The organism is Streptomyces sp. NPDC021356 (genome assembly GCF_040641015.1).
GTDB lineage: Bacteria > Actinomycetota > Actinomycetes > Streptomycetales > Streptomycetaceae > Streptomyces.
On the sequence record NZ_JBFACU010000004.1, the window covers coordinates 114,044 to 226,472 of the forward strand.

101 protein-coding genes and 2 pseudogenes (2 of these 103 cut by a window edge) are annotated in these 112,429 nt (G+C 73.3%); 38 read left to right on the plus strand and 65 right to left on the minus strand.

The window, feature by feature from the left end:
• A protein-coding gene (locus AB0G56_RS06375; RefSeq protein ID WP_360964517.1) for an ABC transporter permease crosses the window boundary here: on the minus strand, positions 1-4 show its 5' end (the start). 1,016 nt of this gene lie to the left of the window's left edge; 4 of the gene's 1,020 nt are visible here — the first part of the coding sequence; its start codon is at positions 2-4; its stop codon lies beyond the left edge, outside the window.
• A complete protein-coding gene (locus tag AB0G56_RS06380) occupies positions 1-1,539 on the minus strand; it encodes a sugar ABC transporter ATP-binding protein (protein ID WP_360964520.1) in 1,539 nt (512 codons plus the stop codon). Before AB0G56_RS06380 ends, AB0G56_RS06375 begins: the two co-directional genes overlap by 4 nt.
• Positions 1,540-1,913: 374 nt before the next feature.
• Positions 1,914-3,095, minus strand: a complete 1,182-nt coding sequence (locus AB0G56_RS06385) for an ROK family transcriptional regulator (protein ID WP_360964523.1) — start codon at positions 3,093-3,095, stop codon at positions 1,914-1,916.
• A 391-nt stretch (positions 3,096-3,486) separates the two neighbouring features.
• Positions 3,487-4,434 (minus strand): beta-ketoacyl-ACP synthase III, encoded by a 948-nt coding sequence (locus AB0G56_RS06390; RefSeq protein WP_360964526.1) that lies wholly within the window; start codon positions 4,432-4,434, stop codon positions 3,487-3,489.
• A gap of 280 nt (positions 4,435-4,714) precedes the next feature.
• On the opposite strand from AB0G56_RS06390, the gene fdhD reads away from it, so the two are divergent.
• Positions 4,715-5,563 carry a formate dehydrogenase accessory sulfurtransferase FdhD gene (fdhD, locus tag AB0G56_RS06395; RefSeq protein ID WP_360964529.1) on the plus strand — a complete coding sequence of 283 codons (849 nt, stop codon included), beginning with the start codon at positions 4,715-4,717 and terminating at the stop codon, positions 5,561-5,563.
• Positions 5,564-5,611: 48 nt separating this feature from the next.
• Here the strand turns inward: fdhD and AB0G56_RS06400 are convergent, their stop codons facing one another.
• Positions 5,612-6,055 carry a MarR family winged helix-turn-helix transcriptional regulator gene (locus tag AB0G56_RS06400; RefSeq protein WP_360964532.1) on the minus strand — a complete coding sequence of 148 codons (444 nt, stop codon included), beginning with the start codon at positions 6,053-6,055 and terminating at the stop codon, positions 5,612-5,614.
• An 89-nt stretch (positions 6,056-6,144) separates the two neighbouring features.
• Here AB0G56_RS06400 and AB0G56_RS06405 point away from each other — a divergent pair, with 89 nt between their 5' ends.
• A complete protein-coding gene (locus AB0G56_RS06405; RefSeq protein WP_360964535.1) occupies positions 6,145-7,062 on the plus strand; it encodes a zinc-binding dehydrogenase in 918 nt (305 codons plus the stop codon).
• 105 nt (positions 7,063-7,167) lie between these two features.
• Here AB0G56_RS06405 and AB0G56_RS06410 read toward each other — a convergent pair whose 3' ends face one another.
• On the minus strand, positions 7,168-8,250 hold the full coding sequence (locus tag AB0G56_RS06410) for a bile acid:sodium symporter family protein (RefSeq protein WP_360964538.1): 1,083 nt from the start codon (positions 8,248-8,250) through the stop codon (positions 7,168-7,170).
• 183 nt (positions 8,251-8,433) lie between these two features.
• On the opposite strand from AB0G56_RS06410, the gene AB0G56_RS06415 reads away from it, so the two are divergent.
• From AB0G56_RS06415 to AB0G56_RS06425, 3 genes are all read left to right on the plus strand, one after another.
• On the plus strand, positions 8,434-9,297 hold the full coding sequence (locus AB0G56_RS06415) for a LysR substrate-binding domain-containing protein (RefSeq protein WP_360964541.1): 864 nt from the start codon (positions 8,434-8,436) through the stop codon (positions 9,295-9,297).
• A 601-nt stretch (positions 9,298-9,898) separates the two neighbouring features.
• Positions 9,899-11,725, plus strand: a complete 1,827-nt coding sequence (locus AB0G56_RS06420; RefSeq protein ID WP_360964544.1) for an AMP-dependent synthetase/ligase — start codon at positions 9,899-9,901, stop codon at positions 11,723-11,725.
• 119 nt (positions 11,726-11,844) lie between these two features.
• The gene (locus AB0G56_RS06425) at positions 11,845-12,681 is read left to right on the plus strand and encodes an aldo/keto reductase (protein WP_360964547.1); all 837 of its coding nucleotides are present in this window, start codon (positions 11,845-11,847) and stop codon (positions 12,679-12,681) included.
• A gap of 79 nt (positions 12,682-12,760) precedes the next feature.
• Here the strand turns inward: AB0G56_RS06425 and AB0G56_RS06430 are convergent, their stop codons facing one another.
• The 3 genes from AB0G56_RS06430 to AB0G56_RS06440 all read right to left on the minus strand — a co-directional run bounded on the left by AB0G56_RS06430 (position 12,761) and on the right by AB0G56_RS06440 (position 15,937).
• Positions 12,761-13,723, minus strand: coding sequence for a methyltransferase (locus AB0G56_RS06430; RefSeq protein ID WP_360964550.1), 963 nt, complete (start codon positions 13,721-13,723; stop codon positions 12,761-12,763).
• Positions 13,724-13,935: 212 nt separating this feature from the next.
• Complete coding sequence (locus AB0G56_RS06435) at positions 13,936-15,672, minus strand: glycoside hydrolase family 6 protein (RefSeq protein ID WP_360964553.1); 1,737 nt, start codon at positions 15,670-15,672, stop codon at positions 13,936-13,938.
• 109 nt (positions 15,673-15,781) lie between these two features.
• The gene (locus AB0G56_RS06440; RefSeq protein ID WP_360964556.1) at positions 15,782-15,937 is read right to left on the minus strand and encodes a hypothetical protein; all 156 of its coding nucleotides are present in this window, start codon (positions 15,935-15,937) and stop codon (positions 15,782-15,784) included.
• Here AB0G56_RS06440 and AB0G56_RS06445 point away from each other — a divergent pair.
• Positions 15,937-16,068, plus strand: coding sequence for a hypothetical protein (locus tag AB0G56_RS06445; protein WP_360964559.1), 132 nt, complete (start codon positions 15,937-15,939; stop codon positions 16,066-16,068). The two genes, AB0G56_RS06440 and AB0G56_RS06445, sit on opposite strands and share 1 nt — an antisense overlap.
• 97 nt (positions 16,069-16,165) lie before the next feature.
• On the opposite strand, the gene AB0G56_RS06450 is transcribed toward AB0G56_RS06445, so the two are convergent.
• The 4 genes from AB0G56_RS06450 to AB0G56_RS06465 all read right to left on the minus strand — a co-directional run bounded on the left by AB0G56_RS06450 (position 16,166) and on the right by AB0G56_RS06465 (position 19,212).
• Positions 16,166-16,399: a cellulose binding domain-containing protein gene (locus AB0G56_RS06450; RefSeq protein ID WP_360964562.1), complete on the minus strand. Its 234-nt coding sequence runs from the start codon at positions 16,397-16,399 to the stop codon at positions 16,166-16,168.
• A gap of 473 nt (positions 16,400-16,872) precedes the next feature.
• Positions 16,873-17,622, minus strand: coding sequence for a class I SAM-dependent methyltransferase (locus tag AB0G56_RS06455; protein WP_360964565.1), 750 nt, complete (start codon positions 17,620-17,622; stop codon positions 16,873-16,875).
• A gap of 28 nt (positions 17,623-17,650) precedes the next feature.
• Positions 17,651-17,956, minus strand: a complete 306-nt coding sequence (locus AB0G56_RS06460) for a 4a-hydroxytetrahydrobiopterin dehydratase (protein WP_360964568.1) — start codon at positions 17,954-17,956, stop codon at positions 17,651-17,653.
• Positions 17,957-18,102: 146 nt separating this feature from the next.
• Positions 18,103-19,212 (minus strand): ADP-ribosylglycohydrolase family protein, encoded by a 1,110-nt coding sequence (locus tag AB0G56_RS06465; protein WP_360964571.1) that lies wholly within the window; start codon positions 19,210-19,212, stop codon positions 18,103-18,105.
• Between the two features lie 39 nt (positions 19,213-19,251).
• Here AB0G56_RS06465 and AB0G56_RS06470 point away from each other — a divergent pair, with 39 nt between their 5' ends.
• Complete coding sequence (locus tag AB0G56_RS06470) at positions 19,252-20,091, plus strand: helix-turn-helix domain-containing protein (protein WP_360964574.1); 840 nt, start codon at positions 19,252-19,254, stop codon at positions 20,089-20,091.
• 52 nt (positions 20,092-20,143) lie between these two features.
• Positions 20,144-21,007, plus strand: a complete 864-nt coding sequence (locus AB0G56_RS06475) for a helix-turn-helix transcriptional regulator (protein WP_360964577.1) — start codon at positions 20,144-20,146, stop codon at positions 21,005-21,007.
• 66 nt (positions 21,008-21,073) lie between these two features.
• Here the strand turns inward: AB0G56_RS06475 and dnaK are convergent, their stop codons facing one another.
• The 4 genes from dnaK to AB0G56_RS06495 form a co-directional block, all read right to left on the minus strand.
• Positions 21,074-22,957 (minus strand): molecular chaperone DnaK, encoded by a 1,884-nt coding sequence (dnaK, locus tag AB0G56_RS06480; protein WP_360964580.1) that lies wholly within the window; start codon positions 22,955-22,957, stop codon positions 21,074-21,076.
• Between the two features lie 124 nt (positions 22,958-23,081).
• Positions 23,082-23,507 (minus strand): OsmC family protein, encoded by a 426-nt coding sequence (locus AB0G56_RS06485; RefSeq protein WP_360964583.1) that lies wholly within the window; start codon positions 23,505-23,507, stop codon positions 23,082-23,084.
• A 333-nt stretch (positions 23,508-23,840) separates the two neighbouring features.
• Positions 23,841-26,012: a phage holin family protein gene (locus tag AB0G56_RS06490; RefSeq protein WP_360964586.1), complete on the minus strand. Its 2,172-nt coding sequence runs from the start codon at positions 26,010-26,012 to the stop codon at positions 23,841-23,843.
• A 125-nt stretch (positions 26,013-26,137) separates the two neighbouring features.
• The gene (locus AB0G56_RS06495; protein WP_360964588.1) at positions 26,138-26,575 is read right to left on the minus strand and encodes a hypothetical protein; all 438 of its coding nucleotides are present in this window, start codon (positions 26,573-26,575) and stop codon (positions 26,138-26,140) included.
• 85 nt (positions 26,576-26,660) lie between these two features.
• Between AB0G56_RS06495 and AB0G56_RS06500 the strand changes: the two genes are divergently transcribed.
• Positions 26,661-27,434, plus strand: coding sequence for an MBL fold metallo-hydrolase (locus AB0G56_RS06500; protein ID WP_360964590.1), 774 nt, complete (start codon positions 26,661-26,663; stop codon positions 27,432-27,434).
• Positions 27,431-28,072 carry a DedA family protein gene (locus AB0G56_RS06505; protein WP_360964593.1) on the plus strand — a complete coding sequence of 214 codons (642 nt, stop codon included), beginning with the start codon at positions 27,431-27,433 and terminating at the stop codon, positions 28,070-28,072. Before AB0G56_RS06500 ends, AB0G56_RS06505 begins: the two co-directional genes overlap by 4 nt.
• A gap of 41 nt (positions 28,073-28,113) precedes the next feature.
• On the opposite strand, the gene AB0G56_RS06510 is transcribed toward AB0G56_RS06505, so the two are convergent.
• The 3 genes from AB0G56_RS06510 to AB0G56_RS06520 all read right to left on the minus strand — a co-directional run bounded on the left by AB0G56_RS06510 (position 28,114) and on the right by AB0G56_RS06520 (position 31,643).
• Entirely contained in the window at positions 28,114-29,199 is a 1,086-nt protein-coding gene (locus tag AB0G56_RS06510) for an MBL fold metallo-hydrolase (protein ID WP_360964596.1), read from the minus strand.
• On the minus strand, positions 29,196-30,446 hold the full coding sequence (locus AB0G56_RS06515) for an aminotransferase class I/II-fold pyridoxal phosphate-dependent enzyme (protein WP_360964598.1): 1,251 nt from the start codon (positions 30,444-30,446) through the stop codon (positions 29,196-29,198). Before AB0G56_RS06515 ends, AB0G56_RS06510 begins: the two co-directional genes overlap by 4 nt.
• A gap of 291 nt (positions 30,447-30,737) precedes the next feature.
• Complete coding sequence (locus tag AB0G56_RS06520; RefSeq protein WP_360964601.1) at positions 30,738-31,643, minus strand: hypothetical protein; 906 nt, start codon at positions 31,641-31,643, stop codon at positions 30,738-30,740.
• A gap of 425 nt (positions 31,644-32,068) precedes the next feature.
• Here AB0G56_RS06520 and AB0G56_RS06525 point away from each other — a divergent pair, with 425 nt between their 5' ends.
• Together AB0G56_RS06525 and AB0G56_RS06530 are read left to right on the plus strand one after the other, a co-directional pair.
• Complete coding sequence (locus AB0G56_RS06525) at positions 32,069-32,470, plus strand: DUF2795 domain-containing protein (protein ID WP_360964604.1); 402 nt, start codon at positions 32,069-32,071, stop codon at positions 32,468-32,470.
• Positions 32,471-32,563: 93 nt separating this feature from the next.
• Complete coding sequence (locus AB0G56_RS06530) at positions 32,564-33,106, plus strand: type 1 glutamine amidotransferase domain-containing protein (protein WP_360964606.1); 543 nt, start codon at positions 32,564-32,566, stop codon at positions 33,104-33,106.
• Between the two features lie 195 nt (positions 33,107-33,301).
• Here AB0G56_RS06530 and AB0G56_RS06535 read toward each other — a convergent pair whose 3' ends face one another.
• Complete coding sequence (locus AB0G56_RS06535; protein WP_360964609.1) at positions 33,302-33,580, minus strand: DUF6158 family protein; 279 nt, start codon at positions 33,578-33,580, stop codon at positions 33,302-33,304.
• Between the two features lie 57 nt (positions 33,581-33,637).
• Here AB0G56_RS06535 and AB0G56_RS06540 point away from each other — a divergent pair, with 57 nt between their 5' ends.
• Positions 33,638-34,756 (plus strand): Vms1/Ankzf1 family peptidyl-tRNA hydrolase, encoded by a 1,119-nt coding sequence (locus tag AB0G56_RS06540; protein ID WP_360964612.1) that lies wholly within the window; start codon positions 33,638-33,640, stop codon positions 34,754-34,756.
• Positions 34,757-34,796: 40 nt separating this feature from the next.
• Here AB0G56_RS06540 and AB0G56_RS06545 read toward each other — a convergent pair whose 3' ends face one another.
• Together AB0G56_RS06545 and AB0G56_RS06550 are read right to left on the minus strand one after the other, a co-directional pair.
• Positions 34,797-36,416, minus strand: a complete 1,620-nt coding sequence (locus AB0G56_RS06545) for an ATP-binding cassette domain-containing protein (RefSeq protein ID WP_360964615.1) — start codon at positions 36,414-36,416, stop codon at positions 34,797-34,799.
• 179 nt (positions 36,417-36,595) lie between these two features.
• Entirely contained in the window at positions 36,596-37,255 is a 660-nt protein-coding gene (locus tag AB0G56_RS06550) for a histidine phosphatase family protein (protein WP_360964618.1), read from the minus strand.
• 98 nt (positions 37,256-37,353) lie between these two features.
• Here AB0G56_RS06550 and AB0G56_RS06555 point away from each other — a divergent pair, with 98 nt between their 5' ends.
• The 3 genes from AB0G56_RS06555 (at position 37,354) to AB0G56_RS06565 (ending at position 40,063) form a co-directional block, all read left to right on the plus strand.
• Positions 37,354-38,859 carry a phosphatase PAP2 family protein gene (locus AB0G56_RS06555; protein ID WP_360964620.1) on the plus strand — a complete coding sequence of 502 codons (1,506 nt, stop codon included), beginning with the start codon at positions 37,354-37,356 and terminating at the stop codon, positions 38,857-38,859.
• A gap of 151 nt (positions 38,860-39,010) precedes the next feature.
• Positions 39,011-39,853 (plus strand): class I SAM-dependent methyltransferase, encoded by an 843-nt coding sequence (locus tag AB0G56_RS06560; protein ID WP_360964623.1) that lies wholly within the window; start codon positions 39,011-39,013, stop codon positions 39,851-39,853.
• Between the two features lie 39 nt (positions 39,854-39,892).
• Positions 39,893-40,063, plus strand: coding sequence for a hydrophobic protein (locus AB0G56_RS06565; RefSeq protein WP_360964626.1), 171 nt, complete (start codon positions 39,893-39,895; stop codon positions 40,061-40,063).
• 70 nt (positions 40,064-40,133) lie between these two features.
• Here AB0G56_RS06565 and AB0G56_RS06570 read toward each other — a convergent pair whose 3' ends face one another.
• The 13 genes from AB0G56_RS06570 to AB0G56_RS06630 form a co-directional block, all read right to left on the minus strand.
• On the minus strand, positions 40,134-40,415 hold the full coding sequence (locus tag AB0G56_RS06570; RefSeq protein WP_189706113.1) for a gas vesicle protein K: 282 nt from the start codon (positions 40,413-40,415) through the stop codon (positions 40,134-40,136).
• Positions 40,412-40,609 (minus strand): gas vesicle protein, encoded by a 198-nt coding sequence (locus tag AB0G56_RS06575; protein ID WP_360964629.1) that lies wholly within the window; start codon positions 40,607-40,609, stop codon positions 40,412-40,414. Before AB0G56_RS06575 ends, AB0G56_RS06570 begins: the two co-directional genes overlap by 4 nt.
• Positions 40,606-41,460, minus strand: a complete 855-nt coding sequence (locus AB0G56_RS06580) for a GvpL/GvpF family gas vesicle protein (RefSeq protein ID WP_360964632.1) — start codon at positions 41,458-41,460, stop codon at positions 40,606-40,608. The genes AB0G56_RS06575 and AB0G56_RS06580 overlap by 4 nt, the downstream gene beginning before the upstream one ends.
• Complete coding sequence (locus AB0G56_RS06585; protein WP_360964635.1) at positions 41,457-41,849, minus strand: gas vesicle protein; 393 nt, start codon at positions 41,847-41,849, stop codon at positions 41,457-41,459. Before AB0G56_RS06585 ends, AB0G56_RS06580 begins: the two co-directional genes overlap by 4 nt.
• Complete coding sequence (locus tag AB0G56_RS06590; protein WP_360964637.1) at positions 41,846-43,063, minus strand: SRPBCC family protein; 1,218 nt, start codon at positions 43,061-43,063, stop codon at positions 41,846-41,848. The genes AB0G56_RS06585 and AB0G56_RS06590 overlap by 4 nt, the downstream gene beginning before the upstream one ends.
• Entirely contained in the window at positions 43,060-43,872 is an 813-nt protein-coding gene (locus tag AB0G56_RS06595) for a hypothetical protein (RefSeq protein WP_360964639.1), read from the minus strand. Before AB0G56_RS06595 ends, AB0G56_RS06590 begins: the two co-directional genes overlap by 4 nt.
• The gene (locus AB0G56_RS06600; protein WP_360964642.1) at positions 43,869-44,132 is read right to left on the minus strand and encodes a gas vesicle protein GvpG; all 264 of its coding nucleotides are present in this window, start codon (positions 44,130-44,132) and stop codon (positions 43,869-43,871) included. Before AB0G56_RS06600 ends, AB0G56_RS06595 begins: the two co-directional genes overlap by 4 nt.
• Before the next feature lie 4 nt (positions 44,133-44,136).
• Positions 44,137-44,907: a GvpL/GvpF family gas vesicle protein gene (locus AB0G56_RS06605; protein WP_360964645.1), complete on the minus strand. Its 771-nt coding sequence runs from the start codon at positions 44,905-44,907 to the stop codon at positions 44,137-44,139.
• Entirely contained in the window at positions 44,904-45,329 is a 426-nt protein-coding gene (locus AB0G56_RS06610; protein WP_360964647.1) for a gas vesicle structural protein GvpA, read from the minus strand. The genes AB0G56_RS06605 and AB0G56_RS06610 overlap by 4 nt, the downstream gene beginning before the upstream one ends.
• 73 nt (positions 45,330-45,402) lie before the next feature.
• Entirely contained in the window at positions 45,403-45,909 is a 507-nt protein-coding gene (locus tag AB0G56_RS06615) for a gas vesicle protein (RefSeq protein ID WP_360964650.1), read from the minus strand.
• 46 nt (positions 45,910-45,955) lie between these two features.
• Positions 45,956-46,876 (minus strand): non-homologous end-joining DNA ligase, encoded by a 921-nt coding sequence (ligD, locus tag AB0G56_RS06620; RefSeq protein ID WP_360964653.1) that lies wholly within the window; start codon positions 46,874-46,876, stop codon positions 45,956-45,958.
• Positions 46,873-48,720, minus strand: coding sequence for a transketolase (locus AB0G56_RS06625; protein WP_360964656.1), 1,848 nt, complete (start codon positions 48,718-48,720; stop codon positions 46,873-46,875). Before AB0G56_RS06625 ends, ligD begins: the two co-directional genes overlap by 4 nt.
• Complete coding sequence (locus tag AB0G56_RS06630) at positions 48,717-50,627, minus strand: FAD-dependent oxidoreductase (RefSeq protein WP_360964659.1); 1,911 nt, start codon at positions 50,625-50,627, stop codon at positions 48,717-48,719. Before AB0G56_RS06630 ends, AB0G56_RS06625 begins: the two co-directional genes overlap by 4 nt.
• Before the next feature lie 171 nt (positions 50,628-50,798).
• Between AB0G56_RS06630 and AB0G56_RS06635 the strand changes: the two genes are divergently transcribed.
• The gene (locus tag AB0G56_RS06635) at positions 50,799-51,755 is read left to right on the plus strand and encodes an LLM class F420-dependent oxidoreductase (RefSeq protein ID WP_360964662.1); all 957 of its coding nucleotides are present in this window, start codon (positions 50,799-50,801) and stop codon (positions 51,753-51,755) included.
• A gap of 107 nt (positions 51,756-51,862) precedes the next feature.
• Here AB0G56_RS06635 and AB0G56_RS06640 read toward each other — a convergent pair whose 3' ends face one another.
• Positions 51,863-52,291 (minus strand): phage holin family protein, encoded by a 429-nt coding sequence (locus tag AB0G56_RS06640; protein ID WP_360964665.1) that lies wholly within the window; start codon positions 52,289-52,291, stop codon positions 51,863-51,865.
• 133 nt (positions 52,292-52,424) lie between these two features.
• Between AB0G56_RS06640 and AB0G56_RS06645 the strand changes: the two genes are divergently transcribed.
• Positions 52,425-52,772 carry a VOC family protein gene (locus tag AB0G56_RS06645; protein ID WP_360964668.1) on the plus strand — a complete coding sequence of 116 codons (348 nt, stop codon included), beginning with the start codon at positions 52,425-52,427 and terminating at the stop codon, positions 52,770-52,772.
• A 128-nt stretch (positions 52,773-52,900) separates the two neighbouring features.
• Here the strand turns inward: AB0G56_RS06645 and AB0G56_RS06650 are convergent, their stop codons facing one another.
• Positions 52,901-54,865: a DUF5107 domain-containing protein gene (locus AB0G56_RS06650; protein WP_360964671.1), complete on the minus strand. Its 1,965-nt coding sequence runs from the start codon at positions 54,863-54,865 to the stop codon at positions 52,901-52,903.
• 202 nt (positions 54,866-55,067) lie between these two features.
• On the opposite strand from AB0G56_RS06650, the gene AB0G56_RS06655 reads away from it, so the two are divergent.
• Entirely contained in the window at positions 55,068-55,415 is a 348-nt protein-coding gene (locus AB0G56_RS06655; RefSeq protein ID WP_360964674.1) for a DUF6204 family protein, read from the plus strand.
• Here the strand turns inward: AB0G56_RS06655 and AB0G56_RS06660 are convergent.
• From AB0G56_RS06660 to AB0G56_RS06685, 6 genes are all read right to left on the minus strand, one after another.
• The gene (locus AB0G56_RS06660; RefSeq protein ID WP_360964676.1) at positions 55,387-56,079 is read right to left on the minus strand and encodes a GNAT family protein; all 693 of its coding nucleotides are present in this window, start codon (positions 56,077-56,079) and stop codon (positions 55,387-55,389) included. The genes AB0G56_RS06655 and AB0G56_RS06660 overlap by 29 nt on opposite strands.
• Positions 56,080-56,144: 65 nt before the next feature.
• Positions 56,145-57,926 carry a CocE/NonD family hydrolase gene (locus AB0G56_RS06665; protein ID WP_360964679.1) on the minus strand — a complete coding sequence of 594 codons (1,782 nt, stop codon included), beginning with the start codon at positions 57,924-57,926 and terminating at the stop codon, positions 56,145-56,147.
• A 144-nt stretch (positions 57,927-58,070) separates the two neighbouring features.
• A complete protein-coding gene (locus AB0G56_RS06670; RefSeq protein WP_360964682.1) occupies positions 58,071-58,994 on the minus strand; it encodes an LD-carboxypeptidase in 924 nt (307 codons plus the stop codon).
• On the minus strand, positions 58,991-61,036 hold the full coding sequence (locus AB0G56_RS06675; RefSeq protein ID WP_360964685.1) for an LpqB family beta-propeller domain-containing protein: 2,046 nt from the start codon (positions 61,034-61,036) through the stop codon (positions 58,991-58,993). The genes AB0G56_RS06670 and AB0G56_RS06675 overlap by 4 nt, the downstream gene beginning before the upstream one ends.
• 21 nt (positions 61,037-61,057) lie before the next feature.
• Entirely contained in the window at positions 61,058-62,362 is a 1,305-nt protein-coding gene (locus tag AB0G56_RS06680; protein ID WP_360964688.1) for a M20/M25/M40 family metallo-hydrolase, read from the minus strand.
• A complete protein-coding gene (locus AB0G56_RS06685) occupies positions 62,355-63,188 on the minus strand; it encodes a M55 family metallopeptidase (protein ID WP_360964691.1) in 834 nt (277 codons plus the stop codon). The genes AB0G56_RS06680 and AB0G56_RS06685 overlap by 8 nt, the downstream gene beginning before the upstream one ends.
• A 145-nt stretch (positions 63,189-63,333) precedes the next feature.
• Here AB0G56_RS06685 and AB0G56_RS06690 point away from each other — a divergent pair, with 145 nt between their 5' ends.
• Entirely contained in the window at positions 63,334-64,368 is a 1,035-nt protein-coding gene (locus AB0G56_RS06690; RefSeq protein WP_360964694.1) for an NlpC/P60 family protein, read from the plus strand.
• A 46-nt stretch (positions 64,369-64,414) separates the two neighbouring features.
• On the opposite strand, the gene AB0G56_RS06695 is transcribed toward AB0G56_RS06690, so the two are convergent.
• From AB0G56_RS06695 to AB0G56_RS06730, 8 genes are all read right to left on the minus strand, one after another.
• Positions 64,415-65,284 carry a class II glutamine amidotransferase gene (locus AB0G56_RS06695; RefSeq protein WP_360964697.1) on the minus strand — a complete coding sequence of 290 codons (870 nt, stop codon included), beginning with the start codon at positions 65,282-65,284 and terminating at the stop codon, positions 64,415-64,417.
• Between the two features lie 14 nt (positions 65,285-65,298).
• Positions 65,299-66,729 (minus strand): glutamate decarboxylase, encoded by a 1,431-nt coding sequence (locus tag AB0G56_RS06700; protein ID WP_360964699.1) that lies wholly within the window; start codon positions 66,727-66,729, stop codon positions 65,299-65,301.
• A 66-nt stretch (positions 66,730-66,795) separates the two neighbouring features.
• Positions 66,796-67,929 (minus strand): glycosyltransferase, encoded by a 1,134-nt coding sequence (locus tag AB0G56_RS06705; protein ID WP_360964702.1) that lies wholly within the window; start codon positions 67,927-67,929, stop codon positions 66,796-66,798.
• Entirely contained in the window at positions 67,926-70,808 is a 2,883-nt protein-coding gene (locus AB0G56_RS06710; protein WP_360964705.1) for a bifunctional glycosyltransferase family 2 protein/CDP-glycerol:glycerophosphate glycerophosphotransferase, read from the minus strand. Before AB0G56_RS06710 ends, AB0G56_RS06705 begins: the two co-directional genes overlap by 4 nt.
• 229 nt (positions 70,809-71,037) lie before the next feature.
• The gene (locus tag AB0G56_RS06715) at positions 71,038-71,766 is read right to left on the minus strand and encodes a class I SAM-dependent methyltransferase (protein WP_360964708.1); all 729 of its coding nucleotides are present in this window, start codon (positions 71,764-71,766) and stop codon (positions 71,038-71,040) included.
• 142 nt (positions 71,767-71,908) lie between these two features.
• The gene (locus AB0G56_RS06720) at positions 71,909-74,542 is read right to left on the minus strand and encodes a SpoIIE family protein phosphatase (protein WP_360964711.1); all 2,634 of its coding nucleotides are present in this window, start codon (positions 74,540-74,542) and stop codon (positions 71,909-71,911) included.
• A gap of 258 nt (positions 74,543-74,800) precedes the next feature.
• Positions 74,801-77,221, minus strand: a complete 2,421-nt coding sequence (locus tag AB0G56_RS06725; RefSeq protein ID WP_360964714.1) for an MFS transporter — start codon at positions 77,219-77,221, stop codon at positions 74,801-74,803.
• Between the two features lie 159 nt (positions 77,222-77,380).
• Complete coding sequence (locus tag AB0G56_RS06730; RefSeq protein ID WP_360964717.1) at positions 77,381-77,824, minus strand: SRPBCC family protein; 444 nt, start codon at positions 77,822-77,824, stop codon at positions 77,381-77,383.
• 203 nt (positions 77,825-78,027) lie between these two features.
• Here AB0G56_RS06730 and AB0G56_RS06735 point away from each other — a divergent pair, with 203 nt between their 5' ends.
• The 4 genes and pseudogenes from AB0G56_RS06735 to AB0G56_RS06750 form a co-directional block, all read left to right on the plus strand.
• Entirely contained in the window at positions 78,028-79,164 is a 1,137-nt protein-coding gene (locus AB0G56_RS06735) for an Rv2578c family radical SAM protein (protein WP_360964720.1), read from the plus strand.
• Positions 79,165-79,299: 135 nt separating this feature from the next.
• Positions 79,300-80,901 (plus strand): alpha/beta hydrolase, encoded by a 1,602-nt coding sequence (locus AB0G56_RS06740; protein WP_360964723.1) that lies wholly within the window; start codon positions 79,300-79,302, stop codon positions 80,899-80,901.
• A 69-nt stretch (positions 80,902-80,970) separates the two neighbouring features.
• Entirely contained in the window at positions 80,971-81,369 is a 399-nt protein-coding gene (locus AB0G56_RS06745) for a RidA family protein (protein WP_360964726.1), read from the plus strand.
• 20 nt (positions 81,370-81,389) lie between these two features.
• A pseudogene (locus tag AB0G56_RS06750) lies at positions 81,390-81,917 on the plus strand (GNAT family N-acetyltransferase); the annotation flags it as partial.
• 12 nt (positions 81,918-81,929) lie between these two features.
• Here AB0G56_RS06750 and AB0G56_RS06755 read toward each other — a convergent pair.
• Positions 81,930-82,505 (minus strand): adenylosuccinate lyase, encoded by a 576-nt coding sequence (locus tag AB0G56_RS06755; protein WP_360964729.1) that lies wholly within the window; start codon positions 82,503-82,505, stop codon positions 81,930-81,932.
• Positions 82,506-82,900: 395 nt separating this feature from the next.
• On the opposite strand from AB0G56_RS06755, the gene AB0G56_RS06760 reads away from it, so the two are divergent.
• The 9 genes from AB0G56_RS06760 to pssA all read left to right on the plus strand — a co-directional run bounded on the left by AB0G56_RS06760 (position 82,901) and on the right by pssA (position 93,998).
• Positions 82,901-84,706 carry a 3-hydroxybutyryl-CoA dehydrogenase gene (locus tag AB0G56_RS06760; RefSeq protein ID WP_360964732.1) on the plus strand — a complete coding sequence of 602 codons (1,806 nt, stop codon included), beginning with the start codon at positions 82,901-82,903 and terminating at the stop codon, positions 84,704-84,706.
• A 232-nt stretch (positions 84,707-84,938) separates the two neighbouring features.
• Complete coding sequence (locus AB0G56_RS06765; RefSeq protein ID WP_360964735.1) at positions 84,939-85,766, plus strand: TetR family transcriptional regulator; 828 nt, start codon at positions 84,939-84,941, stop codon at positions 85,764-85,766.
• A 451-nt stretch (positions 85,767-86,217) separates the two neighbouring features.
• The gene (gene ccrA, locus AB0G56_RS06770) at positions 86,218-87,555 is read left to right on the plus strand and encodes a crotonyl-CoA carboxylase/reductase (RefSeq protein WP_360965203.1); all 1,338 of its coding nucleotides are present in this window, start codon (positions 86,218-86,220) and stop codon (positions 87,553-87,555) included.
• A 9-nt stretch (positions 87,556-87,564) separates the two neighbouring features.
• Positions 87,565-89,622, plus strand: coding sequence for a protein meaA (locus tag AB0G56_RS06775; RefSeq protein WP_360964738.1), 2,058 nt, complete (start codon positions 87,565-87,567; stop codon positions 89,620-89,622).
• Positions 89,619-90,593: a CoA ester lyase gene (locus tag AB0G56_RS06780; RefSeq protein WP_360964741.1), complete on the plus strand. Its 975-nt coding sequence runs from the start codon at positions 89,619-89,621 to the stop codon at positions 90,591-90,593. Before AB0G56_RS06775 ends, AB0G56_RS06780 begins: the two co-directional genes overlap by 4 nt.
• A gap of 15 nt (positions 90,594-90,608) precedes the next feature.
• Positions 90,609-91,124, plus strand: a complete 516-nt coding sequence (locus tag AB0G56_RS06785) for a MaoC family dehydratase (protein WP_360964744.1) — start codon at positions 90,609-90,611, stop codon at positions 91,122-91,124.
• Complete coding sequence (locus AB0G56_RS06790) at positions 91,125-92,330, plus strand: acyl-CoA dehydrogenase family protein (RefSeq protein WP_360964747.1); 1,206 nt, start codon at positions 91,125-91,127, stop codon at positions 92,328-92,330.
• A gap of 170 nt (positions 92,331-92,500) precedes the next feature.
• Positions 92,501-93,157, plus strand: a complete 657-nt coding sequence (locus tag AB0G56_RS06795; RefSeq protein WP_360964749.1) for a phosphatidylserine decarboxylase — start codon at positions 92,501-92,503, stop codon at positions 93,155-93,157.
• A 22-nt stretch (positions 93,158-93,179) separates the two neighbouring features.
• Positions 93,180-93,998 carry a CDP-diacylglycerol--serine O-phosphatidyltransferase gene (gene pssA / locus AB0G56_RS06800; RefSeq protein ID WP_360965206.1) on the plus strand — a complete coding sequence of 273 codons (819 nt, stop codon included), beginning with the start codon at positions 93,180-93,182 and terminating at the stop codon, positions 93,996-93,998.
• Between the two features lie 79 nt (positions 93,999-94,077).
• Here pssA and AB0G56_RS06805 read toward each other — a convergent pair whose 3' ends face one another.
• Positions 94,078-95,196 (minus strand): glycerate kinase, encoded by a 1,119-nt coding sequence (locus AB0G56_RS06805; RefSeq protein WP_360965209.1) that lies wholly within the window; start codon positions 95,194-95,196, stop codon positions 94,078-94,080.
• A gap of 191 nt (positions 95,197-95,387) precedes the next feature.
• On the opposite strand from AB0G56_RS06805, the gene AB0G56_RS06810 reads away from it, so the two are divergent.
• Together AB0G56_RS06810 and AB0G56_RS06815 are read left to right on the plus strand one after the other, a co-directional pair.
• Entirely contained in the window at positions 95,388-95,879 is a 492-nt protein-coding gene (locus AB0G56_RS06810) for an NUDIX hydrolase (protein WP_360964752.1), read from the plus strand.
• A gap of 36 nt (positions 95,880-95,915) precedes the next feature.
• Positions 95,916-96,383, plus strand: a pseudogene (locus AB0G56_RS06815) (Sir2 family NAD-dependent protein deacetylase); the annotation flags it as partial.
• A 47-nt stretch (positions 96,384-96,430) separates the two neighbouring features.
• Here the strand turns inward: AB0G56_RS06815 and AB0G56_RS06820 are convergent.
• The gene (locus tag AB0G56_RS06820; RefSeq protein WP_360964755.1) at positions 96,431-96,913 is read right to left on the minus strand and encodes a methylated-DNA--[protein]-cysteine S-methyltransferase; all 483 of its coding nucleotides are present in this window, start codon (positions 96,911-96,913) and stop codon (positions 96,431-96,433) included.
• Between the two features lie 11 nt (positions 96,914-96,924).
• Positions 96,925-98,421: an AlkA N-terminal domain-containing protein gene (locus AB0G56_RS06825; RefSeq protein ID WP_360964758.1), complete on the minus strand. Its 1,497-nt coding sequence runs from the start codon at positions 98,419-98,421 to the stop codon at positions 96,925-96,927.
• A 253-nt stretch (positions 98,422-98,674) separates the two neighbouring features.
• Between AB0G56_RS06825 and AB0G56_RS06830 the strand changes: the two genes are divergently transcribed.
• Complete coding sequence (locus AB0G56_RS06830) at positions 98,675-99,736, plus strand: alpha/beta hydrolase-fold protein (RefSeq protein ID WP_360964761.1); 1,062 nt, start codon at positions 98,675-98,677, stop codon at positions 99,734-99,736.
• Positions 99,737-99,841: 105 nt separating this feature from the next.
• Here AB0G56_RS06830 and AB0G56_RS06835 read toward each other — a convergent pair whose 3' ends face one another.
• From AB0G56_RS06835 to AB0G56_RS06855, 5 genes are all read right to left on the minus strand, one after another.
• A complete protein-coding gene (locus tag AB0G56_RS06835; RefSeq protein WP_360964764.1) occupies positions 99,842-100,360 on the minus strand; it encodes an O-acetyl-ADP-ribose deacetylase in 519 nt (172 codons plus the stop codon).
• Complete coding sequence (locus AB0G56_RS06840; protein ID WP_360964767.1) at positions 100,357-101,766, minus strand: NAD(P)/FAD-dependent oxidoreductase; 1,410 nt, start codon at positions 101,764-101,766, stop codon at positions 100,357-100,359. Before AB0G56_RS06840 ends, AB0G56_RS06835 begins: the two co-directional genes overlap by 4 nt.
• A 133-nt stretch (positions 101,767-101,899) precedes the next feature.
• On the minus strand, positions 101,900-102,745 hold the full coding sequence (locus tag AB0G56_RS06845) for an inositol monophosphatase family protein (protein ID WP_360964770.1): 846 nt from the start codon (positions 102,743-102,745) through the stop codon (positions 101,900-101,902).
• 193 nt (positions 102,746-102,938) lie between these two features.
• Positions 102,939-104,768, minus strand: coding sequence for a gamma-glutamyltransferase (locus AB0G56_RS06850; RefSeq protein ID WP_360964773.1), 1,830 nt, complete (start codon positions 104,766-104,768; stop codon positions 102,939-102,941).
• Positions 104,769-104,989: 221 nt separating this feature from the next.
• A complete protein-coding gene (locus tag AB0G56_RS06855; RefSeq protein WP_360964776.1) occupies positions 104,990-105,952 on the minus strand; it encodes a hypothetical protein in 963 nt (320 codons plus the stop codon).
• Positions 105,953-106,091: 139 nt separating this feature from the next.
• Here AB0G56_RS06855 and AB0G56_RS06860 point away from each other — a divergent pair, with 139 nt between their 5' ends.
• Together AB0G56_RS06860 and AB0G56_RS06865 are read left to right on the plus strand one after the other, a co-directional pair.
• Positions 106,092-107,156, plus strand: a complete 1,065-nt coding sequence (locus AB0G56_RS06860; protein ID WP_360964779.1) for a biotin/lipoate A/B protein ligase family protein — start codon at positions 106,092-106,094, stop codon at positions 107,154-107,156.
• Between the two features lie 229 nt (positions 107,157-107,385).
• Positions 107,386-108,108 carry a hypothetical protein gene (locus AB0G56_RS06865; protein WP_360964782.1) on the plus strand — a complete coding sequence of 241 codons (723 nt, stop codon included), beginning with the start codon at positions 107,386-107,388 and terminating at the stop codon, positions 108,106-108,108.
• Positions 108,109-108,188: 80 nt separating this feature from the next.
• On the opposite strand, the gene AB0G56_RS06870 is transcribed toward AB0G56_RS06865, so the two are convergent.
• The 4 genes in view from AB0G56_RS06870 to AB0G56_RS06885 are tightly spaced (at most 30 nt apart) and all read right to left on the minus strand, a layout consistent with a single transcriptional unit that may run on beyond the window.
• On the minus strand, positions 108,189-109,715 hold the full coding sequence (locus AB0G56_RS06870) for an NCS1 family nucleobase:cation symporter-1 (protein WP_360964784.1): 1,527 nt from the start codon (positions 109,713-109,715) through the stop codon (positions 108,189-108,191).
• A gap of 29 nt (positions 109,716-109,744) precedes the next feature.
• On the minus strand, positions 109,745-110,767 hold the full coding sequence (locus AB0G56_RS06875) for a TIGR03842 family LLM class F420-dependent oxidoreductase (protein WP_360964787.1): 1,023 nt from the start codon (positions 110,765-110,767) through the stop codon (positions 109,745-109,747).
• Positions 110,768-110,778: 11 nt separating this feature from the next.
• Positions 110,779-112,182 (minus strand): dihydropyrimidinase, encoded by a 1,404-nt coding sequence (hydA, locus tag AB0G56_RS06880; protein ID WP_360964790.1) that lies wholly within the window; start codon positions 112,180-112,182, stop codon positions 110,779-110,781.
• Positions 112,183-112,212: 30 nt separating this feature from the next.
• Positions 112,213-112,429, minus strand: partial view of a nitrilase-related carbon-nitrogen hydrolase gene (locus AB0G56_RS06885; protein WP_360964793.1) — the final stretch only. The gene runs 626 nt beyond the window's last position; the window shows 217 of its 843 coding nt (coding positions 627-843); its start codon lies off the right edge, out of view; the stop codon is at positions 112,213-112,215.

Below are 112,429 nucleotides of genomic sequence, written 5' to 3' on the forward strand. Positions count from 1 at the left end.
TCATGACGCCGGGCTCCCTTCACTGGCCACGGGGTGTGCGTCCATCACGAGGTCGAGTACGCGGTGCTCGTCGAGGTCGCGGGCGGGCGCGGTGTGCACGACGCGTCCCTCGCGCAGCACCAGGACCCGGTCGGCCAGACCCAGCACCTCGGGGACCTCGCTGGAGACCAGCAGCACCGCCAGGCCTTCGTCGGCGAGCCGCCGTACGACCGCGTACAGTTCGGCGCGGGCGCCGACGTCGACGCCGCGGGTGGGTTCGTCCAGCAGCAGGACGCGGCAGCCGCGCAGCAGCCAGCGCGCCAGGACGGCCTTTTGCTGGTTCCCGCCGGAGAGGGTGCGCACGGGCACGGCCGGGTTGTCGGGCCGCAGTGACAGTTCGCGGGTGGCGGCGTGGGCGGCGCCGCGTTCGGCGCCGCGGTCGAGCCAGCCGCCGCGCGAGAAGCGGGCCAGCGAGGAGACCGACACGTTGCGGGTGACGGACTCCAGCATGAGCAGGGCCTGCGCCTTGCGCTCCTCGGGGGCGAGTCCGAGGCCCGCGCGGACCGCCGCGCGCACGCTGCCCGGCCGTACCGGGCGGCCGCCGACCAGGACCTGGCCGGCCGTGGGCCTGCGGGCGCCGTAGACCGTCTCCAGGATCTCCGAGCGTCCGGACCCCACGAGCCCGGCGAGGCCGACGATCTCCCCCGGCCTCACGGCCAGGTCGAGCGGCGCGAACTCACCGTCCCGGGCGAGCCCCCGCACCTCCAGGACCGGGTCGCCCTCGGGCGCGGTGTCCGGCCGTGGAGGGAAGACGTACTCGACGTCACGGCCGGTCATCAGCGCGACCACCTCGCCGGTCGGTGTGGTCCTCGCCGCGAGCCCGCCCGCGACCGCCCGGCCGTCCTTGAGGACGGTGACCCGGTCGCCGATGCGGCGGATCTCCTCCAGCCGGTGCGAGATGTAGACGACGGCGACGCCCTGCCCGGTGAGGGCGGCGACGACACGGAAGAGGTTGTCGACCTCCTCCGGGTCGAGCGCGGCGGACGGTTCGTCCATGACGATGAGCCGTACGTCGTGGGAGAGCGCCCGCGCCATGGACACGATCTGCTGCTGCGCGGCGGACAACTCCCCCACCGGGCGCGCCGGGTCGATCTCCGGGTGGCCGAGCCGTTCCAGCAGCCGGGCGGTCGCCGTGCGGGCCGCTCGTCCGCGCACGACGAAGCCGGCCGCCGTGGGCTCGTGGCCGAGGTGGACGTTCTCGGCGACGGACAGGTGCTCCACCAGGTCGAGTTCCTGGTAGATGGTGGCGATACCGAGGCGCATGGCGGCGATCGGCGAGCGCAGGACGACCGGCTCGCCGTGCCAGCGGATGGTTCCGGTGTCGGGCTGGTGGGCGCCGGCCAGCACCTTGATGAGGGTGGACTTGCCGGCTCCGTTCTGGCCGAGCAGGCAGTGCACTTCACCGGCCCTGACGTCGAGGTCGACGCCGTCGAGGGCCCGGACTCCGGGAAAGGACTTGGTGATGCCGGACATGCTGAGCAGGGGTGGTTCCGATGCCATGTGGGTTCCCCTCGGCGGGCGGGGCGCGGGCCGGTTGGAGGGCGGGAGTGGTGGAAGCGGGGGATCTGGGAGCAGTTGTGGAAGCGCTTGCTCGCTCGCGGTGCGGGGCTTGGCCGGGTGGGGCGGACGTGCCGTGGATGTGGGCGTGCGAGGCAGGGCGGTTGCGGGGTGAGCGCTTGCAGGGCAGAGCGGAGCAGGGCGGGGCAGGGTGAGGCAGGGTGAGGCAGGGCGCTGTGCTGGTGGTGCGTGTGCCGTGGGCACGGCCCGTGGTGCGGCCGGCCGCGCTGGTACGCCGGGGTGTTGCGCCGGGGTCGGTATGCCGGGGTGTTGCGCCGGGGTCGGTATGCCGGGGTGTTGCGCCGGTACGGCCGGGCCTACGCGGGTGAGAACAGGTGGTCGCTGATGAGGCGGGCCGCGCCGATGATTCCGGCGGTCGGCCCCAACTCCCCCAGGACGATGGGGAGGTTGCCGGTCGCCAGGGGCAGCGACTGGCGGTAGACCTGGGTACGGATCGCGGCGAGCAGGGTGTGGCCCAGGCCTGTGACCCCGCCGCCGATCACCACCAGACCGGGGTTGAAGAAGGAGACGAGCCCGGCGATGACCTGACCCGTGCGGGTGCCGCCCTCCCGGATCAGGTCGAGCGAGGTGGCGTCGCCCGCCGACGCTGCTGCGGCGACGTCGACGGCGGTGAGGGTGCCGCCCGCGGCCAGCCGCGCCGCGAGTTCGGCGGACCGGCCCTGAGCGGCCGCCTCCAGGGCGTCCCGCGCGAGGGCCGCGCCGCTGAAGTGGGCCTCCAGGCAGCCCCGGTTGCCGCAGGCGCAGGGGCGGCCGTCGGGCACGGCCTGGATGTGGCCGATGTCGCCGGCGCTGCCCGTCGTACCGCGGTGCACCTCGCCGCCGGCGACGATGCCGCAGCCGATACCGGTGCCGATCTTGACGCAGAGGAAGTCGCCCACGGAGCGTGCGACGCCCGCGTGCTGCTCCCCCATCGCCATGAGGTTCACGTCGTTGTCGACCATGACCGGGCAGCCGAGTTCCTGGCTGAGCGCCTCGCGCACCGGGAAACCGTCCCAGCCGGGCATGATCGGGGGCGCGACCGGGACGCCCTCGGGGAAGCGGACGGGGCCCGGGACACCGATCCCGGCACCGTCGTACCCCTCGGCGAGCCCGGAGGCCCGGAGCTTCGCCGCCATGGCGAGGACCTGTTCGAAGACCGCGACCGGGCCTTCGCGCACGTCCATCGGCTGGTTGAGGTGGCCCAGCACCTCCAGTTCGGCGTTGGTGACCGCGACGTCGACGGAGGTGGCGCCGATGTCGACGCCCAGGAAGCGCAGGGTGGGCGCCAGCCGGACGTTGTGGGAGCGCCGGCCGCCGCGTGAGGCGGCGAGGCCGTCGGCGACGACCAGTCCCGTCTCCAGGAGACGGTCCACCTCCACGGCCAGTTTCGACCGGGAGAGGTCGACCTGGTCGCCGAGTTGGGCGCGGGAGCTGGGGCCGGAGTCGCGCAGCAGCCTCAGCAGCCGGGCCTGGTGCGTGTTGGCGGGTCGAGCGGTCATGCGTCTCACGTGCCCCTCCCCGCCTCAATTCGGCCATTCGTTCCGGGCTTTCGAGGGGAACGTAGCAGTGACCGCCGAAGCTGGGAAGAAGCTGTGCACGAATTGCCGCCGACTTTCTCCTCTCACAGGACAAAGGGCGGCGGTACGGAGTCGGCGCGCGGCTGCCGCCGCCGGGGTGCGCGGGGGCTCAGGATCGCCCGCTCTCGGGGCGCGACCTGCGGAGTACGCGGTGTGCTCGCGCACCGGGCGGGCGGCACGCTGCCCGTCGTGGCCGGCGATCGCGTCGACGAGGCCACGGTGCTGGACCCGTCGAGAGGGAACTCGGCACCCGACCCGCCTTCCACACGGGCCGGTTGCCCCGCCGCACAGGGCAATCAGGGCACCCGGTCACTCAGGGGCAGCGCACGACCTGACCGGCGTAGGAGAGGTTGCCGCCGAAACCGAACAGGAGCACCGGGTCCCCCGGCCGCACCTCGCCCCGCTCGACCAGTTTCGACAGGGCGAGCGGGATGCTCGCGGCCGAGGTGTTGCCGGACTCCACGACGTCGCGGGCGACCACGGCGTTGACCGCGCCGATCCGGCCGGCCAGGGGTTCGACGATGCGCAGGTTCGCCTGGTGCAGGACGACGGCGGCGAGGTCCTCGGGCGCGACACCGGCCCGCTCGCAGGTCTGCCGGGCCAGCGGCGGCAGCTGTGTGGTGGCCCACCGGTAGACGCTCTGCCCCTCCTGCGCGAACCGCGGGGGCGTGCCCTCGATCCGTACCGCGTGGCCCATCTCCGGCACCGAGCCCCACAGCACCGGGCCGATGCCGGCGCTCTCGCCGGGCGCGCAGGCCTCGACCACGGCCGCGCCCGCCCCGTCGCCGACCAGGACGCAGGTCGACCGGTCGCTCCAGTCGGTCACGTCGGTCATCTTGTCGGCGCCGACGACCAGGGCGCGGGTCGCGGCGCCGGCCCGCACGGTGTGGTCGGCGGTGGCCAGGGCGTGGGTGAAGCCGGCGCACACGACGTTGACGTCCATCGCGGCCGGCCGCGGGACGCCGAGGCGGGCCGCGACGCGTGCGGCGGTGTTGGGGGAACGGTCCACGGCCGTGGAGGTGGCGACCAGGACCAGGTCGATGTCGGCCGGTGCGAGACCGGCCGCCGCGAGCGCCTTGGCGGCGGCGTGCGCGGCGAGTTCGTCGACCGGCTCGTCGGGCGCGGCGACGTGCCGGGTGCGGATGCCCACACGGCTCCTGATCCACTCGTCGCTGGTGTCGACCAGGGCGGCCAGGTCCTCGTTGGTGAGCACCTTGGCGGGCTGGTAGTGGCCGACGGCGGCGATGCGCGAGCCGTTCATGGAGGGTCCCCCTCGTTGCCGTGGGTTGCGGAGGGACCAGTCTCATCAGTGACCCGCGGGTAGGAGGGCAGGCGATGCCACAGGAAACGCGGGCCGGGCTTGTCGGCTTCCGTCAGGCACGCGGGGGGCTGTCGGGGCCCGGGTGCCTGGCAGGAGTCGCGTGCAGGACAATGAGACCGTCGGGGCCACCGCGCCGGACGGCGGCCCGGGGGCGCGCGGCACCCTTCGCGACAAGGGCCGTTTCGGCCACAGCACGTACAGAACCGGGACTGATCAGGACATGGGACGAGTCACGGAACGACGCAAGGTGCTCCGCATCCGGGACGGGGCCCTCTCCTCGCGCCCGGACACGCTGGTGGCCGAGGAACCGCTGGAGATCCGGCTCAACGGCAGGCCGCTGGCCATCACCATGCGCACCCCGGGCGACGACTTCGCGCTGGCCGCCGGCTTCCTGGTCAGCGAGGGGGTGCTCGGCGCGGCGTCGGACCTGGTGAACATCGTGTACTGCGCGGGGGCGACGGCGGACGGCATCAACACGTACAACGTGGTGGACGTGAGGACCGCGCCGGACGTCGTCCTGCCCGACATCACTCTCGAACGCAACGTCTACACCACGTCCTCCTGCGGCCTGTGCGGCAAGGCCAGTCTCGACGCGGTCCGTACGACGGCCCGCTGGCCGATCGCCGACGAGCCCCCGGTGCGCGTCACGCCCGGCCTCCTCACCAGCCTGCCCGACCGGCTGCGCGCGGCCCAGCGGGTCTTCGACCGTACCGGCGGGCTGCACGCGGCGGCCCTGTTCACCGACGACGGTGAGCTGCTGGACATACGGGAGGACGTGGGCCGGCACAACGCGGTCGACAAGCTGGTCGGCCGCGCCCTGCAGAACGACGCCCTGCCCCTGTCCCGCACGATCCTGCTGGTGTCCGGCCGGGCCTCCTTCGAGCTGGCCCAGAAGGCCGTGATGGCGGGCATCCCGATGCTGGCGGCGGTCTCGGCACCGTCCTCACTGGCCGTCGACCTGGCCGCGGAAACGGGCCTGACCCTGGTGGGGTTCCTGCGGGGCACCTCGATGAACGTCTACGCCGGCGAGGAGCGCATCGCCCTGCGGGCCCCGGCGGGGCAGGGCTGACCCGCGCACCGGCACTGCCGGCGGGCAGCCCCGCCGGCGCCGCCCCCCTCACTCACGCGTGCCCGACACCCGTACCAGCAGGTCCATGAAGACGTCGCGTTCCTGGGCGGACAGCGGCGCCAGCAGGGTCGCGTTGGCCGCGCGGGCCGCCTGTTCGCAGCGCGCCAGCAGGCGGGCGCCCTCGGCGGTGAGGGAGACCGCGTTCTTGCGCCGGTCGGTGGGGTCGGGCTCGCGCAGGACGTGACCGGCGGCCTGGAGGTCGTTGAGGACGCCGACCAGGTCCTTGGGGTCGAGCCCCACCCCGCGGCCGAGGTCGGCCTGGGCGACGGGAGCGAGGTCGCGGACGGCGGAGAGCACCACGTGGTGCCACATCTTCAGCCCCTCCGCCGCGAGCGCGTCGGCGACCAGGGCCCTTCCACGGGCGGCGGCCCGGCCGAGGAGCCAGCTGGGCAGGGAACGGATCTCGGCGAGGGGAGCTTCGGCTTCACGCATGGCGGCAGCCTAGCCACAAAACCGTTGGACTTCCCCATGAACGAGAGATACCGTTGGGGCTCCCAACGAACGCCTGTCCTGGAGGTGCGATGCGCCGCGTGCGGTACCGGTCGACCGGTGGCCCCCTGTTCGTCGAAGAGACACCCGTGCCCGAGCCGGGCCCCGGCGAACTCCTCGTGCGCTGTGCGGCCGTCGGGGTCACGCTCCCCGTCGTCCGCAAGGTCACGGAGGCGGCCGAGCCGATCCCGCTGGGCGGGGAGGTCGCCGGCGAGGTGACGGCCGTCGGCGCGGACGTCACCCGTTTCCGGCCCGGCGACCGGGTGACCGGGCTGTGCTTCGGGCACGGGTACGCCGACTTCGCGCCGCTGCACGAGGCCATGGCCTCCCCCGTCCCCGCCGGTGCCTCCTTCGTCGAGGCGGTCGCCCTGGTCCGCAGCGGCCTCGTCGCCCTCGGCGCCCTGGCGGCCGCCCGGCCGGAGCGGGGCGATTCGGTGCTCGTGACGGCGGCGGCCGGCGGCGTGGGGCACCTCGCGGTGCAGCTCGCCCGGGTGCGGGGCGCGGCCCGCGTCGTGGGCGCCGTCTCCGACCCGGCCAAGGCGGACTTCGTCCGCTCCCTCGGGGCCGACGAGGTGATCGTCTACGGCGACGACGACTGGGGCGACCCCGTCGACTGCGTCCTCGACGCGGTCGGCGGAGACCTCCTCGCCCCGGCGGTCGCCGCGCTCGCACCGGGCGGACGGCTGGTGGCGTACAGCTCGGGCGGCGGGACGATACGGGCGTACGACCTGCTCGTCGGTGCCCGGTCGGTGATCGGCTTCCAGATGGCGCGGATCGCCCGCGAGATGCCCGAGCGGTACGAGCGGTGGCGGCAGGAGCTGTGGCGGCTGTTCGAACAGGGGCTGGTACGGCCCGCTGTGCACGCCGAGTTCGCGCTGGAGGACGCGGCGAAGGCGCACGAGGCGATCGAGTCGCACGGCAACCTGGGCAAGGTGGTGCTGCGGCCCTGACCGGCCCCGCCACCCGGCCCGGACCCGCCCCGCCCGGATCTGCCCGGCCCGGCCCGGATCTGCCCGGCCCTGCGGCGGCGCCGGGCGGGGCCGCCGGGCCCTGCGTCACCGTGTACGGGAAGCCGTACCGACCCCGGTGGCTGCCGCGTGCGACTCCCGCGCCGACGCCCCCTCCGGTTCCGGCTCCCGCTCCTGAGGTCCCCGCCCCTCCGTCTCCCCCGCCTCCGGATCGCGCGACCTGCGCTTGGCGATCACCGCGCACACCATGAGCTGCATCTGGTGGAAGAGCATCAGAGGCAGCACGGCCAGCGAGGCGTGGGCGCCGAACAGGACGCTCGCCATCGGCAGCCCGGAGGCGAGGGACTTCTTCGACCCGGCGAACTGGATCGCGATGCGGTCCTGCCGACCGAAGCGCAGCGCCCTGGCCCCGTACCAGGTCAGCGCGAGCATCACGGCGAGCAGCACGGCCTCCACGAGGAGCAGGGCACCGAGCCGCAGCGGGCTGATCTGGTGCCAGATGCCCCGGACCATGCCCTCGCTGAACGCGGTGTAGACGACGAGCAGGATCGAGCCGCGGTCGACGAGCCCGAGCACCTTCTTGTGCCGGGCCACGAAGCCCCCGATCCAGCGGCGCAGCAGTTGTCCCGCGACGAACGGCACGAGCAGCTGCAGCACGATCGTGACCAGGGAGTGCGCCGAGAAGCCGCCGCCGCTGCCGAGCAGGGCCGCGGCGAGCAGCGGGGTGAGGATGATCCCGACCAGCGAGGAGAAGGAGCCCGCGCAGATCGCGGCGGGCACGTTGCCGCGGGCGATGGAGGTGAAGGCGATCGACGACTGGATGGTCGAGGGGACGAGGGTGAGGAAGAGCAGGCCCTGGTAGAGCGGCTGGTCCAGCAGCACCGGGACCAGGCCGCGGGCGGCGAGGCCGAGCAGCGGGAAGACCACGAAGGTGCAGGCCAGGACGGTGACGTGGAGCCGCCAGTGCTTGAGGCCGTCCAGCGCCTCCCGGGTGGACAGCCGAGCGCCGTAGAGGAAGAACAGGAAGGCGATCGCGGCGGTGGAGGCGCCGGAGGCCACGGGGGCGGCCGCGCCACGGGCCGGCAGGAGCGCGGCCAGGCCCACCGTGGCCAGCAGCAGCACGATGTACGGGTCGATCGGCATCCGACTCGGCGGGCGCAGGCGTTTCACGGTGCTCCACTTGCTCGTCACTCGGGCGTGGCGGGGCGGGGACCGTGCGGACCCCGGCAGGGAGCCCACGGGTCCCCGCTCCCTCGTCTCGGCTCCATCGTCCCGCCCGCGACGGCGATCGGGAAACCGGGATACCGCTCTGACTGTCATCACGTTCCGCGATGAGCGGGTTAACCTGGGTCCGTGTACGACCCCGCTCACCTGCGCACCTTCCTCGCCGTCTCGCAGACGCTCAGCTTCACCGGGGCGGCCCGGCGGCTCGGGCTGCGCCAGTCGACCGTCAGCCAGCACGTGCGCCGGCTGGAGGACGCGACCGGCCGGCTGCTGTTCACCCGCGACACCCACTCGGTCGAGCTGACCGAGGACGGTGAGGCGATGCTCGGCTTCGCCCGCCGGATCCTGGAGGTGCACGAGCAGGCGACAGCGTTCTTCACCGGCACGCGGGTGCGCGGCAGGCTCCGGTTCGGCGCGTCGGAGGACTTCGTGCTGACCCGGCTGCCGGAGATCCTGGAGGGCTTCCGCTACGACCATCCCGAGGTCGACCTGGAACTGACGGTGGAGCTGTCGGGCACCCTGCACGAGCAGCTGGCCGCCGGGAAACTGGACCTGGTGCTGGCCAAGCGGCGGCCCCAGGACCCGAGCGGAGAACCGGTCTGGCAGGACCGGCTGGTGTGGATCGGCGCGGAACGGCTGCGGCTGGACCCCGACCGGCCGGTGCCCCTGATCGTCTACCCGCCGCCGGGCATCACCCGGGCGCTCGCCTTCGAGGCCCTGGAACGGCAGGGCCGCCCGTGGCGTGTGGCGTGCACCAGCGGCAGCCTCAACGGGCTGATCGCCGCCGCCCGCGCGGGCCTCGGTGTGATGGCGCACTCGCTCGGGCTGATCCCGCCCGGCCTGGTCCGCGTTCCGGAGCGGGCCGGGCTGCCGGAGCTGGGCGGGGTGGACTTCGTCCTGGTCCACGGCCGGCACCGCCCCTCGGCCCAGCACGCGGCCGACGCGCTGGCCAAGGCGATCCTCACGGGCGGCGAACGGCTGCACCGCCGCTGACCCGGTGCCGGCGGGGGCGCCGGCCCGGACACCGCGTGGACGGCGATCGGCAGCGGCCGCGAAGGCGGGCAGGCGCGGAGGCGGGCGCGAACGCGGGCAGACGCGGAGGCGGGCAGACGCGGAGGCGGGCGCGAACGCGGGCAGACGCGAAAGCGGGCGCGAAAGCGGGCAGACGCGGAGGCGGGCGCGAACGCGGGCGCGCGGTCCGCGGCCGTGAGGGAGGCGGCCCGGCAAGGGTGACCGTCCGCGGGCCCGGCGGACCCCCGTCCCGGTCCCGGAGGTGGCCGTCCGCGGGGCCCGCGCGTGACCGTCCACGGGCTCCGCGGGCGGGGGTCCGCCGGGCCGCCGGCGCCGTCGGGGGTCGTACAGATTCGGTGGAGATACCGGCACCGAAACTTACTGAACCGTAAGAAACTCTGTCCGACCCTTACCCATGTGAGCGCATTTTCCGGCGCTGACCTCGGCGGACGTGAGCACCACTCGCTTTCGGCCCCCCTGCCGCCCCGCATTCCCGTGGGGTAGCTTTCACGGCGCTGTGCGGAGCGTCACCGGCGCCCCGGAGGCGAACCGGACCGAGCGGGACCGAGAGCGGGAGCGGGGTTTGCGCGAGTTCACCAGCCCTCCGTCGACGTCGGCACCGCCGGTGGGCGGCCTGGCCGACGTCGTCTTCCAGCATGCCCAGGACGACCCGCTGCGCGTCGCGCTGGGCCGCAAGGACGAGTCGGGCAGGTGGCGTGATGTGACCGCCGCCGAGTTCCGCGACGAGGTCCTCGCCCTCGCCAAGGGGCTGCTGGCCCAGGGCGTCCGCTTCGGCGACCGGGTCGCCATCATGTCCCGCACCCGCTACGAGTGGACCCTCTTCGACTTCGCGCTGTGGACCATCGGCGCCCAGGTGGTGCCGGTCTACCCGACCTCCTCGGCCGAGCAGTGCTCCTGGATGCTCTACGACGCCGAGGTGTCGGCGGCCGTCGTGGAGCACGAGGACCACGCGATGACGATCGCCACCGTCATCGACCGGCTGCCGCGCCTCGGCCGGCTGTGGCAGCTCGACTCGGGCGCCCTGCAGGAGCTGTACGACGCGGGCGCGCACATCGAGGACGAGGTGGTGCACCGGCACCGCGAGGCGGTGACGCCCGAGTCGGTCGCCACGGTCATCTACACCTCCGGCACCACCGGCCGTCCCAAGGGCTGCGTCCTCACCCACGGGAACTTCATGACCGAGGCGGACACGGTCATCGACCGCTGGGAGCCGGTGTTCCACTCCCGCAGGGGCGACGAGGCCGCGACGCTGCTGTTCCTGCCGCTCGCACACGTCTTCGGCCGCATGGTGGAGGTGGCGGCGATCCGCGGCCGGGTCCGCTTCGGCCACCAGCCGCAGCTGCACGCCGCCGCGCTGCTGCCGGACCTCCAGGCGTTCCGGCCGACGTTCATCCTCGCGGTGCCGTACATCTTCGAGAAGGTGTTCGGCGCGGCCCGGCGCAAGGCCGAACGGGAGGGCCGGGACGGTCCCTTCGAGAAGGCCGTGGACGTGGCCGTGAGGTACGCGGACGCCGTCGAGGCCAAGGCGTGGGGCCTGGGTCCCGGCCCGTCGGCCGCCCTGCGCATGCAGCACCAGCTGTTCGACAAGCTGGTGTACTCCAAGGTGCGGGCGGCCATGGGCGGCCGGATCCGCAACGCGATGTCCGGCGGCTCGGGCATGGACCGGCGGCTCGGCCTGTTCTTCGCGGGCGCGGGCGTGCAGGTCTACGAGGGCTACGGTCTGACCGAGTCCACGGCCGCCGCCACCGCCAACCCGCCCGAGCGCACCCGCTACGGCACGGTCGGGCAGCCGATCCCCGGGGTCACCGTGCACATCGCCGACGACGGCGAGGTGTGGCTGCGCGGCGGGAACGTCTTCCAGGGCTACCTCAACAACCCGAAGGCCACCGACGAGACGCTGCACGACGGCTGGCTGGCCACCGGTGACCTCGGCGCGCTCGACGAGGACGGCTACCTCACCATCACCGGCCGCAAGAAGGAGATCCTGGTGACCTCCGGCGGCAAGAGCGTGGCGCCGGGCGTGCTGGAGGAGCGGGTGCGCGACCATCCACTGGTCTCCCAGTGCATCGTCGTCGGCAACGACCGCCCCTACATCGCCGCCCTCATCACCCTCGACCACGAGGCCGTCGAGCACTGGCTGAAGATGCGGAACAAGCCGAAGCCGGCCCCGGCCCAGCTGGTGCGCGACCCCGACCTGGAGACCGAGGTGCGGCGCGCGGTGGTCGCCGCGAACACGCTGGTGTCCCAGGCGGAGTCGATCCGGACCTTCCGCATCCTCGCGCAGCCCTTCACCGAGGAGCACGGCCTGCTCACGCCGTCGCTGAAGCTGAAGCGCAGGGCCATCGAGAACGCGTACCCCGACGAGGTGGAGGCGCTGTACCGGGCGTGAGCCGACCGGCCGGCCGGATCGGGCGGACCGGCCGGATCGGGCGGTCAGGAATGCGTCACCGCTCGTGATCGTTGAGCATATGAGTACCACTTCGACGACAACCGAAGGATCAACAGCCCGTGAGCAGCCAGGTCCCCCCGATCATCCTCAACAACGGCGTCGAGATGCCCCAGCTGGGCTTCGGCGTCTGGCAGGTGCCGGACGACGAGGCCGAGCGCGCGGTCACCACCGCCCTGGAGGCCGGGTACCGCAGCATCGACACAGCGGCGATCTACGGCAATGAAGAGGGCACCGGCAAGGCCATCGCCGCCGCCGCTCTCCCCCGCGAGGACGTCTTCGTCACCACCAAGCTCTGGAACGCCGAACACGGTTACGACAGCACTCTGCGCGCGTTCGACGCGTCCCTGGCCAAGCTCGGCCTGGAGTACGTCGACCTGTACCTGATCCACTGGCCGCTGCCGGCCCGGGGCGCGTACGTGGACACGTACAAGGCGTTCGAGAAGCTCCTCGCCGACGGCCGGGTCCGGGCCATCGGCACCTCGAACTTCCTGCCGGAGCACCTGCGGCAGCTGATCTCCGAGACCTCGGTGGTCCCGGCGGTCAACCAGATCGAACTGCACCCGCACCTCCAGCAGCACGCCGCCCGCGAGTTCCACGCGGAGCAGGGCATCGCGACCGAGGCGTGGTCGCCGCTCGGCCAGGGCAAGGGCCTGCTGGAGGTCCCGGCGATCGTGGCGATCGCCCGGAAGCACGGCCGCACCCCCGCCCAGGTGGTGCTGCGCTGGCACGTGCAGCTCGGCAACATCGTCATCCCGAAGTCGGTCACGCCGTCCCGGATCAAGGAGAACATCGAGGTCTTCGACTTCAGCCTGGACGACGAGGACCTCGCGGCGATCAGCGCCCTGAACGAGGACCGGCGGCTGGGTCCGGACCCGGCGACGTTCGACGTCGTCTGAACCGGCGGGCCACCGGCCGAGGCCCTTCCGCGTCGTGTGCCCCGCACCCGCTGTCCGGCGGGTGCGGGGCCGGAGCGACTCAGCCGATGCGGACGGCCGTGTACACGGTGTGCGCCTTCAGCACGAAGACGTCCTTCCTGCGGTGCACGCTCGCCTCGTCCTCCGGGTCGAGGAGCCGGTCCAGCGTGGCCCGGTCCTCCGCGCCGAGGGCGTCCGCCGTCCCCTCCCGCAGCCGGCCGAGGGTGGCGGCGACGTAGGCGCGGGCCGGTTCGGAGACCGGCGCGGGCAGGTCCAGGAGGAAACTGCGGGTGCCGGTGTGCTTGAGCCCGGCCGAGGCGAGGAGCGCGGGCCAGTCCTCGGTCTCGGCGACGGAGTCCGTCAGGTCCTCGCGCATCCGGCTGAACCACTCGGCCTCGACCGCGTCCAGGCGGGCCTGCAGGCCGGGACGCCCGATGCCGATGTGCCGGGGCAGGTAACGGGCGGGCAGGCCGCCCTCCAGCAGGGCGAGGGTCCCGCCGGGCGCCAGCCGCTCGGCGCACGCCGCCAGGGCGGCCCGCTGGTCGCCCAGGTGGTGCAGGCTGTTGCTGGCCCACAGCAGGTCGGCGGGGTACTCCAGGTCGGACAGGACACCGGGGAGTTCGCCGGTGACCGTGGTGAAGCGGTCGGCGAAGCCGAGCCGGGCGGCGCGGGCGGCGGCCCGCTCCAGCAGCGGCGCGGAGCCGTCCACCGCCACGACCCGGGCGCCCGGGAAGGTCTCGGCGAACAGGCAGGAGACCACACCGGGACCACTGCCCGCGTCCACGACCAGGCCGGGTTCGGCCACCTCCCGCGCCAGCCAGGCCATCGCCCGCCGGTACAGCGGGGCGAAGAGTTCCGCCTGCGACTCCAGCAGCGGGGCCATCACGGCCCAGTCGAGGTCGGCGTGCCCGTGGTGCCCGTGGTGCCCTTGGTGCTCCTCGTGTCCGTCGGGCCCGCCCGGTCCCGGGTGCCCCTGGTGGCCGTCGGGGTGCGGACCGTCGTGGCCCCCGTGCTGCTGCGCCATGGTGATCAGCCTCTCGTCTCGGTGCGGCCAGGGTGCGCCGCCGCACCGGGCCGGGGCCAGTCCACTTGCCGATACGGCAAAAAATCGCGCGCGGAATTGCCTTCCCGGTCCCCGGCACGAAGCCGGGGACCGGCCCGGGAGAGCCGACCGTGGAGGACGGTCGGCGCCTTCACCGCGGACCGGGCCCCGGCGGATCACCTACGCGCCACAGGTCATGGCAGCGGCGGGTAGGCGTTCTGCATCAGCTGCTGGAACTGGGCGGAGAACCAGTGCCCGGCCAGCGGCGCGTCGGGCAGCGCACCCGTGGGATTGTTGCCGTTGCGCGCGTTGCCCCCGTACGTCGGGTCGCACATCCGGTCGAAGCCCTTGCCCTCGTCGTTGGAGATGGCGGAGCTGGACCCGTCCGACTCCCCCGGCGGCTTCACCCACACGTAGGCGTCGATCCCGGCGGCCGGGGCGGCGGTCGGCCGCTCGCCGAGGCCCGCGCCGCTCTGGTTGCACCAGTTCCCCACGTGGATGCGGCGGTCGGTGCGACCGCCGTTGACGTAGGCGTCCACCGAGGTCAGCGGGCCGGCCCCGGTCGGCCGGGCGGCGCCGCCCCAGCCGTTGCGGGAGGTGTCGATCAGCATGCCGATGCCGGAGTCGAACCCGGCCGCGACGAGCTTGTCCCGCAGCGCCTGCGCGTACGACTGCTCGTCCACGTACTGGTTCCAGTCCACCCACTTGGCCTGGCGCACCGTCTGCCCGTCGACGCTGTCGGTGACCTTGAAGTACGGCTCCTTGGTGGCGCTGTAGTTGGCCGTGTTGACGATGAACCCGGCCACGTCGTGCACGCTCGCGCCGTTGCTCGTCGCGACCTTCTGGAACTCCGTGACGGACGGGCCGAGGTTGGAGTCCCAGCCCAGCCAGCCGTGGTGGGCGGCGTCGATGTAGTTGTAGACGTTCGGGATGGCGCCGAGCTTGTCCAGGGCGTAGCCGACGCCCTTCTCGTAGTTGCCGTTGGACTTCATGGTCACGCAGGCGTCGGTGGTGGTGTTGGTGCCGCCGGCGTTGGTGACCAGGTTGGGCAGTGAGTCGGGCTCGATGACGGTCGCGATCCGCAGGCCCGCGTACTTCGGGTCGGACAGGACGGCGGCGATGGGGTCCATGTACTGGGACTTGTACCGGTCGATGTCGGTGGGACCCAGTTCGCCGTTGGAGGCGAGCGCCGCGCAGTCGCGTCCGGGCAGGTCGTAGATGACCAGCTGGACGACGAGTTCGCCGGAGCCCTTCTGCTTCAGTGCCTCGTCGAGGTGGTCGCGCAGGCCCATGCCGCCGTCGACGCCCTCGATGGTGGCGATGCGGTCGAGCCACACGGCGGTGGGCTGGTTGGCGATGCGGCTGCCGCCCGGTTCGGCGGCGGCCTTCGCGGACCACTCGGGGTTCACGTAGACCTTGGCGCCGTCGTACGGGTTGTCGGCGCGCCCGCTCGGGTCCGTGGTGCCGCCACCCGGGTCGGTGGTGCCGCCACCCGGGTCGGTGCTGCCGCCGCCGTCGACGTTGCAGGTCACGCCGTCGAGAGTGAAGGTGGCCGGGACGGCGTTGGTGCCGCTGTAGGTGCCCTGGAAGCCGAAGGCGGCGCTGGAGCCGGTGGCGAGGGTGCCGTTGTAGCTCTCGTTGGCGGCGGTGACGGCGGCACCGCTCTGGGTGATCTTCGCGTTCCAGCCGCTGGTGACCTTCTGGTCCCCGGCGTAGGACCACTTCAGGGACCAGGACGACTTGGCGGCGCCGTTGTTGGTGACGGTGACGGCGGCCGTGAAGCCGGTGCTCCACTGGTTCTGCACCTGGTAGTCGACGGTGCAGGGCGCGGCGGCGGCGCCGGCGCTTGCGGGTACGGCGGTGAGTGCCAGGCCCGTGCCCCCGGCGACCAGGGTCAGGGCGGCGAGCATCGCTGTTCTGCTGCGGCTCATGAGTGGGGAATTCCTCCTGTGGGAAGGGAAGAGACCTGCTGACGTGCCTGTGGTGCGTTGGTGTCCCTCTTGCATGTGGTGCATGTGGTGCCTGTTGCGCGGGAGGGGGTCAGGGGTTGAGGGCGCGCAGGTGGTCGCGCAGCCCGGTGCCGTACGCCGTGGGCGTACCGTCGCAGTCGGTGATCAGGGCCGGTCCTGAGGAGCAGTCCCAGGTGTTCCAGGTCCAGCCGAGGTAGGACAGGCCGTGGTCGTCGAACCACTTCAATGACGCGGTCGACGAACCCGTGGGAGCAGGTGTTCTCGCCGATCTCCCCCGCGACCAGCGGCACCTGGGCCGCGACGGGGGCGAGCGTGGAGTTCCAGCAGCTCTCACCGGCGCAGGTGTCGAAGTCGTAGACGTGGTAGGCGGCGACGAGATTGCCGGCCGGGTCGTCGGGCCGGTAGGTCAGCCACTGGCTCAGGTCGTCGGAGTAGGCGAGCCCGCCGGCCAGGATCACGTTCTTCGCCCCGGTGCCGCGTACGGCGTCCAGGCCGCGTTCCAGCCCCCGGTGACCCCGCTGCCGTCCGGGAGATCGAAGGTCAGCCGCCAACTGCTCAGCGGCGCCTGGTGGTTGGTGATGGTCACGGCGGCCTGGAAGCCGGTGTCCCACTGGTTGGTGACGGAGTACTCCACCGTGCACGCGGGGGCGGCTCCCTGCGCCGAGACCGCCGGTACGACCACGCTCATGACGAGCGCGACCGCCGAGGCGGCGGCTAAAAGTACTGAACGCGGGGGGTGACGCATGAGCGACTCCTTGCAGACCGGGCGTGTCGTGGCGGACGCGCCGACTGATGGAACCGCTCCCACTGGTGCGAGTGAAGGTAGCGCCAAGTGCCGGTGAAGAACAGGGGGCTTCCTGACTTTCGGCGGACTTTCCCTCGACCCCGCTCGTCAGAGGGGTTCCGAATGTTTTCGGTCCGTCAAGGACTTGACCGTTCCCTGACACATCCGCACTATGGGAGCGCTCCCACTGGTCATGGCTTGTCGCCCCGCCCCGCTTCTCCCCCGCTCCCTCCCCCCTTTTTCCGAGGGTGCCCGGCCCGCAAGGTCGTCCGAGCGCGCCCGGCCCGCACGGAGAGGAACCGGTTCATGCCTCCCTGACGAAGACGCACACGCCTGCTGAAGACGACGCAGGAGCGGACGCGCCGCGCCCTTGCTGCTCAGCCGGCGGCCGGCTTGCGGAACGCGCGCAGGCCGAAGACCGGATCGGGGCGCGGCCGGTCCTGGTCGGGCAGGGCTGCCAGCCGGGCGGCGAAGCCGTCGGCCAGCGGATCGCCGGGCGGCAGCGTGACGAACCAGCCGCGCCGCAGGTCGGCGACGGTACGGCGGGGGCTGCGGCCCTGGCCGCGCCCCCAGAAGCGCGCCTTTGCCGCCGGGACCAGGCCGAGCGCGACGGCGTACCCGGTGACCAGGCCCTCCGCGTCCCGGGCCGGGCTCGCCGGCCGGGAGGCGAGCACGGCGTCGATGTCGCTGCCCACGTTGTGCGCGGCGGCCTTGTCGACCGTGGTGACGTACACCCCGCCGGGCCGCAGTACGCGGGCGCACTCGGCGACGACGGCGCGCGCGTCGGTGTCGCTCGGTGCGAGGTGGAGCAGCCAGACGCTGGTGACCGCGTCGAAGAGGCCGTCGGCGAAGGGCAGGCGGCGGATGTCGGCGCGGACGACGGCGCCGGGCAGCCGCGCGGCGGCCCTGCGGGTCATGGCCGGGGCCAGGTCCACGCCGGTCACCCGCGCCGCGGGACGGGCGGCGGCGAGGCGGCGGGTCACGATGCCGGTGCCGCAGTCGGCGTCGAGCAGGTGACGGGTGCCCTCGGGCAGGAGGCCGAGGACCGCACCGGCCGCGGCGGCGGCCCGGGGCTCGCCGCCGCGCGCGGTGTCGTAGCGTTCGGCTTCCTCGTCGTAGTCCAGCACGCGGCCCCCCGGTCCCGTCCGGCGCGGTTCAGCTCGCGCCGTGGACCGGCGCCAGGTCCTGCACCCGCTGGGCGAGCCGGAAGTCCAGCTCGGTGACGGCGCCGCCCGCGCTGTGCGTGTTCACGCTGAGGGAGACGGTGTTGTAGCCGAGGGTCAGGTCGGAGTGGTGGTCCAGTTCCTCCTGCACCTGGGCGATGTGCACGACCATCGCGGTCGCCGCGAAGTGCGAGCCGAGCCGGTAGGAACGGGTGAGGCGGTCGCCGTCCAGGGACCAGCCGGGCAGTTCCGCCAGCCGGTCCTCGATCTCCTTCTGCGACAGCGGTTCTACGGGCATGGGCCGGCTCCCTTCCTGGGCGTCGCCGGACGGCGCGCCTGTGGTGGCGGTCTGCGGGCGAACCGGTCCGGCCGCCCCTTCAGCCTGCCCTGTTCAGCCTGCCACAGGAAGGTCGCCGGGTCCCGCGTCCGCGGGGCGGGCGGAGGTCAGGCGGGCACGGATCCGGCCGCCAGGTCGTCGGCGAGGGCGGCGATGCGGGCCCGTCCCTCCACGCGCTCCACCCAGGCGTGCGGCAGACCGTGGTCGCCGTACCGGGCGCCGAGGATGTTGCCGCAGATCGACCCGGTGGAGTCGCTGTCGCCCGAGTGGTTGACGGCCAGCAGCAGGGCGTTCTCGACACCGGAGGCGGCGAGGGCGGCGTAGACGCCGATGGCCAGGGCCTCCTCGGCGACCCAGCCGGCGCCGAGCCGTTCCACCTGCTCCGCGCTCGGGCTGCCCTCGGCGGCCAGGTCCAGGGCCCCGGTGAGGGCCGCTGTGGTCTCCTCGTGGCCGGCGTGGCGGCCGAGCAGGCGCAGCGAGCGCAGCACCGCGCCCTCGACGGAGTCCCCGGCCACGACGCAGGCGATGATCGCGGCGAAGGCGCCGGCCGCGTAGTAGCCGGTGGGGTGGCCGTGGGTCATCTGGGCGCAGCGGGCGGCGCTGTCGAAGGCCGACTCGGGGCCGGCGCCGGTGAGCCCGAAGGGCGCCGAGCGCATCACCGCGCCGCAGCCCTTGGAGTCGGAGTTGATGGGTCCGGGCGCACCGAGCACGGCGGCGGGGTCGGGCACGAGGTCGAGGGCGAGGCCGGACATGCAGGCGTTGCCGGGCGCACGGCGGGAGTACAGCCACGCCTCGGTGACCAGGCCGCCGCGCGGGCCGGCGTAGGAGCCGCCGGTGGGTCGGGCGAGTTCGCTCGCGTGCGGTCCGGTGCGGCTCTGGGTCTCCAGCCAGCGCTCGTAGGCCCAGCGCACCAGCCGGAAGCCGCCGCTGCCCAGGCGGGTGCCGTGGCCCTGCTGCTGGGCCTGGCGGATGCCCTCGGCGGTGAACAGGGTCATCTGGGTGTCGTCGCTGATCAGGCCGACCTCTCCGGCTTCCGCGGCGGCGGTGACCAGGCCGGTGAGGCCGCGCGGGCCGTGCGTGGCGCGGATCCGGTCCAGGGCGCTGAACTCGATCGGGTAGCCGAGGGCGTCCCCGACGGCCCCGCCCAGCAGGCAGCCGCGCACCCTGGCCCGGTACACGGCCGTCGCCTCCCCGGACGGCTTCCACAACTCGCTCATGCGCCCACTCCTCGCAGTGGTTCGACTACGGTCGTACGTATGACCATTCTCGCGACCGGTGACGTCCGGGTCCCCACCGCCCCCTCGGACCGCGGCGTGGGCCCGCTGCTGCGGGCCTGGCGGGAGCGGCGGCGGATCAGTCAGCTGGAACTGGCGCTGCGCGCCGACTCCTCGGCCCGGCACATCAGTTTCGTCGAGACGGGCCGGTCCCGGCCGAGCGAGGAGATGGTGCTGCGGCTGGCCGAGCACCTGGACGTGCCGGTGCGCGAGCGCAACGCGCTGCTGCTGGCGGCCGGTTACGCCCCGCACTATCCGGAGACGTCGCTGGACGACCCGGCGCTCGGCGCGTTGCGGGAGGGACTTGAGCGGCTGATCCAGGGCTACGAGCCGTATCCGGCGCTGGTGGTCGACGCGGTGTACGACGTGGTCGCGGCGAACCGCGGTGTGGCGATGCTGCTGGAGGGGGTCCCGGAGCGGCTGCTGACCGAGCCGCTCAACGCGATGCGGCTGACCCTGCACCCCGAGGGTCTCGCCCCGCGCATCCGGAACCTGCGCGAGTGGCGCGGGCATCTGCTGGCGCAGATGGAGCGGCAGATCGCGCTGCACCGTTGTGAGGCGCTGCGGGCACTGCACGAGGAGGTGGCCGCGTATCCGCTGCCGGAGCAGGTGGCGGGCGCGGTCGAGGAGGAGGCGGCCGGGGAGGTGCCGTACTTCGCGCTGCCGATGCGGATCGAGCACGAGGGCCGGGTGCTGTCGTTCGTGTCGTCGATCTCCACCTTCAACACGCCCATGGACGTCACGGTGGCGGAGCTGGCGATCGAGACGTTCCTGCCGGCCGACCCGGCGACCGTGAAATACCTACGCACGACGATGCCTTGACCGGGTGTGACACACTGCTGCGCGAATGTCGGCGCGCGTGGGGAGGCGTGGCGTGAGTGAGCGGCGGCCCGCGCCCACCGTGGGGCAGGTGGTGCTCGGCAGGAGGCTGCAGGAGCTGCGCGACGCGGCCGGTCTCTCCCGTGAGGAGGCCGCCCGGGTGCTGCGGGTGGCGGCCGCGACCGTACGGCGCATGGAGCTGGCCGAGGTCTCGCTGAAGATCCCGTACGTGCAGGTGCTGCTGGCGGCGTACGGGGTCGACGAGGAGGAGGCGGCCGCCTTCGTGCGGCTGGCCGAGGAGGCCAACGAGCCGGGCTGGTGGCAGCGGTACCACGACGTGCTGCCGGAGTGGTTCAGCCTGTATGTGAGTCTGGAGGGCGCGGCCCGGCTGATCCGTTCCTACGAGCCGCACTTCGTGCCCGGCCTGCTCCAGACGGAGGAGTACGCGCGGGCCGTGCTGCAGGCCGGGACGGTCGGGCAGACGGGTCCGGAAGCGATCGAGCGGCACGTGGCGCTGCGCATGGCCCGGCAGGAGCTGCTGGAGCGGCCGGACGCGCCGCACCTGTGGGTGATCATCGAGGAGACGGTGCTGCGGCGGCCGGTGAGCATCCGCGGCGAGGTGATGCGCGGCCAGCTGGACAAGCTGCTGGAGTACACCGAGCGGGACCGGGTGACGGTGCAGGTCGCGGAGTTCGCGGACGGCCCGCACCCGGGGACGTACGCGCCGTTCTCGCTGTTCCGCTTCGCCGAGCCGGAGCTGCCCGACCTGGTCTACACCGAGTACCTGACCGGCGCGCTGTACCTGGACTCGCGCAAGGAGGTCTCCGCGCACCTGGAGGTCCTCGACCACATGATCGCCCGCGCCGCTCCGGCCGAACGCACCCGGAAGCTGCTGCGGGAGTGCCGCGAGAGCTGCTGACACCGGCGGCCGGGGCACGGTCACCGCGTGACCGGGTCGCAGGCCTTGCCCGTCCGGAGTGACGGCCTAGGCGGCCGGGCCCTTGGTGTTCCCCTCGTCCCGGTCCTCGTCGACGATCTCGGCGTCCACCACGCCCTCGTCCTCCCTCGTCCCGGTGTGCTCCCCCGTGCCGGCACCGCTGTCCTGCGCCGGGCTCTGCTGCGCCTGGGCGTACAGGGCCTGGCCCATCTTCTGGCTGACCGAGGCGAGCTTGTCCACCGCGGTGCGCAGGGCGGTGGTCTCGGCGTCGTGCTCCAGGAGTCCCTTCACCTCGGCGGCGGCCGACTCCACCTCGCTCTTCGTCTCGGCAGGAACCCGGTCGCCGTTGTCGCGGAGGAACTTCTCGGTCTGGTAGACGAGTTGCTCGGCCTGGTTGCGGGTCTCGGCGACCTCGCGGCGGGAGCGGTCCTCCTCGGCGTACTGCTCGGCCTCACGCATCATGCGGTCGATGTCGTCCTTGGGCAGGGCGGAGCCGCCGGTGACGGTCATCTTCTGCTCGCGGCCGGTGGCCAGGTCCTTCGCGGACACGTGCATGATGCCGTTGGCGTCGATGTCGAAGGCGACCTCGATCTGGGGCACCCCGCGCGGGGCGGGCGGCAGCCCGGTGAGGTCGAAGACACCGAGCTTCTTGTTGTACGCGGCGATCTCGCGTTCGCCCTGGTAGACCTGGATGCCGACCGAGGGCTGGTTGTCGGCGGCGGTGGTGAAGATCTCCGAGCGCCGGGTCGGGATCGTGGTGTTGCGCTCGATCAGCCTGGTCATGATGCCGCCCTTGGTCTCGATGCCCAGGGACAGCGGGGTGACGTCGAGCAGCAGTACGTCCTTGACGTCGCCGCGGATCACACCGGCCTGGAGAGCGGCGCCCACGGCGACCACCTCGTCGGGGTTGACGCCCTTGTGCGGGTCCTTGCCGGTGAGTTCGCGGACCAGGTCGGTGACGGCGGGCATGCGGGTGGAGCCACCGACGAGGATCACGTGGTCGATGGCGGAGAGCTTGACGCCGGCGTCTTTCACGGCCTGGTGGAACGGCTCCTTGCAGCGGTCCAGCAGGTCGGCGGTGAGTTCCTGGAACTGGGCGCGGGTGAGCTTCTCCTCCAGGTGCAGCGGGCCCTCGGCGGAGGCGGTGATGTACGGCAGGTTGATCGAGGTCTCGGTGGAGGAGGACAGCTCGATCTTCGCCTTCTCGGCGGCCTCGCGCAGCCGCTGCACCGCCATCTTGTCGTTGCTCAGATCGACGCCGTACTGCCCCTTGAACCGTTTGACCAGGTGCTCGACGACGCGCTGGTCCCAGTCGTCGCCGCCGAGGTGGGTGTCGCCGTTGGTGGCCTTGACCTCGATGACGCCCTCGCCGATCTCCAGCAGGGACACGTCGAAGGTGCCGCCGCCGAGGTCGAAGACGAGCACGGTCTGCTCCTCGCCCCGGTCCAGGCCGTAGGCGAGGGCGGCGGCCGTGGGCTCGTTGATGATCCTGAGGACCTTCAGGCCCGCGACGTCCCCGGCCTCCTTGGTCGCCTGGCGCTGAGCGTCGTCGAAGTAGGCGGGCACGGTGATCACCGCGTCCGTGACGTCCTCCCCGAGGTAGGCCTCCGCGTCCCGCTTCAGCTTCTGCAGCACCCGGGCGGACAGTTCCTGCGCCCGGTAGCGGGTGCCGTCGACGGAGCCCTGCTCGGGGAAGCGCCACCGGGTGTCGCCCATGTGGCGTTTGACGGAGCGGGCGGTGCGGTCCACGTTCGTGACCGCCTGCCGTTTGGCGACCTCGCCGACGAGCACCTCACCGCTCTTGGCGAACGCCACGACCGACGGCGTGGTCCGCGCGCCCTCCGCGTTGGCGACGACGGTGGGCTCGCCGCCCTCCAGGACGGCCACCACCGAGTTCGTCGTCCCGAGATCGATCCCGACCGCACGTGCCATCGCCGTCTCCTTTCCGCCTCTGCCACTCCGGGTACCCAGGCGGGCGAGGAAACACGGCGGCGCCGCGCCCCTCGCCGCGAGAACGTGCGAAGGGGGCGCGGCGCCGGGGGGCGCTGCTGCCGGGTCAGGCGAGCTTGGCGTCCAGGGTGATCGTCGTGCCGGTCAGGGCCTGGCTGACCGGGCAGTTCTTCTTGGCATCCTCGGCGGCGGCGACGAACGCGTCGTTGTCGATGCCGGGGACGGTGCCCTCGACGGTCAGGTGGATGCCGGTGATCCCCTCGCCCGGCTGGAAGGTCACGTCGGCCTTGGTCCGGATGCTGGTGGGCGGGGTACCGGCACCGGCCAGGCCGTGCGACAGCGCCATGGAGAAGCAGCTGGAGTGGGCGGCGGCGATCAGTTCCTCGGGGCTGGTCTTCCCGTTGGGCTGCTCGGCGCGCGACGGCCACGACACCGGGTACTCGCCGATGCCGGAGGAGTCGAGGGTGACGACGCCGCTGCCGTCGAGCAGATTGCCTTCCCAGGAGGTGTGAGCGGTACGCGTGGTTGCCACGGTGTGTTTCCTGCCTTTCGCCTTGGCACCCGTATCCGGGTTCCGTCGCCCCCATCCGATCACATCCGCGCCGCGCGTACCCGAGGAACGGTGCGTGCCGCGGGGCGTTCTCGGTCAGCCCTCGTCCCGCGGCCGAGCGGTCGGGCGGCCGCGCGGCCGGGCGGCCGGGCAGGCGGGCGGCCGGGCGGTCGCGCGGCCGGGCAGGCGGGCGGCCGGGCAGGCGGGCGGCCGGGCGGTCGCGCGGCCGGGCAGGCGGGCGGCCGGGCAGGTGGAAGCCGGTCGGGCCGGCGGACGGTCGGGCAGGCGGGAGGCGGGCAGGCGGACGGGTGCCGGTCAGGCGGCCCGCTCCTCCGGCTCCGCCTCGCGCGGCACCTGCGGGCCGTCGGCGGCCTCGCCCAGCCAGCGGCGCAGCACCCGGTGGATCCGCTCGGCGCCCACGAGGTCCGCGCCGTCGTCGGCGGGCGGTGAGCAGGTCAGCGGCGACAGCAGGAAGGGGCGGCCCTGTGCCCCGCCGAGGCCGCCGTGGGAGCCGATCTGCTCCTCGAAGGCGAGGACCTCGCCGTCGGCCGGGTCGTAGGCGGAGTTGACCATGATGTCCGCGGTGTGCGGGAAGGAGTGGGTGCGGCGGACGGCGTCGGCGGCGCCGGGCCCGAAGGCGGCCAGCGGTCCGGGCTCCGTGTCGAGGTCGGCCAGGGGTATCTGCGCACCGCGCGCCCCGAGCACCACGCCGCCGTGCTCCTCGCTGCGCACGAGCAGGAAGCCGACGCCGGGGTGGTTGGCGAGGGTGGGCAGCAGCGCGGGGTGGCGCGCGTCGATCTCCTCGCGGCTCATGCGGTGCGGCACGTCCGGGAAGGAGACCAGGCCGAGGTTGCCGGAGGCGAGGACGACGGGCTCGGAGCGGCGGCCCGCACCGCTGTGCCGCTCGCCCGGTTCCTCGACGGGACGGCGCAGCGCGGCCCGTACGGCGGCCCGTGCCTCGGCCCCGCTCCTGGTCCGCTCGGCCTTGCGCGGCACGTGCAGCCCGCAGCCGGCCCGGACCAGGTCGCCGAGGGTGAGGCCGTAGCGGGCGTGGAAGGTCTCGCCGGGGCTCTGGCCGTGGTCGGACAGGACGACGATCCGGTACGGGCGCGGGGCGTGCTCGGCGACCTTCTCGATCAGCGCGAGCGCGCGGTCGAGTCGTCGCAGGACCTTCGCCGCGTCCCGGCTGCGCGGCCCGGAGTGGTGGGCGACCTCGTCGTAGGCGACCAGGTCGGCGTAGACGGCGGTGCGCCCGGCGAGCAGGTCGCCCATCACGGCGGCCACGACGACGTCCCGCTCGACGACGGTCGCGAAGGCACGCACGAGCGGGTAGAGGCCGCCGCGGGAGACCCGCGGGCGCTGCCCCCGGATCCGGGCGCGCACGGACTCGCCGATCTCCCGGACGACCTCGGCGCCGAAGGACAGGGCGGTGCGCACCGCGTTGGCGGGGTCGCAGAAGTAGGCGAAGTAACCCGCGCGGGAACGGTTGTCCCGGCCGCGGCGCGCGGAGACGGACAGGACGAGGGCGAGTTCGTCGGCGCCGCCGCTGAACAGGTTGCCGCGGCTGGCGCCGTCCGCGGTGAGCAGTCCGCCGTCGCGGGTGCGCTCGACGGCCCGCCGCTGGAGCTCCACGGCGCCGGCGGGGCGGTTGCACACCATCACCTCGCCGGTCTCCTTCTCGTACCAGCGGAAGGCGGGGACGTCGTGGTTGCTGCCGTGCAGGATCCCGAGCTGGCTCGCGCCGGTCTGGCTGGACCAGTCGGTGCGCCAGGGGGTGAGCCGGTGGGTGGCGGCGGCGCTCACGCCCGTGTTCTCGCCCGGGGCGACGACGGGGCCCGCGGCGGCCACAGGAGCGGTCACCAGGGGCTGGGCGCCGGTGGCCGCGAAGGTCGGGGCGCCGGTGCCGAGCCAGCGGGCGACGGTCGGCATCAGGCCCTCGGCCACGGCGTCCCGCAGCACGTCGTGGCCGACGCCGTCGAGCTGGACGACGACCGTGCCGGGCGTCACCGAGCAGGGCGGCTGCCGTCTGCGGCGGCGGTCGGCGAGCCGGTGCAGCCGCCGCCGGTAGGCCTCGTCGTCGCGGACGGCGAGGGCGCCGCCGGTCGCGGAGGCGACCGCGGACATCACCGCCGCCACGATCACCGCGGTCTCGGGGGCCGCCTGCGGGTGCCCGGAGGGGTTGACGCGCAGGGCGAGCAGGAGGAGCGAGCCGTTGAGGAAGAACACCAGCAGCCCGAGGACGAGCGCCGGCACGAGGAGCAGCAGCCGGACCAGGAGCGGCCAGACGACGGCCGACAGGACACCGAAGGCACCGGCGCCGAGGGCCGCGGTCACGGCGACGGTGGTGGCGCTGTCACCGTCGGCGGACTGGAGCCGGAAGTCCGGCAGGATCCCGGCGAGCACCAGCATCGTGGCCGTGGAGACGGCCCACACCGTGACACTGCGCCCCGCCTGACTGGCGGCCCGCCGCCACCACCCGCCTCGCACGCCCGCACACCTCACGTCCCGGCCCGGTCGTCCGCACGGGCCCGCCCCAGCTTGTCACACGCCCGGCCCGGCCCGGCGGGCCTGTGGACAGCCGTGGAGCAGGGGGTGGGAGGGGGGCGGGGGGCTTACCTGCCGTCGTAGCCCGCGGTGGGCATGGAGAGGCGGCGGTGCACGCAGGCCTTCATCTGGGCGTCGTAGGACGGCTCGGCGCGGCCCACCGTCTCCACGCGCACGCCGCGTCGCGCGCACTCCGCGGTGAACTCCTCCACCGAGGACAGCGCCCGCTCCAGCACCCGGCGGCTGGGGGCGACGAACAGGTCGACGCCCGGCCGGACCCCGTCCCACAGGGCGCTGTGGTCGATGCGCAAGCCCCGTACGAGGAGCTCGCGCGCGATCACGTAGCCGTGCTCGGCCGCCCAGCGGGCGCACATCGCGTGCTGGCCGCGGGAGTCCACGAGGAAGGGGTCCTCGTTCAGCTCCTCCAGGGGCGTCAGGCTGGCGATCGCCGTCACGCGGACCGGCGTCGCGCCGGCCTGGCCGCGGGCGTCCCGCACATGTCCCATGGAGTCTCCCTCACCTCCGGGTTCTGGCCGCCGACACTACCCCTGCACGTAGGCTCAGGGGGAGTCGCGCGAAGGAGGCAAAGAAGTGCCGGTGGAGATCACCTGGTGGGGTCACGCGACGTGCACGGTCGAGGATTCGGGCGTGCGTGTGCTGACCGATCCGCTGTTCGCCCGCCGCCTCGCGCATCTGCGGCGCCGGCGCGGGGCGCTGCCGCCGCCGGACGCCTGGCACGCGGACGTGGCGCTCGTCTCCCACCTGCACGCGGACCATCTGCACGTCCCCTCGCTGGCGCGGCTCGCCCCGGGCACCCGGCTGCTGGTGCCGCGCGGCGCGCCACGGGCGGTGCCGGGGCTGCGCCGGCTCGCCGGGCTGCGGGTGACGGAGGTGACCCCCGGGGACCGGGTGGAGGTCGGCGGGCTCGTCGTCCGGGTGGTGCCCGCGCGCCACGACGGGCGGCGGCTGCCGGTCGGGCCGCACCGCTCACCGGCGCTCGGTTACGTCGTCGAGGGCGCCGCCCGGACGTACTTCGCCGGGGACACCGGCCTGTTCGAGACGATGGCCGAAGAGGTCGGGCCGGTGGACGTCGCGCTGCTGCCGGTGGGCGGCTGGGGGCCGTACCTCGGTGAGGGGCACCTGGACGCCGGGCGGGCGGCGCAGGCGCTGGCCCGGCTCGCGCCGCGCAGCGCCGTACCGGTGCACTACGGCACGTACTGGCCGATCGGGATGGACGCCGTGCGCCCCCATGAGTTCCATGCGCCGGGTGAGGAGTTCGTGCGCCATGCGGCGCTGCGTGCGCCGGGTGTGGCGGTGCACCGGCTCGGGCACGGGGAGAGTGCGCGGCTGGAGGTCGCCCGGTGATACGGCTCGCCGCCGCCGTGACGACGGTGGTGCCGCCGGAGTCCACGCAGCAGGCGCTCGGTTACCCGTCGCTGTTCCTGCTGGTGCTGATCGGCGCGCTGGTGCCGGTGGTGCCGACCGGGGCGCTGGTCAGTTCGGCTGCGGTGGTCGCCGTGCACCAGACGGCGCCGTTCTCGCTGGCGCTGGTGTTCGTGACGGCGTCGCTGGCCGCGTTCCTCGGGGACGCGACGCTGTACTGGCTGGGGCGGCGGGGGCTCGGCTCGAAGAACGGCTCGCGCTGGCTGGAGGCGATCCGCTCCCGCGCGCCGGAGGACCGGCTCGCGCAGGCACAGGAGAAGCTCGGCGAGCACGGCGTCGCGGTGCTGGTGCTGTCGCGGCTCGTCCCGGCCGGGCGGATACCGGTGATGCTGGCCTGTCTGCTGGCGAAGTGGCCGCTGCGCCGTTTCTCCCGCGGCAACCTGCCCGCCTGCCTGGCCTGGGCGGTGACGTACCAGGTGATCGGCATCCTCGGCGGTTCCCTGTTCCCAAAGCCGTGGGAGGGCGTGGTCGCCGCGATCGGGCTGACGGTGCTGGTCGGTGTGGCCCCGGGCGTGTGGCGCAGGATCCGCCGGTCGGCGCCGGCGCACCGGTCGAACTGACCGGCCGGGGCACGTCACTTCGGGGCGCCGCCGGCCCGGGCTCAGTCCAGCACCCGTGACGCGCCCACCGGGAGGTCCCACAGGTCCTGCCGGGCCAGGCCCGCCTCCGCCCAGGCCGCGCGGACGCGGGTGAGGGGCTCCAGGACCGGTTCGGCGGACAGGACGAACGCGCCCCAGTGCATCGGGGCCATGCGGCGGGCGCCGAGGTCACAGGCGGCCCGGACCGCCTCCTCGGGGTCGCAGTGGACATCGCTCAGCCACCAGCGGGGGTCGTAGGCGCCGATGGGCAGCAGCGCGAGGTCGATGCCGGGGTAACGGCGGCCGATGCGCGCGAACCAGTGGCCGTAGCCCGTGTCACCGGCGAAGTAGACGCGCCGGCCGTCGGGGGCGGTGAGGACCCAGCCGCCCCACAGACTGCGGCAGGTGTCGGTGAGGGTGCGCTTGGACCAGTGGTGGGCGGGCACGAAGTCGAACCGGACCCCGGAGAGCTGGGCCGCCTCCCACCAGTCCAGCTCGGTGACGCGGGTGAAGCGCCTGCGGTGGAACCAGCGGCCGAGCCCGGCCGGGACGAACACGGGGGTGTCGCGCGGGAGCCTGCGCAGGGTCGGGGCGTCCAGGTGGTCGTAGTGGTTGTGGCTGATGACGACGGCGTCGACGCGCGGCAGGGCCGCCCAGGCGACCCCGACAGGGGTGATGCGGGCCGGGGTGCCGACGATGCGGCGCGACCACACCGGGTCGGTCAGCACGGTCAGTCCGCCGATGCGCACGACCCAACTGGCGTGCCCCGCCCAGGTGACGGCGACGGTGCGGCTGTCCACCCGGGGCAGCGGGCCCGGCTCGTAGGGCAGCAGGGCGATGTCGGCCAGCCCGTCCTTGCCCGGCCGGACCGCGCCTTCCCGGGCGAAGCGGGCGAGCGCCTTCAGACCGGGCAGCGGGGCGGTGAGCCGGTCGTGGAAGGCGCGCGGCCACACCCGCCGCTCCCACAGCGGCCGCGGTTCGGCCAGCGGCGGGGACGGCGCGGCCGGTGAGGCGAGCGCGGACGGGGCCGCGGCGCCGTCGGCGTCCCGGAGGGGCGAGGCCGCGGGGGCGGCGTAGGGGGGCGTGGTCGGCTCGGACTGCTGCGTCATCGGGGAGGCTCCCATCGCCGGGCGTCGTCACGGAGATCGTCGAAGACGGACCTCAAGGAGGTCAACGCGCGTCGCGGGTACGGCAGTTCCAGCGGCTCGGGGGACAGCAGGCACTGCGCCCGCTCCTCGTCCGTGCCGCCCAGCAGCTCCGCACCGGCCAGCCGCACGCGCAGCGCGCCGAGGTCGTCACCGAAACGGTGGCCGCCGGGCGCGCTCAGGCCCAGGCGCGCGCCGAGGAAGTCCTCCAGTTCCTGCGCGTCGCCGACCCCGTGGGCGGCGAGCGCGGGGCGCAGCGGACCGAGGTCGGCGTAGAGGTGGCGGCCGGCCTGCGGCGGCCTGGCCAGCGCGCCCGCGGCGACCACCGCGGCGTGCAGGGCGGCGGCCACGCGCGCGTGCAGGCGCACCGTGGCGCTCAGGCGCGCGGTGACGGGCTCGGGTTCGGCCAGGGCGTATGCGGCAGCGGCGGCGACGGGTTCGGCGAGGCGGGCGTCCAGCGCGGTGAGGATGTCGAGCACGCGCGCGTGGAGGGCGTCGCCGGTGGCGCCGGCCGGGAAGCGGGCGATCGCGGCGGGCCACCCGCCCGGCAGGAAGGCGCCGGCGAGGTCGGTGACGACGGTGACCCGTTCGGGCAGCATCTCGGCGGGGCTGAGCAGCACCGTGGCGTGCGGTGCGTGCACGGTGTCGCGCCAGGTCTCGTCGCTGACCAGGTGCAGGCCCTCGCCCGCGGCGGCCTCGACGGTCTCGTGCAGCACCTCCGGCGGTGCGACGGTGGCGGTCGGGTCGTCGGCGACGGACAGCACCAGCAGCCGCGGGTCGCCGCCCTCGGCGCGGACCCTGCGTACGGTCTCCAGCAAGGCGTAGGGGTCGGGTACGCCGCCGCACTCGGCCGGTGTCACGACGGGGAAGGCGGGTCTGCCGAGCAGCCGTGCGTACGGCGCCCACCAGGCCGCGCAGGGCCGGGGCACGAGGACGTCGCCGCCGAGCGCGGCGGTCAGGGCGAGCAGCAGGGCGGGGGCGCCGGGCGCGGCGGCCACCCGGTCGGGCCGGGTGGCGAGCCCGCGTCGCAGCCAGTAGCCGGCCGCCGCGTCCAGGAGCCCGGTACCGCCGCCGACGGGGCGGTCCGGGCGGCGTCCCGCGGCGGCGGCGAGCGCGGCGGACAGTTCGGGGAGCAGCGGCAGCCCGTCGTCCGGCAGGGCGGACGGCCCGTAGCGGACGGGTCCGTGGCCTTCGGGGGCCGTCCGCCGCATGGGTACCTCCGCGCAGTTCCTGGTGCCGTGCCGTGCCGCCGCCGGGCCGTTCGGGGACGGGCGCCCTCCGCCGGGGCCGCCGCGGGTCCGTCCGCGCCGGCACCCCGGGGCGGTCGGTCGCCCGCTTCCGCCGATCGTGCCGTGGGCCCCGCGGTCGGTGCGGCGGCGCCGGTCGCAACCGGGGTCCCGGCGTGCGGGTACCCCGGCCGGCGGTGTTCCATGACCACCGGGCCGGGTCGCCGGGGGCGCGGGCGGCCACGGCCGCGGACCCATGCGCTGTCCCGGGCCCGGTCAGCCGTCCGCTCGCCTGTGCCGCCACATCCGGTGCGCGGCGCCGCAGAGCGCGAGGGCGATGAGGGCGCCGCCGCCGATCAGCGCGGGCAGGGACGCGGTGAGGGAGCCGCCGGTGCCGGCCTGCACGCCGTGCTCGGCAGCCGTACCCGGGCAGTCCCCGCCGCCCGCCCTGTCTCCCGCTCCGCCACCCGCACGGTCGCCGCAGGCGGAGCCGGAGTCGTGGGTGGCCGGGTCGCGGGGGGCCGAGTCGCGAGCGGCGGGGTCGCGGGTGGCCGGGCCGCGCGTGGCCTCGCCCAGGGCGGGCGTGCGCGCGGGTGAGGTGTGCGTCGCCTGGTCGCGGCCGGAGGCGGCCGAGGGGGCGTCGCGAGAGGGCCCGGGGGAGGCCCCGCGGGTGGCATCGTACGAGGAGACGCCGCCGGCGGGGCGGTCGGGGAGGAGCGCCGGGGAGGAGGCACCGACGGCCGGGTCGTGGGCGAGCGCGTCCTGCAGCAGCGGGTCCTCGGCGGGGTCGAGGAGTACGTCGCCGTCGGGGCCGGAGGCGCGCGGCGCCGGGCCGGGGAGGGCGGGCCCGGCGGGTGCGTCACCCGGGCCGGGGAGGGCGGGCCCAGGGGCGTCACCCGGGGCGGGGAGGGCGGGAAACCCGGGGAGGCCGTCGCCGGGTACCGGTCCCGGTTCCGCCGCGCCGGGGCCCCGTCGCTCCGCGGCACGGACGGCGCCGCCCGCGCGGGTCTTGCCGTCGAGACCGGCGGAAGGAGGCCGCCCGAGGGCGTCGGCGAGGGGGCCGGCGAGCGCCGCGGGGCGGTCCGCCGCCGGGGCAGCCGCGACGGCCGACGCGCCGGAGCCCGCTATGAGGCCGGCCAGGGCGACGGCGGACAGGGCGCGGGGGGCGGCGGTACGGCGCATGGGCGGGACTCCTCGGACCGGCGGGCGGACGGTGGACGGCACATCGCGCGTGCCTTCCCCGCCATCACAGCCCCCGCGGTCACGGGCCGCGCGCGGCCGAGCCCCATTCGCGGGAAACCGGGGGCCTATCGGGTGACGGCCGGCCGCCCCCGCAGCCACTCCCCCCTCCCGGCACCGCACCCGCCCGAGCGAGCCCGCCGCCGTCGCGCCACCGCCGGGCAGCCGCCGTACGACCGCACCCGCCGGCCCGCACGGATCGCCGCCCCGCGGCAGCCGTGGCGCACGCGCCCGCAGCCGTGCCCGAAGCGGGCCGGGCGCCGCGCCGGTGACCGAGTGGGGCAGGGGCCTCATCCGGCGGGGAAAGGCCGTGTCGGTCGCGCGTGCACGGGTACGCGGCAGCCACCCCCGACGATCTGGAGGGAGACATGCAGCGAGGCAGTGACCGGCTGAGTGTCCACCGTGACGACGAGATGAAGCACGAACTGCAGGGACTGCTCCGGTCCGGCCATCCCACGCGGAGCGAGGAGTGGCACGACCCGGAGCCGACCGCCGAGGACGACCCGGAGGTCTGGGGCGGACCGGTGGCCCCGGGCGGTTCCCGGGCCTCCCTGGAGACCGTGCGCCTTGAGCTGGCCAGGATCCTGGGCCGCAGCGCCTTCCCGGCGGGCCCGGCCGAACTGGCCCGCGTGCTGCGCCGCAAGAACGCCCCCGACGCGCTGATCGGCGCGCTGGAGCGGTTGCCGCGCAAGGCGCGGTACACCAACGTCCAGGAGCTGGCCAAGGAACTGACCCACACCGAACGGCCCGCCCGCGAGGACCGTGCGTAGGCCCGGACCGGGCCGACGCGCGCCGGGAGACCCCCGGCCGACGGCGAACCGCCCTCCCCACGGGCGAGGGCGACGAAAGGACTCCGAACCATCATGCGCATCGCTTTTCTGACCGCACCCGAGGGCGTGGAGCAGGTCGAGCTGACCGAGCCCTGGAAGGCGGTGAAGGACGCCGGGCACGAACCCGTGCTGGTGTCCACGGCGCCGGGCGAGATCCAGGCGTTCGACCACCTGGACAAGGCGGACACGTTCCCGGTCGACGAGGTCGTCGGGAACACCTCGGCCGACTCCTTCGACGCGCTGGTCCTGCCGGGTGGCGTGGCCAACCCGGACTTCCTGCGCACGGACGAGAAGGCCGTGGCGTTCGTGAAGGGCTTCTTCGAGCAGGGCCGCCCGGTCGCGGCGATCTGCCACGCGCCGTGGACCCTGGTCGAGGCCGACGTCCTGCGCGACCGTGTGCTGACGTCCTGGCCGAGCCTGCGCACGGACATCCGCAACGCGGGCGGCACCTGGGTCGACGAGCAGGTGAAGGTCTGCGGGAACGGCCCGAACACGCTGGTCACCAGCCGCAAGCCGGACGACCTGAAGGCGTTCTGCGAGGCGTTCCTCGACGTGTTCGGACAGCGGACCGGCTGAGCGCGACGCCACGTTGCCACGCCGCACACGTGCCCGCCGGCCCACCGCAGGAAGCGGGCCGGCGGGCACGACGACGTCGCGGGCACGCCGACGGGGGCACGACAACGCTGGAACTGGAAGCGGGCCGGAGCCCGGCCGAGCGCCGTGCGGCGGGGAGCGCCCTGCAGCGGGGCGCACCGTGCGGCGGGGCACGGCTCAGGTGCCCGGTGTCGCCGGCCCTCCGCCGCAGCGCTCCCTGGCGCCCTCCCGGGTCCGGCCGGCGGCGACCGGGCGCCGCGGATTGCGGCGCAGGTACTCGCCCTCCAACTGGGCCATGCGGTCGTTGTGCACCCGCAGCGCGTCGTTGGACCCGTACAGCAGGGTGTCGTGGCGGGTGCGGTGGATGGTCTCCAGCTCCTTCATGAGCTGCTGATCGTCCAGGCGGCCCGGGTCGACTCCGGTCATGGTGGTGCCCCGCTCGTCGTGTTCGTCCATGCCCTCCGGGTACCCGCCCGGCGTGCACTGCCACCGAACGGCACCCGGGAGGGAGCCATGGATCTCGCCTTTCTGCATCCACTGTACGAACACCCGGGTCCCTGGGCCTCCGTGTACGTGGACACCTCCCGGCCCGCCGATGACACCGCCCGCGAGCTGCACCTGACGGCCCGGGCGATGGCGCGGGAGCTGGCGCAGCGGGGCGCCGACGAGGCGACCTGCCGCGCCGTCCGGGACGCGATCGAGGAACTGCGGCACTCCCCCGATCCGCACGGGCGGGCCTTCTTCGCGCGGGCCGGGGCGGTGGTCCTCGACCCGCGCCTGGCGCGTCCGCCGCAGGGCGGCAGCCGGGCCGAGTGGGGCCCGCTGCCGCGGGTGGGGCCGCTGCTGGACCTGGCGGGCGAGGACCCGGTCGCGATCGTGGCCTATGTCGACCGCAAGGGTGCCGACTTCGAGCTGCGCAGCGCGCTGGGGCGGCGGGAGGCGGGCGCGGTGGTGGGCCGGCAGTGGCCCGTCCACGGCGCCGGCGGCGTCGACTGGTCGGAGCGGCACTTCCAGTTGAAGGTGGAGAACACCTGGGAGCACAACGCCGCCGAGATCGCGGACGCCCTCAGCGTGTGCCAGGAGGAGACGCGGGCCGATCTGCTGATCATGGTCGGTGACCAGCGGGAGCGGCACGAGGTGCGCGGACGGCTGCCCCGGCGGTTGCACGAGCGCGTGGTGGAGGCCACGCACGGCTTCGGCAGCAGGCTGCTGGACGAGGACGTGGAACAGCTGCGCGCCGAGCACGTGCGCGACCGGATCGACGAGGAGCTGGACCGCTTCCGGGCCGCCCGCTCCCCCGACGAGGAGGGCCGGTCCGGCGCCGTGGAGGGCGTGCCAGCGCTGGTCGAGGCGGCCCGCGAACACATTCTGGAGGAGCTGCTGATCCGGCCCGAGGCGGCGGACGCCCACCGTGAGGTGTGGATCGGTGAGGACCCGGACCAGCTGGCCGCGCGCCGTACGGAGCTGAAGGCGCTCGGCGAGCGGCACTCCTGGTCGACGCGGGCCGACGACGCACTGATCCGCTCCGCCGTGGCCACGGACGCCGCCGCCCTGTCGCTGGCCCCGGTGGCGCCCCTGATGGAGGACGACGCGCCGACCGGGGGGCTGGGGGCGATCCTGCGCCGCCGGTGAGCGCGGCGTCCGGTGACGCGTGCCGTCGAGCGCTCCGGCGCTACCGTGCCCGTTCCACCCGGCGTTCGTCCCATACCGGCTCGGGGGTCTCCCGGACCCGGCCGTCGCTGCCGAAGACCAGGTAGCGGTCGAAGGAGCGGGCGAACCAGCGGTCGTGGGTGACGGCGAGGACCGTGCCCTCGTAGGCTTCGAGGCCTTCCTGGAGGGCCTCGGCGGACTCCAGGTCGAGGTTGTCGGTGGGCTCGTCCAGGAACAGGGCGGTGACGCCCGCCAGTTCGAGCAGCAGGATCTGGAAGCGGGCCTGCTGGCCGCCGGAGAGCCGGTCGAAGGCCTGTTCGGCCTGGCCGGTCAGCTCGTAGCGGCGCAGCCGGGACATGGCGGCGCCCCGGTCCTGCGCGTGTTCCGTCCACAGGATGTCCAGGAGGGTGCGGCCCGCCAGCTCCGGGTGGGCGTGGGTCTGGGCGAAGTGGCCGGGCACGACGCGGGCGCCGAGCTTCCACGCGCCCGTGTGCGCCACGTCCCCGCCGGCCAGCAGGCGCAGGAAGTGCGACTTGCCGGACCCGTTGGAGCCCAGCACGGCGACCCGTTCGCCGTAGAAGACCTCCAGGTCGAACGGTTTCATCAGGCCGGTCAGCTCCAGGCCCTGGCAGGTGACGGCCCGGACGCCGGTGCGGCCGCCGCGCAGCCGCATCCGGATGTCCTGCTCGCGCGGCGGCTCGGGCGGCGGGCCGGCCTCCTCGAACTTGCGCAGCCTGGTCTGGGCCGCCCGGTAGCGGGAGGCCAGGTCCGCGCTGTTCTCGGCGGCCTGGCGGAGGGTGAGGACCAGCTTCTTGAGCTGGGCGTGCTTCTCGTCCCAGCGTCTGCGCAGCTCCTCGAAGCGCGCGAACCGCTCGCGCCGCGCCTCGTGGTAGGTGGCGAAGCCGCCGCCGTGCACCCAGGCGTCGGCGCCGGCCGGGCCGGGTTCGACGGAGACGATCTTCTGGGCGGCGCGGGCGAGCAGTTCGCGGTCGTGGGAGACGAACAGGACCGTCTTGCGGGTCTCCCCGAGCCGTTCCTCCAGCCAGCGCTTGCCCGGCACGTCGAGGTAGTTGTCGGGCTCGTCCAGCAGCAGGACCTCGTCGGTGCCGCGCAGCAGCGCCTCCAGGACCAGTCGCTTCTGCTCGCCGCCAGACAGGGTCCGCACCTGCCGCCACTGCGCCTTCTCGTAGGGCACGCCGAGCGCAGCCGTGGTGCACATGTCCCACAGCGTCTCGGCCTCGTAGCCGCGGGCCTCGGCCCAGTCGGCGAGTGCCTGGGCGTAGCGCAGCTGGGCGGCCTCGTCGTCGACGGTCATGAGGGCGTGCTCGGCCGCGTCGACGGCGCGCGCGGCCTGCCGGATGCGGGGCGGGGCGACCGACACGAGGAGGTCGCGCACGGTCGTCTCGTCCCGTACGGAACCCACGAACTGCCGCATCACGCCGAGGCCGCCGCTGACGGTGACGGTGCCGCCGTGCGGTTTCAGCTCGCCGGAGATCAGGCGCAGCAGGGTCGTCTTGCCCGCTCCGTTGGGCCCGACGAGGGCCACGACGGCGCCCTCGCCCACCCGGAAGGAGACGTCGCCGAGCAGCGCCCTCCCGTCGGGCAGGTAGTACTCCAGGTGCGCCGCTTCCAGATGTCCCATGGTCAGGCATTCTGCTGGCGGCCTCACGGCGGCGGCAAACCCTTATCCCCTGTCCCCCGTCCCGGCGCCTCGTCCGCCCCCGCCCCGGCGCCCCCGTGCCCCGCCGCCTCGCCCCTTCCCGCCCCGGCGCTCCAGTGCCCCAGCCCCCGTCCCCGCGGCGGGCGCTCACGCGCCGTCGCTCACCCCGCCTCGACGGCCCGTCCCGCCGGGCCGCCCTCGCGCGCGGGGGTCACGACGGCGCCCGCCCACGTCAGCGCCTTCCAGCCGTCGTCGGGCGTGCCCTCGAGGATCACCACGCCGGTGTTCCGCAGCGGGTGGGCGGCGGCGAAGTCCGCGTCGAGGTTGTGGGCGCGGACCGCGGTCCACAGGCGGATGGCCGCGCCGTGGCTGACCATGGCGACGCTCCGGGCCCCGCTGCCCGCCGCCTCGGCGACGACGGCGTCGTACCGGGCCAGCGCCTCGGTGCCGCTCTCGCCGCCCGGCCCCGGCATCCGCAGGTCGCGGGCGCCGTCGGCCCAGGCCAGGACCGTACGCATGTAGCGCTGGCCGCGTTCGGTGCCGCCCGGTTCCCCCTCCAGCTCCCCGGCGGCCAGTTCGCGGATGCCGTCGCGGACGGTCACGTCGAGTCCGCGGGCGGCGGCCAGCGGGGCCGCGGTGAGCTGGGTGCGGACGAGGGTGGAGGCGTAGAGGGCGTCGATGTCCTCGTCGGCGAGTGCCTCGGGCAGCGCGGCGGCCTGCCGGGCGCCGAGTTCGGTCAGGCCCGGCCCCGGGGCGGCGGTGTCCAGCAGGGAGGCGACGTTGGACGGGGTCTCGCCGTGGCGGACGAGGATCAGGCGCATAGGACGTTCCCAGGTGGCTCAGGTGCGGTGTGCCGTGCGCGCACGGCCGCGTACAACCGGCGCACAAGAAACGGCCGCTTCAGGGTAACGGTGCCTGTATGAGCCCTGACGTCGACCTCACCACCCCGGACCACACGCCGGGCAACGGTGGCCGCGCCGCCCTGACCCGCCTGCTCGCCGCGGACGCGTGGATGTTCCGGGCGGCGGCCGGACGCCGCTGGCCCGGCGCCGAGCCGGTCCTGCCGCGGCTGAGCCGCAGCGCCAACCACGGTGTGCTGTGGTTCGCGACGGCGGCGGCGGTCGCGGCGACCCGCACGCCGCGCGCCCGCCGCGCCGCCGTGCGGGGCCTGGCCTCGCTGGGTCTGGCCTCGCTGACCGTCAACACGCTCGGCAAGTGGTCGGTGCGCCGCCCCCGCCCCGCCCTGGACCCGGTGCCGCTGGTGCGCCGGCTGGGGCGGCAGCCGATCACCACGTCCTTCCCGTCCGGGCACGCCGCCTCCGCGGCCGCCTTCGCGACCGGTGTCGCGCTGGAGTCCCCGGGGTGGGGCGCGGCGGTGGCCCCGCTGGCCTTCTCGGTGGCGGCCTCCCGCGTCTACACCGGCGTCCACTTCCCGAGCGACGTGGTGGCGGGCGCGGCCCTCGGCGCGGGGGCCGCGTTCGCCGTACGGGCGCTGGTGCCGGCGCGGGCCCAGGTCGTGCCGCCGGCCCGGCCGCGGGCCGACGTGCCGGCCCTGCCGGAGGGCGAGGGTCTGGTGCTCGTGGCCAACAACGCCTCCGGCACCGCGGAGCGGGCCCGGGCGCTGCGGGACACGCTGCCGAAGGCGGAGGTCGTCGAGTGCGCGCCGGACGAGGTTCCGGCCGCGCTGGAGGAGGCCGCGGGCCGGGCCCGGGTGCTCGGCGTGTGCGGCGGCGACGGCACGGTGAACACGGCCGCCGAGGTCGCCCTGCGCCACGGCCTGCCGCTCGCCGTGCTGCCAGGGGGCACGCTCAACCACTTCGCGTACGACCTGGGGGTGGAGGACGCCCGGGACCTGGGCCGGGCCCTGGAGCAGGGGCACGGCGTACGGGTGGACGTGGGACGTTTCAGCTCCGCGCGCGGGCAGGGCGTCTTCCTCAACACCTTCAGTCTCGGCGTGTACCCGGAGCTGGTGCGCGAGCGCGAGCGCTGGACGGAGCGGATCGGCGGCTGGCCGGCCGGGGTGCTGGCGGCGGTGCGGGTCCTGCGCGCGGACCGTCATCCGGTGGAGGCGGAGGTGCAGGGCCGCCGCCGCCCGCTGTGGCTGCTGTTCGCCGGCAACGGCACGTACCACCGCATGGGGCTCGCGCCGGGCCGCCGGATAGACCTGGCCGACGGGATGCTCGACGTCCGGGTGGTGCACGGGGGCCGCAGGCCGGCCCTGCGCCTGCTGTCGGCCGCGTTCGCGGGCCCGCTGACCCGCTCCCCCGCCCATGCGGCCGTCCAGCTGCCCCGGCTGCGCCTGGACGGCCTGGCACCGGGCACGCTCCTCGCCTACGACGGTGAGGTCACGGAGGTCGAGGGCGAGGTGCGGCTGGAGAAGCTGCCCGGGGCCCTGACGGTGTACCGGCCGCTGCCGGACGCGTGAGCCGACCCGGCCACCATTCCACCGGCTGACACACCGTCAGTCCACATGGCAATACAGCGGTCTCATCATTCGGCATACGCGCGTACCGTGATCCGTACCGCCCCGGGGCCGTGCGGCCCCATGGGGGCAGGGGACGAGAAGGGGTACCGCCATGCCGAAACCGCAGGAGACGGCCGTCTACACGCACGGGCACCACGAGTCCGTGCTGCGTTCGCACACCTGGCGCACCGCCGCCAACTCGGCGGCCTACCTGCTCGGCTCGCTCAAGCCCCACATGAAGATCCTGGACATCGGCTGCGGGCCCGGCACCATCACCGCCGACCTGGCGGAACTCGTGCCGGACGGGCACGTCACCGGCGTCGACCGGGCTCCGGGCGTACTGGAGCAGGCCCGCGCCACGGCGGCCGGGCGGGGACTGGACAACGTCGACTTCGCGGTGGCCGACGTGCACGCGCTGGACTACCCGGACGACACGTTCTGCGTGGTCCACGCCCACCAGGTGCTCCAGCACGTCGGCGACCCCGTGCGGGCGCTGCGCGAGATGCGGCGGGTGACGAAGCCCGGCGGGTTCGTCGCGGTCAGGGACGCCGACTACGCGGCGATGACCTGGTATCCGCAGGTGCCGGGGCTGGACGACTGGCTGGAGCTGTACCGGCGGGTGGCCCGGGCCAACGGCGGCGAGCCGGACGCCGGGCGCCGGCTGCGCTCCTGGGCGCTCCGGGCCGGCTTCACGCGGAGCGCCGTCACGGCCGGTTCCAGCACCTGGACGTACGCCAGCGCGGAGGAGCGCGCGTGGTGGAGCGGGCTGTGGGCCGACCGCACGCTGGCGTCCGCCTACGCCGAGCGGGCCACCGCGGGCGGCCACGCCACCGAGGAGCGGCTGCGGGCAGTCTCCGGGGCGTGGCGCGAGTGGGGCGAGCGGGAGGACGGCTGGTTCGCGGTCCTGCACGGCGAGATCCTGTGCCGCAAGGAGCCCGCCGGCGAGGATGCCTGATTCCCGATTTCCGGGAAACCCGGGAAGCAGGAGGTCACGATGGTTCCCATTCTGCTCGTTCTGCTTCTCGCGATCGTCCTCTTCGGGATCGGCTTCGCCGTGAAGGTCCTGTGGTGGATAGCACTGGCGGTACTCGTCATCTGGCTGCTCGGCTTCCTGGTCCGCGGAACGTCCGCGTCCGGTGGCCGGGGCCGCTGGTACAGGTGGTAAAGGGAAAACAGGAAAACAGGCAGTCAAGGGAAATGCAGGCAGTCGAGGGAAATGAGGACAAGGGTTTTCCTCATTCCCGGGGAAGCAGCGGTCCCAGCGGCCCGAGGTCCAGATTCAGGTCCTCGGGCCGCAGGCCGTAGCGGTCGCGCAGCTCGGCCATGCGGTCCTCCAGGAGCATCAGCGTCAGGCCGATCCGTTCCTCCTGCTCCTCGGTGAGGTCGCCCACGTCGAAGCGGCGCAGCGCCTGCCGCTCCATGAGCTGGCGCAGCAGTTCGACCACCGTGAGGACGAGCTTCACAAGGTCGCGCTCCACCGTGTCGGGTTCGAGTTCGAGACGCTTGCGCGCGGTCACGAGGGCTCCTTGAGGATCTCGAATGGCGAGGGCACTTGTGCGTTCACCGAGCTGATCAGCGCGTTCAGGTCGATGCGGACGAGGTCGACGTCGGCGATGCGCAGGGTGAGGTCGCCCGTGATCACGACCCCGCCGGCCAGCAGCCGGTCGAGCAGGTCGACCAGGGCGACCTCACGCCGTTCGACGACCGTCATGTCCGCTCCTTCGACGACGGCGGTACGGATGTGGATGTGCCCCCCGCGCCTTCTCCTCCGCCTTCTCCCGCGCCTCCTGGGCTTTCCTCCGGGTTCTCCCCGGCGAAGGAGTACGCCGCCCAGGGCCCCGTGAGTTCCACGCGCAGCCCCGGCGCGTCGTCCTTGGTGCGGTCCACCAGTTCCACGAACTCCTCTGAATGGGTGCGCGGCACCAGATAGGCCGCGTTGAGCACGTTGCGCCCGGCGGCACCGGAGAGCGCGGGATTCTGCGGGGCGTGCAGCCGGGATTCCTCGGCGAACGCCGAGAGTCTCGCGTGCAGCCGGGACGCGAACGTCTCGGCACGCTCCCACAGGTCCTCGTGCGCGCGGGTCTGCAGGCGGCGCCGGCGCAGGTAGTCACGGCCGGACGCGGGCTTCTGCGCCGGCCCGGAGGCCGCCGCCTCCTCGGGCCGCTCGGGCTCCAGGTACACCTTGACGCCCCACTCCACCCGGCCCTGGAGGCGCTCCAGGGCGCGGCGGAAGTGTTCCTCGCGGGACTCGATCATGGCGCGCACCCCGCTGTCGTCCCGGAAGACGGTGGCCAGCCGGAGCGGCAGCGGGGTCGTGACGACGGTGAGGGCGTCGATGACACCCTGGTGGGCACGGGCGGTGGCGGCGAGCCAGTCCAGGTCCTCCAGCCGGGCGCGCAGCGCCTCCTCGGAGAAGTCCCGCTCCGGTACCTCGCTGACGACGGCGACCAGGCCGTGGTGGGCCAGCGGTTTGGCCGGGGCGCCCGCGACGCCGGTCAGCTGCACCTGCAGGGGTGCCCCGAGGGGGCGGCAGACGGCGTAGACGTACCGCAGTCCGGTCATGGTGCCTCCTTGGGGGCCGTACGGTCCGCACGGTCGGTACGGTCGCTGCGGCCTGTGGTGCCCGCGCTCGTGCCCCGGCCCTGCTCCAGCTCCTCCAGCCGGGCCAGCCGCTCCCGCAACTCGGCGTTCTCCCGCGCGAGTTCGTCACGGCGTGCCCGGGAGGAGAGGGCGGGGTCGCTCTCCCACCAGTCGATGCCCATCTCCTTGGCCTTGTCGACCGAGGCGACGACGAGCCGGAGTTTGATCGTGAGCAGTTCGATGTCGAGCAGGTTGATCCGGATGTCACCGGCGATGACGACGCCCTTGTCGAGCACCCGCTCCAGGATGTCGGCGAGATTGGCTCCACTGCTCGGGCCGTACGGATCCGGCAGCCTGCTCGGCATCGTCATCGACGGCTCCCGCCCTCGGCGTACTCGTACTCGGCCTCGTCCTCGTCCTCGTCCTCTTCGTCCTCGGGTTCGGCCTCGTCCGCGGCGCCCTCGGGCTCCTCGTCGTCCTCGTACTCGCCCTTCTCGTCGTAGGGCTCCTCCTCGTCCTCTTCCTCGGCCTCCTCGCCGTTCTCGTCCTCGTCCTCGTACTCGTCCTCCGGCTCCTCGCCGTTCTCTTCCCCGTCGCCCTCCTGGTCCTCGTCCTCGTCCTCGTACTCGTCCTCCGCCTCCTCGCCGCCGTTCTCCTCTTCCTCTTCCTTTTCCTCTCCCTCTTCCTCTTCCTCTTCCTCCGCGACCGCGTCCTCGTGGCTGCGGACGACCTCGCCCTCGCGGATCTCGCCGCGCCAGCCCTCGTCCGCCTCGCCCTTGAGGGTGATGAAGCGGGCGAAGTTCTTCAGGTCGAGCCGGGCCCGGCGGCCCTGCGACCGCCAGATGTTGCCCGTCTTCTCGAACAGGCCGCTGGGGTAGTACTCGATGACGAGCAGGACGCGGGTGAGGTCGTCGTCCAGGCGGTGGAAGGACACGACGCCCTTCGTGGTGCCCTTGGCGCCCTCCGACGTCCACTGGATGCGGTAGTCGGCGATCTGTTCGGTGGTGTGGGCCTTCCAGCTGCGGCTGGACCAGAAGATCTTCGCCTGCCAGTCGGAGTGGGTGTCGTCGGCGCGGCTCGCGCTCTTGACCCCCTTGGCGAAGGTGCTGAAGTCCTGGAACCGGGTCCACTGGTCGTAGGCCGTGCGCCGGGAGACGCCGACGTCGATGGACTCGATGATGACGGTGGGCTTGTTGCCGCCGCCGCTCTTGCGGGAGCCCTTGCCGCCGCCGAGGCCCTTGAACGCACCCATCACCTTGTCCTTGGCGTGGGAGGCGCCGACCTCCAGCGCGGAGCGCACCGGCCCCTTGCCCTCGGCGAGCTTCCGGCCGCCTTCGAGGGCCAGTTTCGCGAAGCCGGGGCTGTTGCCCTCGGCGATGTCGTTGAGCTTCCCGGTGGTCTCGCCGAGTTTGCGGCCGAAACCGGCGAGCAGCCGCTCGGCCTGGGCGGAGAGGTACTCCTGAGCCTCCCCCTTGAGCCGGTCGGCGGCCTCGCTGTGGGCCAGGTCGCTCAGCGGACTGTTCTTGGCCGCTTTGCCCGCCGTCTTGCCCACGGCAGAGGTCGCGGATCCCAGGGCCTCGGTCATCGGTCACCGCCACCCTTCGCCGTCCCACGGGTCGGCGTCGTCTTCCTGGCCGCCGTCTTCTTGGCGGCTGTCTTCTTCGCCGCCGTCTTGCCGGCGGGAGCCTTCTTCGCCGTCTTCCTGGCCGGCGCGCCGGGCTGTGCCTTCTTCACGGTCTTCCGGGCGCCGTGCTCGGCGGTCTTCTTCGCGGGCGCCTTCCCCGCGGCCGCCTTCTTGGCGGGCCTCCTCTCGGAGGGTGCCTTGCGCTCCGCCCGCCCGCGGTCGGACCCGCGGCCCTCGCCGGACCCGGAGCCCTTGTCCGCGGAACGGGAGCCCTTGTCCCCGGGCCCGGAGCCCCCGTCGGCCTCGCGGCCCTCCCGGTCCTCGTACTCGTCCTCGCCCTGGTCCTCGTCCTCCTCCTCGTACCGGTCCTCCTCGTCGGAGCCCTCCCGGGGACGGTCCTCGGACTCCGGCCGGCCACCGTCCCCGGCGTCCCGGCCGCCGCCCCCGGGCACGACGCCGGACAGTTCGTCGCGGACCTGCGAGGTGCGCGAGTGCAACCGGTCGGCGAGCGCGGTCATCTGCCGCTCGACCATCGCACCGGAGGCCGCCTTGCCGACGCCCCGCAGGTCCTGGCGCAGCTGGTCCCCTATCTCCTTGAACTGGGGGTTGTCCTTCAGCTGCTGGTTGAGCAGGTCGGCGATCGCGCGCGGCCCGAGGTTCAGTTTCTTGCCCGCGACCATGCTGCCGACGGCGAGGGCGAATTTCGCCTTCTTCGTGCGTCCCAGCAGATAGCCGGCCCCTATCGCGAGGCCGAGTCCCATCCGATTCATCGTGCTGTCCCCTCACCCGTCCCCGCGCCGCCGTGCATGCCGGTCTCCAGCCGGTCCAAAAGCGCGTCCTCCTCGCGGTCGAACTCCTCTTCGGTGATCTCTCCCGCCTCCAGACGCTCCTCCAGCCGTGCTAGTTCGGCCCGTACGGTGGCCGGGTCGTAGTAGATGCGCTCCGCCTCGCGCAGCACCTGTCTGATCGCCCAGGCGCTGCCGCGCGCCGGTGCGAACGGCAGCAGCAGCACCTCCGAGATCAGTCCCATGGCCTCACTCCGCTCCCGCGTCGGCCCCCGCCGCGCTGCCCGCGGGCTCGGCCGGGCCGGGCTCGACGAAGCTGTAGGGCGGCAACGGGCCGTTGACGCGCAGTTCGAGATGCGGCATGTCCTTGCGGACCTGCTCGACGGCTTCCAGGAATCCGGCCGCCTCGTCGCGGTCGACCAGGAAGGAGGCGTTGACCAGCCAGCCGGTGGACTCCGGGCCCGCGCTGACCGCCGCCGCCTGCGGTTCGACCGCCTGCACCACCAGGGCGCCGTCCTCGGCCTCCCGGGCCTTGACGGCTGCCGCGACCAGCTCGCCCAGCCTGATCTTGTCCTCGTAACTCCCGCCGCCCGCCTGGCGGTTGGCCTCTGCCTGGGCCCTGATGTCCGCGTTCTCGGACATCACACGGTGCAGGACGGCCTCTTCGACGTGGCTGCCCTTGACGTTGTACTCGACCTTGCCGTCCAGCGCCCGCAGGCGTTCCTTGTAGTGCTCGGCGCGTTCGGAGAGCACGCCGGTGACGGCGTCGTCGTCCGGGGCGAGGCTGCCGAACCGCATGGGCAGCACGCAGCCGGCCGCGCCGACCGCGCCGAGCACGTTCTGGTGGGCGAGCAGGTCCCTGCGCTTGGGGCGCAGCCCCTCGGGGGCGTCGCTGACCACGGCGGCCAGTTCGCCCGCCGTGAGGACGCGGATCGGCAGGGGCGGATCCCCGACGCCGCCGAGTTCCTCGGGCAGGGCAGGGTGCGAGGTGGCGGTGATGCCGTAGACGTACGTGCTCACTCCTGCTCCTCCTTACGGCGCGCCGAGGCGGACTTGCGCGGCCGCGGCCGGGACTCGGACTCGCTCTCGGAGCGGGCCTGCTTGAAGGCGTCGGAGACGGTCTGGGCCGCGCCGGACAGTGCGCCCTTGGACTTGCCTCGCGCGCCGGACTCGGTGACCTCGCCGACGATCTCGGGCAGACCGGGGCTCTTGCGCGGACCGGCCTCCAGGTCGAGGCGGTTGCACGCCTCGGCGAAGCGCAGATAGGTGTCGACGCTGGCGACGACGACCCGCACGTCGATCTTCAGGATCTCGATGCCGACCAGGGAGACCCTCACGAACGCGTCGATCACCAGGCCCCTGTCGAGGACGAGTTCCAGTACGTCGTAGAGACCGCTGCTGCCGCCTCCACCGCCGGATGTCTGTGCCGGGACAACGGTCATGCCGACCGTGCCTCCTTGTCTGTGTGTGGGTTGGGTGTCTGTGCGATGTCGGGTGCGCCGCGCGGCGGACGGCCTACCGGCCGCCGGACCTGTGTGCGTCGGCCCGGCCCCGTTCGTATCGGCCCAGCCGCCGGTAGCCGGCGAGCTGTCCCTCGGGGTCGAGTTCCACCAGGTAGCTCGCCATCAGGCTCATCGTGTCGGGCACGCGGGCGAGTTCGAGGACCTCGACCTCCAGTGACCAGCCGTCCTCGGTCCGCTCGAAGCTCGTGACGGACTCGGGGGCCAGGCCGGTCAGCTCCGTGAACTGGGCGCGCGCCTCACGCAGCACCTCCATCGGCCGGGGCCGCCGCGCGGTCGCACGGTTGTCGTTGTTGCCGGGGTCGCTGTCGTTGTTGCCGTTATCGCCGTCGTAGTCGGTGTCGGTGTCGTAGTCGGTGTCGGTGTCGTAGTCGGTGTCGATATCGCTGTGTGACTCTCGTGATTCGTGAGAGCTGCGGGATCTCTGAGACTTCTGTGAGTGGTGTGATTTCTGCGGCTTGCGTGATTCCTGCGGCTCTTCAGAGCTTTCTGTGTTCGCCATGGCCACCTCTTCCTCTCCGTGTGGCCGCAGGTGCGTTGGCCAAACCTCAACCACGCAGCGCGTCCAACCGCCGCCGGGCCGGGCGCAGGGAGCGGCCCCGGCCGGCCACATCGGCCCACGGACGCTTCCGCGCCTGGTCGGCTGCGTCGGCGATGGACCAGCGCCGGGGGCCGAGGCCGGGGTCGTCCAACTGGTCCCAGGAAAGGGGTACGGCCACGGGCGCGCCCGGCCTGGCCCGGACCGCGTAGGGCGCGACCGCGGTCTGGGCGTAGCCGTTGCGCTGCACGTCCAGGTAGAGGCGCTGGCCCCGGTCCTTCTTGCGGGCGGCCGTGGTGAACCGGTCTGGGTGGCGGGCGGCCAGCACGTCGGCGACGTCCCGGGCGAACTCGCGCACCGGGTCGAAGCCGAGCCGGCCGTCGAGGGGCACGATCACGTGCAGGCCGCGCGATCCGGTGGTCATGAGGGCCGAGGGCAGCGCCAGCTCGTCGAGCAGTTCGCCCATCAGCCGGGCCGCCGTGCGCACCGGCGCGAAGTCGTCTCCGGCCGGGTCGAGGTCGAAGACCATCCGGTCCGGCCGCTCGACGTCGGGCGTCCGTGACAGCCAGCGGTGCGGGGTCAGGCAGGCCTGGTCGGCGAGGAGGACGAGGGTGGCGGTGTCGTCACAGACGGTGTGCGTGACCGTGCCGCCCTCCTTGGCGACCTCCACGCGGGAGACCCAGTCCGGGTAGTGCTCCGGCGTGTTCTTCTGCATGAACACGGGGCCGTCCAGACCGTCGGGGCGGCGCTCCAGCATCAGGGGCCGGCCGCGCAGGTGCGGCAGCATGAAGGATGCGACGGAGCGGTAGTAGTCCACCAGGTCGCCCTTGGTGTACTCCTCGTCGTGGGTGGAGGGGAAGAGAACCTTGTCCGGCCGGTGCACCTGGACGGTGCGCCGGCCGGCCCGTACCGTGCGCGTATCGCCGCTCACGGCACCACCGCCTCTTCCACCAGCAGCCGGGCGGAGGCGGCGATGGACTCCGCGTCGATGCCCGCGGCGTGCAGTTGCTCGGCGGGCGTGGCCGAGCCCGGCATGGTGCGGACGGCGAGCCGGACCAGGCGGGGCACCGGGCGCCCGTCGAGGAACGCGTCGAGGACCGCGTCGCCGATCCCGCCCTCCTCCCGGTGGTCCTCGACCGTGAGCAGACAGCCGGTCTCCTCGGCGGCCTGGCGCAGCGTGGCCCGGTCGACGGGCTTGACGGAGTACAGGTCGATCACCCGGACGTCGATGCCCTCCGCGCCGAGGGCGTCGGCGGCGGACAGCGCCTCGTGCAGGGTGACGCCCGCGGCGACGATCGTCAGCCGGTCCCCGGTGGAGGAGCGCAGCACCTTGCTGCCGCCGACGGGGAACTCCTCGTCGGGGCCGTAGAGCACCGGACTCTCGCCGCGCGAGGTGCGCAGGTAGCGGATGCCGTCCAGGTCGGCCATGGCGGCGACGAGCTTCGCGGTCTGGTTGGCGTCGCACGGGTAGAGCACGGTCGAGCCGTGCACCGTCCGCATCATGGCCAGGTCCTCCAGGCCCATCTGGCTGGGCCCGTCCTGGCCGATCGACACGCCCGAGTGCGAGCCGTTGAGGTTGATCCCGGAGCCGCTGACGGAGGCCATGCGGACGAAGTCGTAGGCGCGGGTCAGGAACGCGGCGAAGGTGGACGCGTAGGGCACCCAGCCGCGCCGGGCCAGCCCGACGGCCGTCGCGACCATCTGCTGCTCGGCGATGTAGCACTCGAAGTATCGCTCGGGGTGTTCCTTGGCGAAGAACTCCGAGCGCGTGGAGTCGCCGACCTCGCCGTCCAGTGCCACCACGTCGGCCTGTGCGGTGCCGAGCGCGGCGAGGGCGCGGCCGTAGGCGTCACGGGTGGCGACCTCCTCCCCCCGTTCCCAGCGGGGCAGGTCGAGAGTGCTGTCCCCGACGGCGTGCAGCGAGCGCCCGGACGGCGGCTCGTGCACGCGCACGTGCAGGTCGCGGACGCCACCCAGCTCCTCGATGGCCTCGTCGGCGTCCTTCAGCGGCTTGCCGTGCAGCCCCTCGCGGTCCTCGGTCGCCTTGACGCCCTTGCCCTTGAGGGTGCGGGCGATGATCGCGGTGGGCTGGCCCTTGGTGGAGGCCGCCTCGCCGTAGGCCCGGTCGATCGCTTCCACGTCGTGGCCGTCGATCTCGACCGTGTGCCAGTCGAAGGCGCGGAAGCGGCGGGCGTAGGCGTCCAGGTCGTGGCCGTGGCGGGTGGGGCCGCGCTGGCCGAGCCGGTTGACGTCCACGATCACGGTCAGGTTGTCCAGGCGCTCGTACCCGGCGTGCTCGGCGGCCTCCCAGATCGAGCCCTCGGCCATCTCGCTGTCGCCGCACAGCACCCACACCCGGTAGTCGGCGTGGTCCAGGCGCTTGCCCGCCAGCGCGATGCCGACGCCGATGGGCAGGCCCTGGCCGAGCGAACCCGTGGCCGTCTCGACCCAGGGCAGCCGCTGCGGCGTGGGGTGCCCTTCGAGGCGGCTGCCCAGTTCGCGGAAGGTGAGCAGTTCCTCGTCGTCCACGGCACCGGCGGCCTTGTACGCGGAGTACAGCAGCGGGGAGGCGTGTCCCTTGGAGAGGACGAAGCGGTCGTTGCCGGGGTGCTCGGGCCGGTCGAAGTCGTAGCGCAGGTGGTGGGCGAGGAGTACGGCCATCAGGTCGGCGGCGGACATGGACGACGTGGGGTGCCCGGATCCCGCCGCGGCGGCCGCCCGCACGCTGTCGACGCGCAACTGCTGTGCGAGGTCGACGAGTTCGGCGTGGTTCATGAGTCTCCTTCCGCTGGGATGTCGGCACGCTTGACCGGGCCGGGGGCGGGGTGGTGCTCGTGGGGGGTGGCGGGCTCCGGACCCGGCCGGCTCTTCCCGGGCCCCGGGCCCGGCTGGTTCCTGGCGGGCTCAGCGCCGGGCTGACTCTTCGCGGGCTCCGGACCCGGCCGGCTCCTCGCGGGCTCAGGGCCGGGCTGACTCTTCGCGGGCTCCGGACCCGGCTGGTTCCTCGCGGGCTCAGGGCCGGGCTGACTCTTCGCGGGCTCCGGACCCGGCCGGCTCCTCGCGGGCTCAGGGCCGGGCTGACTCTTCGCGGGCTCCGGACCCGGCCGGCTCCTCGCGGCTTCGGGGGCGGGACTGCTCGGCGCGGTCTGCGTGCCGTCGCCCTCGTCCTCGCCCGCACCCGCACCCGCACCCGCACCCGCGCGCGAGGGCCGCTCCGCGGGCTCCGCGCCCGCAAGCTGCATCTTCTCCGTGGTGTCGATGATGTCGGTGATATCGGTGATGTCGGTGATCCCTTCGCTCTTCGGCTCGGCGGCCGATCCTGGTCCTGCTCCCGAGCGCGTACCCCCGTCCGCTTCCGCACCCGCCCGCTCCCCCGGGCCGCCCCCTACGCGCGCCAGCTCCGGTGACGCCGTGTCCAGGGGTACGGACCAGGACCGTACGAGCCCCAACTGGACGGCCTGGCGGGGCAGTACGCCGCTCAGCAGCCAGTCGGCCGCCACCCTGAGCCGGTTGCCGGGCATGGCGGCCAGGTGGTAGCCGCGGGTGACCGCGGCGGCCGGCGGACCCGACAGCGGCACGCCCAGCGGGTTGGCGGCGGCCTGCGCGCCGCCGAGGTCCACGACGAACCCCAGGTCCCGGTGCCGGTAGGGGCGCCGCGCGCAGACCCCGAGCGAGGCGGCGACGTTGATCGCGGCGATCCGGCCGTGCCGCCAGGCGTGCTGGGCGGTCATCGGGGTGAAGCCGCCGGGGTTGTACGCGTCGGGCACGGCTGCCGCGTCCCCGCAGGCGAACACCTCGGGCCGCCCCGGAACCTGGAGGTAGGGGTCCACGACGATCCGGCCGCGTTCAAGGGGCCGGCCGGTGCTCTCCACCAGCGGGTCGGGCCGTACGCCCACGCACCACACCAGGGTCCGGGTCGGCACGAACTCACCGTCGGTGAGCAGCACCCCGTCGTGCGTGGCCTCCTTCACGGAGGTGCCCATGCGCACGTCGACGCCGCGCCGGCGCAGCACCCGGTCCGCGGTGCGCGACAGCCGCTCGTCCAGCTCGGGCAGGACGCGGGGCGCGACGTCCAGGAGCATCCAGCGGGGCCGCATGCCCTGGCGCAGCGGGTGCTCGCGCACCTGCGCGTCGGTGTACGTCTTCCCGTGCGCGGCGACCTCGGTTCCCGTGTAGCCCGCCCCCACCACGACGAAGGTGCAGCGGGCGGCGCAGCTGTCGCGGTCGCCGGCCGCTGCGGCCAGCTCTATCTGCCGGGTGACGTGGTCGCGCAGGTACAGCGCCTCGGGCAGTCCGCGGAAGCCGTGCGCGTACTCGGCGACGCCGGGGACGGGCAGCAGCTTGTTGACACTGCCGACCGCCAGCACCAGCCGGTCGTAGGCCAGCGTGTCGCGGGCCCCCTCGGGGCCGGTGCAGTGCACGAGGCGCGCGTCGAGGTCGATGCGGTCGGCCTCGCCGAGGACCAGGCGGACGCCGGGCAGGCCCGCGGAGAGCGAGACGGCGACGCGGCGCGGTTCCAGGACGCCCGCGGCCACCTGGGGCAGCAGCGGCACGTACAGGAAGTAGTCGGTCGGGTTCAGCAGGGTGATGTCGGCCTTGTGGCGCGACATCCGGGAGAGGGTCCGGGCCGCGTGGTAACCGGCGAAACCGGCACCGACGATCACGATGCGGGGTCCACTCACGGTTCGCCTCCGGCGCTGTCGCGTGCCTGGTACGGAGCTTTCCGCGTCCCCCGGGCCCCGGCACCCAAACGTCGGGCCGGCCCCGGGACCGGCGCGGCGCCGCCGGTTTCCGGCCCCGCCGCCGGGTACTCGGGCCCCGACCCCGTCCGCCCCGTCGTGGAGGTTTCCCCCATGCCCGAGTACGGCTACTTCCTGTCCTGCGAGCAGTACGGCCCCGCGGAACTCGTCGAGCAGGCCAGAATGGCCGAACAGGCCGGTTTCGAGGCACTGTGGATCTCCGACCACTACCACCCGTGGAACGACGCGCAGGGCCAGAGCGCGTTCGTGTGGTCGGTGATCGGCGCGCTCTCCGAGGCGGTGTCCCTGCCCATCGAGACGGCCGTCACCTGTCCGACGGTGCGGATGCATCCGGCGGTGGTGGCGCAGGCCGCCGCGACCAGCGCGGTGATGACGGAGGGCCGGTTCCGGCTCGGGGTCGGCAGCGGGGAGGCGCTCAACGAGCACATCCTGGGCGACCGGTGGCCGCCGGCGCACGTACGTCTGGAGATGCTGGAGGAGGCGATCCAGGTCATGCGCCGGCTGTTCACGGGCGAGGAGGTCGACCACCACGGCACGTACTACACGGTGGAGAACGCGCGTCTGTACACCGTCCCCGAGGAGCCGGTGCCGATCGACGTCTCCGGCTTCGGTCCCAAGGCGACCTCGCTCGCGGCGCGGGTCGGCGACGGGTACATCACGATGATGCCGGACGAGGAGATGGTCACGCAGTACCGCAAGGGCGGCGGTGGGGCCAAGCTCGTCAGCGGCGGGACGAAGGTGTGCTTCGGCGCCGACCGCGAGGAGTGCGTCCGCACGGTGCACGAGCTGTGGTACAACGAGCAACTGCCCGGCGAGATGGGCCAGGTCCTGCCCACGCCCCGCCACTTCGAGCAGTTGGAGCCGCTGGTCACCGAGGACATGGTGCGGCAGAACGTGGTGTGCGGCGACGACGCGGACCAGCACGTGGCCACGTTGCGGGAGTTCGCCGACGCGGGCTTCGACCGGGTCTACGTCAACCAGATCGGTGCCGACCAGCGCGGCTTCTTCGACTTCTACCGCACGAAGGTGCTGCCGCAGCTGCCGCGGTGACCGGCCCGGGACCGGCGGGTCCCGAGCAGGGCACGTACGACGGCGCCCGCCCCGGCGAAGAGCGCCGGGGCGGGCGCCGTCGTACGTGTGGTGTGCGCGCGGGCCGTTCAGGACTCCTCGTCCCGTGGGCGCGGCACGGCGGGCGGGCTCTGCGGCATCGGCGGCACGGGCGGCACCGACGGCGCCGGCGGGCGTGCGGACGACCGGCCGTGCGCGGACGGGCCATGCACGGACGGGCTGTGTGCGGACGGCCGGGCCGCGCGGCGCAGCGCGTACGCCGCCGCGCCCAGGACCGCCGCCGTGATCAGCGCGGCGGCCCACCCGGGCAGCCCGATCGCGAGGGCCAGTCCGGCGGCGAGCGCGACGGCCGCGCCCGCGTACAGGGCGACGGCGCCCGATGCCGCGTACAGCAGGGCCGTACGGCGCTGCCTGCGGGTCTGCTCGCGCAGTTCGTCGCGCACCGTCTCGCGTGCCACCTGCGCCAGTTCGTCGACCAGGTGCTTGTCCAGATGCTCCAAGTGATCCAAGCGTTCCATGCTGGGCGGGTACCCGCACAGATGTGCGTATAACTGAGTGTCGCCGCTCGCGCCGCAGCGGTACGCCAGGCCCGCCCCGCTGATCACCGCGAACGATCTCCGTGCGGCACTGCCCCCAACTAGGCTCGGGCGTATGGAGATTCTGGGAACCAGCCTGCGCGTCTGCGTCGACGACCTGGAGACCGCGGTCCCCTTCTACGAACGACTCGCGGGCACCGAAGCCCTTCAGTTCGAGCGCGGCGGGGTGAAGGTGGCGGCCGTCGGCTGCTTTCTGCTGATGAGCGGCCCCGAGGCCGAGTTGGAGGTGTTGCGCAAGGTGGCGGCGACCATCGCCGTGGCGGACGTCGACGAGGCCCACCGGGTGCTGACCGAACTGGGGGCCCGCGTCGTCGCGGGCCCGGTCGCGACACCGGCGGGCCGCAATCTGATCGCCGTGCACCCGGACGGCGCGGTGTACGAGTACGTGGACCGCCGCGGCTGACCCTCGCGCGACCCGCCGGGGGCCGCCGGCCCGCGCGGCCCCCACGACCGGCCGGCGGGCCGAACGCCGGACTCAGCGCGACGCGGACCGACCGCCGGACTCAGCGCGACACGGGCCGACCGCCGGACTCAGCGCGACGCGGGCCGCATCCGGAAGTCGTGGCGCTGCGGCAGCGGGCCGCCGACGGCCCGCTCCCACACCCGGCCGATCCGCTCGTCGCCCTCCCTCAGGTCGGCGACCTCGAAGCCGTCCTCGAAGACGGCCCGGGCCCGGTCGCGGTGTCCCTCCGCGAGCAGCAGCTCCGCTTCGAGCAGCCGGAACCGGCCGCGCTCACGGATCTCGGGGTACAGCCGGTCCCACACGGAGCGCGCGCCGGCCGCCCGGCCCGCCCGCAGCAGCGCCTCGATCGCCTCCCGGCCGAGCGCGGCGGTGGCGGCACTCCACTGTTCGCCCTGGTCGCGCCGCTCGTGGCAGAGGTCGTCGAAGGCCTCGGCGTACCGGTCGGCGGCCCGCTCGTGGTGGCCGGACTCCTGATCGGCGACGGCCAGACAGCGCAGCAACGGCCACAGCGACGGCGCGAGTCCGAGCGCCCGCTCCCAACTGCGCACGGCCTGCGCGCGGTCACCGGCGTGCCACTGGGCGACACCGAGGTGGTACTCGGCGAGCGGCGTGGCGGGCGCCGTCTCCAGCAGGTCACGCCAGTGCGGGGCGACCAGTGTCTCCCCGGGCGGGTTCACCCGGCGCGGCTCGGGAAAGGTGCCGGTGCGCAGCAGTTCCCGCCAGGGTTCCTGCGCCGCGCCGAGCGTCGTCTCGGGAAACGGCGTGCCGGGCAGTTTCCAGCCGGCGCGCAGCACTTCGAGGGCGCCCCAGCCGGACCCGGTGGCCAGGATCTCGGCCGGTTCCGCGTCGGCGTACGGCTGCCAGGCGGCGTAGGCGGCCTCGACGTCCGCGCGCGGCAGGACGGTCTCCAGCCGCTCCTCGGCGCGCCGTACCGCGGTGTCCCACTCCCCCGCCGGGGGCGGCGCGTCGAGCGGGCCGTAGGACTCCAGCCACGCCACCTCGCTCTCCGCCTCCATCCGTACGTGCTCCAGTTGGGTGCGGGCAAGTCCGGCCTGGATCTCGCAGTAGCCGCCGGTGCCGGGCTCGGTGAGCCACTGCTGCCAGCGGCGTCCGCCGGGGCCGGAGCCCCAGACGAACAGCTTGCGACCGCGCAGCACGTCGGTGGAGGTCTGCACGAGTCCGGTGCCGTCCTCGTCGAGGGCGGCGATCCAGCGGCGCCGCTCCGCGGGCACCTCGTAGAAGTAGTCGGCGGCGTACGTGCTGTTGAGGGGGTAGGTGCGGTCGGTTCCCTCGTGCACGGGGACCGGGACCCGGGTCAGGCGACGGTCGTAGCCGAAGTGCCAGGCTTCCTCGGCGGGAGCGAGCACCCGGCGTTCCTCGGGTACGGCGATGTTGGACCACCAGTAGGTGGCGACGGGCCGCTCGTGCGGGTTGCGGACGCGGACGCCGACGTGCAGGAAGTCGGAGCCCTCCGGCAGCCACAGGTCCACCTGGAAGGGCAGGTCGCGCAGCCGCTCCCACTCCCACAGGCGCAGCATGACGCCGCCGTCCGGGGCGGGGACGCGGGCGGCGTGCAGGGGCGAGCAGGAAAGGGTGGTGTGGCCGGTGGCGCCGATGTTCCATTCGACGCCGCCGGAGAACCAGGCGCCGTTGAGAGCGAAGTCGGCGGGCTGGAACACCGGGTTGCGGTAGAGGAGTTCGCGGCCGGTGCTCTTGTGGACGAGGGAGGCGATCCGGCCGCCGAGGCCGGGGAGCACGGTGGCGCGCAGCCGGTCGTTCTCCAGGACGAGGGCGTCGATCCCGGCGGGTCGCCGTGTCCTGCCGTAGCCGTCGCGGATCCGTGCGGGCAGCAGGCTGTTCAGGGGGGCGTAGCCGATCTGCCGGGCCATGTCGTGCGGCAGGCCCGCCTTGTCCCGGTCCTCGATGCGGTGGGCCTCGTCGAGCGGACGCAGCGCGGGCAGCGGGTTGTCGGGGCCCACGGGAGCGCAGGGGAGCGTCAGTACCTCGCGTCGGATCGTCGTCACGATCACCATGGAACCCGGTCACCGGGGAGCTGACCAGGGGCACCGCCGGTCAGGATTGCGCAAAGGCGCCCGGCGGGCCGTCGGGGCCGCCGGGCGGAAATGCCGTGGGCGGCGTCCCCTGGACGACGTACAGTCGGTCCTTCGACCACGACCGCGGCGATGCGCCGGTGCGGTGGCGTGCCGGTGCGGTGGCGAAGGAGTACGAGCACCGATGAGCGAGCAGCACACCTACCGGGTCATCGTCCGGGGCACCTGGGACGGGCTGAGTGACGAGGCGCGGGCGCGGCTGCTCGCCGGGGCGGCGGACCACGGGATGACGAGCATGCGGTTCACCGAGGAGGGGTCGCTGTCCTACGAGGCGGCGCCGCTGAAGCACTTCTCGATGCGCTTCGTCGTGGTGTCGGACGCCCGGGACGGTGAGGAGATGGCGGCGGCGATCGCGGAGGACCGGGCGGAGAGCGCCCTGCGCGGCCTCGGCCACGGTTTCCGCGACCTGCGCTCCACCGTCACCGACCTGGACACGATGAAGGTCAACCGGAAGTCCGCGTCCCGGCGGTGAGCGCCCACCGCTGGTGGTCGCGCCAGGCCCCGTCGACGTGGAGCATGTCCGGGGAGTAGCCCTCCAGGCGGAAGCCGCAGGAGCGGGCCAGGGCGATGGAGGCGGTGTTGCCCGGCTGGACGTTGATCTCCAGCCGGTGCAGGCACATCGGGCCGAAGGCGTGCTCGATGACGAGGCCGAGGGCCTCCCGCATCAGTCCGCGCCCGGCCGCGTGCGCGAAGGCGCCGTAGCCGAGCGCGCCGCTCTGGAAGGCACCCCGCACGATGTTGTTGATGTTGATGTAACCGGCGATGGCCCCCGCCCGCGGTCCGTCACCGGGCCCCTCGTCCGGTCCGGTGATGAGCCCTTCGTCCGGTCCGGTGATGAGCCCTTCGTCCGGTCCGGTGATGATCTCCTCGCCTGGGCCGGCCGCGGCCCCCGCGCTGTCGGCCGCCCCCTGGCCGCCCTTCTCGCAGACCAGGAAGCCGGCCCTGTCCTGGCCGTCGATCAGCCGCTGCGCGTAGGCGGTGTACGCCTCGGCCGTGGCGGGCGGGAACAGCCACGGGCGGTGCAGGCCGGTGCTCTCCCGGACCCGGGCGGTGAACTCGGGGCCGTCGTCCTGGGTGAAGTGACGGATGCCCACGCGGGGCCCCTCGGCGAGGTAGCGGGATGCGGTGTGCGGCATGCCCGCCACCCTATGCGAGGCGCGCGCGGCTCACTCCGGAACGCGGCTCACTCCCGTCCCGCGACTCACTCCGGTACGACGGGCAGGCTCAGCGTTCCGGTGTCCTCGGGGGAGCTGACCACGGTGACCGGCTTGATGCCGCGGTTGCCGAAGTAGGCGTCGTCGCTCGCCGCGATCACGAACCGCAGCCGGTGCCCCTGGGCGAAGCGGTGCACGATGCCCGGCAGCGTCACCGTGAAGGCGCTGGTCGCGTCGGGCACACGGACGGGTGCGACCAGCCGGTGCACGAGGGTCCGGGTGCCGTCGGGCGCCTCGTCGTACAGCTTGGCGAACAGGACGAGCCGGTCCGCGGCGTCGGGCGAGCCCTGCGCGCGTTCGGCCTTCGGGGAGACGACCTTGAGCGTGGCGCGGGGCGCGCCCACGACGTCCATGGCCTGCGTCAGCGGCGCGCTCGTCCAGTCGAGGTGCGTGCCCTTGACGTCGTACGGCGCGGGGTCGGGGAGTCCGATGACGCCCGCCAGTGAGCTTTCCGAATGACTCGTGGGGACCAGCCAGTTGGTGTAGGTGCGGCTGCCGCGGGTGACCTGGCCCGGCTGGTCGACGAGGGTGCCGTCGCCGGAGAGGTAGAGGGTCCGGCCGGACGCGGGCAGGCGGTCGGCGGTCGCGTAGGTGTGGTCGGGGTCGGTGATCCAGTCGCGGTAGTAGGCGAAGTCGGGGCCGGTGCCGGTGTTCCGGTCGCGGTGCAGGTAGCGGTCGAACCAGGCGAGGACGCGCCGGCCGACGTAGCTGGTCTCCAGGTTGCCCTGGGCGAGGTTCAGTTCACCGGCGGCGGGGTCGGTCATGCCGCCGCTGTGGCCCCAGGACTGCCAGATCATCTTCGTCTCGGTGCCCTGGGCCTTCAGGGTCCGGTAGGTCGCGGTGGCCTCGTTGAGGTTGAAGAGGGTGTCGGCCTGGCCCTGGACGAGCAGGGTGGGTGCCGTCACCCGGTCGAGGTAGGAGACCGGGGAGACGCCGCGCGCGTAGGAGAGCAGGCGCCGGGTGGCGTCCTCGGGGTAGTGGCCCGAGTCGAGGGTGCGGACGGTGTCGCAGGCCTGGCTGGTGAAGTGCAGGCAGGTGAGGGAGTTGATCCGGGTGGGGTCGAGGGCCGGCCGGGTGAGCGGCTGGCTCTCGCCCATGAGGTAGAAGCCGTTGGTCCACTGCCACTTGAAGGCGCCGGGCACGTCGCCGGCTCCGACGGCGTTGTTCGGGTCGAGGGAGTAGGCGAGGTCGTTCCAGGTGATCATCGGGACGAGGGCGTCGACCCGGTGGTCGACGGCGGCGGTGGCCAGTTGCACGGCGCCGCCGTAGGAGCCGCCGATCATGCCGACGCGCGGGTCTCCCGCGCCGTCCTGGGTGACGTAGTCGGCGCGGGTTCCGTCGTCGGCGGCGCGTCGGCCGGCCAGGAAGTCGACGAGTTGCGAGGCGGCGCGGCCGTCGACGGCGGGGTCGTCCAGGGAGACCAGACAGCCCGACGCGCCGAAGCCGAGGCCGGAGTAGACGAGGGAGACGTATCCGCGTGCGGCGAAGGCCTTGCCGACGGCGTCGGTCGAGCCGTCGTCCTTGCTGCCGCCGAACCCGTTGGTGGCGAGCACGGCGGGCGCCGGGTGGGCGCTGTCGACACCGGCGGGCCGGTACAGGTCGGCGTCCACGGTGCAGGTCCCCGCACCCGCCCGGACGGTGAACTTCAGCGGCGTGACGCCGTACCGGCCGCCGGCCGCCGCGGGGGCGGTGAGGGCCAGGGGCGAGCCGAGTGCGGCCGCGAGGGCGAGGACGAGGGCGGTGCGGGCTCTGGGCACACGACGGGACACGAGACCTCCACACTGAGGGCAACCCGACTTACCGACCAGTAAGTACCGGCCGCAAGTCATGGTGTGACACGTGTCAGGCCCCGTCAATCACCGCGACGGAGGTTTCTTGACGCAGATTCAGTGAACGAGGCCGCGCACCGCCTCTCAGCCCAGGGCAGGCGCCTCCAGCGTCAACGTGCCCGCGTCGGCGTCCAGTTCGGCGGCGACACCGAAGGGGATCGTGGACGCCCCCGCGCAGTGCCCGAAGCCGAAGTCCTCGGCGACCGGCACACCCAGCGGGCCGAGCCGGTCGGCGAGCAGGGCCCGCACCCGGGCCGGCTCGCCGCACTCCTCCCACGAGCCCAGCAGCACCCCGCGCACCCGCTCCAGCCAGCCCGCGCGCAGCAGTTGGGTGAGGTAGCGGTCCAGACGGTACGCCTCCTCGCCCACGTCCTCCAGGCACAGCAGGCCACCGGCCGCCGAGGGCCGCGCGTGCGGGGTGCCGAGGTCGGAGGCGAGCAGGGCGAGGCAGCCGCCGAGCGTGACGCCCCTGGCCCGGCCGGGGACCAGGGCCGTGCCGCCCGAGGTGATCACGCGGACCGTCTCGGGCGCGAACAGGGTCGCCCGGAGGTGCTCCTGGGCGCGGGCGTTCTTGACGAAGTCGGCGCCCGCCGCCATCGGGCCGTGCAGGGTGACCAGGCCCAGCCGGACGGCGAAGGCCTCGTGCAGCGCGGTGATGTCACTGAAGCCGACGAACACCTTCGGTCCCGCCGCGCGCATCGCCTCCCAGTCGAGCAGGTCGGCCATGCGCTGCGCGCCGTAGCCGCCCCGCGCGCACAGCACCGCGTCCACGGACGGGTCGCACCACGCCTGCTGGAGGTCGGCGGCCCGCTCGGCGTCCGTTCCGGCCAGGTAGGCGAACTCGCCGTGACGGTGGAGCACATGGGGTGCGGCGACCGGGTCCAGGTCCCAGCCGCGCAGCACGTCGAGGCCGGCCTGGAGGCGCTCCTCGGGGACGGGTCCGCTGGGGGCGACGACGGCCACCTTGGCGCCGGGGGCGAGCCGGGCGGGGCGCAGCAGTTCCTTCACGTGCCCAGCTCCAGAGTGGGGACGCCGGCCGGTTCGATGCCGAACACCTGGGCGTACAGGGAGAGTTCCGCCTCCAGGGCGCGGACCATGGTGTCGGCGCGCCGGAAGCCGTGTCCCTCGCCCTGGAAGGTGAGGTAGGCGTGCGGCACGTCGCGCCCCTGGAGCCGGTCCAGGAAGCGTTCGCACTGGGCGGGCGGGCAGATGACGTCGTCCAGCCCCTGGAGCAGCAGGAACGGCGCCGTGATCCGGTCGGCGTGCTGGGCGGGCGAGCGCTCGGCGTACCGGCCGGGCACCTCGGCGAGCGGGCCGACCAGGCTCTCCAGGTACTGCGACTCGAAGTCGTGGGTCTCCCCCGAGCCCCACGCCGTCAGGTCGAGGATCGGGTAGAGGATGGTGCCGCAGGCGTAGACGTCGGTGCCGGTCAGGGAGGCCGCGGTGGTCCAGCCGCCCGCGCTGCCGCCGCGGATCGCGAGCCGGTCCCGGTCGGCGGTGCCCTCGTCGGCGAGGGCGAGCGCGACGGCCGCGCAGTCCTCGACGTCGACGACGCCCCACTGTTCGCGCAGCCGGTCGCGGTACTCCCGGCCGTACCCGGTCGAGCCCCCGTAGTTCACCTCGGCGACGCCGATGCCCCGTGAGGTGAAGTAGGCGATCTCCAGGTCCAGGACGAGCGGGGAGCGGCTGGTGGGCCCGCCGTGCGCCCACACGACGTAGGGGGGCAGCTCCCCTTCGGGCGCGGTGCAGCCGGGGTGGTGCGGCGGGTGGATGTGCGCGTGCACGTCGCGGCCGTCCGGGCCGGTGAAGGTGCGCACCCGCGGCTCGGGGTAGTACGCGGGGTCGACCGGGTCGTGGTGGGCGGCGCCGATCACCCGGGCCCGGCCGATGGGGTTCCCCCCGCGCGAGGTTGTTCGAGCGTGGGGGAGGGTGTCCAGTTCGACGACCTCGTGGGAGCCGCGCGGTCCGGCGCCGACGGCGACGACGCGCTCGCCGTGCACCGCGAGGCTGGCGTCGAACTCGCTCCAGGGGCCCGCCGCGTCCACGACCTCGCCGGTCTCCGGGTCGAGGATGCCGAGGGCGGCGGCGCCCCGGCCGTGCACGACGGCGACGAGACCGCTGTCCAGGGGTGCGAACCAGCGCTGCCCGAGCTTCCACAGCGGCCCGGCGAACTCCTCCTCGCGGGGACAGAGCGGGTGCCCGTCGCGGTAGAGGTTCCACCAGCCGCCGCGGTCGCTCGCGTACAGCAGGGAGCCGTCGGCCGCCCACTCGACCTGGGCGACGGACTCCTCGGGGCCGCCGGCCACGGTGCGCGGGGCGGCGAGGCGCCCGTCCCCGTCGACGTCGGCGACCACGAGTTCCGTGCCGTCCCAGGGCATCCTCGGGTGGTCCCAGGCCAGCCACGCGGCCCGCCGCCCGTCGGGTGAGAGGCGGGGGCCGGTCACGAAGCGGTGCCGCTCGCCGGTCAGTTCCCGCACGGCGCCGCGGTCCTTGGCCGCCGAGCCGTCCAGCGGTACCGCGACGGGCACGCGACGCACGTCGGTGGGCGACTCGCCGGTGAACTCCTCCATGACGCACCAGACCTCACCGCGCTCCGCCCGCACCTGCGGCTCCGCCCAGCGCAGTCCGCCGCCGACCGTGGACAGGGGGGTGAGCGGAACCGGTTCGCCGGCGCCGGGCTCGTAGCGGTAGAGCCGCTGGTCGGCGAAGTGCACGAAGACGACCAGGACCGCGCCGTCCACCACGGTCCCGGTCCAGGGCCGTCCGCCGTACTCGATGACCCTGCTGCGCACGTTCCACGGCGGCGGCAGGACGGTCTCCTCGGTACCGCCCGCCCGTCGCCCGCCACCGCCCTTCCCAGGAGGCGCTTCGCGCCCCACCTCCTGATTGCGCCGCCGTACGAGCGCCCGCCTGCCGCCCTCGGCGGGCCGTGGCTCGGTCCACCACACCTCGTCGCCGACGAAGCCCACGAACTCCGGCTTGCCGTCGTGCGCGGCGGCCAGGGCCGCGTCGATCGGCGAGGGCCAGGAACCGTACGGCAGGGTCTCCACTGTTTCCCTCTCCCAACTCGCTCAGGACGTCCGCAGGAAGCGGTCGAGCACGCGGACACCGAAGTGCAGTGCCTCCACGGGGACGCGTTCGTCGACTCCGTGGAACAGGGCGTCGTAGTCGAAGCCCTCGGGCAGCTTCAGCGGCGAGAAGCCGTAGCCCGTGATGCCGAGCCGCGAGAACTGCTTGGCGTCGGTGCCGCCCGCCATGCAGTACGGCACGACGTGACCCTCGGGCGCGAACTCCTGGACGGCGGTGCGCATCGCTCGAAACGTCGGTGAGTCCACGGGTGCCTGGATCGCCACCTCGCGGTGGTGGAACTCCCAGTCCACGTCCGGGCCGGTCAGCAGGTCCAGGGTCGCGCGGAACTCCTCCTCCCCGCCGGGCAGATACCGTCCGTCGACGTGGGCGACGGCCTCCCCGGGGATGACGTTCACCTTGTAACCGGCGTCCAGCATCGTCGGGTTGGCGCTGTTGCGCAGGGTGGCCTCCACCAGGCGGGCGGCCGGGCCCAGCTTGTCGAGCAGCGCGTCCACGGTGTCCGGGTCGGCCTCCAGGCCGTACAGGGCGGCCAGTTCGGTGAGGGCCGCGCGGACCGTCGGGGTGAGCCGCAGGGGCCACTGGTGGGCGCCGATCCGGGCGATCGCGGCGGCGAGCCGGGTCACCGCGTTCTCCGCGTTGACGCGGGAGCCGTGCCCGGCCCGGCCCCGCGCGGTCAGCTTCAGCCAGGCGGTGCCGCGCTCCCCGGCGGCGATCGGGTAGATCTGCCGGCCGGCGCCGTCGTGGAAGGTGTACGCACCGGACTCGCTGATGCCCTCGGTGCAGCCCTCGAAGAGGTGGGCGTGCTCGTCGGCCAGGAACCCGGAGCCGTCCTCGGCGCTGGCCTCCTCGTCGGCGGTGAACGCGACGACGAGGTCCCGCCGCGGCCTGAGCCCCTGCCGGGCCCAGGAGCGGACCACCGCCAGGATCATCGCGTCCATGTTCTTCATGTCGACCGCGCCCCGGCCCCAGACGACGCCGTCGCGGACCTCGCCGGAGAACGGGTGCACGCTCCAGTCCGCGGCCTGCGCCGGCACGACGTCCAGGTGACCGTGGACGAGCAGCGCGGGCGCGGACGGGTCGGTGCCGGGGATCCGGGCGACGACGTTGGTCCGGCCCGGGGTCCGCTCCAGGAGCACCGGTTCCACACCACTCGACGCGAGCTGCTCGGCGGCGTACTCGGCGGCCGGGCGCTCATGGCAGTCGCCGCCGCCCCGGTTGGTCGTGTCGATCCGGATCAGGTCGGAGGTGAACCGGACGACCTCGTCCAGTGCCTGCGCGTCAGCCATACTGCTCCTCGATGGCGGCCGAAGCGATCGTGGTGACCGCCTTGAACGTGCGGATTGCCTCGTACATGGTGGCGCTCGTACAGACCACCTTGCGCTCGCCGACGCGGGCCACGCCGGGCACCACGGTGACGGCCATGGCCAGGTGCTCGGCGTCGAACTCCACCGCCACGGTGAACGGCCCGCCGTCCACGGGCTCGGCGCGGACCGCCAGGGACACGGCCCGCTCGGCAGCCGCCCGGATGTCGGCGGCGGTACGGGCCGGCGTGCGGCACACCGCCGCGTAGCGCGACACGTGGTCCTTCACCGCGACCTTCAGTGCCCCGGGCGCGTACCCCAGCGCGTCCTCGCAGGCCACGTCGTCGCCGGTGACGAGGACCACGGGCACGCCGTACTCGGCGGCCACGTGCGCGTTGAGCAGTCCCTCGCTGGCCCGTACGTCGTTCACCCACACGCCCGTGATGGAGTTGGCGAGGTAGGTGTGGGCGAGGACGCCCTCCATGCCGGCGCCCGCGTGGTAGCCGACGAAGGCGATGCCGTCCACGTCACCGTGCTGTACGCCCTCCACCATGGAGAGCGACTTGTGCCGTCCGGTGAGCATCTGCGCCCGCTCGTCCAGCTCCTCAAGCAGCAGGTTGCGCATGGTCCAGTGCGCCTCGTTGATGAGGACCTCGTCCGCGCCGCCGTCGAAGAACCCGAGCACGGCCGCGTTCACGTCCGACGTGAACATCGACCGGCACCGCTCCCACTGCGGTGTCCCCGGCAGCACGTCGGCGGGCCAGGTCACACCGGTGGCGCCTTCCATGTCGGCGCTGATGAGGATCTTCATGGTGCGCCACGTTACGCGCCGGCGCGGCGCCCCGGAACTGCCGCACGCCGAGTTCCCCGAAGCCATGGCGCCACGGCACCAGGGTCACTAGGTTTAAACTCGAACTCCCGAACGGGAGTTCACCCAGAAGAAGGAGTTCGCTTCCGTGGCGTCCCACCGTCGACCGAAGAAGCCCAGCCGCACCCGCGTCACCGTGCTGACCACGGCGGCCGCCGCCGCTGTGGCGATCAGCGCGCAGGCGGCCAACGCGGCGCCGAGCGAGAAGCCGAGCAAGGACGAGGTCAAGTCCAAGGTCGACAAGCTCTACGAGCAGGCGGAGCAGGCCACCGAGAAGTACAACGGCGCCAAGGAGAAGCAGCAGAAGCTCCAGCGGGAGATCTCCACCATCCAGGACAACGTCGCCCGCGGCCAGCAGGAGTTGAACAAGCTGCGCGACGGCCTCGGCGCGATGGCGGCCGGCCAGTACCGCTCCGGCGGTATCGACCCCGCCCTCCAGCTCTTCCTCTCCTCCCACCCGGACGACTACCTGGACAAGGCCGCCACGCTCGACCAGGTCAGCGGCCAGCAGGCCGACGCGCTGAAGAAGATCCAGGACAAGCAGCGCCGCCTCGCCCAGCAGCGTGCCGAGGCCACCGCGAAGCTCAAGGACCTCGCGGCCACCCGCACCGAACTGGGCAGCAAGAAGAAGGAAGTCCAGGGCAGGCTCGCCGAGGCACGGCAGCTCCTCAACACGCTCACGGCCAAGGAGAAGCAGCAGCTCGCCGCGGCCGAGCAGACCCGCGCCACCCGCGGCACCGAGCGCGTGGACCTGGGCAAGATAACCCCGGGCAGCGGCCACGCGGGCGCCGCGTTCGCCGCCGCACAGAGCAAGATCGGCAGCCCGTACGACTACGCCCACAACGGCCCGACCTCCTTCGACTGCTCGGGCCTGACCTCCTGGGCGTACGCGCAGGCCAACGTCTCCATCCCGCGCACCTCCGAGGCACAGGCCAACATCGGCCAGCGGATCTACTCGCAGAGCCAACTCCAGGTCGGCGATCTGGTCTTCTTCTTCGGCGACCTGCACCACGTCGGCCTCTACGCGGGCAAGGGCATGGTGCTGCACGCCCCGCACAGCGGCGCCTTCGTGCGCTACGAGCCGATGGGCAACATGCCCTACCAGTTCGGCGTCCGCGTCTGACACGCCGTCCGGCCGCCGCCGGCGCCCCGGCGGCGGCGCAGGACGGTCAGGACGCCGTCTGGGACGCCGCGGCGTCGGGGCGCAGATCGGCCAGGGTGAGCCGGTGCGCCGGAGGGTCGGGCAGGACCGTGCGTCCGGTGGTGCGCAAGTCCGGTCCTACATGGAGGAGTTCACCCGGTGCCAGGGGGCGCCAGTCGGGGTTGTCGTCCATGCGTTCGCTGGCGACCACCACGGCGGGCCGGTCGGCCAGGTTCGCCGAGTGGACCCGCACCCGCCCGCCACTGCCGCTGTGGTCGAGGTGGCGGGCGCCGTGCGGGCCGCCCGCCGGACGCTGGAGCACGTACAGCCCGTGGGTGTCGGGGTAGCGCAGCGCCCACAGTTCGTCCGGGGTGATCAGGACGAGGTTCAGGGCGTAGACGGGCAGGTTCGCGGCGATCCAGCGAGCGGCCTCGGCGATGCCCGCGCCGACGTCGCCGCCGTGGTCGCGGATCTCGCGGGTGACGAGGGCGAAGAACCGCTCGGAGTCGGTGTCGCCCCTGACCCGTGACCGGTCCTCGCCCAGGTGCTCGTCGAGCCTGCCGAGGTCCTCGATGACCCCGTTGTGCGCGAACAGCCGGCCCTCCTGCTCGAACGGGTGGGTGTTGCGGGGGTCCAGGCCGCCCGTCGAGGCGTAGCGGATGTGCGCGAGGAAGGTGGCGGACTCGGCCTGCCGGGCGTCCTCGGCGAAGGCCCGGTCCTCGTACGCGGCGATCGGGGCCTTGTCCACGCGCGGGGTGCCGTCCGGGGCGAAGTAGCCGAGGCCCGTGCCGTCGGGGTCCTGGCGGCTCTGCCGGCTGAGGCTGTCGGGGGCGTCGAGGAGCCAGAAGGTGGCGTGGGTGCGCTGCGGGGCACTGCTGAGGCCGAACAGGCGGCACATCGAGACCTCCTGGGTCAGTCGCGGCCCGGGCTGTGCGGGTTCTTGGTCTCGGCGCCGTGGGCGAACCCGCCGGCGTCGTCGGCGCTGCGGTGCGGCTCGTGCTGCTTGTCCAGCCGGGGCAGGACGCGGCGCAGGTCGGCCAGGAGCAGATCGGCGAGGTCGTGGCTGAAGCCGTTGCGCACCACGACCCGCAGCACGGCCAGATCGGTGCGGTTCTTCGGGAAGGTGTACGCGGGCACCAGCCAGCCGTTCTCGCGCAGCGCGGCGGAGACGTCGAAGACGCTGAAGTGTTCGGTGCCCTCGCGCATCCGGAAGGCGAAGACGGGGAGGTCGCTGCCGTCGGTGACCAGCTCGAACGGGCCGAGCCGTGCGATCTCGGCGGCGAGCCGGGTGGCGACGTCGCGGCAGGTCTGCTGGACCCGCCGGTAGCCGTCGAAGCCCAGGCGCAGGAAGTTGTAGTACTGGGCGACGACCTGGGCGCCGGGCCGGGAGAAGTTCAGCGCGAAGGTCGGCATGTCGCCGCCGAGGTAGTTGACGTGGAAGACGAGGTCGTCGGGGAGGGCGTCCTTGTCCCGCCACAGGGCCCAGCCGACGCCGGGCATGACCAGGCCGTACTTGTGGCCCGAGGTGTTGATGGAGGCGACCCGCGGCAGCCGGAAGTCCCACTCCAGGTCAGGATCGAGGAAGGGGGCGATCATCGCACCCGACGCCCCGTCGACGTGGACGGGGACGTCCAGGCCGGTGCGGGCCTGGAGGTCGTCCAGGGCGGCGACGATGTCGGCGACGGGCTCGTAGCTGCCGTCGAAGGTGGAGCCGAGGACCGCGACCACCCCGATGGTGTTCTCGTCGCACAGCTCGACCGCCTGCTCGGGGGTGAGGTGGTAGCGGTCCCCCTCCATCGGCACGTAGCGCGGCTCGACCTCGAAGTAGTCGGCGAACTTCTCCCAGCAGATCTGGACGTTGATGCCCATGACCAGGTTGGGCCGGTCCGCCGGCTTGCCCTCGGCGCGGCGCCGGTGCTGCCAGCGGCGCTTGAGCGCGAGACCGCCCAGCATCGCCGCCTCGCTGGAGCCGATGGTGGAGCAGCCCACCGCGCGGCGGGGGTCCTCGGCGTGCCAGAGCCGGGCGAGCATGTGGACGCACCGGGTCTCGAGTTCCGCGGTCTGCGGATACTCGTCCTTGTCGATCATGTTCTTCTCGGCGCACTCGTCCATCAGCCGCCGGGCCTCCGGCTCGGCCCAGGTGGAGACGAACGTCGCCAGGTTCTGCCGGGCGTTGCCGTCGAGCATCAGCTCGTCGTGGACGATCTGGTAGGCCGTGTCCGGGTCCATCTCCGACTGCGGCATCGCGTACCGCGGGATCTCCAGCGGTTCCCGGCTGAAGACCGGGTTGACCGCCAGGTCACGGCTGCTGCCGTGACCGTCGCGGGAATGCCTCACCGTCATGCGCGCTCCGTCCTCCGCCTGTCGTCGGCGTACCTGTACCCGGGCAACGCCGGATGGATCCTCGCGTCACCGCTCCAGGAAGTCGAACAGCTCTTCCCAGCGGCGGGTGATGGTGTCGGGGTCGAAGCGCTGCACGCTGCGCAGGGCCTGCTCGCCCATCGTGTCCCGCAGCCGCTCGTCGGACATCAACCGTACGAGGTGGCGGGCGAGTTCGGGGGTGTTGCCGGGCCGGGCCAGCAGTCCGTCCTCGTCGTGGGTGACGATCTCGCGGACGCCGGGCGCGCAGTCGAAGGCCACGCACGGCACCCCGCTCGCCATCGCCTCCAGCAGCACGAGCGGGAAGCCCTCGCCGCGGGAGGACTGGACGAAGACGGAGGAGGCGCGCAGCGCCCCGGGCACGTCGTCGGTCTGCCCGGCGAAGTCCACCGAGTCCTCGATGCCCAGCTCCGCGCACTGCCGGCGCAGCTGCGCCTCGGCCTCTCCCCTGCCGTAGATCCGCAGGGTCCAGCCGGGCTGCCGCGGCGCGGCCTCGGCCCAGGCGTCCAGGAGCAGGTCGACGCCCTTCTCGTGGGAGAGCCGGCCGATGCTCGCCACCACCTTCTCGGTGCGCGGGGACGGCGTGCCGGGCTCGATGGGCAGCGGGTTGGGCATGAAGTCGAGGTTGTTCATCCCCTCGCCGACCCAGCGGTCGGCGTCCTCCTGGGTGAGGGCGAGGAGCCGGTCGACGTCCGCGTAGTACTTCTTCACCCGGGCGAATCGGGAGGACTTGCGGGCCGTCTCGAAGGACTCGTGGGTCATGCCGATGAGGGTGTGGCCGGCGGTGTCCGCGAGGGCTACCCACTCCATCGCCCACACCTGGGGGACGATGATCACGGCGCCGGGCGCGGCGGCGCGGAACAGTGCCGTGAGGCGTCCGGCGGCGGCGCGCATGTGGGCGTCGTGGCGGCGCAGGGCGGGGTCGGCGGAGCCGAGCAGGCGGCGCGGCCGCGGGCGGCCGGGCGGGCGGCGGGCGTAGAGCGTCACCGTCCTGAACGGCGGGTTCTCGCCGAGGTCCATCGGGTGCCCCGCCGGTGCGATACCGGCGATGGTGACCCGGTGGCCGCGGCCGGCCAGCAGGGTGGCGAGCTGGGCCTGCCAGCGGCCCACACCGCCGAGTTCGTCGACCTCGTTGGCCACGAAGAAGATGTCGCGCTGGGTCATCGGGCCTCTCCCGCGGGGCCGAAGAAACGGTCCACGATCTGTGCCGCGGCGTCCCCGCGGTCGTACTCGCCGTACTTGTCCACGAACTCCTTCAGCCGGGCCTCGTACGTCGTGTGCACGGCGGTGAGGTCGCCGAGCGCGGCGAAGAGGTCCTCCGGGGTGCGGGGCACGGGGCCGGGCGCCTCGGCGAGCAGGTCGAAGTACGTGCCGCGGGTGTCCTCGGCGTACTCCTCCCAGTCGTGGACGTAGAACACGATGGGGCGCTGGAGCAGCGCGTAGTCGAACATCACCGAGGAGTAGTCGGTGATCAGGGCGTCGGCGAGCAGCATCAGCGGGGTGATGTCCGGTTCCGCGCTGACGTCGACGACGCGTCCGGCCATCGAGGGGGGCAGGGTGAGCCGGTTGAGGTAGTGCGCGCGGACGAGCAGGACGTGGTCGTCGCCGAAGCGGTCGGCGTACTCCTCGACGTCGAAGGGGAACGCGAAGTCCCGCACACGGCCGTCGGGGTGGGCGCGGAACGTCGGCGCGTACAGCAGCACCCGCTTGTCCGGGTCGATGCCCAGGCGCTCGGCCAGCCGCCGCGCCTGCGGGTCGGGCGTGTCGGACTCGCGGGCGCGCACGAGGGCGTCGTTGCGCGGGTAGCCGGTGCGCAGCAGCTTGTGCTCGGGGATGCGGTAGGCGCGGGCGAGGGTGCGCACGTCGTGCTCGCTGCGGACCACGAAGTGGTCGAACCGGTCCAGGGCCTGCTGGTAGGCGAGCTGCTCCTGCTCGGACTGCGTCCGGTGGGTGGGTTCGTCGAAGCCCATCCGCTTGAGCGCCGAGCCGTGCCAGGTCTGGATGTACGTCGTCTCGGGGCGCTTGTTCAGGCGCAGCGGGTAGCCCTGGTTGTCGATCCAGTACTCGGCCTGGGCGAGCGCCTTCAGGTACCGCCACGACCAGCGGCGCACCAGCTCGGCGTCCTCGGGGAAGCCCTTGGGGCGGTCGCCTGCGTAGGACCAGACGGGGGTGATGGGCACGCCGCGGCGGCGCAGCTCCTCGTAGATCGCGCGGGGGCTGTCGCTGTACTGCTTGCCGAGGTGGCTCTCGAAGACGACGCTGCCCTTGCGGACCGGGAGCTTGCTCAGCATGCGGTCGTAGACCTGGAGCTTGCGGGCGCCGGAGTTCAGGTCGCGGCGCACGGCGCGCAGCTTGCGGTAGGCGCCCTTGGCGGCGCGGGCGGGGCGGCCGTGCAGGTTGCGCTGCACGGCGGCGCGGCCGGTGCGGGCGGCCTGGCCGTGCTGGGCGAGCCGGAAGGCGAGGTGGCCCTTGGCGGAGACCTGGGCCTCGATGCGGTCGGCCATCAGCCGGGTCAGCCGCGGCCGGACGGGAAGGGCCTCGGCGTGCTCCAGGTCGACGGTGCCGACGGTGAGGCGGCTGGTGGTCAGCGCGCCGTCCGCGGTGAGGTGCAGCCGGACGTCCCAGACGTCGTCGATGATGCCGAGCGGGCGCAGGCGCCGGGTCAGGGGCACCTCGGCCCGCCAGGCGATCGTGTCGCCCTCGTGGGTGAGCGCGGAGACCGGGAAGCGGAAGGTCTGCAGGCTGCGCCGCCTGGCCCGGAACTCCAGCTCGGCGGTGAGCTTCGCCTCGGGGGCGATGGTGTGCAGCGGGTTGACGATCTCACCGGCGAGCCGTACGTCGCCGCCGTGCGCCGCGTACTCGGTGAGCTGGTTGCGCAGGAACATCTGGTTCAGCCGCTTGGCGTGGTAGCCGAGGGGGGTGACGTCCAGGACGGCGCGCATCTCGGGGTCGTCGAGGTAGCGGTCGGTCCAGTAGATCCGGCCGTCCCGCTCGACCAGCGGCGTGGCGATCTTGTGCCGGTTGATCAGGGTGTCGATGGCCGGCATCAGGTCCGCCCAGTCCTCGCGCAGCAGCAGCTGGGCGCAGATGGCGTGGACGCGGTCCAGTTCGGCGTAGGCCGCCTCGGGGAAGTCCTGCACGTAGCCGCGGGCCAGCTCGGCGAAACCGTGCCGGTAGTCGTCGTCGAGGAAGGGCAGTTCCCGCAGGTAGAGCACGAGGTCGTGCTTGAGGAACTTGATGTCCTTCCACAGCTTCAGCCTCTCCTGTCCCTGGCGGTCCAGAAGGGCGTCGATGCGGCGGTGGATCTCGACCCGGTCGGCGAAGTTGCGGATCTCGCCGCGGCGGTTGCTGATCGACTTGGCCTCGGTCTTCTCCACGACGTTCCAGTGGTAGACCGTGTTGGGGATGAGGGTGATGCGCCGCGCCGCCAGGTAGGCCTGGGCGGAGAAGAGCAGGTCCTCGTAGTGGATGCCGCGGGGGAAGGCGAGGTCGTTGTCGAGCAGGAACTCGCGCCGGTAGCACTTGTTGGTCGACAGGGTGTCGAAGACGAACAGGTCCGGCAGCTCGGCGACGGAGTCGAGGGTGCGGGTGCTGCGGTACAGCCAGGGGTACCAGGCGACGCGCTTGCCGTGCCGGTTGTCGGTGTACACCCGCACGCACAGGCCGGAGACGAGGTCGGCGTCGCTGCGGTCAGCGGCCTCGACCATGTTGCGGCAGGCGTTGCGCTCCAGTGTGTCGTCGCTGTCCAGGAACATCACGTACCGGCCGCGGGCGACCTTGACGCCCTGGTTGCGGGGCTCTCCGCAGCCGCCGCTGTTCTCGGCGAGCCGGATCGCGCGGACCCTGCCGGGGTGGGCCGCGGCGAGCGCCTGCGCCACCCCGTAGGAGCCGTCCGTCGAGCAGTCGTCGGCGATGATGACCTCGACATTGCGCAGAGTTTGCTCGAGTACGGAACCAACGGCCGCCGGAAGTCGCTCTTCGTCGTTGTAGACGATGACGACAACGCTGACGTCCGGCTCGGGCACGACGCTCGACACGGCCACCTCTTGTCTCTGTACGGTGGGGGATGCGGTGGGGTGGACGCAACCCTACAGGCTGTAGTGAGCACCCCCTCTCCGCACCCCTCCTGCAAACTACGTCAATGCGACAATACGCCGCCCTTCTGACACGCTGGGCCGGGGCGGGGCGGGCCCCTGGGACGTGGGGGCCGGTGGGCGGTCGCAGGCACCGCGGCCGTTCGAGCGGCGGCAGCAGCCGCCGGGGGCGGTGGTGTCAGGCCGCGCGGCCTGCCGCGACCAGCCATCTGGACGGCAGTTCCATACGGGTGCCGTCGGGTGCGGACTCCGTGGTGGTGAGCGGGGCCTCACCGCTCACCAGGACGGTGAGGCCGGCCGAGCGGAGGTATCGCGGCACCGCGGCGTCGGCCACCTCGCCGGGGGCTATGCCGTGCCGGAGGACCGGGGCGAGCTTGGGCGGCGGCCCCGCCGGGTCCTGTGCCAGCCGGCCCAGCACCGGCCGGGCGGCCTCGGACAGCTCGACCAGGAAGATGCGGCCGCGCTCGCCGACCAGGACGGCGAGCGCGTCCACGAGCGACTGCCGGTCGTCCGGCTCGCACTGGTGCAGCACGCCGCGCATGTAGACGTTCACGTCACCCAGCTCGGCGTGCAGGGCCTGTGCCTCGGCCTTGTCGGCGGCGTCCAGCACCCGGTACGCGGCCCGCCCGGCTGGGTCCGCGTGCCGGGCGCGCCCCACGGCCGCCGCGGCGATGTCCGCGCCGACGACCCGCGGGAAGCGACCGGCCAGGAACCGGGTCTGCGTACCGTTGCCGCATCCGAGATCCACCAGGGGCAGTCCGCTGTCGGCCAGGTGCGGGGCGAACAGCGGGACGTGCAGACCGGCGGTCACCTCGGGTGCGGCGTCCCAGAACACCGCCCCGGGCCCGTCCGGCGCCTCACGCCAGAAACCTTCCCAGGCCTGCCGGTACCGACTCGTCACGCTCATGCCCAACTCCCCAGTGTGCAGCGGTGATCCGTCGCGAGCGACGGGCGAGAACGGTCTATCGCGCCCCTCTCCCCCGGGCAAGATCCCTGCACCCGCACCTTCGAACCCGGGCGGGTACGCCTCGGGCGGTCCCGGGCCCTTGTCAGCGCGGGGGCAGCGTCAGCTCGCACCAGACCGTCTTGCCCGTCCTCGTGCGGCTGGTGCCCCACTCACGGGCCAGGGTGCTGACGACGCGGAGGCCGCGGCCGTACTCGTCGGCGGGGCCGGCGCTCAGCAGCGTGGGCAGGTCGTGGTCGTCGTCCTCCACCTCGCACAGCAGGGTGTCGCCCCGGACGAGCCGCAGCGCGACGGGGCGCCCGCGGGAGTGCCGTACGGCATTGGTGACCAGCTCGCTGACCATCAGCTCCGCGGCGTCGGCCAGCCGCTCCAGCCCCCACGCGTGCAGCTGCTCGCGGAGCACCGCGCGGGCCCGCCCCACCTCGGCCGGAGCGCGCGCGAGCCGCCACTCGGCGACGTCGTCCGGCGCGATGCCGTTGAGGCGTGCCATCAGCAGGGCCACGTCGTCCTTGCGGCCCCCGCGCGGGTTCAGGGCGCGGATGATCGTGTCGCACGCGTCGTCCATGGAGGCGGCCGGATGCGCGGCGGACGCGCACAGCGTGGCGAGGCCGGCCCCGATGTCCTCGCCGCGCACCTCGACCAGTCCGTCGGTGCACATCACGAGCCGGTCGCCGGGCTCCACCCGCACGCGCACCGCCTCGAAGGGCACCCCGCCGACGCCGATCGGCGCGCCCGTGGGCAGGTCAAGGAGCTCGCTGCGGCCGTCCGCGGCGCGTACGAGGACCGGTGGGATGTGGCCCGCGTTCGCGAGGTGCACTTCGCCCGCGACGGGGTCGTAGACGGCGTAGAGGCAGGTCGCCAGGTGGGTGTCGCCGAGCCGCTGGGCGAGGTCGTCGAGGTTGCGCAGCAACTGCGCGGGCGGCAGGTCGAGCGCGGCCATGGTCTGCACGGCGGTGCGCAACTGCCCCATCATCGCCGCCGAGTTGAGGCCGTGCCCCATGACGTCGCCGACGACGAGCGCCGTGCGGGCGCCGGGCAGCTTGACCGAGTCGAACCAGTCGCCGCCGACCCGGCCGAGCAGGGTGCCGGGCAGGTAGCGGGTGGCGATGTCGCAGCCCGTCATCCGGGTCGGGATGTGCGGCAGCATGCTGTCCTGGAGGGTCTCGGCGACGCTCTCCTGGTACGTGTACATGCGTGCGTTGTCGAGCACGAGCCCGGCCCGGGCTGCGAGTTCGGCGCCGGTGACCCGGTCCATGTCGTTGAACTCGGCCCGCTCGGGGTGGCGCAGCAGGATCATGAAGCCGAGCACGACGTCACGCGCCTTCAGCGGGACGACGAGCATGGAGCGCCGGCTGATCAGCGGCCGGATGTCCCGCTTCTCGAACTGCGAGGCGATGGCGTGGCCCATCTCCTCGCTGATGCGGGGCACGAGCACGGGCTCCCCGCTCGTCATGCACTGGAAGAAGGGGGTGTGCGCGGGGAAGGGCATCGCCTCGCCGATCGGCACCACGTCGTCCCAGCGGCCGGGTTCGTCGGTGTGCTCCAGGGCCACCCGGTGCCACATGGTCGTGGTGTCGGGCACGCCCGCGGCGAAGCCCTCACCCGCGACGACCTGTTCGCGCAGATAGGTGCCGGCGACGTCGGTGAAGCGCGGGACGACGGCCCGGCTGACCTCGACGATGGTCTGCGCGAGGTCGAGCGAGGTGCCGATCCGGCCGCTGACCTCGTTGAGGAACTCCAGGCGTTCCCGGACGGCGGCGTACTCCAGGTCGACGGGCTCGTCGTCGAACCCCTCGCCGGGCCCGTGCGGCGCGGGCAGGCCCAGGGCGGCGGCCCGCGCGGCCCGCTCCCGGCGGGCCCTGCGCCCGGCCCGCCGGGGCACACCCCAGTCGGGCGTGACGGGGACCCGGTCGTTCTGGCTGAACTCCAGGACCGGGTAGCCCAGTTCGAGGACCTGCGCGACGATCCGGGCGCTCTCGCCCACGCTCATGCCGGGCATGATCTCCGGCAGCCTGCGGGCGAGTTCCTCGGCGCCGGGGAAGTCGGTGTGCAGCGCGAAGGCGGGCGCGATGCGCTCGAAGGCGCCGAACCCGGCCGCCGTCCCGCGAACGGCACCGGTGGCGCCCGCACCGCGACCGTCCTCGCCGCGGCCTTCCTCGCCGCGGCCGTCGGCGCCCTGGCCGTCCTCGCCGCGCCCTCGGGCGCCATGGCCGTCCTCGCCCCGGCCGTCGGTGTCGTGGCGCAGCGCGTCCGCGTCGGCCGCCAGCACCAGCAGCCGCTCCGGGCCTGGACCCACCAGCGGGTACGCCCACCACAGGACGTCGAGCCGGTCCCGTCCGGGCACGGTGAGCCGGGCGCGGCCCGCGGCGGGGTAGGACAGACGGCCGTCGAGGGAGGTCTCCAGGCCGGGCCCGAGCCCGTCGTGGGCGGCGTACTCCGGGTGCGGGAGGCGTTCGGCCGCGGCTGTCGTGCCGGTCGGGTCGCCCTCGTCGGGCAGGGCGCCGGAGACGGGCAGCAGGTCGGCCGCGGGCCGGCCGATGGCGTCCTCCTTGCCGGTGGCGAACATGCGCCGGGCGCCGGTGCTCCAGTGCGACACGAGGCCGTCCTGGTCGACGACGACCACGGCCAGCGGAACCCGTCCGGCCACGGCCCGCGCCGCCCCGGCCCCGCTCCCGGCAGCGTGACCGGAAGGCGCGTCCCCGTCGGTGCCACGGTCCATGGCCCAGGCCCCTCTCCACGGCTCCGCAAGATCTGTTCCTCGGCCACCACGGTACGGGGCGGTCCGGTCACGATGTGCGGCAAACCCGGGAATTGGGCCCCGCGATCCCGCGCGGTCCGGGCGGGCCGGTACAGCACCCCGCGCGGTCCGGTACGACCCTGCGCGGGCCCCGTGCGGACCAGCCCCCGGACGGCCCGCAGCCGTGGCACACCGCTCACCGGTGTGCCCCGTGCTCCCGCGCCCCGTGCCGGGCCCCGCTCAGTCCTCGTGGCCGAGCTGGAGGTCGCGTTCCGTGCGTCCGCCGCCCGCGACCTGCAGCACCGTGGCGACCGGCGGGTAGCCGGCCGCGATGACGGTGTACTCGCCGGAGGACAGGTCCACGAACCGGAACGTTCCGTCGGGTCCGGTGGTGAGCGTGTCGACGACGTTGCCCGCCGCGTCGAGCAGCGTCACGCGCGCGTCCTCGACCGGCCGTCCGCCGCCCGCCCGCACGGTGCCGCGCAGGACGGCGCCGCCCGCCAGTTCGACGTCCTGGCGGGTCTCGCGGGCGGCCTGCACGCTGACGGGCAGCGCGGCCGGGCGGAAGGCGGGCGCGCTGGCGGCGAGGGTGTACTCCCCCGCGACCAGTTCGGTGATGACGTAGCCGCCCTCGCGCCCGCTGCGGGTGCTGGCGACGACCTCGCCGTGCACGTTGGTGAGGGTGACGGTGGCGTCGCGCACGGGCGTGCCGTCCGCGGTGCACACGCTGCCCGCCAGGCGCCCGGCGCCGCCGAGGACGACGTCGAGTTCGACGGGCCGCTCACCGACGGTCACGGAGACGGCCTGCGGCTGGTGCCCGCCGGCCGCGGCGATCAGGACGTACGAGCCGCTGCCGGGCGTGGACAGCGCGTACCGTCCGTCCTCGCCGCTCGCGCCCCGCCCGATCTGCTGCCCGCCGACGTCGATCAGGGTGAGCGCCGCGCGCGGTACGACGGTCCCGTCCGCGTGCTGCACCGTGCCGCAGACGGGGACGCCGGCCGGGTACGGCGCCCGGGTCGGCGGCACCGTGTGGTTCAGGGGCGCCGGCTCGGTCTCGAAGACGGTCGGGGCGGGGATGTTGTGGGACACCAGCGGTTTCTCCTTGAGGAAGAAGGCGATGATCAGGCCGAGGGCGAGCACCGGCACCAGGTAGAGGAAGATCCGCGGCATGGCGTCCGCGTACGCCCGGATGTAGGCGTCGCGCAGGGCCGGCGGCAGCGCGTGCACCACCTGCGGGGTGATCGACTCGGGGTCGGGGAGGGCGGCGCCCGCGCGCGCGGGGACGCGGTCGCGCAGGGCGGCGGAGAGCCGGTCGGCGAACAGGGTGCCGAAGACGGCCGCGCCGACGCTGCCGCCGATCTGGCGGAAGTAGTTGTTGGCGCTGGTCGCGGTGCCGAGGTCGGCGGGGCGCACGGAGTTCTGCACGGCGAGGACGAGGACCGGCATCACCAGGCCGATGCCGGCGCCGAGGACGGCCATCCAGATGCTGTACTCGAGGCGGGAGGTGTCGACCTGCATGCGGGACAGCAGCCACATGCCGACGACGGACAGGGCGCTGCCGAGCAGTGGGTGGATCTTGTAGCGGCCGGTGTGGCTGATGAGCTGCCCGGAGACGATGGAGGCGACGACGATGCCGCCCATCATGGGCAGCATGAGCAGCCCGGACTCGGTGGCCGACGCGCCGTCGACCATCTGCAGGAAGGTGGGCAGGTAGCTGGCCGCGCCGAACAGGGCGACGCCGATGACCAGGCCGACCAGGCCGCTGACGGTGAAGACGGAGTCGCGGAAGAGCCGCAGCGGGATGAGGGGCTCGGCGGCGAAGCGCTCGGCGACGACGAAGAGGACGGTCGCGACGGCCGCACCGGCGCCCAGTCCGAGGATGACGTGCGATCCCCAGGCGTACTCGGTGCCGCCCCAGCTGGTCAGCAGCACCGCGCAGGTGGAGGCGGTGCCGAGCAGCAGCGTCCCCAGGATGTCGAAGCGGGCCCTGGTCCGCGGCCTGGGCAGTTTGAGCACGACGGTGACGACGACCAGCGTGACCAGGCCGAAGGGCACGTTGACGTAGAAGCACCAGCGCCAGGAGAGGTGGTCGGTGAAGTAGCCGCCGAGGAGGGGTCCGGCGACGGAGGCGAGTCCGAAGGCGGCGCCGATGAGTCCCATGAACCGGCCGCGCTGCCGGGGCGGCACGATGTCCGCGATGATGGCCTGCACGCCGATCATCAGGCCGCCCGCGCCGAGTCCCTGCACGGCGCGGAAGGCGATCAGCTGGTCCATGGTCTGCGCCCGGCCGGCCAGCGCGGAGCCGATGACGAAGACCGCGATGGCGAACTGGAAGACGCCCTTGCGGCCCACCAGGTCGCCGAGCTTGCCGTAGACGGGCAGTCCCACGGTGGCGGTGAGCAGGTAGGCGGTGATCGCCCACGACATCCTGTCCAGGCCGTGCAGCTCCCCGACGACCTTGGGGAGCGCGGTGGCGACGATCATCTGGTCCAGGGCGGCCAGCAGCAGCGCGAGCATCAGGCCGACGAAGACCAGGCGGACCCGGCGCGGGGTGAGCGGTTCGCGGCCGGCCGGGAGCACGGCGGTGCTCCCGGCGGGCGCGGCGCGGGACTCCGGTGGCGCCGTGACCGGTTCGTCCTGCGCCAGAGTGATCCCGCCCACTTGACCTCTCCCTCGTCGCACTGTCGCGCAGTTTCCGCGCGTAAAGCGACAACTACGGACAGGGCCCCGGGTTACGCCGGAACGGGGGGCGGTGCGGAGATCACTCGAACCGGTGACGCGGCCAACGCGGGCCGCTGGGAGGCGAGTTGCCCGGCCGGACTACTTCTCGACCTCGGCGGCGAGCCGGCCGAGCAGGTCGTCGTAGATCCGGCCGAGGCCCTTGGGGGCGAACGTCTTCTCGAAGAAGCCGCCGATGCCCCCCGCGCCCTGCCAGGTGGTGGTGACGACGACACGGGACCTGCCCTCACCGGCCGGGGTGACCCGCCAGGTGGTGACCATGGAGGAGTTGCGGTCCTTCTCGACCAGCTCGCCGTCGGTGGGTTCGCTCACCTCCAGGAGGCAGTCGCGCACGCGCTTGCTGGTGGCCTGCAGCTTCCAGTGGACGAGGGTGCCCTCGCCGTCGCCGCCCTCGCGCACCTCGTACTCGCTGAAGTGCTCGGGCAGCAGCCTCTCGCGGGTGCCGCTGTAGTCGGCGAGGGCGTCGAACACCTTCTCCGCGTCCGCCGCGACGACCCGCTCCGTAGTGGCCTCGACCTGCGCCATGGGGTTCCTCCAGGACATCCGTTCTCAGGGTTGGGGCAAGCCAACCACCCCGCCCATCGGGCCCCCAAATCGGGGTGCGGCAAGTGGTCGGAACCGGCACGGCGGGCGATCGGGAACGGCGCCGGAGCGGGTCACCCGCGGTCGCCCGCACGATCAAGGGAACATGTGTTCTATTCTGTGGCCAGTGCTACCGAGGAGGCGTCATGCGCTGGGACAACCTCACAGCGGACTTCGGGAACGCCGGGGAAGCCGGGTACTCCGCACACTCCGGGGACGGCGGACACAGCCGGGCCGACTCCGCGCTCTTCGGCGCGGACGCGGTCACCACCCGCACGTTCGACACGCCCGAGTTCCGCGGGATCACCTTCCACGAGGTCCGGGCCCGTTCGATCATCAACCGGGTGCCCGGGGCCTCCCGCATGCCGTTCGAATGGACGGTCAATCCCTACCGAGGCTGCACGCACGCGTGCGTGTACTGCTTCGCCCGCAAGACACACAGCTACCTGGACCTGGACACCGGCCTCGGTTTCGACACCCAGATCGTGGTCAAGGTGAACGCGCCCGAACTGCTGCGCCACCAACTCGCCGCCCGCCGCTGGCAGGGCGAGCACATCGCGATGGGCACGAACGTCGACTGCTACCAGCGCGCCGAGGGCCGCTACCGCCTGATGCCGGGCATCATCTCCGCGCTGCGCGACCACGCGAACCCGTTCTCCATCCTGACCAAGGGCACCCTGATCCTGCGCGACCTGGACCTGCTCGTGCAGGCCGCCGACGTCACCGACGTGGGCATCTCCGTCTCCGTGGGCTTCACCGACCACGAGCTGTGGCGCACGGTGGAGCCGGGCACGCCCGCGCCGGAGCGCCGCCTGGACGTCGTGCGCACCCTCGGGGAGCACGGCATCGGGTGCGGGGTGCTGATGGCGCCGGTGATCCCCTTCCTCGGCGACGACCCCGCGCAGCTGCGGGCGACGGTGCGGGCGATCGCGGCGGCGGGGGCCACCTCCGTCACCCCGCTCACCCTCCATCTGCGGCCCGGCGCCCGCGAGTGGTTCATGGCCTGGCTCAAACAGCACCACCCGCACCTGGTGCGCCGCTACGAACGGCTGTACGCCGAGGGCGCCTACGCGCCCAAGTGGTACCAGCGCCGGATCACCCGTCAGGTGCACGAGCTCGCCCAGGAGTACGGCATCGGCCCCGCGCGCGCGGGCGCGGCACGGCGCATCCGCCCGCAGGGGCCCTCCCGGGACCGGGATCGGGACCGGCGTCCCCACGACCCGCCCTCGGCCCTCTCGCCCGCGCCGGCACCGCCCGAACCGGTCCAGCTCTCGTTCATCTGAGATCGTTCGAGCGCATCGATCAGCCCGATCGGGTCAACAATCCTCCCAGCGCGTTCTTGCGGGGGTGCTTTCCGGGACGATGCGGCGAGGACCGCGGGACGCGCGGTCCGCAGCCTCTCCGTCCTGGGAGGACGCATGAGAAAACGCGCTGCCGTGCTGTGCGGTGCCGCACTCGTCGTCGCGGGTTCCGTCACCGCCGCCCCCGCCGACGCGCGCACATCGCACCCCGCAGCCGTCTTTCGAGCCGCCGGGATCAGCTGGAAGAAGTGCGGCACCACCGAACATCCGACGCTCCAGTGCGGCACCGTGAAGGTGCCGCTGGACCATCTGCGGCCGTCCGGGCGGCAGATCACCCTGGCGTTGTCCCGCGTCCCGCACACCGCGAAGACGTACCAGGGGCCGCTGCTGGTCAACCCCGGTGGCCCCGGCGGCAGCGGGCTCTCACTGGCCTCCTTCGTCGCCTCCGCGCTGCCCGAGGCGGTCGCCGCCCAGTACGACGTCGTCGGCTTCGACCCGCGCGGGGTCGGCGAAAGCAGCCCGGCGCTCAACTGCGCGCCGGGACACTTCAAGACCGTACGCCCGGACTCGGTGCCCGCCACCGCCGCGCTCGAACAGGCCAACCTCGCCCGCGTGCGCTCCTACGCCGCCGCCTGCGCGAAGAAGTACGCGGACGTGCTGCCGCACATCGACACGGTCGACGCCGTCAAGGACATGGACACCATCCGCGGGGCCCTGGGCGCGCGGCAGATCAACTACTTCGGCTACTCCTACGGCACCTACCTGGGCGCGGTGTACGCCAAGCTGTTCCCCGAGCGGGTGCGCCGCCTGGTGCTGGACTCGATCGTCGACCCGGACGGGATCTGGTACGACGACAACCTCCAGCAGGACCGGGCCTTCGACGCCCGCCACCGCGCGTTCATGGCCTGGGTCGCACGGAACGACGGGGCCTACCGCCTGGGCACCGACCCGGCCCGGGTCGAGGCCGAGTGGTACGGGATGCGGGCGGCGCTCGCCCTGAAGCCCGCGGCCCGGAAGGTCGGCGCCTCGGAGCTGGAGGACACCTTCATGCCCGGCGGCTACTACAACGGCTACTGGCCCTACCTCGCCCAGGCGTTCGCCGCGTACGTGAAGGACGGGAAGACCGGCCCGCTCGTCGAGGCCTACGAGGACTTCGGCGCCGTGGACGCCGCCGGGGACAACGGCTACAGCGTCTACTCCGCGGTGCAGTGCCGTGACGCCGCCTGGCCGCGCGACTGGCGGCAGTGGCGCGCGGACACCTGGGCGGTGTACGACAAGGCGCCGTTCATGGCCTGGAACAACGCCTGGTACAACGCGCCGTGCGCCTTCTGGCCGACCTCGGCCGAGCGTCCGGTGGACATCGCCAACCGGGACCTGCCGCCGGTCCTGCTATTCCAGGCGAGCGACGACGCGGCCACCCCGTACGAGGGCGGCGTACGCGTCCACCACCTGCTGAAGGGCTCCAGCCTCGTCGTCGAGGAGGGCGGCGGCAACCACGGCATCACCCTGAGCGGGAACTCCTGTCTGGACGAGCACCTGTCGGCGTACCTGAGGGACGGCACCGTGCCGCGCGGCCCGGCCGGCGGGGCCGACGCCGTCTGCCGGAAGGTGCCCGACCCGAAGCCGCTGAACGCCAAGGCCTCGGCCGCGGCGCCCCCGCGCGGCACCGGCGCGGCGCGCGGTGCGGCCCTGCACGACCTGGTCCGCTTCCGCGGCTGACCACCTGACGGGCCCTCGGGAGCGGGGGGCGGACCCCCGACTGTCATACCCCTGGTACACCATGGGGGCATGAGCTCACTGACCAGGATCCCCGCCCCCGAGGGCGTCGCCCCCGCCGCCCAGTACTCCCATGTCGTCATGGGCACCGGCCGGTTCGTCGCCGTCTCGGGCCAGCTCGCCCTGGACGAGGACGGCGCCCTCGTCGGGGAGGACGACCCGGCGGCCCAGGCCGGGCAGGTCTTCGAGAACATCCGCCGCTGCCTGGCCGCGGCAGGCGCGACCTTCGACGGCGTCGTCAAACTCACCTGCTTCGTCACGGACATGACTTACATGCCGGCCATCCGCGCGGCCCGCGCCGGCCACCTCCCCGACGACCGCCTCCCCGCGATCTCGGCCGTCCAGGTCGCCGCCCTGATACGCCCCGAGTTCCTGATGGAGATCGAGGCGTTCGCGGTGGTGGCCGGGTGAGGGACTTACGGGTCCGCGAGATGACGCCCGCGGACTGCACCCGGGTGGCGGGGATCCGCGTCCGCGCCTGGCAGAGCGCCTACCGGGACCTCGTGCCCCGCTCCGCCCTGGACGCGCTCAGCGTCGAGCGGGACACGGAGCACCGGCGTGCGCTCCTGGCTCGGGGGGACGCGAGCGTGGTCGATCTGGTCGCGGTGGGGCCGCCCCCGGCACCGTCGGCGCACGGGAGCGGGGACGGGGAAGTCCTCGGCCGGGTCTGCCACGGGCCCTACCGGGACGGTGAGGTCCGCACCGGTGACGCCGAGGTGTACGCCCTCTACGTCGGCCCCCGGTGGTTCGGCGGCGGCGCCGGGCACGCCCTGCTGACGGAGTCCGTGCGCCGATGCGCCGCCGCCGGATTTGGGCGGGTGTTCCTCTGGGTGCTGAAGGGGAACGGCCGTGCCCGGCGCTTCTACGAGCGCGCCGGGTTTCGCGCCGACGGGGCCGAGCAGTCCACCGAGGTGGACGGCGTCGCCGTACCCGAGGTGCGGTACGTCAGGGAACTGCCCGGCCGAGCGGGCTCACCTCTGCTTCGGCAGCCGGGCCAGGGCGTGGACGGCTGCCTCGGCGAGGGTCGGGTGGGCGAGGGCCTCGTCGAGGACCGGGCGAGCTCGGGCGTCGCCGAGTGCGCCGAGGCCTTCCACGCAGGCGAGGGCCACCCGGCGGTAGGGGTCGTGCGGGCTCAGTCTGCGGCGCAGGGTGGTGATCAGGGCGGGCACCGACTCGGGGGCGCGCAGCATGACGAGGAGGCGCACGGGGTGCAGGGCGTAGGCGACGCGGAGTTCGTTGGTGGCGAGGGCCGCCGCCGCGCGGGCCGTGCGGGGGTCGCCGAGGCGGGCCAGGGCGTGCGCGGCGGCGGCGCAGCGCGGCGGGTCGCGGTGGTTGAGGAGCAGGACGAGGGACTCGAAGGCGCGGCGGTCGCCCGCGGTCCCCAGCCGGAAGGCGGCCAGTTCCCGGGCCCACAGCGGTCGGCCCGCTGCGGTGAGGACATCGGCCAGTTCGTCGAGGTCCTCCGTCGCCACGAGTTGCCGGAACTCCGCCGTCCCGCCCGACTCCTGCCGTAAACGCTCCGTGAGTGATCGCAACTCTTCGTCCACGAAGGCCACCTTAGAGGCGTGGTCGGCCGCGCGGGAGGGAGCGCGCGCATTGTGGACGCGGGCCTCTGGCGCGCTCGTTACCAACGGGTTAAGCTCAGACGAGCGAGCTACCCGCTCGCACTGACTCGCAGTGGCCTGGTGACGCAGCCACCGCGAGTGTGGTCGGTTCGGCGCCCGAGGTGCCGCGCTGGTACCACCGGTACCGCTGTACGACCCGGCTCCGGGACAGAGCCGGCCGGCCTTCCGCCCGCTCGGCGTGTGCGCGCCCGCGGCGAAGGTCCCGGGCGTGTGCGCTCGCAGCCCGGCAACACCCGCACTCTCATCCTCCGCACCCGGTGCGCCCTCGGCGCACCGGGCCGCGCTCCCAGTCGTCACCCCTCATCTGGAGTCCCGCGATGGCCACTCCCCTCCGCGACACCCCCGCGTCCCCGCTCAAGACCGTGGCCGTCGTCGGCCTCGGCACCATGGGCACCGGCATCATCGAAGTCCTGGCCCGGGCCGGCCGCGAGGTCGTCGGCATCGACGTCAGCGAGGCCGCGACCGCCCGGTCCGTCGCCGCCCTGGAGACCTCGACCGCCCGCGCCGTGGCGCGGGGGCGGCTGACCGGGCAGGAGCGAGCGGACGTCCTCGCCCGCGTGCGCACCCACACCGACCTGACCGCCGCGGCCGACGCCGACCTGGTCATCGAGGTGACACCGGAGTCGTACGACATCAAGCACCGCGTCTTTCGCGAACTCGACGGCATCGTGCGCCCGGAGACGATCCTGGCGACCGGCACCAACGCCCTGTCGGTGACCCGCCTGGCCGCCGACTCCGCCCGTCCCGAGCGCGTGCTCGGCCTGCACTTCTTCAACCCGGCCCCGGCCATGAAGCTGGTCGAGGTCGTCTCCTCGGTGCTGACCTCGCCGCAGGCCGTCGCCGCCGTCACCGACCTCGCCGTCGAACTGGGCAAGGAGCCGGTCGCGGTCGGCGACCGCCCCGGGTTCGTGGCCGACGGGCTGCTGTTCGGCTACCTCAACCAGGCCGCCGCGATGTACGAGGCCAAGTACGCCTCCCGGGAGGACATCGACGCCGCGATGCGGCTCGGCTGCGGGCTGCCGATGGGCCCGCTCGCGCTGCTCGACCTGATCGGCGTGGACACGGCGCGCACGGTGCTGGAGGCCATGTACGCCGAGTCCCGCGACCGGCTGCACGCCCCGGCGCCCGTCCTCAAGCAGCTCAGCGAGGCGGGTCTGACCGGCCGCAAGGCGGGCCGCGGCTTCTACACCTACGCCTCGGCGGGCAGCGACGCGGTGGTGCGGGACGCGCTCACCCCGCTGGACGGCGACGCCCTCGTCCCCGGCAGGACCGTCGGCTCCGTCGGGGTGGCGGGATCGGGCACCATGGCCTCCGGCATCGCGGAGGTGTTCGCCAAGGCCGGCCACCAGGTCGTGCTCGCCGCACGCAGCGCCGAGAAGGCGCAGGCCGCCAAGGCCCGTATCGGCAAGTCGCTTTCACGCTCTGTCGACAAGGGCCGGCTGTCGGCCGAGGCCGCCGCGCAGACCCTCGACCGGATCACCGCGACCGACACGTACGACGACTTCGCCGACGTGGACCTGGCCGTGGAGGCCGTCGCCGAGGACCTGGCCGTCAAGCAGCAGTTGTTCGGCACGCTGGACAAGGTCTGCAAGCCGGGCGCGGTGCTGGCGACCACCACCTCCTCGCTGCCCGTGGTCGCCTGCGCCCGTGCCACCTCGCGTCCCGAGGACGTGATCGGCATGCACTTCTTCAACCCGGCGCCGGCCATGAAGCTGGTCGAGGTGGTGCGGACGGTGCTGACGGCGGACGACGTCCACGCCACCGTCCGCGAGGTGTGCGCCAGGATCCGGAAGCACCCGGTGGACTGCGGCGACCGGGCGGGGTTCATCGTCAACGCCTTGCTGTTCCCGTACCTCAACAACGCGATCAAGATGGTTCAGGAGCACTACGCCTCCCTGGACGACATCGACGCGGCGATGAAGCTGGGCGGTGGCTACCCGATGGGACCCTTCGAACTGCTGGACGTCGTCGGCCTGGACGTCTCACTCGCCATCGAGAAGGTCCTGCACCGCGAGTTCCGCGACCCGGGCCTGGCCCCGGCGCCCCTCCTGGAGCACCTGGTGGCCGCGGGCTGCCTCGGCCGCAAGACGGGCCGCGGCTTCCGCGAACATGCCCGGCGCTGACCGGGCGGGCGGCCGGGAGAGCGACCGGACAGGCGACCGGACGGGCGACGGCGCGAGCGGCCGGACGGAGGGCCGGGCGGGCGGCCGGACGGGGGGCCCGCCCGGTGGCCGGCTCCGGGGCGGCGCGGAGTGGGGCGGTCTGCTCGATCCGGCCGCCCCGCCCCCGCTCACCGGGGCCGACGAAGACCGGGCACCCGCGCACCGGGCTGCGCGTATGCAGTACGTTCGGGTCATGCCCCAGCCCGCCAAGTCCTCACGTACACCCGCCACGCCCGACGCGCCGGAGAGCGCCGCGGGCTCCCGCGCGGCCGCCCAGCGGCTCAAGATGCGCCGGGAACTGGCCGCCGCCGCGATGGAGCTGTTCGCGACCAAGGGGTACGAGGCGACCACGGTCGACGAGATCGCCGCGGCGGCCGGGGTCGCCCGCCGCACCTTCTTCCGCCACTTCCGCTCCAAGGAAGAGGCGATCTTCCCGGACCACGACGACACCCTCGTCCGCGCCGAGGCGGTCCTGAACGCCGCCCCCGCGCACGAGCACCCGCTCGACACGGTCTGCCGCGGCATCAAGGAAGTCATGAAGATGTACGCGGCCCGGCCGGAGATCTCGGTGGCCCGCTACAAGCTGACCCGCGAGGTGCCCACGCTGCGCGAGGCGGAGATCGCCTCGGTGGCCCGCTACGAGCGCCTGTTCACCCGCTATCTCCTGGGCCACTTCGACGAGCGCGCGCACGCCGACGACGCCAACGACGACCCGCTGCTGGCCGAGGTCGCCGCCTCTGCGGTGGTCACGGCGCACAACCACGTGCTGCGGCGCTGGCTGCGGGCGGGCGGCCAGGGCGACGTGGAGGCACAGCTGGACCACGCCTTCGCGATCGTGCGCAAGACGTTCGGCACCGGGATCGGGGCCGGCCGCACCACGGCCGGTACGCCGGCCCGCCCGGCCGCCGCCACGCCCGCGGCGGTGTCCCGGCAGGGCGAGGTCCTGGTCACCGTGGCCCGCACCGACGCCCCCCTGGACGAGGTCATGCGGACCATCGAGGAGGCACTGAAGGGCCGCTGAGCACCTTCCGGACCACCCGGCGCCGCACGGCGCCCACTGACGGCCACCCCTCGGGGTGGCCGTTCCGGCTTGCCGGAGGGGTTTTCCACCCGCCGTCGAGACTCCTCCGATCGATCATCGCTCATCTGTCGCGTAAAGATTTCGTCTGAGCGAAATTCATGGCACTCAGTGCCTTGCGAGCTGACACGCGGTGTCATACGTTGAAGGTGTCCGGGCGACCGGCACGCAGCGACCGCATCGCGTGCCGACTGTCCCGGCGGGCCCCGCCCGCACGCCCGGACGCCTGCGTCACAGGCACCTTCCGCGCCACAAAGCGCTGCCACGCACCACCGCCGCACCGACGGCACCCGCCGAACCGACGGCACCCACCCGAAACCCCTCAGCAGCACCGACGTAACCCCCAGCGCCCCCTCCCTCAGGGGCGCTCATCGCCGGAGGCAACACCGTGACCGTGAAGGACATCCTGGACGCGATCCAGTCGCAGGACGCCACGTCCGCCGACTTCGCCGCACTGCCGCTCCCCGAGTCGTACCGCGCGATCACCGTGCACAAGGACGAGACGGAGATGTTCGCCGGGCTGGAGACCCGCGACAAGGACCCGCGCAAGTCGCTGCACCTGGACGAGGTGCCGCTGCCCGAACTCGGCCCGGGCGAGGCCCTGGTGGCCGTCATGGCCTCCTCGGTCAACTACAACTCGGTGTGGACCTCGATCTTCGAGCCGCTGTCGACGTTCGGCTTCCTGGAGCGCTACGGCAAGGTCAGCGAACTGACCCGCCGGCACGACCTGCCCTACCACGTCATCGGCTCCGACCTCGCGGGCGTCGTCCTGCGCACCGGCCCCGGCGTCAACGCCTGGAAGCCGGGCGACGAGGTCGTCGCCCACTGCCTGTCGGTCGAGCTGGAGTCGTCCGACGGGCACAACGACACGATGCTCGACCCCGAGCAGCGCATCTGGGGCTTCGAGACCAATTTCGGAGGTCTCGCCGAGATCGCCCTCGTCAAGTCCAACCAGTTGATGCCCAAGCCCGGCCACCTCAGCTGGGAGGAGGCCGCCGCCCCCGGCCTGGTCAACTCCACCGCCTACCGCCAGCTGGTCTCCCGCAACGGCGCCGGCATGAAGCAGGGCGACAACGTGCTCATCTGGGGCGCGAGCGGTGGCCTCGGCAGTTACGCCACGCAGTTCGCGCTGGCCGGCGGCGCCAACCCGGTCTGCGTCGTCTCCTCGCCGCAGAAGGCGGACATCTGCCGCTCGATGGGTGCCGAGGCGATCATCGACCGCACCGCCGAGGGCTACAGGTTCTGGAAGGACGAGACCACCCAGGACCCGAAGGAGTGGAAGCGCTTCGGCAAGCGCATCCGCGAACTCACCGGCGGCGAGGACATCGACATCGTCTTCGAGCACCCCGGCCGCGAGACCTTCGGCGCGAGCGTCTACGTCACCCGCAAGGGCGGCACCATCACCACCTGCGCCTCGACCTCGGGCTACATGCACGAGTACGACAACCGCTACCTGTGGATGTCCCTGAAGCGCATCATCGGCTCCCACTTCGCCAACTACCGCGAGGCCTGGGAGGCCAACCGGCTCATCGCCAAGGGGAAGATCCACCCGACGCTCTCCAAGGTCTACTCCCTTCAGGACACCGGCCAGGCCGCCCACGACGTGCACCGCAACGCCCACCAGGGCAAGGTCGGCGTGCTGTGCATGGCCCCCGAGGAGGGGCTGGGCGTGCGCGACGAGGAGATGCGCGCCAAGCACGTGGACGCCATCAACCGCTTCCGGAACATCTGAGAGGCGTACATGAGCGAGCGTCAGACCGCGCCTGCGGCGCAGGCGCAAAAGGAAAGGGACCGGCCGTGGCTCATGCGCACCTACGCCGGCCACTCCACAGCGGAGGCGTCCAACGAGCTGTACCGGCGCAACCTCGCCAAGGGCCAGACCGGTCTGTCGGTCGCGTTCGACCTGCCGACGCAGACCGGCTACGACTCCGACCACGTCCTCGCGCGCGGTGAGGTGGGCCGGGTCGGCGTCCCGGTCGCGCACCTGGGTGACATGCGCAGGCTGTTCCAGGACATCCCCCTGGAGCGGATGAACACCTCGATGACGATCAACGCCACGGCCATGTGGCTGCTGGCGCTCTACCAGGTCGTCGCCGAGGAGCAGGGCGCGGACATCAGCCGGCTCCAGGGCACGACCCAGAACGACATCGTCAAGGAGTACCTGTCGCGCGGGACGCACGTGTTCCCGCCCGGCCCGTCGCTCCGCCTGACGACGGACATGATCGCGTACACGGTCTCCCACCTCCCGAAGTGGAACCCGATCAACATCTGCAGCTACCACCTGCAGGAGGCCGGGGCCACGCCGGTGCAGGAGATCGCGTACGCGATGTCCACCGCGATCGCCGTCCTGGACGCCGTGCGCGACAGCGGCCAGGTGCCGTCGGAGCGGATGGGCGACGTCGTGGGCCGGATCTCCTTCTTCGTGAACGCGGGTGTCCGCTTCGTCGAGGAGATGTGCAAGATGCGGGCGTTCGGCCGCATCTGGGACCGGATCACGCGTGAGCGGTACGGCATCGAGGACCCCAGGCACCGCCGCTTCCGCTACGGCGTCCAGGTCAACTCCCTCGGCCTGACCGAGGCGCAGCCGGAGAACAACGTGCAGCGGATCGTGCTGGAGATGCTGGCCGTCACCCTCTCCAAGGACGCCCGCGCGCGTGCGGTGCAGCTGCCGGCCTGGAACGAGGCCCTGGGGCTGCCCCGCCCGTGGGACCAGCAGTGGTCCCTGCGCATCCAGCAGGTGCTGGCCTACGAGTCCGACCTGCTGGAGTACGACGACATCTTCGAGGGCTCGAAGGTGATCGAGGCGAAGGTGGAGGGGCTGGTCGCCGACGTCCTCGCGGAGATCGAGCACATCCAGGAGCTGGGCGGCGCGCTGGCCGCCGTGGAGTCCGGCTACCTGAAGTCGCAGCTGGTCGCCTCGCACGCCGAGCGACGGGGCCGGATCGAGTCCGGCCAGGAGAAGATCGTCGGCGTCAACATCTTCGAGGGCACCGAGCCGAACCCGCTCACCGCCGACCTGGACACCGCGATCCAGACGGTGGACCCGGCGGTCGAGGCGCGGGTGGTGGAGTCGCTGCGGCACTGGCGCGACACCCGCTACCAGCCGCCGTTCAACCACCCGCGCCCGTGCAAGGCCCTGGAGCGGCTGAAGGAGGCCGCCAAGGGCACCGACAACCTGATGGAGGCCACCTTGGAGTGCGCCCGCGCGGGGGTCACGACCGGCGAGTGGGCCGGGGCGCTGCGCGAGGTGTTCGGCGAGTTCCGGGCGCCGACCGGAGTGTCGTCGGCGCCGGTGGCGGTGACCGCTCAGGAGGGTTCGGCCCTGTCGGAGGTGCGCCGCAAGGCCGAGCTGACCGCGCGGGACCTGGGCGTGGGCAAGCTGCGCTTCCTGGTCGGCAAGCCGGGCCTGGACGGGCACTCCAACGGCGCCGAGCAGATCGCGGTGCGGGCCCGTGACGCCGGCTTCGAGGTGGTCTACCAGGGCATCCGGCTCACCCCGGAGCAGATCGTGGACGCGGCCCTGGCCGAGGACGTGCACGCGGTCGGCCTGTCCGTCCTCTCCGGCTCGCACGCCCGGCTGGTGCCGGACGTGCTGGAGCGGCTGCGTGTGGCCGGTGCCACAGACATCCCGGTGATCGCCGGTGGCATCATCCCAGGCGGTGACGCCGAACAGCTGAAGGCCGCCGGTGTGGCCGCGGTCTTCACCCCGAAGGACTTCGACATCACCGGCATCATCGGCCGCATCGTGGACGAGATCCGCAAAGCGAACAAGCTCGACCCCCTGGAGGTCCCCGCATGACCAGCCCTGCTCCCCAGGTCAACCGACTGCGCCCGCGGCGCTCCTGCCTGGCCGTCCCCGGCAGCAACCCGCGCTTCCTGGAGAAGGCGCAGGGCCTTTCCGCCGACCAGGTCTTCCTGGACCTGGAGGACGCGTGCGCGCCGCTGGCCAAGCCCGAGGCGCGGCACACCATCGTCAAGTTCCTCAACGAGGGCGACTGGAGCGGCAGGACCAGGGTGGTCCGGGTCAACGACTGGACGACCGAGTGGACGTACCGCGACGTGGTCACCGTGGTCGAGGGCGCCGGCCAGAACCTTGACTGCATCATGCTGCCCAAGGTGCAGAGCGCCCAGCAGGTCGTGGCGCTCGACCTGCTGCTGACGCAGATCGAGAAGACCATGGGCTTCGAGGTCGGCCGCATCGGCATCGAGGCGCAGATCGAGAACGCGCAGGGCCTGAACAACGTCAACGAGATCGCCGCGGCCTCGCCGCGCACCGAGACGATCATCTTCGGCCCGGCCGACTTCATGGCGTCCATCAACATGAAGACGCTGGTCGTGGGCGAGCAGCCACCCGGCTACCCGGCCGACGCCTACCACTACATCCTGATGAAGATCCTGATGGCCGCCCGCGCCCACGACCTCCAGGCGATCGACGGCCCCTACCTCCAGATCCGCGACGTGGACGGCTTCCGCGAGGTCGCGGGCCGCGCCGCCGCGCTCGGCTTCGACGGCAAGTGGGTGCTGCACCCGGGCCAGGTCGAGGCCGCCAACGAGGTCTTCTCGCCCTCCCAGGAGGACTACGACCACGCCGAGCTGATCCTTGACGCGTACGAGTACTGCACGTCCGAGGCGGGCGGCAAGAAGGGCTCGGCGATGCTCGGGGACGAGATGATCGACGAGGCGAGCCGGAAGATGGCGCTGGTCGTCGCGGGCAAGGGGCGGGCGGCCGGCATGCGGCGCACGTCGAAGTTCGAGACCCCCGTCGACTAAGGAGCCCTGAGCACCATGCAGTTCGGACGGACCTACGAGGAGTTCGAGGTCGGTGCGGTCTACAAGCACTGGCCCGGCAAGACGGTCACGGAGTACGACGACCACCTCTTCTGCCTCCTCACCATGAACCACCACCCGCTCCACCTGGACGCGCACTACGCCGAGGGAACGACCGACTTCGGCAGGAACGTGGTCGTCGGGAACTACGTCTACTCCCTCCTGCTCGGCATGTCCGTCCCGGACGTCTCCGGCAAGGCCATCGCCAACCTGGAGATCGAGTCGCTCAGGCACGTGGCGCCGACCTTCCACGGCGACACGGTCTACGGCGAGACGACGGTGCTGGACAAGTGGCCCTCGAAGTCGAAGGACGACCGCGGCATCGTGCACGTGGAGACCAAGGGCTACAAGCAGGACGGCACGCTGGTCTGCGTCTTCCGCCGCAAGGTGATGGTGCCGACCGAGACGTACATCGAGGAGCGCGGCGGCGAGCAGCCGGGCCGCCCCCAGCTGAAGGAACAGGGGAAGAAGTAGATGAGCCGTCTCGCCCAGACCCACGGTCTCACCGACGTCCAGCAGGAGATCGTCTCCACCGTGCGGGACTTCGTCGACAAGGAGATCATCCCGGTCGCGACCGAGCTGGAGCACCGCGACGAGTACCCGCAGGCGATCGTGGACGGCCTCAAGGAGCTGGGCCTGTTCGGGCTGATGATCCCCGAGGAGTACGGGGGCCTGGGCGAGTCGCTGCTGACGTACGCGCTGTGCGTGGAGGAGATCGCGCGCGGCTGGATGTCGGTGTCCGGCATCATCAACACCCACTTCATCGTCGCGTACATGCTCAAGCAGCACGGGACGCAGGAGCAGAAGGACCACTTCCTGCCGAGGATGGCCCTCGGGGAGGTGCGGGGCGCGTTCTCGATGTCGGAGCCGGCGCTGGGCTCGGACGTGTCGGCGATCACGTCGAAGGCAGTGAAGGAGGGCGAGGAGTACGTCCTGAACGGCCAGAAGATGTGGCTGACCAACGGCGGCACGTCTTCGCTGGTCGCGGTCCTCGTCCGCAGTGACGAGGGTCACCCGGAGGGAACGGCCCCGCACAGGTCGATGACGACCTTCCTGGTGGAGAAGGAGCCCGGCTTCGGCGAGGTGCGGCCCGGCCTGACCATCCCCGGCAAGATCGACAAGATGGGCTACAAGGGTGTCGACACGACCGAGCTGATCATGGACGGTCTGCGGGTGCCCGCCGACCGGGTGCTCGGCGGGGTCACCGGCCGGGGCTTCTACCAGATGATGGACGGCGTCGAGGTCGGCCGGGTGAACGTGGCGGCCCGCGGCTGCGGCGTCGCCCGGCGCGCCTTCGAGCTGGGGGTGCGCTACGCCCAGCAGCGGCACACCTTCGGCAAGCCGATCGCCCAGCACCAGGCCATCCAGTTCAAACTGGCGGAGATGGCCACCAAGGTCGAGGCCGCGCATGCGATGATGGTGAACGCGGCCCGGAAGAAGGATTCCGGGCAGCGCAACGACCTTGAGGCGGGCATGGCGAAGTACCTGGCCTCCGAGTACTGCAAGGAGGTCGTCGAGGACGCCTTCCGCATCCACGGCGGCTACGGCTTCTCCAAGGAGTACGAGATCGAGCGCCTCTACCGCGAGGCCCCGATGCTGCTCATCGGTGAAGGTACCGCCGAGATCCAGAAAATGATCATCGGCCGCCGACTGCTCGAAGAGTATCGGCTCCAAGGCTGAATGTCCGCATACGGGGTGTTTTCTCCGAGAAGAAGATCACACCCCGTCAGCGGTCTTCGGCCGCCGACTCGGCTTCCCGGCTTACCCAGTTGTGGCCCTTAACCGCTACGATCGCGGAAAGCCGCCGTCCCCCGTCGAGAGCGCGGCATCATCCGCTACGAAGGTCATCCATGCCCCACAGCCAAACCTCTGCACCTCGCGACAGCCTCGCCGGCGTACGCCTCGCGCGCGGAGCATCGCCGTGGCTTCTGCCGACCGTCGCCACCGCAGCCGTCAGCCTGGTCCGCGCCCGCCGCTCGGGCGTGGCCAAGGCAGTAGCCGTCCCCGCCACCGCGCTCGCGGCGGGGATGCTGTGGTTCTTCCGCGACCCCGAGCGCGAGATCGCCCAGGGCCGGGTCGTCTCGCCCGCCGACGGTGTGGTGCAGAGCATCATGCCGTGGAAGGACGGCCGCACCCGCGTCGCGATCTTCATGAGCCCGCTGAACGTCCACGTCAACCGTGCCCCGCTCTCCGGCACGGTCACGTCGGTCGAGCATGTTCCCGGCGGGTTCGTTCCGGCGTTCAACAAGGAGAGCGAGAACAACGAGCGGGTCGTCTGGCACTTCGACACCGAACTCGGCGACATCGAGATGATCCAGATCGCCGGCGCGGTGGCCCGCCGCATCGTCCCCTACGTCCCGTCGGGCACCAAGGTCGAGCAGGGCGACCGGATCGGTCTGATCCGCTTCGGCTCGCGTGTCGACCTGTACCTGCCGGAGGGCGTGGAGGTCGCGGTCGAGGTCGGCCAGAAGACCGTGGCTGGGGTGACTCGCATTGACCGTGATTGATCCCGAGACCCAGGCCGGCTGGGTGCCCGAGGCCGACGACCTGGACGACGAGGAGGAGATGCCCCTCTCGCTCCGGCTGTCGATAGCGGACACCCTCACCCTGGGCAACGCCACGTGCGGGTTCATGGCGGTGTACTTCACCACCACCGGCATCCTGATCCCGCACCTCACCGGCAGCCAGGAGTCGGGCATGGCCCGGCACAGCGCCGCCACGGCGGTCATCCTGATGCTGTGCGCGGCGGTCTTCGACCTGTTCGACGGGCTGGTCGCCCGCAAGCTGCGCTCCTCCCCCATGGGAGCGGAGCTGGACAACCTCTCCGACCTGATCAGCTTCGGCCTGGCCCCGGCCTACTTCGTGCTGGTCTACGGCATGGTCGCCGACGACGCCCACCAGCGGATGGCGGCGCTCGGCGCGATCGTGGTGCTGCTGGCGGTCGTCCTCAGGCTGGCGCGGTTCTCCTGCGTGACGATGAAGGACGGCGTGTTCCAGGGCATGCCCTCGCCGTTCGGAGCGCTCACCGTGGTCTCCGTCGTCCTGCTGGAGCTGCCCTTCGTGGCGACGCTGCTGGCGATCCTGGGGACGGCGTGGCTGATGGTGAGCCGCGTGGAGTACCCCAAGCCGCGCGGCCGTCTCGCGGTGGCGATGCTCTCCTGGATCGTGCTGTCCATGGGCCTGCTGGCCGCCTGGGCCTTCGACGCCCCCAGCGGCCAGCTGCTGCTCCAGACCGGCTGTGCGCTCCAGCTGGTGATGGGCGCGGTGATCCCGCTGTTCGCCACGGCCCGCCGGGTGAACAACTTCCGCGACAACCGGCGCGAGGCGCGGGCGGCGCAGCTGCCGTAACCCCCGGTATACGCGGAAGGGCCCCGGAATCGTACGGTTCCGGGGCCCTTCCGCGTATACCGGTCGGCGGTGGGCCGCCTCAGCGCAGGAAGTCCTCGCCGATGCGCTCGGCCACCTGCTCCAGGATCGGGCCCGCCTCGGCGATGCACCGGGCGACGTCCGGCTCCACGTCCGTGAGCGCGTACGCCCGGCGGATACCGGCCCGGCCCAGCACCTCGGGGGCGAGCGCGAGTCGCCCGCACACCGCGACGACCTCCTTGCCGGCCGCGCGCGCCGCGGCGGCGACACCGGCCGGTGCCTTGCCGTGCAGGGTCTGCTCGTCCAGCGAGCCCTCTCCGGTGATCACCAGGGACGCCCGCCCCAGCGCGGGCGCGAAGCCGAGGACGTCGAGCATGACCTCGATCCCGGCACGGAAGCGCGCACCGACGATGAGCGCCCCGTACCCGATGCCGCCCGCCGCGCCGGCGCCGGGCGACGCGGCGAACTCGGCCGCCCGCGCCCCGATCGCCTCCTCCAGCACCTTCGCGTAGTGCGCGAGGGCCGCATCCAGCGTCTCCACGTCCTCGGGCGAGGCACCCTTCTGCGGCCCGTAGACCGCCGGGGCGCCCTTCGGGCCGGTCAGCGGATTGTCCACGTCGCTGGCCAGCACGAACTCGGCTTCGGCGAGCCGCGGGTCCAGGCCCGACAGGTCCGCGCGGGCCAGGTCCGCCAGTCCACCGCCGCCGGGCGCGACCGGCTCGCCGTCGGCGCCGAGCAACCGCGCGCCCAGAGCGGACAGCATGCCCGCACCGCCGTCGGTGGTCGCGCTGCCGCCCACGCCGAACACGATCGTCCGGGCGCCCGCGTCGAGCGCGGCCCGCAGCAGCTCACCCGAGCCGTACGTCGAGGCCGACAGCGGCGCGAAGACGCCGGCCGGGAGCCGCTGCAACCCGCTGGCCTCGGCCATCTCCACGACCGCGGTGTCACCGCGCAGCGCGAACGCCGCCGTCACCGGCTCGCCGAGGGGCCCGGCGACCCGCACCTCCCGGCGCTCGAACCCGGCCGCGACCGCCGCGTCCACGGTGCCGTCGCCGCCGTCGGCCACCGGCAGCGCCTCGACCTCCACGTCCGGCACGACCCGCCGCAGCCCGGCCGTCACCCGCTCGGCGACCTGCACGGCCGTCAGCGAGCCCTTGAACTTGTCCGCGGCAATCAGCACCCTGCGGGTGCCGTGCACTGCAGCGTCCGCCACCTTGCATTCCCCTTGCTCTCCGGGCCCCGCACGTCAGGGGGCCAGTCGCGCCGCTGTGACCATAACCGGCGACGCCCCCCGCCGTCATGCCCCGCCCGCTCCCTGAGAAGCCCCAAGGCCTCACTCCGCCCGCTTGCCGGTGCCCTTACCCTTCCTGGATGACCACTGCGGACTACGCCACGTACATCGCCGGCCTGCCCCGGGTGCTCGCCGGTGCCGCCGCTCTCTTCCTCGACACGCAGGGGCGCGTGCTGCTCGTCGAGCCGAACTACCGGGAGGGGTGGGCGCTGCCGGGCGGCACGGTCGAGTCCGACACCGGCGAGAGCCCCCGCCAGGGGGCCCGCCGCGAGACCCTGGAGGAGATCGGTCTCGACCGCCCGCTCGGGCGGCTGCTCGCGGTGGACTGGGTGCCCGGCACCGGCCGCCCTCCGCTGGTCGCGTACCTCTACGAGGGCGGGGTCCTCACCGACGAGGACCTCAAGGCGATCCGGCTCCAGGAGGAGGAACTGCTCTCCTGGCGCCTGGTGGGGCGCGACGAACTCGCCGCCCATCTGACGGGCTCCCTGGGCCGCCGCGTCCTGGCCGCCCTCGACGTGCTCACCGAGGGCACGGGCACGGCCGAACTGGAGAACGGCCACCGCGTCGGCTGACCACGCCGAGGCCCTGCCCCGCCCGGGCCCGTGGGCGCTGGTGTCCGTGTACGGGTCCTCACCCAGAACCTGGACGGGCTGCACCAGCTCGCGGGGATGCCCGCCCGCAAGGTGCTCGAACCGCACGGCAGCGTGCACAGTGTCGTGTGCACCGGTGACATGCGCGTGGGCCCATGGAGGACGCGCTCGCCCGGGTCGAGGCCGGTGAGGACGATCCGCCCTGCCGGGAGTGCGACGGCATCCTCAAGTCGGCCACGGCGATGTTCGGCGAGCGCCTCGACCCGGTCGCCCTGGGCGAGGCGCTCGCGATCGCCAAGGCCTGCCAGGTGTTCGTCGCCGTCGGGGGGGCCTCCAGATGCAGCCGGCGGCCGGCCTCGCGCAGGTCGCCGCCGGCCACGGCGCGCGCCTCGTCATCGCCACCGCGGAGCCGATGCCGTACGACGAGATCGCCGACGAGGTGGTCCGCGAACCCATCGGCACCTGCCCGCGTTGCTGGACCGGCTGCGCGACGCCGACCCAACCAGGATCGGGGCACCTCGGGCCGGGGGCGCTCAGAAGAGTCCGGCGCCCTGCTCGAAGTCCAGCAGGCGGCGCTTGCGGGCCAGGCCGCCGCCGTAGCCGGTGAGGCTGCCGTTCGCGCCGATGACGCGGTGGCAGGGGACGATGATGCCGACGGGGTTCTTCCCGTTGGCGAGGCCGACGGCGCGGGAGGCCTGGGGGCTGCCGAGGGCGTGGGCGAGTTCGCCGTACGTGCGGGTCTCGCCGTAGGGGATCGCGCGCAGCTGTTCCCAGACGCGGCGCTGGAAGGGGGTGCCGGCCAGGCGCAGCGGGAGGGTGAACTCCTTGAGACGGCCCGCGAAGTAGGCGGCGAGCTGGTCGGCGGTCTCCCCGAAGCAGCGGTCGTCCCGTTCGCCGAACGTCTCCTGGAGCGGGCGGTGGCGCTGGTCGGTCATGTACAGGCCGCACAGGACGCCGTCGTCGGCGACGAGGGTGAGCGGGCCGTAGGGGCTGTCGATGACGGTGTGCTGCTTCATCCGGAACGTCCTCAGACGGGAAGGAAGTTGATGGGGTGATTGTCGGTGGCCCACAGGTACTGCACGGCGTAGGCCCGCCAGGGGCGCCACGCCGCGGCGCGGGCGGTGAGGGCGGCCGGGGTGGAGGGCAGGCCCAGTTCGCGGGCGGCGCGGCGGATGCCGAGGTCGGTGGGGAGGAAGGCGTCGGGGTCGCCGAGGGCGCGCATGGCGATGACGTCGGCGGTCCAGGGGCCGAAGCCGGGCAGTGCCAGGAGGTCGGCGCGGGTGTGGGGCCAGTCGCTCTCCACCCCGAGGCGCAGGGTGCCTTCGGCGAGCCGGTGGACGAGGGTGGTGAAGGTGGTGCGCCGGGTCCGGGGCATGGCCAGGGACTCGGGGTCGAGAGCGGCGAGCGCCTCGGGGGCGGGGAAGAGGTGGGTGAGGCCGCCCTCGGGGTCGTCGACCGGCTCGCCGTGGGCGGTGACGAGGCGGGCCGCGTGGGTGCGGGCCGCGGCCGTGGAGACCTGCTGGCCGAGCACGGCCCGGACGGCGAACTCCGCCTCGTCCACGGTGCGCGGCACCCGCCGGCCCGGGGCCTTGTCGACCAGGGGGGCGAGGACGGGGTCGGTGCGCAGCTGGTCGTCGATGGCGACCGGGTCGGCGTCCAGGTCGAGCATGCGGCGGCAGCGGCTGATGGCGACGGGCAGGTCACGCAGGTCGCCGAGGGTGAGCCGGCAGGCGATGTGGTCCGGGCGCGGGGTGAGCGCGGCGATGCCGTGGCCGTAGGGCAGGCGCAGCGTGCGGCGGAAGGCGCCGTCGCGCCACTCCTCGACGCCGGGTACGGCGGTCGCGGCGAGGTGGCCGAAGAGGTTGTCCGGGTTGAGCGGAGCACGGAAGGGCAGCCGCAGCGATAGGGCGCCGGGCCCGGCGGTACGCGCCTGGCCCGCTGCGGCCTCCCGGGGTGCCCGGCCGCGCAGCTCGCTGGGGGTGAGCGCGAAGACCTCGCGCACGGTGTCGTTGAAGGCGCGGATCGAGGCGAAGCCGGCTGCGAAGGCGACCTCGGCCATGGGCAGGGCGGTGGTCTCGATCAGCAGCCGGGCGGTCTGGGCACGCTGGGCGCGGGCGAGCGCGAGCGGGCCGGCGCCGAGTTCGGCGAGGAGCTGGCGTTCGATCTGGCGGGTGCTGTAGCCGAGGCGGGCGGCGAGGCCGGGAACGCCGTCGCGGTCCACGACGCCGTCGGCGATGAGCCGCATGGCGCGGGCCACGAGGTCGGCGCGCCGGTTCCACTCCGGTGAGCCGGGGCTGGTGTCGGGGCGGCAGCGTTTGCAGGCCCGGAACCCCGCCTGCTGACAGGACGCCGCACTGGGCAGGAACGTCATGTTCTCCGGCTTGGGCGGCACCGCGGGGCAGCTGGGCCGGCAGTAGATGCGGGTGGTCAGGACGGCGGTGAAGAACCAGCCGTCGAATCGTGCGTCCTTCGACTGGACGGCGCGGACACAGCGTGCACGGTCGGTGTGCATCCCCTTCTGCATGCGTCCAGGATCCTGCATCGGCCGCGTCCGGGCTGGCGGGAATCCGACATGACCCTTGTGTGTTCTGCGCGGCTCCGGATCGCTTGGCGAACTTTTCACCGTATTTCGGGGTGCGCATCAGCAACCCCGCCCCCTCATTCTGCATCCTGATTGGTGCTGGGGGTGTTCGCAGGGTCTGCCCGTCGAAACACCAGCTTCTTGGTTTTCGGACGGCAGCCGCGGGTGCGGCGTGCCGCTACGGGAAGGTGGCCGCGTGGCGCTGACTGGTGCGACGTTCTTCTTCGTTCTCGTCGTCGCGACGGTCCTCGCGATGATCGGCACGGTCGCGGTGTGGTCGAGAGTGCGCGGACCGCGGCCGGTGCGGTGGCTGGTGCACGGCGCGATGATCGCCCTGTGCCAGCTCACCGCCATCACCGTGGTGGCGACCTGGATAAACAACAGCTACGGGCTGTACGCCTCGTGGCAGGACCTGCTGGGCACGACGAGCAGCGCGAACGCGGACGCGATGCCGGGCCCGCCGCCGAGCCGCGCCAAGTTCAACCACGGGACGCGCGACGGCGTGCTCGACACGTACTTCCGCGGTGGCCGCTCGACGCTGTCGGGCCAGGTCCTGGTGTGGACGCCGCCGCAGTACAAGGAGCCCGCCTACCGCAAGAAGCGGTTCCCGGTGCTGATCATGATGCATGGCGTCCCCGGCTCCCCGCAGTCCTGGCTGGAGCACGGCGGTATGCCCGGGGACTTCGAGAAACTGATGAAGGAGCGCAAGGCGCACCCCTTCATCCTGGTGATGCCCGTGATCGACCCGGGCAGCGTGGACACGGACTGCAGCGACCTTCCCGACCGCAAGGTCGCGACCTGGCTGGCGTACGACGTCCCCGACCTGGTCCGGCACAAGTTCCGCACCTTGCGGGGCAGCAAGGGCTGGGGCGTGATGGGCTACTCCACCGGCGGCTACTGCGCCGCGAAACTGCCGCTGCAGTACCCGAAGATCTTCGGTGCGGGCGCCGCCATCGACCCCGACCCGCTGACGGGCGACACCTCGGTCATCCCCGACGCCAAGCTGCGCCGGGCCAACACTCCGACCGATCTCGTCGTCGGCTCCACGGCCCGGGTCAGCCTGTTCCTCGCCACGTCCCACCAGGACCGGGTCAGCCCGCCCGCCTCCATCGAGAAGTTCCTGGCGGCCTCGGCGGCCTCGTCCGTGCAGGTGCGCACCCAGTTGCTGCCGAGCGGAGGGCACAACTACCACACGTTCGCGGCGTCGTACCCGATGGCCTTCCACTGGCTGAGCGCCTGGCTGTCGGCGCCCAAGTAGGGCCGGGGCGGGTCCGCCTCGGGGGCGCCGGGGCGGGTCCGCCTCCGGGGCGCCCGGTGCCCGCCGGGGGCGGGCCGGTGGCCGTGCGCAGCGCGGTGCCCCCTCTCAGGCGAGTTGCGCGGCGAACGCCTGGTAGGCCGGGTCGTCGAAGAGGACGAACGTGACCTCTTCGACGTCGGTCCGGGTCTCCCGCACGGTCTGGACGGCGACGCGTGCGGCGTCGTCGAGCGGCCAGCGGTAGACGCCGGTGGAGATCGCCGGGAAGGCGACCGTGCGGGCCCCCAGTTCGTCGGCGACCCGCAGGGACTCGCGGTAGCAGGAGGCCAGGGGTGCCGGGTCGCTGCCCGGGCCCTGGTACACCGGACCGACGGTGTGGATCACCCAGCGGGCGTCCAGCGCGCCCGCGGTGGTGGCGACGGCCTGCCCAATGGGCAGGCCTCTGCCGTACCTGGAGGCGCGCAGCGCGCGGCACTCCTCCAGGATGGCGGGGCCGCCGCGGCGGTGGATGGCGCCGTCGACGCCGCCTCCGCCGAGCAGGGAGGAGTTGGCGGCGTTGACGAGGGCGTCGGCGTGCTGCCGGGTGATGTCGCCGCGCACGAGCCTGAGGGCGGGGGTGGCGGTCATGTCTGGCGCAGCCTCCTCCAGACGGCCTTGGCCGCGTTGTGTCCGGACATGCCGTGCACTCCGGGGCCGGGCGGGGTGGCCGAGGAGCAGATGAAGACGGCCGGGTGCGGGGTGTGGTACGGGAACAGGGTGAGCTTGGGCCGCAGCAGGATCTGGAGTCCGGAGACCGCGCCGGAGGCGATGTCGCCGCCGACGTAGTTGGCGTTGCGGGCGGCGAGCTGTGCCGGTCCGGCGGTGGCGCGGGCGAGGACGCGGTCGCGGAAGCCGGGGGCGTAGCGCTCCAGTTGGCGTTCGATGGCGTCGGTGAGGTCGCCGTCCCAGCCGGCCGGCACATGTCCGTACGCCCAGAAGACGTGCTTGCCCGCGGGGGCCCGGGTGGGGTCGACGACGCTGGGCTGGACGGTGATGAGGAAGGGTCTGTCGGGTGCGCGGCCCTCGCGGGAGGCGGCGCGCAGCGCGGCGCCGATCTCGGTGCTGTCCGCCCCGATCTGCACGGTTCCGGCGGCGCGGGGCTCCTCGGCGGTCCACGGGACGGGACCGTCCAGCGCGTAGTCGATCTTGAAGACGCCGGGGCCGTACCGGTAGGAGTCGTAGTAGCGGCCCAGGCCCGCGATGCGGGCCAGCGCGGTGGGTGAGGTGTCGAAGACGTACGCCCGGGCGGGCGGCAGGTCGTCGAGGCGTTTGACCTCGTAGTCGGTGTGCACGGCGCCGCCGAGGTCCTTGAGGTGGGCGGCGAGGGCGTCGGAGATCGCCTGGGAGCCGCCGCGGGCCAGCGGCCAGCCGCGGGCGTGCGCCGCCAGCGCGAACACCAGGCCGATGGCGCCGGTGGCGAAGCCGCCGAGCGGCGCCATCACGTGGGCGACGAGGCCGGCGAAGAGCGTCTTGGCCCGCTCGTCGCGGAAGCGGCGCGTCAGCCAGGTGGAGGGGGGCAGCCCGGCGAGGCCGAAGCGGGCGAGGGTGACCGGGTCGCGGGGCAGGGCGGTCAGCGGCAGGGACATGAAGTCGCGGGCCAGGGTGTCCCAGCGGGGCAGGAACGGCTCGACGAGCCGGCGGTACGCGCCGGCGTCCCGCGCCCCGAAGGAGGCGGCCGTCTCGGCGACGGAGCGGGCCAGGACGGCCGCGGTGCCGTCGGGGAAGGGGTGGGCCATGGGCAGCTCGGGGTGGAGCCACCGCAGGCCGTAGCGCTCCAGGGGCAGGGCGCGGAAGGCGGGCGAGTTGACGGCGAGGGGGTGGGCGGCGGAGCACGGGTCGTGCCGGAACCCGGGGAGGGTCAGCTCCTCGGTGCGGGCGCCGCCGCCGACGGTGTCCCGCGCCTCGAACACGGCCGTGGAGAAGCCGCGGCGGGCCAGCTCCACGGCGGCGGTCAGGCCGTTCGGCCCCGCTCCCACGACCACGGCATCGAGCATCGACGGCACCTTCGGACCCCTTCGTCAGCCGATGGCCACGCGGACCTGTCGTCGGTGCCAGGATATGCCGCCGCACCGACACCGGGGCCCGCGGGGCGCGGCTCCCGCAGGGTTCGGCGGCCCCGGGCGTAGCTCAGGCCGGGGCGGTCAGCGTCCCGATCACCCGCCGGGCGGTGGCCGCGTCCCGCGCGGCGGTGAACGGCAGGGCGTTGCCCCCGGTGACACGGAACGGCTCGCCCGCGAGGGTCACGTGGGTGCCGCCCGCCTCCGCCACGAGCAGCAGGCCCGCCGCGTGGTCCCAGGCGGCCTCCCAGGTGAACGCGGTGGCGTCCAACTCGCCCCGGGCGACGGCCAGGTACTCCAGGCCGGCCGAGCCGCAGGCGCGGGGCGCGAATCCGTCGCTCCACAGGCCGCGCAGGGCGCGCTTCTGCGCGTCGTTCGTGAAGTCGGGGTGTGAGGTGGCCACTTGGAGCGCGCGGCCCGGCTCGGGGGCGCCGCAGCGCAGGGGTTCGCCGTCGAGGCGGGCGCCCCGGCCGCGCACCGCGACGGCGAGCCGGTCGAGGGCCGGGGCGTAGGTCCAGGAGGCCAGGACGACGCCGCGCAGGGTGAGGGCGACCAGTGTGCAGAAGCCCGGGTCGCCGTGCACGAACTGGCGGGTGCCGTCCACCGGGTCCACGATCCACACCGGGGCGTCACCGCCTATGGCCCGGTAGACGGCGGGGTCGGCGTGCACCGCCTCCTCGCCGACCACGAGGGAGCCGGGCAGCAGGCCGGCGAGCGTGTCGGTGAGGTACCGCTCGGCGAGCCGGTCGGCGTCGGTGACCAGGTCGTGCGGTCCGGACTTCTGGGCGACCTCGTGCTCGGCGAGCCTGCGGAAGCGGGGCATGATCTCGGCCGCGGCGGCCTTGCGGACCGCCTCCTCCACGTCGGACGAGCGCTCCGCGAGAAACTCTTCGATGGTTTCCGTCTCTTCGATCATGCCTCCATGAGAGCACGCGCCTGTGACAACGCCCGCCGCCCGGGTGCACACCGGGTGGAATCGGCGTGAACACCCGGGGCGAGGGCCGGGGGCCGGGATCCTGAGGCCGCCCTTCCCTGACTTCCCGGTGCCGCTGAGCGCTTCCCTGACTTCCCTGTGCCGCTGAGCGCCTCCCGGTCTCCTCCGGTGCCGCTCAGCGCCCCACCGCGTACCCCTGCATCCCGCGCGGGTTGGCCGCCGCCGACAGGACGCCCGTGCGCGGGTCCCGGGCGACCGCGCACAGCCGGCCCTCGGACCAGGCGTCGCCGACCGTCACGTCGTGGCCCCGGCGGCGCAGCCCGGCGACGACCTCCGGGTCCGTGCGGGACTCGACGGTGACGGAGCCCGGACGCATGCCGCGCGGGTAGAAGGACCCCGGGAAGGCGTCGTTGTGCCAGTTCGGGGCGTCGACGGCGCCTTGCAGGTCGAGGCCGCCCCGGACCGCCGAGCGCAGCGCGACCGCCAGGAAGAAGTGCAGCTGCCACTGGTCCTGCTGGTCACCGCCGGGCGTGCCGAAGGCCAGCACGGGCACTCCGTCGCGCAGGGCGAGGGACGGGCTGAGGGTGGTGCGGGGGCGGCGGCCGGGCGTCAGCGTGTTCGGCAGGCCCTCCTGCAGCCAGGTCATCTGCAACCGGGTGCCGAGCGGGAAGCCGAGTTCGGGCACGACGGGGTTGGACTGGAGCCAGCCGCCGCTGGGCGTGGCGGCGACCATGTTGCCCCAGCGGTCGACGACGTCGAGGTGGCAGGTGTCGCCGCGGGTGGCGCCGTCGGAGCGGACCTCGGGCTCGCCGGGCACGGGGGACGTGGGCGGCTTGGCGACCGTCGGCTCGCCGATGCCGAGGGCGTCGTACCCGCCCTCGTCCGCGGCGGCCCGGTACGCGTGCGCGCTCAGCCTCGGAACGCGCCCGCCGGGGCTGCCGGGACGCAGTTCCCAGGAGGCCTCGGCGCCGATCAGCCGGCGCCGATCGGCGTTGTACGGCGCGGAGAGCAGGTCGGCGAGCGGCACGCCGGCCGCGTCCCCGTACCAGGCCTCGCGGTCGGCCATGGCGAGCTTGCAGCCCTCGACGAGCAGGTGGACGTAGTCGGCGGACCCGTAGGGGGGCAGTTCGGGCGGGAGCAGGGCGAGTTGCTGGAGGAGGACCGGTCCCTGGCTCCAGGGGCCCGCCTTGCACAGGGTCCAGCCGTTCCAGTCGTAGGCCGCCGGGTCCTCGTAGGACGCGGACCAGCCGGCGAGGTCGGCGGCGGTGAGGGTGCCGGTGCGGTGCTCGCCGCTGGTGTCCAGCGTGGGCCGCCGCGCCTGCCGGACCAGGGCCTCGGCGACGAAGCCGGACCGCCACGCCTCGCGGGCGGCGTCGATCCGCGCCTCCCGGTCCCCGGCCCCGGCCGTCTCGGCCAGCAGCCGTTTCCAGGTGGCGGCCAGGGCGGGGTTGCGCAGCAGTTCCCCGGGCCGGGGCGGCCGGCCGCCGGGCAGGTACACGTCGGCCGATGAGGTCCACTCGGTCTCGAACAGTTCCCGTACGGTCTCGACGGTCGCCCCGACGCGCTCCACCGGCGCGTGCCCGTGCTCGGCGTACCCGACGGCGTACTTCAGGACGTCGTCGAGCGACTTGGTGCCCTGGTCGCGCAGCAGCAGCATCCACGCGTCGAAGGCGCCGGGAACGGCGGCGGCGAGCGGCCCGGTGCCCGGCACGAGGTCGAGCCCGAGCCCCCTGTAGTGCGCGACCGTCGCCCCGGCCGGCGCCACGCCCTGCCCGCACAGCACCCGCACCTCGCCGCCGGCCGGCGCGAGCAGGATCGGCACCTCACCGGCCGGCCCGTTGAGGTGCGGCTCCACGACGTGCAGCACGAACGCACCGGCCACGGCCGCGTCGTAGGCGTTGCCGCCGGCCTCCAGCACGGCCATCGCCGACTGCGAGGCCAGCCAATGGGTGGAGGACACCATGCCGAAGGTGCCCTGGAGGGTGGGGCGGGTGGTGAACTGCATCTCTCACCTCGGTGTTCGCTGCGTGCCGGTGGCGTCGCCGGTTCTGGTGACCCGGGTTCGGTACGCCATCCCAGATCTTGCCGGGCCTCCCCAGATCTCCCCAGGCGGTTGCGGCGGTACGCACCGCGGCTGCCGGGCCGCGGGCGGCCTGATGCCGGCGGTCGGCATCAGGCGGCGGTGCCGCCGGGGCCCGGACGGGGGCAGGCCGCGCCGCAGTCGCGTCAACCGTCCCGCACGATGCCGCCGGCGGTGCGCGCGGCGGCGCGGGCACGGGCGCGCGCCTCCTCCAGTGCGGGGCGGTGCTCGGCGATGACCGCTGCCTGCTCGCGTACGTCGAGGGCCCGCACCGTGCGGACCCAGCCCGTCCGCCGCTTGCAGCGGGCGTCGGCGACGGCCGTGCGTCGCTCTGCCTCGGAGGGCCGGTCGTCGTCGGGGCGGTGGACGGAGAGGAAGCGTTTCAGGTCCTCGTCACGGCGGTCGTCGCCGTTCTGCGCCTCGCGGGGCGTGGCGTAGTGGTAGCCCGCCCCGCGCATACAGGCCGACCACAGCCGGTCGGCGTGCGTCCAGGCGGGGTCCTGCTGCGCGCGTCGCCGGCTCTCGGAGCGCAGGGTGAGGACCGGGTCCGGTGCCGCGTACCGGTCCCGGCCGTAGATGCGCAGGTCGGCCCGGCCCAGGCAGCCCCGTTCGGGGATCGGGTGACCGTGGACGCTCCTCGGGTCGTCGCCGAAGCCCGCCCCCGTGAGGGCCAGGTATTCGGGCAGCGTCCACTTCCTGTCCGGTGCCGCGCGCCGGTACTCGGCGGCCGGGGCCCGGTAGCCGTAGGTCGCGGCCTCCTCGGGGTTCTGGACGCCGTAGCGGTGGTCGCGGTCGGCGACGATCATCAGGCCAAAGACCGTCTTCCCGTCGGCCGGGCGCTGCGGCCGACCCGGCGGGTGTGCGGGGTCCAGGTCGCGCAGGTTGTCGAAGCCGAGGCCCCGCATGCACTCCTTGGCGAGGGTCCAGCGGGCGACGGCGACGGTGTGCGTCTCGGCGGGGGTCATCTCGTAGGCGTCCAGCGGGTCGGCGTCCAGGGTGCCTGCCGCCGCCGGACCGGCACCGGCGAGCCCTGCGCCGGGCCGGTCGCCGCAGACCGTGAGCCCGAGGCCCAGGGCGAGAAGCAGGACGGGGACGGTGGCTCTGCGCATCCGCCCAGCCCATCAGGGCCCCTTCGCCGAGACTGTGACGGAAGCCATAGTTCCGGGTCACAGGCACATCACAGGTGGGCGGGGAACACACCGGTCCGCCCGGGCGTTGGTCCCTGCGGCAGCAAGGGAGGCCCAGGAAGTGCACGGTGAGTACAAGGTGCCCGGCGGCAAGCTCGTCGTCGTGGACGTGGAGTCCGAGGACGGCGTGCTGCGGCGGGTGCGCGTGGCGGGTGACTTCTTCCTGGAGCCGGACGAGGCCCTGGACGCGGTGAACGCGGCGCTGGAGGGCGCCCCTGCCGACACCGACGCGGCGGGCCTCGCCGCCCGCATCGACGCGGCGCTCCCCGCCGGCACGGTCATGTACGGACTGACCTCGGAGGGCGTGGGGATCGCGGTGCGCCGCGCGCTGGCCCACGCCACCGACTGGACCGACTACGACTGGCAGCTGATCCACGAAGGCCCCCAGTCCCCCGCCCTGCACATGGCGCTGGACGAGGTGCTGACCGCCGAGGTCGCCGCGGGCCGCCGGCCGCCGACCCTGCGGGTGTGGGAGTGGGCCTCCCCCGCGGTGATCATCGGCAGCTTCCAGTCGCTGCGCAACGAGGTGGACGCCGACGGTGCCGCACGTCACGGCGTCGAGGTGGTGCGCCGGATCTCCGGCGGCGGCGCGATGTTCGTCGAGCCGGGCAACACCATCACGTACTCCCTGTCGGTGCCCGACGCGCTCGTGCAGGGCCTGTCCTTCCAGGACAGCTACGCCTACCTGGACGACTGGGTCCTCGGCGCCCTCGGCGACATGGGCATCCGGGCCTGGTACCAGCCGCTGAACGACATCGCCACCGACCAGGGGAAGATCGCGGGCGCCGCGCAGAAGCGGATCGTCGGGCCGGGCGGCGGGCCGGGTGCGGTCCTGCACCACGTGACCATGTCCTACGACATCGATGCCGGCAAGATGCTCGACGTGCTGCGCATCGGGCGGGAGAAGATGTCCGACAAGGGCACGAAGAGCGCGAAGAAGCGGGTGGATCCGCTGCGCCGGCAGACGGGGCTGGCGCGCGAGACCGTCATCGAGCGGATGATCGAGTCCTTCGACAGCCGGTACGGGCTGACCGGCGGCAAGGTCACCGACGAGGAACTGGCCCGCGCCCAGGAGCTGGCGCGCACCAAGTTCGGTGCACCGGAGTGGACCGCGCGCGTGCCGTGACGCGGTGACCGCCCCGGCGACCGACCTCCGGCCACCGACCACCGGCGACCGGCGACCGGCGACCATGCACGCTGTCCCGGCCGGGGGCACGGTGGTGCCCGGCCGCGTGATCGCCCGGGCACGGAGCGAGTTGGCACTTCCGCCGCACAGGCGGGCATGTGACACTGTCGTCCCGTCCACACTGTGGACGTGCTTCGCAACGTCCCTCCCCCCACACGAGAAGTGTGCCGTGCGTGATCTTCCCCTGCCGCTCGCACTCACCGCGCGGCTGACTCCGGTCGTCGTACTCGCCTGTGCCGGCTGGGCGTTGACGTCCGGCCCGTTCGCCGCGTCGTCCGCCGACGGGCCCGAGGCGGGCGGACAGGGCGCCGGCACCACAGGCACCCGGTCGGGCTCGGCGTCCGGCTCCCCCGCGGTGCCGGGGGCGTCCTCCGGGACGTCCGCCACCGGGCAGCCGAACGCGTACACGTCGGCCCCCGCGCCGTGCACCGCCGTCTCCACGAAGACCGTCACCGCGCTGGTCCCCGGCGCGAAGACGGCGGGCAAGGAGATCGCCTCGACGGACGAGAGCGTGCGCCGGACCTGTTCCTGGAACGCGCTCAAGGGCTACGACTACCGCTGGCTCGACGTGTCCTTCGAGGTCATGCGGACCGACGAGGCGGCCACCGCCGCCTACCAGCAGCGCACCGCCGCGAAGAGCGGCGGCGGTGCGGTGCCCGGCCTCGGTGACGCCGCGTACTCCGTCGTGAACCTCACCACCGAGAAGAAGCAGCAGACCCGTGAGGGCGTGGTGCTGGTCCGCGCAGCCAACGCGCTGGTGGCGGTGACGTACAACGGCAGCGACTTCGAGACGAAGAAGGCACCCGCCACCGACGAGATCAACAAGGGTGCCATCAAGGCGGCCAGGGAAGCGGTGGCCGCGCTGCTGGGCGGCCGGTCCCAGGGGAACTGACCGCCCCGACCGGACCCGACCGCCCCGTGCACGTGCTCGGCCCGCGTCAGCCGACGGCCCATGTCAGCCGACGGCCCGCGTCAGCCGACGCCCCGGGTCCGCCGGCCCGGCAGCGACAGCAGCAGGTACAGCACGATGGACGTGCCAAGGCCCACGGCCCAGCCGTAGTCGGCCAGCGGTCGCAGGGCCGGGACCGGCCGGCCGTCGATCAGCGGATGGAAGTCCGCGCCGCCGACCGCCAGTACGCCGCCCACGACGAAGGCGGTGACGGCCCGCCAGTTCCAGCCGCCCGCGTACCAGTAGCGTCCGCCGGCGCGGTACAGGTCGCCCAGGTCGAGGCGGGCGCGGCGCAGGATCCAGTAGTCGGCGATGAGGATGCCCGCGACCGTGCCGAGCAGCCCGCCGACCAGGCCCAGCCAGGTGAAGATGTAGCCCTGGGGGTCGGAGTAGAGCTTCCAGGGGCAGATCACCACGGCGAGCACGGCCGTGATGAGGGCGCCGGTACGGAAACTCACCCTGCGCGGCGCGACGTTGGAGAAGTCGAACGCCGGGGAGACCAGGTTGGCGGCGATGTTCACCGACAGGGTCGCCACCAGCACGGTCACCAGCGCGTACAGCAGCCCCACCGTGTTGTCCGTCTTCGCCGCCAACTGCACGGGATCCCACACCGGTTGGCCGTAGACGGCCTGTGAGCCGGAGGTGACGAGCACCGACAGGAACGCGAACAGCGTCATGGTGGTGGGCAGGCCGAGCGCCTGCCCCCGGGTCTGCGCCCGCTGGCTCCTGCCGTAGCGCGTGAAGTCGGGGATGTTCAGGGAGAGCGTCGACCAGAAGCCGATCATGCCCATCAGCGAGGGCGCGAACAGTTTCCAGAAGCCGGCGCCCCAGCCCAGCTTCGAGGGCTGGTCGAACAGCGGGCCGAAGCCGCCGGCCTTCGCGCTCATCCACCACAGCATCACGAACGCGCCGACGAGGACGAAGGGCGCCGCCCAGTTCTCGAAGCGACGGATGGTGTCCATGCCCCGGAGGATGACGGCTACCTGGATCACCCAGAAGAGGGCGAAGGACAGCCACATCGTCCAGGCGTACCCGCCGATGCGGGCGGCGCCCGTCCAACCGTCCCCGATCAGCTTCCCGGCCAGGAAGTAGATCGCCTCGCCGCCGATCCAGGTCTGGATGCCGAACCAGCCGCACGCCACCAGCGCCCGCACCACGGCGGGCAGGTTGGCGCCGCGCACCCCGAAGGACGCGCGGGCGAAGACCGGGAACGGAATGCCGTACCTGGGTCCCGCGTGGCCGGTGAGCAGCATCGGGACGAGCACGATCAGGTTGGCCACGGCGATGGTGAACACCGCCTGCTTCCAGTCCATGCCGACGGCGATCAGGCCGGAGGCGAGGGTCCAGGAGGCCGTGTTGTGGGCCATGCCCACCCACAGGGCGGAGAAGTTGTACGTGGTCCAGGTGCGCCGCGCCACCGGGACCGGGAGCAGGTCGGCGTTGGCGTAGGGGCCGCTGGGCGGTGGAGTGCCGGGAGCGAGTTCCACGCGCCCGTCAGGGAGGGTGACCTGGGCGGTCGGTGGTATGCCCGGGGGTGCGGTGTCGGTCATGGACGGCCCCAATCGACAGGGGTGTTGGGCTATCTGGGGTTGACGACGGGAATGACCTGGCGGCCGTACGCGTCGATCACGGCTTCGCGCGCGTCGTGCATCGCGTACACGGCGAACTGGTCCACGCCCAGCTCGCGCAGCGCGTTCAGCTTCTCGATGTGCCGCTCGGCCGGTCCGATCACGCAGAACCGGTCGACGATCTCGTCGGGCACGAACCGGGTGTCCGGGTTGCCGCTGCGCCCGTGGTGTGCGTAGTCGTAGCCCTGGCGGGCCTTGATGTAGTCGGTGAGGGCGTCGGGTACGGCGGCGGAGTGCTCGCCGTAGCGGCTCACCAGGTCGGCGACGTGGTTGCCGACCATGCCGCCGAACCAGCGGCACTGCTCACGGGCGTGGGCGAGCGCCTCGGGCGAGTCGTCGGCGGTGACGTAGGCGGGGGCGGCCACGCAGACCTTCACCGCGGCCGGGTCACGCCCGGCGGCGACGGCGGCGTCCTTCACCGCCTTGACCATGTACTCCGTGAGGTACAGGTCGGCGAGCTGGAGGATGAAGCCGTCGGCCTCCTCGCCCGCCATTTTCAGGGCCTTGGGCCCGTACGCGGCCATCCAGACGGGTACTTCGGCGCCCGGCCCGACCCAGGGGAAGCGGACGGTCGTGCCGCCGAGGTCGGCCTCCTCTCCCCTGCCGAGCGCCCGGATGACCTTCATGGCCTCGCTGATCCGGGCCAGCGTGTTGGGTTTGCGGCCGGCGACGCGCATCGCGGAGTCGCCGCGCCCGATGCCGCACACCGTGCGGTTGCCGAACATGTCGTTGAGGGTGGCGAAGGTGGAGGCGGTGACCTCCCAGGTGCGGGTGGACGGGTTGGTGACCATCGGGCCGACGGTCAGGTGCTGGGTCTGCGCGAGGATCTGGCTGTAGATGACGAACGGTTCCTGCCACAGCACGGCGGAGTCGAAGGTCCAGCCGTAGCGGAAGCCGTTGTGTTCGGCGCGCTGCATCAGGCTGATGACGCGCGAGGCCGGCGGGTCGGTCTGCAGGACGAGTCCGAAGTCCATGGGCACCGCTCCTAGTCGAGGTACTGGCAGGTGGAGCGCGGGGTGTAGACGCCGTGTCCGGCGCGTCCGGTGTACTCCCGCTCGGTGATGACGGGCTCGCCGCGCGAGAGCACGGTCTCCACCCGGCCGGTGACGCGGCGGCCCTCGTAGGCCGAGTAGTCGACGTTCATGTGGTGGCTCGCCGCGGACAGGACCTGCTCGGCGTGCGGGTCGTAGATCACGACGTCGGCGTCGGCGCCGGGCGCGAGGGTGCCCTTCTTCGGGTACAGGCCGAACATGCGGGCCGGGGCGGCGCAGGCGATCTCGATCCAGCGGCGGCGCGAGATGTGCCCGTCGACGACTGCCTGGTGGAGCAGGTCCATGCGGTTCTCCACGCCCGGCAGGCCGTTGGGGATCCTGGAGAAGTCGCCGCGGCCCAGCTCCTTCTGGCCGGTGAAGCAGAAGGGGCAGTGGTCGGTGGAGACCACCTGGAGGTCGTCGGTGCGCAGGCCGCGCCACAGGGACGCCTGGTGGTCCTTGGGGCGCAGGGGGGTGCTGCACACGTATTTGGCGCCCTCGAAGTCCGGTTCGGCGAGGTTGTCGGTGGACAGGAACAGGTACTGCGGGCAGGTCTCGCCGAACACGGGCAGCCCTTCGTCGCGGGCCCGGGTCAGTTCGGCGACCGCCTCGCGTGCCGAGACGTGCACGACGTACAGCGGGGCGCCCGCCACCTGCGCGAGCCGGATCGCACGGTGGGTGGCCTCGGCCTCCAGCAGGGCCTTGCGGACCTCGCCGTGGTAGCGCGGGTCGCTCTCGCCGCGGGCCAGGGCCTGGGCGACCAGGACGTCGATGGCGATGCCGTTCTCGGCGTGCATCATGATCAGCCCGCCGTTGCCGGCGGCGCGCTGCATGGCGCGCAGGATCTGCCCGTCGTCGCTGTAGAACACGCCCGGGTAGGCCATGAACTGCTTGAAGGAGGTCACGCCCTCCTCCACCAGCAGATCCATCTCCTTGAGCGTGTCCTCGTTCACGTCGGAGACGATCATGTGGAAGCCGTAGTCGACGGCGCAGTTGCCCTCGGCCTTGGCGTGCCAGGCGTCCAGGCCCTCGCGCAGGGCGCCGCCCTTGGACTGGATCGCGAAGTCGACGATGGTGGTCGTGCCGCCCCAGGCGGCGGCCCGGGTGCCGGTCTCGAAGGTGTCCGAGGCATGGGTGCCGCCGAAGGGCATCTCCATGTGGGTGTGTCCGTCGACGCCGCCCGGGATGACGTACTTGCCGGTGGCGTCGATGGTCCGCTCCGCCGTGAACGCCTCGGCGGCCGGGGTGCCGGAGGCGGCGAGGGCGGCGACGCGGCCGTCCTCCACGAGGACGTCGGCGTGCGTCTCGTCGGCGGCGGTGATGACGAGGCCGCCGCGGATGACGGTACGGCTGCTCATGGTCCCACTCCTTGCAGGTGACGTGCCGGGTCAGGGGGCGGTCAGCGGCGTGTACGCGCCCGGCGCCCGGTCGCGGTAGAACTGCCAGCGGTCGCGGACCTCGCGCAGTTTGGCCAGGTCCAGGTCGCGGACGACGAGTTCGGGTTCCTTGTCGCTCGCCACCTCGCCGACGAACTGCGCCTCGGGGTCGACGAAGTACGACGTCCCGTAGAAGTCGTCGTCCCCGTACTCCTCGACGCCGACCCGG

Excerpts from the sequence above, each read along its gene's own strand:
- AB0G56_RS06380 (WP_360964520.1), bottom strand. The coding sequence starts at position 1,539 with ATGGCATCGGAACCACCCCTGCTCAGCATGTCCGGCATCACCAAGTCC.
- AB0G56_RS06385 (WP_360964523.1), bottom strand. The coding sequence starts at position 3,095 with ATGACCGCTCGACCCGCCAACACGCACCAGGCCCGGCTGCTGAGGCTG.
- AB0G56_RS06390 (WP_360964526.1), bottom strand. The coding sequence starts at position 4,434 with ATGAACGGCTCGCGCATCGCCGCCGTCGGCCACTACCAGCCCGCCAAG.
- fdhD (WP_360964529.1), top strand. The coding sequence starts at position 4,715 with ATGGGACGAGTCACGGAACGACGCAAGGTGCTCCGCATCCGGGACGGG.
- AB0G56_RS06400 (WP_360964532.1), bottom strand. The coding sequence starts at position 6,055 with ATGCGTGAAGCCGAAGCTCCCCTCGCCGAGATCCGTTCCCTGCCCAGC.
- AB0G56_RS06405 (WP_360964535.1), top strand. The coding sequence starts at position 6,145 with ATGCGCCGCGTGCGGTACCGGTCGACCGGTGGCCCCCTGTTCGTCGAA.
- AB0G56_RS06430 (WP_360964550.1), bottom strand. The coding sequence starts at position 13,723 with ATGGCGCAGCAGCACGGGGGCCACGACGGTCCGCACCCCGACGGCCAC.
- AB0G56_RS06435 (WP_360964553.1), bottom strand. The coding sequence starts at position 15,672 with ATGAGCCGCAGCAGAACAGCGATGCTCGCCGCCCTGACCCTGGTCGCC.
- AB0G56_RS06445 (WP_360964559.1), top strand. The coding sequence starts at position 15,937 with ATGACGCGGTCGACGAACCCGTGGGAGCAGGTGTTCTCGCCGATCTCC.
- AB0G56_RS06450 (WP_360964562.1), bottom strand. The coding sequence starts at position 16,399 with ATGAGCGTGGTCGTACCGGCGGTCTCGGCGCAGGGAGCCGCCCCCGCG.
- AB0G56_RS06460 (WP_360964568.1), bottom strand. The coding sequence starts at position 17,956 with ATGCCCGTAGAACCGCTGTCGCAGAAGGAGATCGAGGACCGGCTGGCG.
- AB0G56_RS06465 (WP_360964571.1), bottom strand. The coding sequence starts at position 19,212 with ATGAGCGAGTTGTGGAAGCCGTCCGGGGAGGCGACGGCCGTGTACCGG.
- AB0G56_RS06470 (WP_360964574.1), top strand. The coding sequence starts at position 19,252 with ATGACCATTCTCGCGACCGGTGACGTCCGGGTCCCCACCGCCCCCTCG.
- dnaK (WP_360964580.1), bottom strand. The coding sequence starts at position 22,957 with ATGGCACGTGCGGTCGGGATCGATCTCGGGACGACGAACTCGGTGGTG.
- AB0G56_RS06495 (WP_360964588.1), bottom strand. The coding sequence starts at position 26,575 with ATGGGACATGTGCGGGACGCCCGCGGCCAGGCCGGCGCGACGCCGGTC.
- AB0G56_RS06510 (WP_360964596.1), bottom strand. The coding sequence starts at position 29,199 with ATGACGCAGCAGTCCGAGCCGACCACGCCCCCCTACGCCGCCCCCGCG.
- AB0G56_RS06515 (WP_360964598.1), bottom strand. The coding sequence starts at position 30,446 with ATGCGGCGGACGGCCCCCGAAGGCCACGGACCCGTCCGCTACGGGCCG.
- AB0G56_RS06520 (WP_360964601.1), bottom strand. The coding sequence starts at position 31,643 with ATGCGCCGTACCGCCGCCCCCCGCGCCCTGTCCGCCGTCGCCCTGGCC.
- AB0G56_RS06525 (WP_360964604.1), top strand. The coding sequence starts at position 32,069 with ATGCAGCGAGGCAGTGACCGGCTGAGTGTCCACCGTGACGACGAGATG.
- AB0G56_RS06530 (WP_360964606.1), top strand. The coding sequence starts at position 32,564 with ATGCGCATCGCTTTTCTGACCGCACCCGAGGGCGTGGAGCAGGTCGAG.
- AB0G56_RS06535 (WP_360964609.1), bottom strand. The coding sequence starts at position 33,580 with ATGGACGAACACGACGAGCGGGGCACCACCATGACCGGAGTCGACCCG.
- AB0G56_RS06540 (WP_360964612.1), top strand. The coding sequence starts at position 33,638 with ATGGATCTCGCCTTTCTGCATCCACTGTACGAACACCCGGGTCCCTGG.
- AB0G56_RS06545 (WP_360964615.1), bottom strand. The coding sequence starts at position 36,416 with ATGGGACATCTGGAAGCGGCGCACCTGGAGTACTACCTGCCCGACGGG.
- AB0G56_RS06550 (WP_360964618.1), bottom strand. The coding sequence starts at position 37,255 with ATGCGCCTGATCCTCGTCCGCCACGGCGAGACCCCGTCCAACGTCGCC.
- AB0G56_RS06555 (WP_360964620.1), top strand. The coding sequence starts at position 37,354 with ATGAGCCCTGACGTCGACCTCACCACCCCGGACCACACGCCGGGCAAC.
- AB0G56_RS06560 (WP_360964623.1), top strand. The coding sequence starts at position 39,011 with ATGCCGAAACCGCAGGAGACGGCCGTCTACACGCACGGGCACCACGAG.
- AB0G56_RS06565 (WP_360964626.1), top strand. The coding sequence starts at position 39,893 with ATGGTTCCCATTCTGCTCGTTCTGCTTCTCGCGATCGTCCTCTTCGGG.
- AB0G56_RS06575 (WP_360964629.1), bottom strand. The coding sequence starts at position 40,609 with ATGACGGTCGTCGAACGGCGTGAGGTCGCCCTGGTCGACCTGCTCGAC.
- AB0G56_RS06580 (WP_360964632.1), bottom strand. The coding sequence starts at position 41,460 with ATGACCGGACTGCGGTACGTCTACGCCGTCTGCCGCCCCCTCGGGGCA.
- AB0G56_RS06585 (WP_360964635.1), bottom strand. The coding sequence starts at position 41,849 with ATGACGATGCCGAGCAGGCTGCCGGATCCGTACGGCCCGAGCAGTGGA.
- AB0G56_RS06590 (WP_360964637.1), bottom strand. The coding sequence starts at position 43,063 with ATGACCGAGGCCCTGGGATCCGCGACCTCTGCCGTGGGCAAGACGGCG.
- AB0G56_RS06595 (WP_360964639.1), bottom strand. The coding sequence starts at position 43,872 with ATGAATCGGATGGGACTCGGCCTCGCGATAGGGGCCGGCTATCTGCTG.
- AB0G56_RS06600 (WP_360964642.1), bottom strand. The coding sequence starts at position 44,132 with ATGGGACTGATCTCGGAGGTGCTGCTGCTGCCGTTCGCACCGGCGCGC.
- AB0G56_RS06610 (WP_360964647.1), bottom strand. The coding sequence starts at position 45,329 with ATGACCGTTGTCCCGGCACAGACATCCGGCGGTGGAGGCGGCAGCAGC.
- AB0G56_RS06615 (WP_360964650.1), bottom strand. The coding sequence starts at position 45,909 with ATGGCGAACACAGAAAGCTCTGAAGAGCCGCAGGAATCACGCAAGCCG.
- AB0G56_RS06625 (WP_360964656.1), bottom strand. The coding sequence starts at position 48,720 with ATGAACCACGCCGAACTCGTCGACCTCGCACAGCAGTTGCGCGTCGAC.
- AB0G56_RS06635 (WP_360964662.1), top strand. The coding sequence starts at position 50,799 with ATGCCCGAGTACGGCTACTTCCTGTCCTGCGAGCAGTACGGCCCCGCG.
- AB0G56_RS06640 (WP_360964665.1), bottom strand. The coding sequence starts at position 52,291 with ATGGAACGCTTGGATCACTTGGAGCATCTGGACAAGCACCTGGTCGAC.
- AB0G56_RS06645 (WP_360964668.1), top strand. The coding sequence starts at position 52,425 with ATGGAGATTCTGGGAACCAGCCTGCGCGTCTGCGTCGACGACCTGGAG.
- AB0G56_RS06650 (WP_360964671.1), bottom strand. The coding sequence starts at position 54,865 with ATGGTGATCGTGACGACGATCCGACGCGAGGTACTGACGCTCCCCTGC.
- AB0G56_RS06655 (WP_360964674.1), top strand. The coding sequence starts at position 55,068 with ATGAGCGAGCAGCACACCTACCGGGTCATCGTCCGGGGCACCTGGGAC.
- AB0G56_RS06660 (WP_360964676.1), bottom strand. The coding sequence starts at position 56,079 with ATGCCGCACACCGCATCCCGCTACCTCGCCGAGGGGCCCCGCGTGGGC.
- AB0G56_RS06680 (WP_360964688.1), bottom strand. The coding sequence starts at position 62,362 with ATGGCTGACGCGCAGGCACTGGACGAGGTCGTCCGGTTCACCTCCGAC.
- AB0G56_RS06685 (WP_360964691.1), bottom strand. The coding sequence starts at position 63,188 with ATGAAGATCCTCATCAGCGCCGACATGGAAGGCGCCACCGGTGTGACC.
- AB0G56_RS06695 (WP_360964697.1), bottom strand. The coding sequence starts at position 65,284 with ATGTGCCGCCTGTTCGGCCTCAGCAGTGCCCCGCAGCGCACCCACGCC.
- AB0G56_RS06700 (WP_360964699.1), bottom strand. The coding sequence starts at position 66,729 with ATGACGGTGAGGCATTCCCGCGACGGTCACGGCAGCAGCCGTGACCTG.
- AB0G56_RS06705 (WP_360964702.1), bottom strand. The coding sequence starts at position 67,929 with ATGACCCAGCGCGACATCTTCTTCGTGGCCAACGAGGTCGACGAACTC.
- AB0G56_RS06715 (WP_360964708.1), bottom strand. The coding sequence starts at position 71,766 with ATGAGCGTGACGAGTCGGTACCGGCAGGCCTGGGAAGGTTTCTGGCGT.
- AB0G56_RS06720 (WP_360964711.1), bottom strand. The coding sequence starts at position 74,542 with ATGGACCGTGGCACCGACGGGGACGCGCCTTCCGGTCACGCTGCCGGG.
- AB0G56_RS06730 (WP_360964717.1), bottom strand. The coding sequence starts at position 77,824 with ATGGCGCAGGTCGAGGCCACTACGGAGCGGGTCGTCGCGGCGGACGCG.
- AB0G56_RS06735 (WP_360964720.1), top strand. The coding sequence starts at position 78,028 with ATGCGCTGGGACAACCTCACAGCGGACTTCGGGAACGCCGGGGAAGCC.
- AB0G56_RS06740 (WP_360964723.1), top strand. The coding sequence starts at position 79,300 with ATGAGAAAACGCGCTGCCGTGCTGTGCGGTGCCGCACTCGTCGTCGCG.
- AB0G56_RS06745 (WP_360964726.1), top strand. The coding sequence starts at position 80,971 with ATGAGCTCACTGACCAGGATCCCCGCCCCCGAGGGCGTCGCCCCCGCC.
- AB0G56_RS06760 (WP_360964732.1), top strand. The coding sequence starts at position 82,901 with ATGGCCACTCCCCTCCGCGACACCCCCGCGTCCCCGCTCAAGACCGTG.
- AB0G56_RS06765 (WP_360964735.1), top strand. The coding sequence starts at position 84,939 with ATGCCCCAGCCCGCCAAGTCCTCACGTACACCCGCCACGCCCGACGCG.
- AB0G56_RS06775 (WP_360964738.1), top strand. The coding sequence starts at position 87,565 with ATGAGCGAGCGTCAGACCGCGCCTGCGGCGCAGGCGCAAAAGGAAAGG.
- AB0G56_RS06780 (WP_360964741.1), top strand. The coding sequence starts at position 89,619 with ATGACCAGCCCTGCTCCCCAGGTCAACCGACTGCGCCCGCGGCGCTCC.
- AB0G56_RS06785 (WP_360964744.1), top strand. The coding sequence starts at position 90,609 with ATGCAGTTCGGACGGACCTACGAGGAGTTCGAGGTCGGTGCGGTCTAC.
- AB0G56_RS06790 (WP_360964747.1), top strand. The coding sequence starts at position 91,125 with ATGAGCCGTCTCGCCCAGACCCACGGTCTCACCGACGTCCAGCAGGAG.
- AB0G56_RS06795 (WP_360964749.1), top strand. The coding sequence starts at position 92,501 with ATGCCCCACAGCCAAACCTCTGCACCTCGCGACAGCCTCGCCGGCGTA.
- AB0G56_RS06810 (WP_360964752.1), top strand. The coding sequence starts at position 95,388 with ATGACCACTGCGGACTACGCCACGTACATCGCCGGCCTGCCCCGGGTG.
- AB0G56_RS06820 (WP_360964755.1), bottom strand. The coding sequence starts at position 96,913 with ATGAAGCAGCACACCGTCATCGACAGCCCCTACGGCCCGCTCACCCTC.
- AB0G56_RS06825 (WP_360964758.1), bottom strand. The coding sequence starts at position 98,421 with ATGCAGAAGGGGATGCACACCGACCGTGCACGCTGTGTCCGCGCCGTC.
- AB0G56_RS06835 (WP_360964764.1), bottom strand. The coding sequence starts at position 100,360 with ATGACCGCCACCCCCGCCCTCAGGCTCGTGCGCGGCGACATCACCCGG.
- AB0G56_RS06840 (WP_360964767.1), bottom strand. The coding sequence starts at position 101,766 with ATGCTCGATGCCGTGGTCGTGGGAGCGGGGCCGAACGGCCTGACCGCC.
- AB0G56_RS06845 (WP_360964770.1), bottom strand. The coding sequence starts at position 102,745 with ATGATCGAAGAGACGGAAACCATCGAAGAGTTTCTCGCGGAGCGCTCG.
- AB0G56_RS06850 (WP_360964773.1), bottom strand. The coding sequence starts at position 104,768 with ATGCAGTTCACCACCCGCCCCACCCTCCAGGGCACCTTCGGCATGGTG.
- AB0G56_RS06855 (WP_360964776.1), bottom strand. The coding sequence starts at position 105,952 with ATGCGCAGAGCCACCGTCCCCGTCCTGCTTCTCGCCCTGGGCCTCGGG.
- AB0G56_RS06870 (WP_360964784.1), bottom strand. The coding sequence starts at position 109,715 with ATGACCGACACCGCACCCCCGGGCATACCACCGACCGCCCAGGTCACC.
- AB0G56_RS06875 (WP_360964787.1), bottom strand. The coding sequence starts at position 110,767 with ATGGACTTCGGACTCGTCCTGCAGACCGACCCGCCGGCCTCGCGCGTC.
- hydA (WP_360964790.1), bottom strand. The coding sequence starts at position 112,182 with ATGAGCAGCCGTACCGTCATCCGCGGCGGCCTCGTCATCACCGCCGCC.